The sequence below is a fragment of the Rheinheimera sp. ATLC3 genome (assembly GCF_059429535.1).
Window position 1 is genome coordinate 3,339,128 of sequence record NZ_CM182103.1, and the last position, 114,694, is coordinate 3,453,821.

Consider the following 114,694-nt stretch of genomic DNA (forward strand, 5'->3'; position numbering starts at 1 on the left):
GTGCGGTAGATAAGCCGGTATTACCTGACGTTGCTATCAGCTCGCCTTTGTGAACAAAGTAGCCACTTTTCACTTTAAAGCTATCAAGGTGGGCATACAGCGTAGAGAAACCAAAGGCATGGCGGATTTTCAGTAAATTACCGTAGCCCTGTTTACTGCTACGTATTACTTCAACTACGCCATCAGCCGGTGCATAAATAGGGGTACCGCGGCTGGCTGATAAATCAATACCTTTGTGGTGTTGTTGCTTACCGACAATCGGGTGCTGGCGCAAACCGAAGCGCGAAGAGCGGCGGTTAAACTCCAGCGGTGAGCCATTTGGCACCAGCTGTAAGATAGTATGGCGGGCGGATGAGTTGATACTGGCGGTATCCAGCCGGTTTTCCAGATTCTGCGGATATTGCTGTTCCAGCCCTAACGCGAGTTCGATTTCGCCAACGCGGTTGATTACCTGCAGCATTTCATCCTGCTTCAGGTTCAGCTCTTGTGCCAACTGCTGCTTGCTGTCTTGCAGAGCATTGATTTCATCCCGTAGCGTACTGGCCTGAGCTGATAAATGCGCACGTTGCGCCTGGCTCTGGTCGACTGAGCGCATCAGGTATTCAATAACGGCGGCGGTGATCAGCAAGCCAAACAGCAACATCCACATTGCAATAATTGCGTTACGTTTAAATAACTTACTGACATTAAAATGGCGGGTACCATTGATTGTCGAAACAGAAATGATAATACGATCTTTCATTCGGGCCGGGCTTCGCTCAATGGTAGTGGACTGCACAAGGGGCTAAAAATATGTGGCTTTGCAGCCGGTGTCAAGAATTTACTGCCATTGCTAACAGGCTGTTACCAACGGGCAAAATGGTCTTCAGCCAGGCCGGGTATTTGATCTAATTTAAGTTTTTTGCCGCTGTTTAGCAGTATTTCACCGGAAAATTCGCCGCAATACTGGCGGAAATTGCTGGCTAATAAGCCCAGATTTAACCGTTCCTGCCGGCATTGCTGCGGAAAAAATTGCAGGTTAATTCTGTGATCGGTACTACTGAAGTGCCAGGGCTGTGTGCTGTGCTGCCGGTTAAGGCCAATATTGACCGGCCCCAGTAGCTGTTTTTCGCCGTTAAGCCATAAACAGTTTTCCGTGGTGCCGGTTTCATTTACACCAGCGGCCAGATTAAGACCGAATGCCCCCTCTGGTAGCCGCGCACTGATACTCCCCCAACGCCAGCTGGTTTCACGGCGCATATAACCGGCAGAAAAGTCATAACCTGCCAGTGCCCCGCTTAGATCCAAAGGCTTGTCACGATATTGCAGTGAACCAGTAACTTTAAGTGCATTGTGTTTTTGGGTGTAGGTCCAGCCGTTATAGCCGGTTGCTGTGCATAGCGCTAAAGGTTGTGGTGCCGGGCCAGCATGAAGCGTTAGCTCGCCACTTAGCCGCTCGCCTTTCAGTTTAAGCTGCCAGTCATATCCTGCCGGCGTTATGCAGATTTGTTGTTTACCCTGTATCGACGCGGTACCTGTGGTAGGGGAGTGGCTCATCTGTACACCGACGCTAAGGGGTCTTAGCAGGCTAATTTGATCCAGCTGTTGGAGGTTGCGGTCATAAAAATAGCAAAAAGCATTAGCCGCATAGCGGATGTCAGCTATGGCGATACCTATTTGCCAGTCGCTATGGCAGATACTGATAAACTGAAACTGTTTGTAGTGAAAATAGCGCGCCAGTGCGGAGGCAGGTTTATCCATCACTGTGCGGTAAGCAAAATCTGCCAGCCCAAGCGCTGTGACAGGTGTGTCAAAATGGCCAAACTTTGGCAGGCCACTGCTGTCAATCAGCTTATTGTCGGGTAACAGACTTAGCATCCGATGTTAAAGGCAGGCAAGCGGTTTCGCCTGCCTGCACTTTACTTAGTGGCCAGCGTGGCCGTCTAAACCATGCACATGGCCATGGTCCAGCTCTTCGTCGGTGGCATCGCGTACCATGACCACTTCAACATCGAAGCTCAGGTCGATACCTGACAGCGGGTGATTACCATCTACCACCACTTCATCTTCAGTGACTTCCAACACGATAACAGATTGTTCGCGGCCGTCCGGGCCCGCAGCACGAAAACGCATACCAACTGCGACGTCCATACCTTCAAACATCGATTTAGGTACCGCCTGAGTCAGTGCGTCGTGACGTTCGCCATATGCATCAGCAGCGGGAATGTCCGCTTTAAATTTATCACCCGCAGCTTTACCGGCTAATGCCTGCTCTAACCCCGGAATAAGTGAACCGTGGCCAAACAGAAAGACTAAAGGCTCGCCACCGGCCGAAGAATCCAGCTCGTTACCCTGAGGGTCGGTAACGGTATAGTGCATGGCGACAACTTTGTCCTGAGAAATGGTCATGAAAACCTCTTTAATTGATTGAATAGGGTAACGGCACAATGCGCAGTGCCGGGGCACTTTCGCTGCTTAGCCGTAATGGATCTGCCGGTGTTATGTCGTTTGGTAACACTGCAATTAACCATAGTGTGTTGTTAATATTTGCAGCATTGACAACCTGGCCGCTCCGGCGCCAGTTATCACCCAGTTGTAATTCTATATCAGTGCCCGCAGCGGGCAATTCAGTTGTGTCTGCCTGTAAAATATAGGCCGCTCTTTTATTGCCACCACGATACTTCAGCCGGGCGACCGTTTCTTGCCCAATATAGCAGCCTTTAGTAAAGCTGATGGCATTGAGTGCCTGTAAGTTAAGCATTTGTGGCACCAGGTCGCCAATTAATTCCTGTTCCAGATAACTGAAACCATGCTGTATATGCTGGGCCAGCCAGACGTTGGGCGCAGCAAAGGGCAAGGATGTTGTCATCAGTGTTTTAGCATCGTTAAGTGGCATTAACAGCAGAAAATGATGCTGTGCCAGTGCCATCAGCAAAGCCCCCTGATGCCGGCTGAGGCCACCGGGTTGTGGCAGTGAAAAACCAAGCTTGCTAACCAGTGAGTTTGCATCCCCGCCACCAATACCGAAAACGGCATAGTGCTGCTGGCCGGCTTCGAAACTGACTTTGGAGAACACGCCAAATTTTTTCCACTGTGTTGCTGAGGCGTTCAGCTCATCGCGAAACGCAACGGTAACTAACTGCTCGCCGATACTGGCCAGATAAAACTGTGACCACATTTTGCCTTTGGCATCGCAATGCGCGCCGTGCAGGAAGTTATCATCAGTTAAGCTGTCCAGATCGCAGGTCGTTTGCCCCTGCAGGTATTTGCGGTTATCGGCGCCTGAGATAAGCAGACTGTCAAAAGCAGGCAAAGGGGCAATAAAAGCGCCTGTTACTGTGCTGGATAAGGATGCGTACTGTTCAGCAGTTAACCAGGATGTATGCATAAAAGTGTTTACTCGGTAAAGTGTCGCCAGTTTATAAGGCTATGATTGGGCGAATGTACTAAAAGCTCAACCCCGTTTGCTAATTTTTGTTAGAATCTGCAACAAAACCGTCAGGCCTGACAAAGCAGGTTGTTGTTTACAAGGATTAATATGGCAGAGTTAATGACCAAACCACGGCTGCGCTGGGCGTGCCGGCGCGGTATGCTGGAGCTGGATGTATTGCTGGCGCCTTTTGTTGAGCAGGGTTATGACGCCCTGTCGCAGCAACAAAAGCAGGATTTTGAGCGCTTGCTTGCCTGTGACGACCCGGATTTATTCGCCTGGTTTATGGGGCATGCGAAGTCGTCCGATCCGGCATTACAGGCACTGGTACAGCTGATCCTGGATCGTGTCCGCGTTTAATATCCGTTTAAAACCTTCGGTCTGGGCTCAGGCCGGTATGGTTTTGTTGGCGCTAATGCCGCCGCTGGTGCTGGCTGTTTCGCCAGTTACCGGACAATGGTTGTTCCTGCTGGTGTCGCTGGCATTTATTTACTACTGGCAGTGGTACAGTCATTTTGCACAATTACGTCAGAGCCAGCAGTTGACGTTGACCGACTGCGGTCAATTACATTGGTTTGGCCCGCACAAGCGTTCTGGCCAGCTGATTGCCGGTGGGCTGGTGGCGCAGTATTTTGTCAGATTGAACTGGTGCGATAGCGCTGGTAAGCGCCGGCACAGCTGGGTCTTTGCTGATCAATGTGACGAACTGCAGTATCGTACATTGGCCCGCCTGGTAAACCAGAGCAACTGGTCGGCAGGCGGGCCGGATACCCGTTATTCAGATAATACGTAATTGCCGGGTTTGAGCATTGTTGGTGAGCTATCTTGCAGCAGCGCCGGGTAATCGAGGTTGTAATGTAAGCCACGGCTTTCGCGGCGCTGCATAGCACAGCGGATAATCAGTTCAGCGACCTGCACCAGATTACGTAGTTCCAGTAAGTTATGGCTGACACGAAAGTGGCTGTAATATTCCTGAATTTCCCGCTGCAGTAATTCTACCCGGTGTAACGCCCGCTCCAACCGTTTGTTGGTGCGCACTATGCCAACGTAATCCCACATAAATAACCGTAACTCATGCCAGTTATGGGTGATCACGACTTCTTCATCTGAGTCACTGACACGGCTGTCATCCCAGGACGGCAAATCTGGCAGGCTGCTGGTTGCGTCCAGTTGTGCCAGAATATGTTTGGCCGCAGCCTGTGCAAACACGACACATTCCAGCAATGAGTTACTGGCCATGCGGTTGGCGCCGTGTAAACCGGTATAAGCCACTTCACCTATGGCATATAAATTAGCAATATCAGTCTGGCCGTTTAAGTTAGTGACTACGCCGCCGCAGGTATAGTGTGCGGCGGGCACCACTGGTATTGGCTGTTTAGTAATATCAATACCGACACTTAAACATTTGGCATAAATGGTTGGGAAATGCTCGAGAATAAAATCTTTGGCTTTGTGGCTGATATCCAGATACACGCAGTTTGCGCCAAGCCGCTTCATTTCATAGTCAATGGCCCGGGCCACGATATCGCGCGGCGCCAGCTCGGCCCTTTCATCGAAATCTGGCATAAAGCGGCTGCCATCCGGCCGTTTTAAATAGGCACCTTCACCGCGCATTGCTTCGGTAATAAGAAAATTAGGCGCGTCCGGATGATACAGGCTGGTGGGGTGGAACTGGTTAAATTCCATATTCGCTACCCGGCACCCTGCACGCCATGCCATGGCAATACCATCGCCACTGGCCACGTCAGGGTTACTGGTATAAAGGTACACTTTACTGGCTCCGCCTGTTGCCAGCGCAATAAAGCGTGCTTTTACCAGCTCAACCTTAGCGGCGGTTTTATTCCAGACATAAGCGCCATAGCAACGTTTCGGATCCTGGCCAATCTTGCGGCCATTAATCAAATCTATTGCATTGTAGTTTTCTAACAGGCGGATATTCGGGTGGGCTTTAACTTTATCTACCAGTGTGATCTGCACCGCCTGTCCGGTGGCATCAGCGGCGTGCAAAATACGGCGGTGGCTGTGGCCACCTTCACGGGTTAAATGGTACTTCAGACTGCCGTCTTCATCTTTATACTGGTCAAATGGCACGCCTTGGGCAATCAGCCATTCCATCGCAGTTTTAGCATTGCCGGCGGTAAACTGCACAGCCGCTTCTTCACACAAACCCGCACCTGCGATTAATGTATCATTCACGTGTGACGCTATACTATCGTTCTCGTCAAAAACGGCAGCAATACCGCCCTGAGCATACAGTGTAGAGCCTTCGCGTAGTGGGCCTTTGCTCAGTACCAGCACGTTGGCGTTGTCGGCCAGTTGCAGCGCCAGCGACAACCCCGCTGCTCCACTGCCAATAATTAAAACGTCACAAAGATATTCTTTTGCTTGCGTCATGCGATACACTTGCCATCAGTCAATGTCGGGCTATTGTAGCTTTTTTGCCATAATTAACAGAACTATTTCTGCGGCGTACAGTCATACCAGCAAGCTAGACCAGCGCCAGTTAGCACAACGAACAAGTATTACAGGGGAAAGGCTCGAACATGAGCGAGCAAGAATTGGACTGGCAGATTGTCCAGCGCGTACAGCAAGGCGATAAAGCTGCGTTTAATGTTTTGGTAAGAAAATATCAGCATCGGATTGCGAACTTAATTTCCCGTTATGTCTCTAACCACGGAGACGTAGCTGATGTGGCGCAGGAAGCCTTTATTAAAGCCTATCGTGCTATTCCGGGCTTTAGAGGCGAAAGCGCGTTTTACACCTGGCTGTATCGTATCGCGGTTAACAGCGCGAAGAATTATCTGGTTGCTAATGGCCGTAAGCCACCAGCAACTGATGTAGACGCAGAAGATGCCGAGTATTTCGAAGGCAGTGATGCGTTAAAAGAACAGGACTCACCAGAGCAGTTGTTGTTATCTGATGAAATCCGCCATGTGGTGTTTAGCACCATAGAAAAACTACCTGACGAGTTACGCACCGCTATTACACTGCGTGAACTTGAAGGGTTAAGCTATGAAGAAATTGCGGATGTAATGGGCTGCCCTATAGGCACCGTTCGCAGCCGTATTTTCAGGGCGCGTGAAGCAATTGATGTGCAGCTGAAGCCGTTAATCAGCTAGCTGTCAGGGCAACAACCAGTAATTAAGACAGGAAACATTATGTCGTCAGAACATCAGGATTGGCTCTCTGCCGCCAGTGACAACAAGCCACTGACCAAAGCACAGCTTGATAGTTTGCTAACTGATACAGAGCTGCAATCTACGCTTGAGCGTTATCATCTTATTGGTGCCACCATACGCCGTGAAACTTCAGGCCCTTTGCCAGCTGATTTTACGGCCGGTGTTATGGCAGAAATTGCTGCAGAACCTGTTTATCAATTGAAAACAGATCGTGGTTTGCTGCAGCGTGTTAAGGCGTCTGTAGCGGCGGCTGCAAACGGACGCTGGTTGCAACCTGTTGCTCAGGGGGCCATTGCTGCTGGTGTAGCGCTGATGGCCGTGTTTGGTGTGCAGCAGTACCAGCAACAACCCGAAGATATGCTAAGCCCACAGCCTCTGCTGCAAACGCAGCCTATTGCTGGTTTCGCAACACCGGTCAGTTTAAGCCAGACTACCGTGTCTGACCGCTTTGCAGAGCAAGAGCAGCAAGCTATGCTTGAGCAGCAAAAGCGCTTGCAGGCTTTGCTTAATGCACACCGTCAGCAAGTGCGGGTGATGGAGCAAGCGCAGCAGGCAAACCATAAAGCTGAAGCAAACACCGGGCCTGAACAAAACGAGCAGCAATGATGCGATTCTTTGGCGTATGTAGTGCCATAGTATTGGTAATGTTTTCTACGTTGGCCCAGGCTGAGCAAGCTGGCTGGGCCTTATTCGATAAAGTACAGAGTGCCGTTAAACAGTATAATTTTGACACTTCCTTTGTTGTGTTAAAAGGAACTAACGTTGACACCTACCGTTGGTTACACGGCCGTACTGACGGCCAGGAAATCGAACATCTCATCCCGTTAGATACCAGTGGCGTAGACATTTTGCGTCGTGATGCGCTGGTGTATTATTTGCTAACCGACAGGCCTGCTTTTGTTACCCGCAGCCACAGTATTCCTGAGTTGCCGGCATTGTTTTTTGAACCTAAAGAAAATATTCAGCGCCTGTACAACGCGGTTGCCGGCAGTAGCTCTGTGATGTCCGGGCGCAGTGCTCAGTTACTGCGGCTGACCGCAAAAGACGCCAGCCGTTACAATTACTGGTTGTGGCTGGATGATGAAACAGGTTTTCCGCTGCGTATCGATATTTTATCTGAGCAGCAAAATGCGCTGGAGCGCTGGCTGGTTACCCATATGCAGATAAGTGCTGAGATGCCGGAGAATTTACGCTCTCTGATGGAGGCTGAGTTACCTGCACCCGGCGACAGCGTCCCCCGCAGCGCAGTTACCAGTAGTCATCAACTTACCTGGCTACCACAAGGCTACACACAGGTGAAAGAGCCCGCCAATATTCCCCAGCTGGAAAGCAGCTTATTGAGTTATTGGTTATTAAGTGACGGTTTACATCAGGTGTCAGTATTCGTGCAACAGGCGCAGCGGTTGCCGACACAGGCTTATCGTGATGGCGCTACGACTATTTATGTGCAAAATGCCAATCAGCTGGAAGTGACGGTGATTGGCCCTGTCAGCATCGAAACTGCACGCCAGCTGGCTGCAGGGGTGCACTGATGGTTGAAGAAATTGCCACTGTGGTATCCGTTGAGCAAAAAGGCGTCTGGCTGACGACGACGCCCGTTGCCAGTTGCAATGCCTGCCAGGTCAGCGAAGATTGCGGTACCGGCATAGTGGCGAAAACCCTGACACCAAAAACACTGCACTTTTTCGTCGCGTCTGAGCTTGAGCTGTTAGCCGGTGAACAGGTGAAAATAGGTATAGCTGAGCAGAACCTGGTGATGGCAGCTGCTATCGTTTATCTGCTGCCGCTGCTATTGATGTTATTGGTGGTGGTGCCTGCCAGTGCTGCAGGTGTGAGTGAAGCTATGCAAATGCTTTTGGCCGCGTTTGGCGGCGCATGTGGCTTTGCTATTGCGCGTATGTATGGGCGTTATCAGGAAAAACGCGCTGATATTCATATTGTTGAAGTTTTACCCTCCTTAGGTGTGCAGCCTAAACTGTCATGATGTAAGCGGCGAACACATGTGCTACGCCAGTTAATAACACATAGCAAGCTGAGTCCGGATAGAGTACAATTCGCGCTAATTTTCAAAAATAACCCGCGCTGACGCCGGAGGTTGCCGCTTGTTGTTATCAAGTATGCTGCTTTGCGTTGCGCCCACTGTTTTGCGGACAACATGCCTAAACTAAATCACATCAGAAACTTCTCTATTATTGCTCATATCGACCACGGTAAGTCGACACTGTCTGATCGGTTAATTCAGTACTGTGGCGGCTTGTCTGACCGTGAAATGCAGCAACAAGTACTCGACTCGATGGATCTTGAGCGCGAGCGCGGCATCACGATTAAAGCACAAAGCGTTACGCTGCATTACAAAGCCGATGATGGCGAAACCTACCAGCTGAACTTTATCGATACACCCGGTCACGTAGACTTTACTTATGAAGTAAGCCGGTCGTTGGCGGCATGTGAAGGGGCTTTACTGGTCGTGGATGCAGGGCAGGGTGTAGAGGCGCAGACGGTAGCGAACTGCTATACCGCGCTGGATATGAATTTAGAAGTATTACCGGTGCTGAATAAAATCGACTTGCCGCAGGCTGACCCAGAGCGGGTAGCGCAGGAAATTGAAGATATTATCGGTATCGAAGCCGTTGGTGCTGTGCAATGTTCTGCTAAAACCGGCCTCGGTATTAAAGATGTGCTGGAAACTATCGTTAAAAAAATTCCGGCGCCGGAAGGCGAGCCAGAGCAGCCAACCCAGGCTTTGATCATCGATTCCTGGTTTGACGCTTATCAGGGCGTCGTGTCGCTGGTTCGCGTGAAGCACGGCAGTATCAAAGCCAAAGATAAAATCAAGGTGATGTCGACCGGACAAACCTACGAAGTCGATAAAGTGGGGATCTTCAGCCCTAAAGCTACTAACACTGGCGAGCTGAGAACCGGTGAAGTAGGTTTTGTTATCGCGGGTATCAAAGAGATTAAAGGTGCGCCGGTAGGTGATACGCTGACGCTGGCAAAAAACAGTGCTGAAAAGCCATTACCAGGTTTTAAGCGCATTAAACCGCAGGTTTATGCCGGTGTATTTCCGGTATCAAGCGATGACTATGAAGATTTTCGTGATGCGCTGGCCAAGCTAAGCCTGAATGACTCTTCACTGTTTTATGAGCCGGAAAACTCAGGCGCTCTGGGTTTTGGCTTCCGTATTGGTTTCCTTGGTATGCTACACATGGAAATCATTCAGGAACGTTTAGAGCGTGAGTACGATCTGGATCTTATTACCACAGCACCGACAGTAGTGTATGAAGTGGTGAAAAAGAACGGCGATCTCGTGATGGTGGATAACCCAAGTGCGTTACCTGCGGTAAATGATATCGATGAAATTCGCGAGCCTATCGTTGAAGCACATATACTGGTGCCGCAAGAATATCTGGGCAACGTTATTACGCTGTGTATCGAAAAGCGTGGTGTGCAAACCAACATGTTGTACCACGGCCGTCAGGTCGCGGTAACCTATGAGCTGCCGATGGCTGAAGTGGTGATGGATTTCTTTGACCGCTTAAAGTCAACCAGCCGTGGCTATGCCTCGCTTGATTATGCGTTTAAACGTTTCCAAACCTCGAACATGCAGCGGGTTGATATCCTGATCAACGGAGAGCGGGTGGATGCACTGGCGATCATCAGTCATATCGATTTTGCCCAGGGGCGCGGTCGTGAGCTGGCCGAGAAATTAAAAGAGCTGATCCCACGGCAGATGTTCGACATCGCCATTCAGGCTGCGATTGGTAACCATGTTATTGCCCGTACCACCATCAAACAGATGCGTAAAAACGTATTGGCAAAATGTTATGGTGGCGACGTTAGCCGGAAGAAAAAGCTGCTGCAAAAGCAGAAAGAAGGTAAAAAGCGCATGAAACAGGTAGGTAATGTGGAAGTACCACAGGAAGCCTTCCTGGCGATTTTGAAAGTTGGTAAATAATTAAGGGTTTTACATGGCAGGTTACTTTGCAATTTTTCTGGTGCTGCTGACACTCGCCAGTGGTTTAGTCTGGTTACTGGATGCATTGGTACTGGCGCCTAAGCGCCAGCAAAAACTTGCCCTGGCTCAATCAGCCGCCGGTGGCGGTAGCTTGCCGGAGGAGGCCGGAGCGGAGCTGTTAAAAGAGCCGCAACTGGTTGAAACTGCAAAGTCGATTTTTCCGGTCATTGCCTTAATTACGATTTTCCGCTCTTTTATCTATGAACCTTTTCAGATCCCGTCAGGCTCAATGATGCCAACCTTGCTGGTGGGTGATTTTATTCTGGTTGAGAAGTTCTCTTATGATGTAAAAGATCCGGTATGGCGCAAAACGCTGTACAGCAACAATAAACCACAGCGCGGCGATGTGGCGGTATTCAAGTATCCGGAGCAACCTACTGTTGATTACATCAAGCGGGTAATTGGGGTGCCGGGCGACCGCATCATTTACCGCAATAAACAGCTGTTTATTGAAAAAGCCTGCTCAGAAGCACAGCAAACCGACTGTGGTAAGCTGGAAATGATAGAACTTAATCTGAAAAATGAAGGTGAGTATTATCAGGAGCAATACCCGCAGCGGCGCTATACCGAAAAGCTGGGCGATGTAGAGCACGATATTCTGCAGACACCGGCACGGCGTGAGCACACCGAGTTCTTCTTTAAACAGCGCGGCACGGCTATTGATGAGTTTGTTGTACCGGAAGGGCATTATTTTGTGCTTGGCGATAACCGCGATAACAGCCGTGATGGCCGGTTCTGGGGCTTTGTGCCAGAAGACAATATGGTTGGTAAAGCGGTATTTATCTGGATGAGCTTTGAGTTTAATACCGATCCGAACAGCTGGTTGCCAGGTTGGGTACCAACAGGTGTACGCTTTGAACGTCTTGGCAGTATCCGCTAAGCTCAGATACGGCACCGTTAAGAGACAAGCATGCAAAAATCGTTATCTCCACTGATAGCCCGTCTGGGCTATCAGTTTCAACAGCCTGCCTTGCTGGAACAGGCTCTGACTCACCGCAGTTGCAAAGGGCAGCACAACGAACGGCTGGAATATCTGGGCGATGCCGTGCTGAGCCTGGTGATTGCTGAAACATTGTTTGCCAATTTCCCCAAAGCCCGTGAAGGTGATTTAACCCGGATGCGCGCTGCGCTGGTAAAAGGCGTGACGCTGGCTGAAATTGCCCAGGAACTGCGGTTATCAGAATATCTGCGCTTAGGGCCAGGCGAGCTGAAAAGTGGCGGTTTTCGCCGTGAATCTATTCTGGCTGATGCAGTAGAGGCTATTCTTGGCGCAATATACCTCGACGCCGGAATGGAGGCCTGTAAAGAGCGTATCTTATTCTGGTTTGGCTCGCGCATAGAAACCATTACGCCGGGCGAGCAGAAAGACTCTAAGACATTGTTGCAGGAATACCTGCAAGGGCTACGCTTAGCGTTGCCGGTATATGATGTTATTGCCACTGAAGGCGAGGCGCATCAGCAAACCTTTACTGTACGCTGCACCATAGCGGGCATGGCCCCATTTACAGCCAGCGGCAGTTCACGCCGCAAGGCAGAGCAGGACGCCGCTCATATGGCGCTGGAAAAAATTAAGCATGACAGAAAATAATACCCTGCCAACCTATGCCGCTCTGGTCGCTATTGTCGGCAGGCCTAACGTTGGCAAATCGACGTTACTCAATAAGCTGGTCGGGCAAAAGGTCAGTATCACCTCGAAGAAACCGCAAACTACCCGGCACCGCATAGTTGGCATTGACACCCGTGACAATTATCAGACGGTATATGTCGATACGCCCGGCCTGCATAGTGAAGAAAAGCGGGCGATAAACCGTTTAATGAACAAAGCAGCGGCCAGTTCTATCCTCGATGTTGAATTTGTGTTGTTTGTCGTTGAAGGTACGCGCTGGACGGATGATGATCAGATGGTGCTAAACCGGCTTATTGCCGCGAAAAAGCCGGTGGTACTGGTGGTGAATAAGGTCGATTTGTATCGCGATAAAGACACGCTGCTACCGCACTTACAGTGGTTAGGTCAGCAACTGAATTTTATTGATGTGGTGCCGCTGTCTGCAGAAACCGGCGACAACATCGATGCGCTGCGAAGCGTGGTGCAACAGCATTTGCCGCCGTGCGAGTTTTTCTTTCCCGATGATTATGTTACCGACCGCTCAATGCGCTTTATGGCTGCAGAAATTGTGCGTGAAAAACTGATGCGCTTCCTTGGTGATGAGTTGCCCTATTCAGTAACAGTGGAAATTGAGCGCTTTAAATGGGAAGAGAAACATTACCATATTGCTGCGCTGGTGCTGGTCGAGCGGGACAGCCAGAAGAAAATGGTGATTGGTAACAAAGGTGAGCGGATAAAAACGATCGCCACTGAGGCACGTCTGGACATGGCCGCCATGCTGGAGCAACCGGTGTTTCTGCAAATTTGGGTAAAAGTAAAATCGGGCTGGGCGGATGACGAGCGGGCGCTGCGCAGCCTGGGCTACGGCGAAGACTAACTGCCGATGTCATCAGCGTTCTGGCCAGCGTATATTTTGCACAGCCGTCCGCTGAGCGACACCAAACTGATATTACAGTTGCTGTTGCCTGAGCAGGGCCGGTTGTCAGCGGTAGTGCGAAGGAAGCAGGGCAAGCAGCGCTTAACATTGCAGCCGTTTCAATTGTTTATGCTCGAGCTTAGCGGCAGAAGTGAGCTAAAAACCGTAAAAAATATCGACGAAGCGGCTGTGGGCCATATGTTTAGCGGTAAGGTGCTATACAGCGCTATTTACCTCAACGAATTAATTTGCCGCCTGTGGCCGGACAATTTAGCGTCTGAGCAACTGTTTGCGTTATATCAGGCTGGTTTGCAGCAACTTGACAGTGTGCAGGCCACCGGCACTGAACTGGAGCCTTGTTTGCGCCGGTTTGAATTTGCCTTACTGGCAGAATTGGGGCAACCCATTGACTGGCAGTATGACGCCAATGGACAGGCTATCAATGCAACGGCAAGCTACGAGTGGCAAAGCGAGGCAGGCTTTATGCCCGCAGGCCATGGCTATAGCGGAGCCTCACTGCTGAACATAGGGCAAGATCTGTGGCAAGCTGCAGAAACCAAGCGCTGTGCCAAGCAACTCAGCCGGCAACTGTTGTCACCTTTATTAGGCGCAAAACCCCTGGCTAGCAGAGCCTTGTTTGCGTCGGAATAATCCTAATTTTATCTGTGGAGTCAGGTATGCATAACCCTATTTTTCTTGGTGTGAACATTGATCACGTTGCCACATTACGCCAGGCCCGCGGGACTTATTACCCGGAGCCTGTGCATGCAGCGTTAATGGCCGAGCAGGCGGGGGCCGATGGTATCACTGTGCATTTACGCGAAGACAGGCGGCACATTATTGACCGCGATGTATTCGTATTGCGGCAGACCATAGCCACCAGGCTGAACTTTGAAATGGCGGTTACGGATGAAATGCTGCAAATTGCCACTAAGCTAAAACCGCATTTTGCCTGTTTTGTACCTGAAAAACGCCAGGAGTTAACGACTGAAGGCGGGCTGGAAGTGGCCGGGCAGCAAACGCGTATTACCGATGCAGTAACCCGGATGCGTGAGCAAAATATACTGGTATCGTTGTTTATCGATGCCGATCACCGCCAGATCGAAGCGGCAGCAGCAGCTGGCGCGCCTTATATTGAAATTCATACCGGCAAATATGCCGAAGCTCAGGATGCGGCAGTGCAGAGGGCGGAGCTAAAACGTATCAGTGATGCCGCCGCCTTTGCCTCTTCGCTGGGGCTGATAGTAAATGCGGGACACGGTTTGCATTACCATAATGTGCAGCCGATAGCGGCGATACCGCAGATGCATGAGCTGAACATCGGCCATGCGATAGTGGCACGGGCTGTGTTCAGCGGGCTGGATGGCGCTGTGCGGGAAATGAAGCGGTTGATGGTTGAGGCCCGGCGCTGATGGCAATCGTTGGCCTGGGGACAGATATTGTCGAAATTGCCCGCATTGAACAAAGCCTGTCGCGCAGCCCTGCGCTGATAAAGCGTGTGCTGACAGAGAACGAGCAGCAGATCTTTCAGGCGATGGCGCAAAACCATCCTGGCAATGCGGCGCGCTATTTTGCTAAACGTTTTGCAGCAAAAGAAGCGGCTGCGAAGGCGCTTGGCACGGGTATAGGCCGAGGCGTGTCATTTCAGCATATTCATATCAGCAACAATGCTGATGGCGCCCCTAAGCTGGCGCTGACCGATTTTGCCTCAGAGCTGGCTGCCAGGCTTGGTGTCAGCCATATCTGGTTATCGATTACGGATGAGCAGGCTTATGCGGCCGCTACCGTGATCCTGGAGCGACAGTAGCCGCTCTGCACGCCTGGTTTATTGCCATTGCCAGTGCTGGCTCTCCAGCCACAGCCCCTGCATGATATCGTCCAGTTCCAGTAATTCCGGTTCCAGCTCTGTCAGGCTTTTGCCTTGTTTGAGCTGTGTTTCCAAAAGCTCAGACAATTGTTTTAATCTGGGCACACCGGTGTAACAACAGGCCCCGTTTAACTTATGAATCTGCTGCAATACTTGGGTAACATCCTGGGTAGTAACTGCCTGTTGTATCGCAGCCCGGCTTGGCGGAATGCTGCTTACCAGCATCTGCAGCATTTCTTTCATCAGGCTGCATTTACCGCCTGCGCGTTCCAGCGACATCGGCCAGTTTACCAGCTTACTTGCCGGCCAGCTCGCCGGTGGGCTCTGCGGCCGGCTAGTCGGGCAGAACTCCTGCAAACTACAATGCAGCATGTTCTCGTCCAGCGGTTTACTTAAAAACTCATTGAAACCCAGCGTCAGCAAGCGGGCACGCTCGCCGTCTACAGCATGCGCTGTGACGGCTATGATGGGGGTGTGTTCGTTCAGTGAACTCTGGCGGATACGCTGGCAGGCATTAATGCCATCCATAACCGGCATATTGATATCCATAAAAATGATGTCATACACATGTTGTGTCGCTTTATGCCAGGCTTCTGCGCCGTCGCGTGCAGAGTCGATCTGTTCAACCTGTTCTGCCAGCAAGGTATTAATCAGTTTCAGGTTAGCCTCATTGTCATCAACTGTCAGTACTTTAAGGCTGCCCTGACGCTGCCCGGCAGTTTCGTCCACCGGCTGCGCTTTTTTCAGATAAGGCTGCGCCAAAGCGGTGGCTAGCTTTCGCAAGTGTGGTGGCTTTGACAGGCAGGCATCGGCACCCGAGCTGAGCAGCGTCTCGCGCAGGTGCGGCGACAGTGTATTTACCAGCAGGCAGGTATGACTGCACTGTGGCTTGATTTGTTTGATCAGCGCCAATACCTGATTGACCTGGTTCAGGGCAATAGTGCGGCCAATCAAGCCAATATCGTAGTGCTGCTGGTGTGCCAGCGCTTGTTGTAGCTGGCCTTTGGTCGCGCAGGCAGTAACCTGCAACCCCCAGTTGTGTAACAGTGCCAGTGTGGCTTCGCGCGAATGTTGCTGGGGTTCAAAATACAGCAAATGCTTATTTTCCAGTACATCCAGCGGCAGGCTGTCAGCGACGGCGATGTGATGGCGCAGGCATTTGATTGTGAACCAGAAGGTTGAGCCTTCCGCCTGTTTACTTTCAAAACCGATATTACCACCCATCGCTTTTACCAGGCGCTGTGAAATCATTAGCCCAAGGCCGGAGCCACTTTGATGGCTGCGAGAGTCATTGTAGCTAAAGCCCTGAAACAACTGGCTTTGCTGTTCGTCACTGATGCCGCGGCCGGTATCCTGTACCGAGCAGTGCAGAATAAGCTGATCTTCATTCAGTAAGGTTGCCGATACCCGGATAACAATGCTGCCGTGATCCGTAAACTTTATCGCATTACCGGCAATGTTCATCAGGACCTGAGCAAAGCGGGCCGGATCGGCGACCAGATCATCCGGGCAGGAGGGTTCAACCATCAGTACCAGCTCCAGATGCTTATCAAAGGCATTGGCGGCCAGCAGCTCAGTCGCATCGTTTAGCATATCCCTGAGTGAAAATGGCTCCGGGTTAATGGATAAGCGGCCTTCTTCCAGCTTGGAGAAATCCAGCACGTCGTTAACTAGGTGCAGCAGGCTGTTGGCTGATTTCTGAATAGTCGTCAGATAGTCATGTTGGTTTGAAGACAGCTGGGTTTTCAGCAATTGCCGGGTAAAGCCAATCACGCCATTTAGCGGTGTGCGCAGCTCATGGCTCATTTTGGCCAGAAACTCAGATTTCTGCCGGTTTTCCTCCTGCGCTTTACGACGGGCAAAATCCAGCTCGATGTTCTGCACCTCCAGTTGTTCCATGCTTTGCTGCAAATCACTGGTCACCTGTTCAATTTGCTGCTGCATTTCCTGCTCCTGCACATTGAAGTGGGTACCCAGCAGGTTCAAACTGTGCTGCAGCTGTGTGAGTTCACGCACTATGCCGCCGGTATTGCCGCTGCCGGCTTCAGCTTTCTGGCCGTTTAACAGCAATTGCAGATTACGTAATATTTGCCGCACCGGTTGGTGTACACGGCGCAGTAACAGCAGTGTTGGCAACATAAACGTCAGCAGACAGCCAAGGGTTATTAAGATCACGTGCAGCAGCAGCTGGTGTTGCTGTAACTGCAATTGTGCTTTGGGTAACTGCAGCAGCAAATAACCCTGCTCACTGCCAGCGTCAGTAGCCGGCAGAGGCTGATAAAACACCAGCTCATTGGCATTTTCAGCCAGTAAGCCGGTGGGCGCCAGTTTCTGCGTGCTGCTTAGCTGTAGCGCCCGGCTGAACTGCTGCGGGTTGGTATGAATAAGCGGCTGATGGTTGGTATCAAACAGGCTGATATTGCTAACGAGCGGCGAGTTGAGCCGGTGTGCACTGCTAAGCAGTTGCTCCAAAGCGGCAGTATTTTGTCTGCTTAGTAAGTCCTGACTGCTGATCGACAGCGGCAGGGCAATATGTTGTGCCCTCTGGGAAAAAGAAAGTGCTAACTCCTGATAACGAACATAGCTAAAATAGCCGGCACAGAATACACTGACCAGCAGTGCCGGCAGTAAGCTGCAAAGCAGTAACCAGGAGCGCAATCCAATTTTTGTCATTGTTGCCGCTGCGATAGAATGAGTATTGCCCTGATAATGACATAAGACGTCGTTCTTGCCTACAACCTGACAGAGACACCATGCTTAACATATACAAAGCCAAACCTAAAGCCAGCCTGCTGGGAAAAACCCTGAACTTCGACATAGATAACAGTGACTACGAGGTGCAGGGCATCAGTAAGCACCAGCAGAAAATTGTCTTTGTTGCTGCGGCGTTGCCCGGTGAGCAGGTGCAAGCCAAAGTAGTGGAAGATAAAGCCGGCTTTATCAGAGCGCAAACAGTTAACGTAATAACGCCATCCCCTCTGAGGATTGCGCCGCCTTGTGCGTACGCCAACGTATGCGGCGGCTGTCAGTTACAGCATCTGTCGCCAGAATCACAGCGTGAACTCAAGCTGAAAGGCGTTGACGCCCTGATCCGTCACCAGACCAACCTGCCGCAGTTGCCATGGCAGCCTATGCTGGAATCAGCCGCTACGGGCTACCGGCGTCGCGCCCGCATTGGTATCTGGTATGACAAAAAGCAGCGCCGGTTTGATATTGGTTTTCGCCGCCAGGCAGATAAACAGATTGTGGCGGTTGAACACTGCATGGTGCTATCAGAGCCACTTTCGCCAGTGTTTAACGTATTGCAACAGGTATTACCGCAGTTAAAAGACCCGGCAGCGGTGACCCATGCCGAAGTGTTGCTGGCAGAACAGCTTCCGTTTGTCATTTTGCGTCATATCCGGCCATTAAGTGCATCGGATAGGCAGTTATTTGTCGATGCCTGGCCGCAGGCTATCTGGCTGGGTGAAGCAGAGCAGGGCCAGTTCAGCTACTGGCAGCAAGACGTGATACCGGAATACCCTCTGGCAGATCAGGGCCTGAGATTACAATTTTCGCCGGATGATTTTATTCAGGTAAATGCCGGGCTTAACCAGCAAATGGTAAACCAGGCGCTTGACTGGCTGCAGGTCAATGCGGATGACACCGTACTGGATTTATATGCCGGTATAGGCAACTTTACACTGGCGCTGGCGCAACGGGCAAAAACAGTGCGTGCAGTTGAAGGTGTGGCCAAAATGGTGCAACAGCTGGCAACCAATGCTAAGTTAAACGGTCTTAGCAACGTGGAAGCCTATCAGGCTGATTTACATCTGAGCTGGCCTAAAGCCAGTTGGAATACGCCTGAGTATACCAAGGTGTTGTTGGATCCGGCCCGGGCCGGTGCCGCCGGTGCTACAGAGCAAATTATTAAGCTAAAACCGGCACAGATATTGTACGTGTCGTGCAACGCTGCTACTTTTGCCCGTGATGCGAAGATATTGCTGCAAAGTGGGTATCGTCTGCATAAGATCTGTGGTGTTGATATGTTTACACACACTAACCACCTGGAATTGATGGCGTTGTTCAGCCGGTCGTAAATTATAGAGGGAACAGCACATGGTAAGGGTTCGTCAGTCACATAGTACTGATTACAACAGTGGTGAAACGCTGGAGTGGTTGTGTTCGCTGGGGCTGACCGAGAAGAAAATAAACAGCGTGATGAATGCAGCTGAATGGCTGAAGCAACATCAACTGATAGAACCTATTGCTGCAGTGCGCACCGGTTGGGAGATGGTTGAGATCCTGGCTGAGCTGCGGATGGATAGCGACTCGTTGCTGGCGGCGTTACTGTTTCCGTTACTGGAAGCGCAGTTGGTCAGCACCGAGCAACTTGAAGCAGAATTTCCCGCCAATGTGGTTGCAATGCTCAAGGCCGTGCAGCAGATGGAGGCTATCCGTACCATTCCAACCGGGCCGAACCAGAGTGTAAACCCGCAACAGGCAGATAACCTGCGCCGTATGTTACTGGCGATGGTAGAAGACGTGCGTGCAGTGGTCATTAAACTGGCTGCCCAAATTTGTTATCTGCGCGAAGTGAAAAACGCCGATGAAGAAACCCGGGTGTTAGCGGCGAAAGAAACCAACGCCATCTTCGCACCGCTGGCAAACCGCTTGGGTATTGGTCAGTTAAAATGGGAGCTTGAAGATTTAGCCTTCCGTTACTTGCACCCCAGGCTTTACAAACAAATTGCCAGCCTGCTCGAAGAAAAGCGGCTCGACAGAGAGCAGTATATGCAAGAGTTTGTCGCCTCTGTGCGGCAGAAAATTGCGGACGCAAATTTAACGGCCGACGTGTATGGCCGGCCCAAGCATATATTCAGTATCTGGAAAAAAATGCAGAAAAAGCAGCTGGCCTTTGATCAGCTGTATGATATCCGCGCCGTGCGGATCATCACCGAGCGGGTGCAGGATTGTTACGCCGCACTTGGCATAGTGCACACCGGTTGGCGGCACCTGCCAAAAGAATTCGATGACTATATCGCGACGCCAAAACAAAATGGTTACCAGTCTATTCATACCGTGGTGCTGGGCCCGCTTGGCCGTGCCGTAGAAATACAAATCCGTACCCGGCAGATGCATGAAGACTCTGAGCTTGGGGTAGCGGCGCACTGGCGTTACAAAGAAGGTTCAGTTGCCGGAAAAGACGGCGCCAATGATGAAAAGATTGGCTGGCTGCGTAAGCTGTTGCAATGGCAGGAAGATGTTGTTGAAAGCGCTGATCTGGCAGAAGAGCTGCGCAATCAGGTTATCGAAGACCGGGTTTATGTGTTTACACCCAAAGGCGACATTGTTGACTTGCCAATGGGCTCAACCCCGCTGGATTTTGCCTATTACGTACACTCTAATGTGGGGCATCGCTGTATAGGCGCTAAAATTTCCGGCCGCATAGTGCCTTTTACCTATCAGCTGAAAACCGGCGATCAGGTAGAAATACTGACCGGGCGCGAGCCTAATCCAAGCCGTGACTGGTTAAACCCGCATCTGGGTTATTTAAAATCCAGCCGTGCCCGCTCTAAAGTACAGTACTGGTTCCGCTTGCAGGACAGAGATAAAAATATCGCTGCCGGTAAAGAGTTGCTGGATACGGAACTGACCCGGCTGAATCTGGTGATGGAGCATCCGGGCAAGGTATTGTCGCGCTTTAACGTCAACAGTATGGATGAGCTGCTGGTGGGTATTGGCGGTGGTGAGATTAAAGTGACCCAGGTTGTGCACTTTATTCAGAGCCAGAGTGCCAAATTAGACGAGCCGGAAATCGACCCACGCTTAATTACCAAGCCATTGTCACCGGCAAAAGCGAAAAGTGACGTTGTGGTGCAGGGCGTGGGTAACCTGCTGACCCACATGGCCGGTTGCTGTCACCCGCTGCCGGGGGATGCCATTATCGGCTACATCACGCAGGGCCGCGGTATCGCCATTCACCGTGATGACTGTGATCAGTTTAAAACCTTGCAGGACAGTCACCCCGAACGCGTGGTCGATGCCACCTGGGGCGATAAATATGCCAGCGGTTATGAAGTGGATATCCGTATCGTTGCACATGACCGTAACGGTTTGTTGCGCGATATCACCAGTATTCTGGCCAATGAAAAGGCCAATGTGACCAAGATGAGCAGCACCTCGGATATTAAAGCCCAGACAGCGGTGATTAATATGACCATGGAGCTGTATAACCTGGATTCGTTGAATAAGCTGCTGAGTAAAATCAGCCAGATAGATGATGTGGTGGAAGCCAAACGCTTTCATCATTAGTAACCGAAAGAGAGTTTCGTGTCAGACAATATCAACCGCCTGTTAAGCATTATGAGCCGGCTGCGTGACCCGCAGACCGGCTGCCCGTGGGATGTAAAGCAAAGTTACGCCACTATCGTGCCCTATACGCTGGAAGAGGCGTATGAAGTAGCGGATGCCATTGCCCGTGAAAGTTTTGATGAGTTAAAAGACGAGCTGGGCGATCTGTTATTTCAGGTGGTGTTTTACGCCCAGATTGCTAAAGAAGAGGGCCGGTTTGAGTTTGACGATTGTGTTGCAGCTATTTGCGATAAATTAGAGCGGCGTCACCCGCATGTGTTTGGCGACCTCACTGCTGAAGATGGCGCTGATGATCTTAATGCCGACAAGGTTTTAAAAAACTGGGAAGCGTTAAAAAGCACGGAACGTAAAGACGCCGGCCAGCACAGCGTGCTGGATAATATTCCGCAGGCGATGCCCGCACTTAGCCGTGCTTATAAGCTACAAAAACGCTGCGCCAATGTTGGTTTTGACTGGCCGACAGTCGAAGGCTGCTGGGATAAAGTAAAAGAAGAAATTATCGAAGTTGAGCAAACCGAAACCGGCAGCGCCGAGCTGGAGGAAGAGCTGGGTGATTTAATGTTCGCGCTGGTAAATGTAGTGCGCAAACATAAACTCGACCCCGAAGCCGTGCTGCGCGCTGCCAATAGCAAGTTTGAAAAACGCTTTCGCGCAGTAGAGCAAGCTTTAGCAGAGCAGGGCAAAACCCCGGAGCAGTCAGACTTAGCAGAAATGGATGCGCTGTGGAATCAGGTAAAAAAGCAAACCCCGCCGTAATGTCTGCAGTTATTCCCTGTTGAAAGCTACTTAAGATATAACCGTTAAGTGCCGAAGAGCGATCGAAAACTCCGCCTTCTTTTCAAATTCAAGCGAATAGCAATGCAACTGTATTTATATGCAGTGCTATTTCAAATATTAGCCATTTCAGGTCAAATATCCCGTTAACATTGCACATAAGCACATTGCTGCATTTATTTACATGCTATAAATTAGGTACTTAAATTGAGGGTGTGCAGAAATATCACGCACAGCGCTCGAAATATGACGCATGCTTGTTTTGCCTGTTTGGGGCAACGAAATAAAAAAAATAGGCGTTACTTTACAACGATGTGCATATCACTGTTTCCTCTATCGGAAATGAGAAAACGAGCATGCACAATAATAAAATGTTAGCTGTACAAAAGTATGAGCATGATCGATATTTTTCGTAGAAAATTAACAGAGAAAGATAAGCGAGTAATAGCTGCAATTGATGAAATTGAGGCGGAAATGAAATCAATTGGATTTTGGAGTGATAATCCTCCAAAAGTTAAGGTCGGAAATTATCTTGAAGCTCCGTCTTTCGAGCTATGGCTTCAATGTGTATTTATTCCAAATGCGCGCAAGGCGGCCGAGTCTGGGAAGTATCCTAATGGAAGCCAAGTTGGGCAAATGGCAATAAGAGAATATGACTACCATAGCTATGTAGAAGAAGCGCAGAATCTACTCAGCTTGTTGCATAAATTTGATAACGTGGTTCTGGGCAAATGATCACAGCTAACAAACCGCTCAAATTCGTTCCGGCCACAAAAAGCGTGGCCTCCACCGGACTCGCTAACGCTCGCCGTTTAGCGGGGCGTTAGCCATCATTATGACCGAGCTCCTAGATAAGCTTATAGATATCGCGAACCAGATTTCGCGAGGAGAGGTTCCTGAGTATCAGCACAATGAATGCTATACGTCAGGAGCATTTGACTTACTTTTAGTCAATGCTCATGGGCCAGAAGCGTTTAGTCTTCTATCTGATTTGTGTGCTCGTTTTGAGTCGTTAGAGGTTCATCCTGGAAATGCGAAAGGTGTATATTTGCTTGCATCACAGTTGGCCGTTCAATCAAAAACCACAGAAATGCCAATGGGTATGAAGAGTATGATTTTAAGCTGTCCTGAATACTCTCAAGAACTCAGCCAGTGGTATAGATTCAATGGCTAACAAACGGCTGTTGTCGCCCCTTCGGGGCTGGGACTGCCTTTCCGCCGCTGCGCGGCTACAAGTCCGCCCCAAAGCCGGGCGTTATGTGTAAATGAGCATGAGCATCCCTCTAAATACAATTGGAAGAATTGAAACCGGTGACAACAAAGGCTGGCAAGTTAAGGTCGAACCATGTTCACCTGGGTCAGAGAATTGTCTTGTGCTCATATCGCAAGATTTTAGCAATCCCAATGCTGAGGGATATGATGATTGGGTAGCGGACTACGAGTCTTTAAAACAATATTTTATTGAGTCAAAGTGGTTAGTAACATGGTTCTGAGCAAAGCCGCACATAACAAGTTACTTAATTTCGTTCCGGCCACAAACAACGTGGCCTCCACGGGACTGCCTACGCTGCGCTGCGGCAGCCCATTAGTAATGCGTTATACGTGAGGGAATATGTGTCTAGCATTATATATAGCAAGTGATATAGAGATCCCTGTAGCGGCATATAACGACCGTATTCCAAAGTTCTATGTTTCTGATTTGGGTTCTGATGATGTTCTTGTAAAAAAGCAATTCTGTTTGCCCAATATTGCATATGCGGGCAGTAACGAAGGCTGCGGCTGTGGATTTTTTAAAGATGGGCTTGAAGGAGAAGAGTTTGAGCTCGCGCAGGAGAATTATTATTCTCTCGCACATCTTGTCGCAGCACTAAAATTGAAAGGCGGAAACGTAGCTTTATTCGCTTGTTGGGAAGGAGACCAAGGAACTATACCGAAGACGAAAGAAAAGTTGTCTGTAAGCGGGTTAACATCTAAAGAATTTGAGTTTAAAGAGCCTGCATACTATGAAATCGTATAACAAGTTACTTAATTTCGTTACGGCCATTAAAAGCATGGCCTCCACGGGACTGCCTACGCTACGCTGCGGCAGCCCATTAGTAATGCGTTAGCTATTCAGGGAGGTTCAGTGTTTAGAATTAAATTATTATTACTTTCATTGTGTTCATTTCATCTTTTTGCAGGAGATTCTTCTCCTATTAGAGAACAAGAATGTGAGGTTTTTAATGCCGATTTCGCAGACCAACAAAGCCCTACAAAACTATTGCAGCGAAATGCTAAAGACCAATTAGCTGAATTAACTTTTAAGTTTAATGTTATTGGTTATGGAGAAAACGGTCGAAATGTTCAAGAAATTGATGAAACTCCTCATGTCGCTTTTCCTGTGGAAAATGGGTGGCTATTAGGCAGCGATCGTGGTGAATGGGGAGGAAGTTTAGTTTTTAAAAGTAACAGCGGTGAACAGCAAAACATTATCGACGATAATATCGAGGATATTTATAAGTTTTCTTACGGCTACATTGTTACCGCAGGGCTAGGCCATATGGGACTTAGTCGTGGTTCTATTTATCTCGTTACAATCGAAAATGGAAAATATATTGCTGAAAAGCTTCATAGTTTAGTAGCTCCACCAAAAACTTCGTGGTTAACATCATCTGGGGAATTATTGATTAATCACAGAGGTCATGCATCTTCAGTGCTTACTTCTAATGGTACTCTATACCGAGTAAGCTGTAAGAACTTTGTAAGAGAATAGCTAACAAACCAATCAAGAAGGACTTTTATCAGTTGGCTGAGTTCCGCTTCGCTTCACATTGTAGCCAACTAATAAAAGCCTCTTATTGAGGCGTTAACTGTCCGAGTTACCCATGATCAGTAGACACCTTCTATAGTTAGGTATCGTACCTGACACTGAGGTGCAAGATGGCCAGACATAAAACCCAGGCGTATTCAGAAGAGTTCCGCCGTGAAGCCGTAAGACTGTCTGATTTACCCGATAAAACAGCGACGTCCGTTGCCCAAGAATTGGGCATTCACCCTAACCAGATTTATAACTGGCGAGCCCAGTTTAACCGCTTGTCTGATAAGCAGTTTAATAGCTTGAACGGGGTAGATTACTCTAAGGATGAAAGCGAAAAAGTCCGGCAGTTAAAACGTGAGCTGGATACGCTGAAAAAGGAAAACGAATTCCTAAAGAAGGCAGCTGCGTACTTTGCCAAGCAGCAGGAGTAAAGTACGCCCTCATAAGCGAATACGTAGGGCTGTATACGGTGAGGTTGATGTGCCGGGTGCTGGAAGTCTCCGCCTCCGGCTTTTATCGCTGGCGGGGTCGTAAGCCCAGCCGCAGCTGCGTTAAACGGGAGCAGCTTGAGCAGCAGGTGCTCGATAGTTATGCCCGTTACAAGGCGCGCTACGGCGCGCCCAGGCTGGTTAAAGAGCTCAATGCGTTGGGTGTAAGCTGTTGCCTGAACACTGTTGCCAGTATCCTCAAAGCCAGAGGCATACGGGCACGTAACGGCAAGGCGTTTCGCTACAGCCCACGCACCGAAGCGATGACGAATGTGGCGGATAACTTACTGAAAAGACGGTTTGACGCTGAGAAACCCAATGTGCGCTGGACCACAGATATCACCTATATCTGGCTTAAAGATAAATGGTTATACCTGGCTACAGTGATGGATTTATATTCCAGAGCGATAGTGGGATGGTCGCTTGATAGCAGCATGACAGAGCGGTTGATTACGCAGGCACTGAGAATGGCGCTGGCACGAAGACAGCCGCAGGCGGGCCTGATAGTGCATTCAGACCGAGGAGTGCAGTATCGCTCAACGGCCTATCAGGATGAATTAATGCATGCCGGCTGTGTGCCGAGCATGAGCCGTAAGGGCAATTGCTGGGATAATGCGGCGATGGAAGCCTTCTTCAGCCGGCTAAAAGTAGAATTGATTTATGCCGAGAATTACGACTCGATTGAGCGGGCGAAGTCAGGTATCTTCGAGTACATAGAGATATTTTATAACCGTGTCCGTAGGCACTCAGCGATTGGCTATGTCAGTCCGGCTGAGTTTGAGCGCAAATGCGTATAACCGAGTGTCTACTTTTTATGGGTAAGAACACTGTATCGAGATTGATATCGTGGAATCAAATATTGTCTACGCTGAATATAGCTATTTGCGAGTAGTAACCGGTATTTTCTATCTGCTCTTGCCAGCGTTATATTCAGTATTTGTGCTATGGAAATCACCATTCAAGCAGATAGCAAAGGCCGTCGTGTGCTGCTATTTGTGGTGTTTTGTTTGTCTTGTGGTTTACCTTTTCGTCCCACCAATGCTTTGGTCTCTTGAAGGTGAGGTTAGCGAAGAGTTGTTTATCCAGCTTACAGACCCTTATGGACAATTTCTTTCAGCGCTAGATTGGATAATTTTAGCTTTTGCTGTAGCTGGCACAGCTGTGATCCCAGCTAAGCTAAAGCAAAGATGGAAAGTCTAACAGTAACAGTGAACAAGGCCAGTCAGCAACGGCCACTGCGTGGCCTGGACCTCAACCGCTACGCTGGTTTCGGCCGCTGCTGGCGGCGTTAGCAGAACAAGGAATAGTCATGATCGACTTTAACAATAAAGGTTTTTTCAAGCTCAAGCAGAACAGTGAATATGCTGAGAAAGTTACCGCATTGCTGTTAGATAATGAGGAAATTATTGACTCATACAAATCCATGCGTGATGGCGTGGTTTTCACCAGCAAGAGAATTATTGCCGTCAACGTTCAAGGGTTAACCGGTAGCAAAAAAGATTTCACGTCCATTCCTTATAAAAACATTGTTGCCTATTCGGTGGAAACATCAGGAACGTTTGACCTTGATTCAGAATTGGAAATATATCTATCTTCTGTCGGCAAGGTTAAATTCGAGTTCACCGGAAAAACCTCAATGGTAGAAATATCGAAACACATATCAAAGCATCTGCTTTAATTTCAACTCACACAGTCAGCCGTCTGCTAACAACTGGTTCAAGTCATTCGTTACGCTGACTCGGGACCGGCTAAAGCCGGCCCCTTAACCAAACATTATGTGGTAGGAGAGATTGGGTGAAGCTATTCAAGGTAATTGGATTAGTTGTTTTCGGCTTTGTGGTTGGACTATTTTCGTCACAGTTTTTTATGACAGAATCGACAGAAGAGTACAATGCAGCGAGCACCAAAATTAACGACGCATTGCAATCAGCAGTTACAGTGACTACTCAAACTCAGCTAATAGCCATTCAGAGAGATATCGAGCAATATCAAAATGTTTTAAATGCGCATAAAGCTGGTGTTACTACAGATAGTTATTTAAAAATTGAACTCCAAAAGTTACAAGGGCAGTTGAAAGGCCTTTCACCAATGGTAAACAGCGTTGATCAAGCAACACAACAATCATTCCAGGATACTGAAGCAAAATTAGCGCAACTTCAGTCAGATATAAGTTTTTACTTTGGGGGCTAAAATGTTCGCGCATAACAATACGCTATTGTGGCTCGGACGGCTTAAGCTGCACTCCAGCCGCCCCAAAGCTTTGCGCTAAATGGACAATGGCATGAAGCTCATCTTACTACCGGGAATGGATGGAACAGGGCTTTTATTTAAGCCACTTCTTAAGTTTCTTGATGGCTTAGAGGCTGAGGTTATTTCTTTACCGAATGAAGGGCCTCAAGATTACGATTCTCTATCAAGTGCAATAGCCAAGCGTATTAATCAAAAAGATTACGTGTTATTGGCTGAATCATTCTCAGGAGGGATAGCGGAAGCGCTGCTTCAGGACAAAATACACAATATTCGGCATGTAATCTTCGTGGCCTCCTTTCTGTCCAGCCCTTCACGATTTCGGGCCACGCTTGCATCTTTTCTTCCCTTGCGGCTGTTAGCATCAATACCACTTGTTTCAAGCTTTTTTATTCGGTTTCTGTTGTTAGGGCGGGACGCAAGCTTCGAGACTGTTGATCTATTCCGTGAAGCGCTCTACCAGGTAGACCCGAAGATACTTCGTACCAGACTGCGCTATATGGCTTCGATAAAGAACTCTGGTAATAGCTTCAAGAGCAAAGCAACATATATACGACCAACCAAGGATATTCTCGTAAGTAACAGGGAAGCGGAATTTAGGAAAATGTTTCCTAATTTAGAAGTAATAGAATTGGAAGGGCCGCACTTTATTCTGCAGAGTCAACCCGAAGCATGTGCTAAGCACATCAAAGAAGTTGTTGGTGATCTAACAACTACAGACTGTGGGCGCGGTGCCGACAGTTTGCACTGCATTTAATGGTTAAATTGCACATGGTTGCAGCTTTGCGTTGAGTGCATCGGCTGGCTTTGCTATACTTTCCTCCCGTCCTGATACCAATTCTTGAACAACCGTTGTACCCCAGTGTTTAGGCACCGGGCGCTTAGTGTTTTTCAGTTTTGGTATTCATTTATTGATTAACATGGTCCAGGGGTCTCATGACTACAAGATATATCTTTGTGACGGGTGGTGTGGTTTCTTCCTTAGGTAAAGGCATTGCAGCTGCGTCTTTAGCCGCTATTTTAGAAGCGCGTGGTCTGAAAGTTACCATCCTTAAGCTTGACCCCTACATTAACGTTGACCCGGGCACGATGAGCCCGATACAGCACGGTGAAGTGTTTGTTACTGAAGACGGTGCTGAAACCGATCTGGATTTAGGCCACTACGAGCGCTTTATCCGCACCAAAATGAGCAAGCTGAACAACTTCACTCAGGGCCGCATCTACGCCGATGTTCTGCGCCGTGAGCGCCGTGGTGACTATTTAGGCGCTACTATTCAGGTTATTCCGCATATTACCAACGAAATAAAAAGCCGTGTGGTAGCCGGTGCTGAAGGCTACGACATTGCTATCGTCGAAATCGGCGGTACTGTGGGTGATATTGAATCACTGCCGTTTTTAGAAGCTATCCGCCAGTTAGGCACCGAAGTGGGCCGTGAGCGCACTTTATTTATGCACTTAACGCTGGTGCCGTATTTAGGCACTGCCGGTGAAATTAAAACCAAGCCTACCCAGCATTCGGTAAAAGAGCTGCGTTCTATCGGTATTCAGCCGGATATTTTAGTATGCCGTTCAGACCGGGCCATTCCGGCCAACGAGCGGGCGAAAATTGCGCTGTTTACCAACGTAGAAGAAAAAGCTGTTATTTCACTGAAAGACGTATCGAGCATTTATCAGATCCCGGCGCTGTTAAAATCGCAGGGGCTGGACGATTTGGTCTGTCGCCGTTTCTACATTGAAGCACCGGAAGCGGATTTAACTGAGTGGGAACAGGTACTGTATCAGGAGTCGAACCCAACCGGTGAGATTACTATTGGTATGGTCGGTAAATACGTTGAACTGCCTGATGCCTATAAATCAGTGAACGAAGCACTGGGCCATGCGGGCCTGAAAAACCGTGTTACGGTAAATATTAAATATATCGACTCGCAGGATGTAGAAAGCAAAGGCGTTGGCATTCTGGCTGGTGTAGATGGCCTGCTGGTGCCGGGCGGCTTTGGTGAGCGCGGTGTCGAAGGTAAAATTCTGGCAGCGCAGTACGCGCGCGAAAATAATGTGCCTTACCTGGGTATTTGCCTCGGCATGCAGGTGGCGCTGATTGAATATGCGCGTAACGTAGCAGGCCTTACCGGCGCGCACTCAACTGAATTTAATAAAGAAACCCCTTACCCGGTAGTGGGTTTAATTACCGAGTGGCTGGACTCTGATGGCTCAGTGGAAAAACGCACTGATAAATCAGACCTTGGCGGCACTATGCGCCTGGGCAGCCAAAACTGTAACCTTATTGCAAATACTAAAGCCCACGACATTTATGGCAAAGCGGTGATTCAGGAGCGGCATCGTCACCGCTACGAAGTGAATAACCACTTACGGCCTAAATTAGAAGAGGCTGGACTGGTAGTGTCAGGTTTATCTGCCGACAACCAACTGGTTGAGATGATTGAAATCCCGTCTCATCCGTTTTTTGTCGCCGGGCAATTCCACCCGGAATTTAACTCGACACCGCGCGACGGTCACCCGCTGTTTCAGGGCTTTGTTGCCGCAGCGCTTAAAGCGCAAAAGCAGCAACGCGTATAACTTGTGCTAAGCCGTGTCATTACACGGCTTTTTCGTTTTAACAGGGAACTTAAACATGTCTGAAATTGTAAAAATTATTGCCCGCGAGATCATGGATTCACGCGGTAACCCAACAGTTGAAGCCGATGTGTATTTAGCCAGCGGCGCCATGGGCCGTGGCTGTGCGCCATCAGGTGCCTCTACCGGTTCACGTGAAGCCTTAGAGCTGCGCGATGGCGACAAGAGCCGTTATCTGGGTAAAGGCGTAACCAAAGCCGTTGCCAATATTGATGGCCCTATTCAGGCAGCACTGAAAGGCAAAAGCGCTTACAAGCAGGCTGAAATCGACCAGATCATGATCGACTTAGACGGCACTGACATGAAAACCAAACTGGGTGCCAACGCAATTCTGGCTGTGTCATTAGCGGTAGCACGCGCAGCAGCAGCCGATAAGAAAATCCCGCTGTATCAGCACATTGCCGAACTGAATGGCACAGCAGGTGTGTACAGCATGCCGGTGCCGATGATGAACATCATCAACGGTGGTGAGCACGCGGATAACAATGTCGATATTCAGGAATTTATGGTGCAGCCGGTAGGCGCTAAAAGCTTTGCTGAAGCGCTGCGTATGGGCGCTGAGATTTTCCACAGCCTGAAAAAAGAGCTGCAAAAACGCGGCTTAAATACTGCTGTAGGTGATGAAGGCGGTTTCGCACCCGATCTGAAATCAAACGAAGAAGCATTGTCTGTCATCGTTGAAGCAGTTAAAGCTGCCGGTTACGAGATGAACAAAGACGTAACGCTGGCACTGGACTGCGCAGCGTCTGAGTTCTACAAAGACGGCAAATACGTATTAAGCGGCGAAGACAAGAGCTTTGATTCATACGGTTTTAACGACTATCTGGCCGGTTTAACCCAGCGCTATCCAATTGTTTCAATTGAAGATGGCCTGGACGAAAGCGACTGGGATGGCTGGAAAGACTTAACCAATAAAATTGGTAATAAAGTACAGCTGGTGGGCGATGACTTATTCGTTACCAACACCAAAATTTTAACCCGCGGTATTGAGCAGGGGATCGGTAACTCTATCCTGATTAAGTTCAACCAGATCGGTTCATTAACCGAAACGCTGGCTGCGATTAAAATGGCAAAAGATGCTGGCTTCACTGCGGTTATCTCGCACCGTAGCGGCGAGACAGAAGATGCTTTCATTGCCGATTTAGCAGTAGGTACCGCAGCGGGTCAGATCAAAACCGGTTCACTGTGCCGTTCAGACCGCGTATCTAAGTACAACCAGTTACTGCGTATCGAGCAGGAGCTGGGCAGCAAGGCACCGTACAAGGGCCGCAGCGAAATTAAAGGCCAGTAATTACTGATAGCGTAAATACTGATTGAGTAAATAAAGCCACCTTAGGGTGGCTTTATTGTTTTTGTCATGGCGTTGAAATAATAGGTTTTTACACTTGTCGGCACCTGAGAAATCTGACAGATGTAAGCCGTGACTGAAAAAATGCAGGATGCTGCCACCCTATACCCATTGCTGCAACAGCTTGAACAGCTGTGTAAAGCCGAGTTTGATATTGCTGTCTCTGCACAGAAAATGCGTGATGACGCCGCTTATCGCCAACTGGTTTTACAGGAACTATCACAAATCCGCCAGCCGCAACTGGAAGCAATGCTGGCAGCGGTGCAGCAAAAGCTGCAGCAACAAGCCAACACCGACGCTAAAGCTGCTACGGCACAATCGCGCCGGCCACTGCTGTTGGCTGGCGTTGTCGTTATGCTCGCTCTGGTGTCTGCAGGCGCTTACTGGTTTAGTCAGTCACCTGCTGCAGTTGTTGCTGCACCACCAGCAGAGCCGGCAGCCAAAGTGTCGACTGCCGCCGCTGTCAGTACGGTGCCGGTGTCCAAACCCGCCGCTGCGCAGCTGTTATTTCGTCTGCATGGCTCTAACACCGTTGGCGAAAAGCTGGCACCGGCTTTATTACAAGCTTTTTTGCAACAGCAGCAGGCAGAAGGTTTTGCCTGGCAGCAGGCACAGTCACCGGTTGAGCGCATACTGAACTTTAACAAAGCCGGCACACCCCAGATGGTAGAGTTGCATGCGCACGGCTCCAGCACGGCATTTAAAGATTTGGCAAGCGGTAAAGCCGATATTGGTATGGCGTCGCGGCGGATAAGTGCGGATGAAGTGGAAAAACTAAAGCCACAGCTGGGTGATTTAAGCAAAATAGGTAACGAGCATATCGTCGCATTGGATGGCCTGGCTGTGATCGTCAACCAGAACAATGCGCTAAAAGCCATTTCGACCGAAATGCTGGCAAAAATTTTCTCCGGTGACGTTAGCCGCTGGTCTCAGCTGGGCGGCGCAGACCAGCCCATCACGCTGTATGCCCGTGATGATAAGTCCGGTACTTTCGATACCTTTAAAAGCCTGGTACTGGACAAGTTTGGCAAGCAGCTAAGCAGCAACGCCAGCCGGTTTGAGTCGAGCTCTGAATTGTCGGCAAAGGTATCGCAGGATGAATATGCTATCGGCTTTATCGGCTTAAACTACATCTCGTTTAACAAGGCGCTGGCGATTTCGGAAGGTGCAGACAGCACGCCTATCTATCCAACCCGCTTTACCATCAGTACCGAAGACTATGCATTGTCGCGCCGCTTATACCTGTATACGCCCACCGCCGCCTCACAGGTAGCAAAAGACTTTGCCCAGTTTGCGATATCTGATGAAGGCCAGCAGCTGGTCGAGCAAACCGGCCTGATTTCTCAAAACATCCGCGTCGAGCAGGTGTACCCGATAAGCAATGCGCCGCAAAGCTACAACAGCTATGCCAGCCAGGGGCAGCGCTTATCATTGAATTTTCGTTTCAGTTATGGTGATAACGAGCTGGATAATAAAGGTAAGCGTGATTTACAGCGCCTGGTCAGGTTTATGGAACAACATTCTGGCCGTCGCTTAGTGTTGATGGGTTTTTCTGATGCGGTGGGCGCTGTGGCTAAAAATGCTGAACTGGCATTAAAGCGGGCGAAAGCGGTTGAGCGTGAGCTTACCGCCCGTGGTATTCCGGTGATGGCGGTAGAAAGTTACGGTGAGATGCTACCTGTAGCCAATAACGACACCGAAAGCGGCCGTGAGCGCAACCGCCGGGTAGAAGTTTGGGTAATTTAGCAAAGCTTGGCTAAGGAAAGTGTATGTTCCGTATTCTGACCGATTTGACAAATTTACAGCAGGTCTTTGCCAGTTACAGTGCGGCTGAGGCGCTGAAAGTGAAGCATAATATCAACACTGTGATAAAGCAGCTGGGCATCCCGGATAAAGAACTACTGCGGCAAATGCGCGCCGAGGGCCTGGATTTAGCCGAGTTTGCGCCAAAACCCGCTGTATCTGAGTTGCCAGAGTGTTCAGAGACGGTGCTACGCAGCCATATGCGGTCGCTGTTTTTATCTGCGCAAAAGTTGTCTGCCGCGATACAGGCGTTAAACCTGGCGCAGCAAAGCAGCGTGCGGGAGCAGCTTGAGTTTGCTTGCACAGCGCTGCGCTTACCGTCAGAGCAACTGCTACAGCGGATGGCCGAGCAGGGGCTAACACTGGAAAAGCTCGGGCTGGTTGAACCGGCAACAGATCCGCTGGCTGCGGTACGCCAGCGGCTGGCTGGCGCTTTAACCGCCGACACTCAAACGACGGCACCAGACGCGTCACAACAGGATAGCCTGAATCAGATCAGACAGCGGCTGCGCGGGTTAACAGCCGACAATGCCCAGCCAGAACAGCAAATAGCCGCCGGGGAAAACATTGTCAGTCTGCAGCAGGCGGTTGCCAGAATCGCGAACCGGCGCTGAGTGAGTGCTGTAATAAATCAGTCACAGTAACCTCTTATGATGCTCAGCTGTCAGGAAGACACTTAACGCCAATGAAGGTGCGGGCATAAACTTGTATTACTCAGGCTGATGTTTTGGGATTAAGTGATTTTCATCGCAATGAATTACTGCGCATCTTGCAGCATAAGCTGCTCACGCCGTTGTTTCAGCCTCTGGTTACATTAACAAACGGCCAGATCTGGGGATATGAAGCGCTGATCCGCGGCCCGTCAGATAGTGCCCTGCACTCACCCATATTACTGTTTAAAACGGCACTGGCGTTTGATTTGCTGGAACCTTTGGAGATGCTGTGCCGTGAGCTTAGCATCAATGCCTTTGCTGAGGCGGCGGTAGAAGGTTTTCTGTTTCTGAATGTAAACCCTAAATTGCTGCTGACTTCTGATCATCCATCTGGTTTAACCAAACGTTTTATCCAGCAGGCCGGTTTGCAGCCTGATCGCATCGTTATTGAGCTGTCTGAACAGTTTCAGGTAGAAGACACTGAGCTGTTTATCAGCGCGGTAAAACATTACCGTGAGTTCGGTTTTAAAGTGGCAATAGATGATTTAGGCAGCGGCTTTTCAGGCCTGAAGCTGTGGTCTGAGCTACAGCCAGACATTGTGAAAATTGACCGTTACTTTATTGACCAGTTACACCGCGACCCGATAAAAAAAGCCTTCGTTAAAAACATTATTGAAATTGCTAAAAATACCGGCTCCAGCATAGTGGCCGAAGGTATTGAAACCAGCGAAGAACTGATTACCTGTAAAGAACTGGGCGCCGAATTGGGGCAGGGCTATCTGCTTGGCCGGCCTGAGGCCGAATGCCGTGATGTGTCGGCCAAGGCGGCGCAGCTGCTACGAATTGAAAAAAGTTTGCCCTTTAATGAGTCGCTTGAACCGGTGATCAGTAAAGTTGCGGCAGTGGATGAGCAAACCCCCGCCAAGCAGGTGGCGTTGATGTTTGCCAATGATAAAAATTTGCCCTGTGTTGCGGTGGTTGATGCCTGGCAGCAACCGGTAGGCATTGTTAGCAAAAGCATGATCAACGAGCGTTTTTCGCATCAGTTTGGCCGTGCTTTATATGAAAAAAAGGCCATTAAGCACTGTATGGAGCAGGCGCCGGTAGTGGTAGAGCGTAAACTGTCGATGGATAATGTCAGCGCTATTTTAAGTGCTGAAGCGAATGAAGATGCCAGTTTGTATTTTATCGTCACCGACAACGGTAAGTACTATGGCCTGGGCTCGGTTCGCAAGGTGTTGCGCCAGATCAGCGAGCATAAAATTCAGTTGGCGCGCTACGCTAACCCTCTGACATTATTGCCCGGCAATGTGCCGATTAATACGCAGATTGATAAACTGTTGCAGCAGGAACAAAGCTTTACCATCGCCTATATCGACATAGATAATTTTAAGCCGTACAACGATCAGTACGGCTACAGCAAGGGCGATTTGGTCATTGAATTGTTGGCGCAGATTATTCAAAGCGAATCTGACACCGTAGCTGATTTTATTGGTCATATCGGTGGTGATGATTTTATTGTGCTGTTTGGCAGCGACCAGGCTGAAGCCACCTCCGCGCTGATTTTGAAGCGCTTTGAGCAGCGGGTAAAACACTATTACCTGCCCGAACATGTGCAACAGGGCGGGTTCAGCGCGATGGACCGGCTGGGTGTGGCATCATTTTATCCGTTAATTACGTTATCGATTGGGCTGGCAACACCAGATCCACTGCTCTGCCGCAGCCATCATGATGTGGCAGCGCTGGCGTCTGCCGCAAAACAGCAAGCGAAGAAGCAAACCGGTTCCAGCATTTTCGTTAATAAAAGACGCTCCCCCGATAACTGCCAAAACGGCCTGAATACTGTATTACCCGAGACTGATTTCGCTTAAATGATTTTGAATATGCAGGTAATGGGCGTTGTAATACTGGGCTTTGGTTAAATTGCCATAGGCAAAATGCGGTGCCAGTTCACCTTGCCAGGCAATAAACTGAGATATCTCAGCAATAAGTTCAGCCATTGCAACATCGTTGGGCACCGCTTTTATCAGTGCCGGTGCACCGGGAATGGCTTCGTCCAGCGGGTGTGTCATACTGCCGCTGGCTGTAAACACATTTAACGCCGCCGCCCCTGCGGTATATTGGAATAGCGCTGACTTTGCTTGCGGGTAACCCAGGCGCGAGTAGCGAATGCTCTGTGCCAGATGCTGCAAAATCATACTGACGCTCCAGTTACCACTGCTAAATAGCTTATCCGGCGGTAAACGTTTTAGCTGTGTTAACAGCTCGTCCAGCGGACAATGCCGTGCCATGGCAACCGTTTTTACACCTGCAAAAACAACAACCGGCGTAATCAGCGCGGCCTGCAAAAATTTACGTCTGTTCATTGTATTAGTCTGCGAAGCTAACCCAGGGCTTAGCTGCTAATGTAACAGCATCAGGTGCTGCTAAGCGATAGTTTGCTTAGCGCAAATCAGCTTGCAGCAATAAACTTAAACACAGTCAGGGGTTTTCGCTTTGCAAAGCGCAAGCAATTGGCTAACATCTGGCCATGACTGAGACCGGCGCTAATCAACCGCATTTCTGGCAGGTATCCAGAGAAAACCAGACTTATACCGAGCTGTGTAATGCTTTGTATGAGCGTGAACTGCTGCGTTTATCTCAGCTAAGTACCGAGCAGTTATTACGCTTACCCAACCGCTTGGCCAGCTTGCCGTTTTATATCCGCCGCGCCGCAACCAATATACTGCAGCAACACTCAACGCTGGAGCTTGACAGCCAGAATGCCTCCTGGTTTTGCCGTCAGGCGGGCACGTGCCCGGCACGCAAGCAGCAAGCCGATCCGATAGACAGCTTTTACCGGCGTTATGCTAAGCCGGGGTTGATTGTGCCTGTGTATATTACTGAGCTGACTCATGAGCACATCCTGTTGGACAGTGTTGATGAAGTAGACATGGAAGGGTTGCGCCTGCATTGCAATGAACACGGTTGGTTCAGTTTCTCCGGCACACCGCTTGAGCAGCAAAACAGCGATAAATTCCTGCTTAAGCCGGTTAAAAGTATTATGGCTGCCGCCTGCTGTGGCCATCAGTGGTTAAATGGCGATAAAAAGCCGCCGCGGTTGCTCAGCTTACGCGAACTGTTGCTGGCCAGCCGGTTAAACTGGCAGAATTTCGCCAGGCCGTTGCCAGCGTTATTACCCTGATGCACGGTTTCCCGCTTTGCATTCATCGGTTAAGGCTTCATAATAGCCGCAGCCGGATAAACGAAGTAATGTTATGCGAATACTCACCTTACTGCTGATAGTGCTGCTGGGCCTGCTGCAATACCGATTGTGGTTTGGGCAGCACAGTATTGCTGACTATTTCCGTCAGCAGGAAGAGCTGAAAAGCCAGCAGGCCAGTAATCTGGAACTTGAAAAGCGTAACCGGGTGTTACGTGCCGACGTTAAAGATTTACAGCAAGGCCTGGACGCTATTGAAGAACGCGCCCGCAATGAACTGGGCCTGATCCGCGAAGATGAAGTGTTTTTCCGTATGTTCAGTCAAAGCAGCAACGCTAAAGATAGCCCTGCCGGAGTGAGTAATGACTGATACTTCTGTGCTTGCTATTGCTGCAGTAGTACCTGCAGCAGGTATTGGCAAACGGATGCAGAGCGCAGTGCCTAAACAATACCTGAAGCTACATGGTAAAACCGTGCTTGAACACAGCGTGGCAAAATTACGCGCTGTCAGTGCTGTTAATCAAATCTGGCTGGCACTTGCTGCTGATGATCCTTATTTTGATGCCACTGAACTGACACACAGCGATATTAACCGCGTCAAAGGCGGTGCCGAACGTATGCATTCGGTGTTAAATGCATTGCAGTTTATTGATGAGCATCAGTTTCCCTGGGTGTTGGTGCATGATGCCGCCAGACCCCTGGTACGCAAAGCGGATATCGAGCTGTTGATAGCGCGATGTCTACAGCAGGGCGAGGGCGGTATTCTGGCCAGCCCGGTGCGGGATACGATGAAGCGTGGTGCATGTTATGTGGCCGAAACAGTCAGCCGCGAACATCTGTGGCATGCACTGACGCCACAGTTTTTTCCAACCGCGATGTTAAAGGCTGCGTTGCATGATGCAATACAGGCTGGTGTGAATGTCACCGATGAGGCCTCTGCTATGGAATGGGCCGGTCACAGGGTGATGTTGGTAGAAGGCCACAGCGACAATATTAAAATTACGCAGCCGGCTGATCTGGCGTTGGCGGCGTTTTATCTGGAGCAGGTAACTGAATGAAATTGCGTATAGGGCACGGTTTTGATGTGCATGCCTTTGGTGGCCCAGGGCCAGTAACGCTTGGTGGCGTTAAAATTGATTACGCCCAGGGTTTACTGGCGCATTCTGATGGTGATGTGGTGCTGCATGCGTTGTCTGATGCGCTGTTAGGTGCTGTTGCCCTTGGCGATATCGGACATCACTTTCCGGATACCGATGACGCGTTTAAAGGCATCGACAGCCGTATCCTATTGCGTAAAGTGTTTGCTGATGTATCTGCAGCGGGCTACAAAGTGGGTAATGTCGACATTACTGTTATGGCGCAGGCGCCGAAAATGGCACCGCATATCGATGCGATGCGCCGCTGTATCGCGGAAGATCTTGATGCAGATATGTCACAGATTAACGTCAAAGCCACCACCACTGAAAAGTTAGGTTTTGTCGGTCGTAAAGAGGGAATCGCAGCAGAGGCCGTGGTGCTGCTGGTAGCCGTATGAGCAGCAAAACCCTGGCGTATTTGTATAGCGAACCGACGGCAACCGCCTTGCTGCGCCAGCAGCCTGACGACTTTATTGTCGATGAAGAGCTAAACTTTACCCCCAGCGGCGCCGGTGAACACGTGCTGCTGCATATCGAAAAAAACGGCCAGAATACTCAGTTTGTGGCAAAGCAACTGGCAGAAATTACCGGTTTGCGTGCCCGGGATATCAGTTATGCCGGTTTAAAAGACCGCCATGCCGTTACACGGCAATGGTTTTGCTTTAAATGGCCAATAAAACAGGCGCTTGACTGGCAAAGCTGGCAACTGACCGGTTGTACCATTCTCAGTATGCAGCGGCATTACCGTAAACTGCGGCTTGGCGCATTAAGGGCAAACCGCTTTACGATACGGCTACGCCAGGTATCTGATTGCAACGAGGTGTTGCAGCGTGCTGACAAGCTGAAACAAGGCGTGCCAAATTATTATGGTGAACAGCGTTTTGGTATTAACGGCGGCAATTTAACATTGGCACAGCAGCTGTTTGCCGGTGGTAGTATCAGTGATCGCAAATTGAGGGGGCTGGCATTATCCGCCGCGCGCTCATTTTTATTCAATCAGCAGATTTCGGCGCGTATAGCTGCGGGCCTGTTTAACACGGTAATTGATGGTGATGTGCTGCAGCTCAATGGCTCAGGTTCGGTATTTCGTACCACGCAGGCAGACCAACAACTACAACAACGCCTTGATACTCAGGATGTGCATATTACCGCCGTGCTGGCAGGATTAGGGGAGCCGATGGTAAGTGCAGCGGCGGCTGAGTTTGAACAACATGCGCTGTTACCTTACCATGCTTTAGTCAGCGGGCTTGAAGATTACCGCTTAAAAGCCGAGCGACGGGCAATACGTTTGCTGGCGCAGCAGCTGACAATGCAACAGCAGGGCGAAGACATGGTATTGAGCTTTGCGCTACCGGCGGGGTGTTTCGCCACCAGCGTGCTGCGCGAGCTGGTTAATTATCGTGACTGCGGCCGTCAGACGGCAGACATGGAGTGAAAGATGCGGATTTTACTAAGTAATGATGACGGCGTGCATGCTAAAGGTATGCAAGTATTGCAACAGGCGTTATGCCAAATCGCTGATGTGACCACCGTTGGCCCTGATCGTAATTGCAGTGGCGCCAGTAATTCGTTAACACTGATAAACCCGCTGCGTGTGCAGCAGATGGAGAATGGCTTTTTATCAGTAAATGGCACACCTACCGATTGCGTGCATCTTGCTATCAGCCAGCTGCTGGATTTTACGCCGGATTTAGTCGTCGCCGGTATCAACCATGGCGCTAATCTGGGCGACGATGTGCTTTACTCAGGCACCGTCGCCGCAGCGACTGAAGGCCGCCATCTGGGGCTGCCGGCCATTGCGGTGTCATTAGCCGGACGTGAAGAAGAACATTTCGCCACTGCGGCCTACGTGACAGTGCAGGTAATTAAAAAGCTTAAATCGCACCCGTTGCCGGCAGATCAGATCCTGAATATCAATGTACCTTCAGTATCAATAGAACAGCTAAAAGGTATTCAGGTTACCCGTCTGGGGCGCCGGCACAAAGCCGAAACCATGACCAGTGCCACAGATCCCTGGGGCCGTAAAATATATTGGTATGGCTCGTTAGGGCCAGAGCTGGACGCCGGTGAGGGCACAGATTTTCACGCAGTGGCAAATGGTTATGCGTCCATTACGCCGCTGCAGATAGATATGTCAGCTTATAAAAGCATGGACAGATTACAACAATGGCTAGAGGGGATACGTTTGTAGTATGGCCGTCGCAACTTCACGCAGCGCCGCGGTACTGGCGCAAAAACTTCAAAGCGAAGGCATCTCGCAGCAGCAGGTACTCAATGCTATCGCCAGTACACCAAGGCATATTTTTGTCGAAGCGGTGTTAGCACATAAAGCTTATGAAAACACGGCTTTACCGATTGGGCAGGGCCAGACGATTTCGCAGCCTTATATTGTTGCCCGTATGACCGAACTGCTGCTTGAAGATAAAGCACCCGGAAAAATACTCGAAATTGGCACCGGCTCGGGTTATCAGACAGCCATCCTGGCGCGGTTATTTTCTCATGTCTGTAGTGTGGAGCGTATTAAAGCGCTGCAGTTTCAGGCAAAACGCCGCTTGCAACAGCTTGATTTACACAACGTGTCGATGAAACATGGCGATGGTTGGCAAGGCTGGCCCAGTAAGGCACCCTTTGACAGCATTATTGTGACTGCTGCACCTACCGAAGTGCCGGTAGCCCTGTTACAACAGTTAAATGAAGGTGGCCGTTTAGTGATCCCTGTGGGGCTGCATGAGCAGGTACTGCGGGTTTACCAGCGTACCGGCGATGACTTTATCAGCCGCGATATCGAAGCGGTGCGCTTTGTTCCGTTGGTTCCGGGCGAGTTAGCCTAGCTTCATCTGGCGTTAACATACTGATATTAAACTGCAAAGCTTAACGCAGTGGCGACGTAAGGAAAGACAATGCAGTATCTGCAATGGATAATCAAAGGCCTGGCAATGGGCGCCGCAGATGTGGTTCCCGGTGTTTCCGGCGGCACGCTGGCCTTTATTCTGGGTATTTACGAGCGCCTGCTGGCGGCGATCAGTCACTGTGATTTACAGGCTGTCAGGTTGTTACTGCGCGGCCGGATTACGGCGTTATGGCAACATATAGACGGTACTTTTCTGGTATGCCTGTTCGGTGGCATCTTGCTGAGCATTTTTTCATTGGCCGGCCTTATCACCTATATGTTGCAGCATCGGCCAATACCGCTTTGGGCACTGTTTTGCGCGCTTATTATCACTGCTTTACCGCATTTATGCCGCAGTATCCGCTGGAGCAGCTGGCGTGTTGTGTTATGTTTGCTGGGCATTGCACTGGCGGTTGCGGTAGGTTCGCTAACCCCAAGAGAATTACAGCCGCAAAGCTGGATGTTCTTCGTTGCCGGTGCAGTAGCCATCTGCGCCATGATCCTACCGGGCGTTTCCGGCAGCTTTATTTTGCTGATGTCGGGCATGTACGCGCCGGTTTTGCTGGCAGTGACAGAGCTTCAGCTGGGTGTCTTGTTATTATTTATGCTTGGTTGCATTATAGGCTTACTAAGCTTTAGCCGGTTGTTGAACTGGTTGTTAAAGCATTATCACGATGCCAGCCTGGCACTGCTCATCGGCATAGTGATAGGTGCGCTTTACCGCATCTGGCCATGGCAGCATGAGCAGCGGCTGTACTCTCCCTGGGAGTATGCCTCTGCTGTCGGTCAGGCAGATATATTGCTTGCCTTATGCAGTGCACTGGCAGGAGTCGTACTGATGCTATGTTTGCTTAATCTGGAAAAGTGGTTAAAACCGCCAGTGGTAAACTCAGGGCCCAAATCAGTTCAATAAGGAGTCGGGTATCCGTTGTTCTGACAACAGTTATCTAGTACAAGCACAATACTGGCGCCATGGCGGCTATGCACTGTTGTTGCTGTTATCAGCATTGCTGGCAGGCTGTTCTTCGCGCTCTGCACCGGCTCCGGTTTCGACACTGGAGTTGCGGGAGAACTTTTATCAGCAGCGTAATCGCGGCACACTGACCGCAAGCAGCTATAAAGTACAACGCGGCGATACCTTATATTCAATTGCGTTTCGGGCAGGTAAAGATGTTCGTCAGCTCGCCGCATTAAATGGTATTGCCAGCCCTTATACCATCTACCCCAATCAGACGCTCAGGCTCAGTGGTAAGCCGGCTTTGGCACACACTAAGCCAGTAAAGAAACCCGCTACAACCAAAGTAGCTAAAAATACAAATAAGAATAATTCAAGCCAAACAAAATCAAATAGTTCGGTAAAACCGGTGAAAGCAGTTGCACCGAAAAATCAAAAGGGTTATGTTCAGGTTTCGCAGGATAAAAATAATAAAACCGCGAATATTACCCTGAATGGGAACCTTGTGCAATGGCAGTGGCCGGTGAAAGGGAAAATTATTTCTGGTTTTTCGCATCAGCAGCAGGGCAACAAGGGCATTGATATCAGCGGGCGTGAGGGTGACAGAGTGAATGCCGCCGCCAGTGGGCAGGTGGTGTACGCAGGTAACGCGTTAAGAGGGTACGGTAATCTCATTATTATTAAACATAATGATGATTACTTAAGTGCTTATGCTCATAACCGCAAACTGCTGGTTACCGAAAAGCAAATGGTTACCGCAGGGCAGCGTATTGCAGAGCTGGGTAGCACAGATGCTACTGATGCCCGTCTGCATTTTGAGATCCGTTTCCGCGGCAGCTCCGTTGATCCACTAAAATATTTACCACAATAATAAGATCGAAACACAAGTTTTATCAGGAATGGAAGTGATAGCGCTTGGTCAGCCCCAGCACCCTATAGACGTGGGAGAAAGGATATGGGACAAAAAAGTGAAGACGATGTATTAGAATTTAAAGAAGATGAGTTGGTCGAGGAAGGCTTACTTGACGATGAAGCAGAGCCGGATGCGGCCGCTCTTGCTGCGGAAGAAAGCAGTAATGATGAAATTTTTGCCCGCGATGACAGCCAGAAAGCGATGGACGCCACGCAGATTTATCTGGGAGAAATTGGCTTTTCACCGCTGTTGTCTGCTGAAGAAGAAGTGTATTTTTCCCGCCTGGCATTAAAAGGCGATCAGGCAGCCCGTAAACGCATGATCGAAAGTAACCTGCGTTTGGTGGTTAAAATAGCCCGCCGTTATATCAACCGGGGGTTAGCCTTGCTTGACCTGATTGAAGAAGGCAACCTGGGCCTTATCCGTGCGGTAGAAAAGTTTGATCCGGAGCGCGGTTTCCGTTTTTCTACCTATGCCACCTGGTGGATCCGCCAAACCATTGAACGGGCGATCATGAACCAGACCCGTACTATCCGTTTACCTATCCATGTCGTGAAAGAGCTGAATATCTATTTACGGGCTGCGCGTGAATTATCGCAAAAACTTGACCATGAACCGACGCCGGAAGAAATTGCGTCAGCGCTGGATCGCCCGGTAGATGAAGTGCGTAAGATGCTCAAGCTAAACGAGAAAATTACCTCTGTTGATACACCGGTTGCCGGCGCTTCAGAAAAGCAGCTGCTTGATGTCATTGCGGATGAAAAAGAGCTTGGCCCAGAGACAGAACTGCAGGATGAAGACATCCGTCAGCATCTGGTGGTATGGCTGAACGAGCTGAACCCGAAGCAGCGTGAGGTACTGGCAAGACGTTTTGGCCTGCTGGGTTACGAGCCTTCAACGCTGGAAGATGTTGGCCATGAAATCGGCTTAACCCGTGAGCGCGTGCGGCAAATTCAGGTAGAAGCGCTACGGCGTTTACGTGAAATCGTCACGCATCAGGGCCTGAATATCGAAACCTTATTTCAGGAATAGAACTTTCCATAACGAACAAGGCGCCTTAAGGCGCCTTGTTTTTTTGCAGGTATTGCACCAGCAATTTGCTGGCAGAGCTGATGTGGCTAATCAATAACTCGCGGGCAGCCGCTGTGTTAGCACTGCGCAGCAAGGTTATGAGCTCGCGGTGTTCTGCTGCACTGGTGCTGGCATAGGCCAGGGCCTGTTCCTGATAGCCCAGATAGCGCGATACCTGCTGATGCAATTGATCCAGTAAACGCAATAGGTGGGGTTTATCACAGTCCTGATACAACAGACGGTGAAACTGCCAGTTCAGTTCGCCACGCTGATACGCCGGCAAAGCGGTTCCGGCATCAATGCGGGCCAGCAAATCTTCCGCCTGACCAAGCCGGCTGAAGCTGATATTGGCAGCGGCTAACTGCAGTGCCAGCGGCTCCAGCTGCAGCCGAAGTAAACATAGCTCTTCGGCTTCTGCTACGCTAAACCCCGGTACCTGCATACCTGCTTTGCCATGCACCAGTAACCAGCCTTCATTGAGCAAACTTTGCTGCACATCGCGCACAACAATACGGCTGACGCCATAGTGCTGCGCCAGTTGTTGTTGCGTTAATACTGTACCGGGCGCCCATTGCAGCAGCTGAATATCCTGTTTAAGCTGCTGATACAGCTGATGCTTTTTTAACATCAGTTTTTACCGCGTAAGCTATTGATGATAAGTAAGGTTAACGCACCTGCAACTATGCCCCAGAAGGCTGATGCCACACCAAAAAAGCTGACGCCACTGGCTGTAACCAGTAAGGTGACCACTGCTGCTTCGCGGTGTTCGCCCTCAGCAGTGGCTACTGCCAGATTGGCGCCGATAGTGCCAAGCAGCGCTAGCCCGGCCAGGGCGGCAATCATTTCGCGCGGCAAAGCTGCAAACAGGGCGACAACAGTTGCACCTGCCAGGCCGGCCAGCAGGTAAAATACTCCGGCGACTATGCCGGCAATATAACGCTTATCTTTATCCGGATGTGCTTCGCTGCCGGTACAGATAGCGGCGGTGATCGCCGCCAGATTAATCGAAAATGCACCCCAGGGCGCCAGCAGTAGTGTTGACAGCGCCGTGTGGCTGATAAGTGGCGAAACCGGCGTTTGATAGCCACTGGTGCGCAGCACCGCCACGCCCGGAATATTTTGCGATGCCATTGTTACCAATAACAGTGGCAAACCAACGCCTAATAAAGCATTCAGTGACCAGTGCGGAGTCACCCAGACCGGTGTTGTCAGGCTAAGCGTTACAGCCTGATAATTAAACTGGCCCTGCAGCAATACGGTGACTAAACCTGTCAGCAACACCCATAAAATGGCGTAGCGGGGCGATAACCGTTTAGCCAGTAAGTAGCTTAAGCACATCACCCCAACCAGCAACAACTGGGTTTGCAATGAGGTAAAAATATTTAAGCCAAACTGCAGTAAAATACCTGCCAGCATCGCGCTGGCCAATGGCAATGGAATAAGGCGGGTCAGCTTTTCAAACCAGCCGCTAATGCCTATCAGCAACCCCAGTACGGCGGTAAAAATAAACACACCAACGGCTTCATTGATGCTCAGCCCTTGCAAACTGGTTGCCAGTAAGGCTGCGCCCGGCGTTGACCAGGCAGTGATCACAGGAGCTTTGAAATACCACGACAGGCCGATACATGTCAGTGCCATACCAATACCCAGCGCCAGTAACCAGGACGCCATAATATCCTGGCTGGCGCCAGCCGCTGCTGCGGCCTGTAAAACGATCGCTACTGAGCTGGCAAAACCCACCAACACTGCCACAAAGCCTGCCACTATGGCTGACAGGCTAATATCTTTTACTTGCATAACCACACCTGAACGTAAAAAGTATACCTAATTTAAAATGTATACATTTTAAGTCAAGCTATAACTGTTGTTTTAGCTGATATAACAGCTCCAGTGCCTGGCGCGCGCTTAAATCGTCCGGGTTTAGGTCACGCAATTGTTCGATAACCGGGTGCTCGGTCTCCAGCAGGCTAAGTTGCGGTGTTACTGCACTTTGGGGTGCTACAGTCTTATCAGAGACTGGTACTTGCGGCTTAGCATGCTGTTCCAGTTCCAGTAGTTTATGCTGTGCGCGCTGAATAACCGGCTTAGGTACGCCAGCCAGCTGGGCAACCTGCAAACCAAAGCTTTTACTGGCCGCACCTTCCTGAATATGGTGCATAAACACGATATCATCGCCGTGTTCGACGGCATCCAGGTGCACATTCGCCAACCCGGGCAATTGCTCAGCCAGTTCAGTCAGTTCAAAGTAGTGGGTGGCGAACAGGGTTTGGGCTTTGATTTTTGTTGCCAGATAATCAGCACAGGCCCAGGCCAGGCTCAGGCCATCATAGGTACTGGTACCGCGGCCTATTTCATCCATCAGTACCAGGCTTTGTTCGGTGGCATGATGCAAAATAGTGGCGGTTTCGGTCATTTCCACCATAAAGGTTGAGCGGCCGGAAGCTAAATCGTCTGATGCACCAATACGGGTAAAAATACGATCTACCGGGCTGATGCTGGCACTTTGCGCCGGTACAAAACAGCCAATATACGCCATTAACACAATAAGTGCGGTCTGGCGCATATAGGTTGATTTACCGCCCATATTAGGGCCGGTAATCATCAGCATGCGCCGTGTGCTATTGAGTGTTAACGGGTTAGCGATAAAAGGCTCGGTCAGCACCTGCTCTACCACCGGGTGCCGCGCTTGTTCCAGCACGATGCCGGTCGTGGTTGTCAGCGTTGGCCGGCAGTAGTTTAAGCTGTCAGCCCGTTCGGCAAAGGTGCAAAGTACATCAAGCTCTGCCAGCGCCTGTGCCAGCTGTTGCAGCTGCGCCAGATAGGGCGCCGTCAAATCAAACAACTGCTCGTATAGCTGCTTTTCCAGTGCCAGTGCTTTACTCTGACTACCCAGCACTTTGTCTTCGTATTCTTTTAGTTCAGGAATGATGTAGCGTTCATTGTTCTTCAGTGTCTGGCGGCGCACGTATTCAGCCGGCACTTTGGTATCAGCACTGCGGCCGGTTTCGATGTAATAGCCATGTATTTTATTAAAGCCGACTTTCAGCGAGGCTATGCCGGTACGCTCGCGCTCGCGCTGTTCCAGCTGTTCAAGATAATCGGTGGCGCCTGTTGCCAGCGCGCGCCACTGGTCCAGTTCTGCATGATACCCCGGCGCTATAACACCACCGTCGCGGATCAGCACCGGCGGCGTGTCGACAATAGCCCGCTGTAGCAGCTCATAAAGCTCTGGTAGCGGCTTGGCTGCCTGGCTGATTTGCACCAGCTGAGCTGCATTTAACTGAGCCAATGCCGGCGCAAGTTCCGGCAGTTGCTGCAGCGCCTGGCGCAGGCGGGCGAAATCACGCGGGCGTGCACTTCGCAGTGCCAGCCTGGCAATAACCCGCTCGATATCGCCAATCTGTTTTAATGCGCTTTGTAGCTCATCATATTCCTGGCGCAGTTCTGTTACCGCATCAAGGCGGGCGTTGACCGCCTGTTGATCACGCAGTGGCGCGTGGATCCAGCGTTTAAGCTGGCGTGAGCCCATCGCCGTCTGGCTGCGGTCCAGCACAGCCGCCAGCGTGTGTTCGTAATTGCCAGCCAGATTTTGTGTCAGTTCCAGGTTACGCCGGGTGGCGGCATCCAACACGATGTTGTCCTGTGCACGTTCCAGTGCGACGGCGCGGATATGCGGCAAAGCGGCGCGCTGGGTATCTTTAACATACTGCATCACGCAACCGGCCGCCATCAGTGCGACCGGCGCTTCATCTACGCCGAAGCTGAGTAAGTCTTTGGTACCAAATTGCTGACACAATAAGCGCCGGGCTGTACTTAGCTCAAATTCCCATACCGGGCGGCGGCGGGCGCCTTTGCGTTTTTCAATCAGATAATGTTCTGCAAAATCTTCCGGATATAACAGCTCGGCCGGGTTTAGCCGCTGCAGTAGGGCGGCTAAATCATCGCTGTTATCAACCTGGTTTAGTAAAAAACGGCCGCTGCTGATATCCAGTTGGGCTAAACCAAACTGGCCGCGTAACTGGGTAATGGCGCATAGCAGATTGTCCTGACGTTCGTTCAGTAAGGCTTCGTCAGTTACTGTACCCGGGGTGACGATACGCACCACTTTGCGCTCAACCGGGCCTTTGCTCATTGCCGGATCGCCTATCTGCTCACAAATCGCGACCGACTCACCCAGCTGCACCAGCCTTGCCAGATAGCCCTCTACAGCATGATAAGGCACACCTGCCATCGGAATAGGGGTGCCGGCACTCTGGCCACGCTTGGTCAGCGAGATGTCCAGCAGGGCGGCAGCACGTTTGGCATCGTCAAAAAACAGCTCGTAAAAATCGCCCATGCGGTAAAACAGCAGGATATCAGGGTGTTCACTTTTAAGCCCCAGATACTGCTGCATCATCGGGGTGTGGGCGCTCAGGTCTTTACTTATGGTCATACAGATAGTCTGATCCGCGGCTATTTGTGCTGATAAAGCAGGGGATTATAACAGAAGTTTTTCGCTACGCACGACGTGGCATTACGGCCGTCGGCTCAATAAAAAATAAGGCCGCATCAGCGGCCGTATTTTATTTGCTTACGCAACAGGATAAGCAAACTCAGTCAGCCCAAGTTGTGCCAGAGTGTTATCCAGGTGGCTATAAGCTTCTGCCGTCGGGCCGGGGTAAGCACCGGCTATCGGCACATTACCAAGATAGCCAATATCTTTAATACCCTCAGGCGTACAGAAATAAGCTGCCAGTACCAGATTACGCAGCCGGGCAAACGCTTTGGCAATGCGCTGAAATTGCAACGGAGTGTTCTCGTTGTCAAAGGCAATATCTTCAACAATCGCCAGCTGCTCTGTCGCCGTTAACGCCGTAAATTGCCTGTTAAAGCGTAGTTGTGCTTCATCATCAATCCACGCCAGTGCCGACAGTATCGTCAGCCGGTCGCGCTGTTGGCTGGGGTAAGGTGCACTGACCCATTCATCCACCACAGAAGGCACCTGCACCTGTGAAGCTGACGGAGAACTGCCTTCCTGTGGTACTAAAATATCTGATATCAGCGCCAGCATAGTCAGTTGTGCCGGGGTTAATGTTAGCGGCCACGGCGCGTCAGGTGGCAGGATCAGGTTAGGGTCTTTACCATAACCTTTGGCGTTGATTGCTGGCAGCTTTAGCTCTGGCCAGTGTTCGGTGCCGGCGGCTTTGCCCATTTTGCTTGCAGTGGGTACCGGTTCGCAGCCCGGTAATGCCGGTAACAGGGTACTGGCCGCAAGGGCTGCCAGCAGCTTTAATGAGTCACGCCTGCTTAAACGGTTGGTGTAAGCCGGCGAAGGGTCTCGTTGTATGTCATCGCTGGCGGTTGTATGCATAAAGCCTGGTTTTTTCATTATAATTTCCCCGCTTTTAACTGCTCAGCCAGCCAGGCGCTGTTACGCATCGCCAGTGTCATAATGGTCAGAGTACAGTTTTTATGTGGGTTAGATGCAAATACGCCACCGTCCATGACAAACAGATTCGGGCAATCCCAGCTTTGTCCCCACTGGTTGGTTACCGAGTCAGCACGGGAGCTGCCCATGCGGGTGGTGCCGACTTCGTGGATAATTTCGCCGCCTTTTTTAATGGCATCTTCTGCCGCTGGCAGCTCGCCCACTTCAGCCCCCATGGTTTCCAGAATGGCTTTGGCGGTTCTCAGGCCATGTTCGACCTGTTTAAGCTCGTGCTCTGACCATTGCCAGTGAAACCGTGCCACCGGAATACCCCATTTATCTTTTACATCTGGGTCGATATCCATATAGCAGTGCTCGTTTGGCAACATTTCGCCGCGTAGCGCAAATGAAACGTAAGCGCCGTAATGTGTGCGAACCTGCTGTTTTAGTGAGGTGCCGTAACCTTGCAGGTTACCGCTGACATAAGCTCCGGGTTCACTGAAGCGCCCGCCAAGTTCAAAATGATATCCGCGCGGGAAATCCAGCTCTTTATTCGCCTGTGCTTTATGGCCCCACCAGGGAATAAACAGGTGATTGGCAGTGTGACCATCTTCGTTATAACGCGGGCGGTTCATCAGTGCTGGTACCAGTGCTGACAGGCCGGCACCGGTAGAGTCCATCAGGTTACGGCCAACCTGACCACTGGAGTTGGCCAGGCCATTGGGATGACTGGCGCTTTTGGAGTTCAGCAAAATACGGGCTGACTCACAGGCGCTGGCTGCCAGAATAATCACCCTGGCACTTAGCTGCTGTTCTGTCGCGGTTTTCTTGTCTATGTAGCTGATACCCGTCACTTTGCCGCTACTATCTACTGTAACGGTTTTGACCATCGCATCGGTGATGATGCGCAGATTGCCGGTTGCCTGCGCCATTGGCAGTAACGAGGTTGTGGTTTGAAAGGCGGCACCGATTGAACAACCATGACCGCATGGCGTGGCATAAAAGCACGCCGCTCTGTTATCCAGCGGCTTCGTCAGTACCGCCCTGTGCATTGGTACCGCGGTAATACCATGTTTTTTCGCCGCCGCGGCAATTAATAGCTCTGGTACCCTTGGAGTAGGTGGTGGCTGCAGTATGCCCTCGCCGGACGGTGGCATATCATCCAGCCCGGTATTGGTGCCACATACGCCAATTAACGCCTCTGTTTTATCATACCAGGGCGCGATGTCATCGTACTCAAATGGCCAGTCGGCACCCAGGCCATCCCGGCTCTTGCCTTTAAAATCATGTTCGCTAAAACGCAGTGAGTAACGCCCCCAGTGGTTAGTACGTCCGCCCAGCATGCGGGCGCGCCACCACAGAAAGTCCGATCCTTCGGCTTTGGTGTAGGGTTCGCCCGGCACCTGCCAGCCACCCTCTACGGTGGAATCATAAAAACCAAAATCTTTGTCCGGCGTTGAAGCGCCCATCAGCGGTGCCGCCGAATTGGCTTTAAACATGGGTGTTTCAGTTTTCGGGTCGTAGTTGCGGCCAGCTTCAAGCAGCAATACTTTGTGGCCCTGACGCGTCAATTCATACGCTGCCATAGCACCACCGGCGCCGGAGCCGACAATCAGTACTTCGTAAGCAAAATCGTCCATCATTTCAGCTCTTTAATTTTCAGATTTTTAAACCACACCACATCGCCATGATCCTGCAAGCCGATGTGACCGCTGCTTTTTGCAGCAAAGCCTGGCCAGTTAGCAAACTTGCTTTCGGCCACCAGTTGCTGCCACTGTGGGCTTTGAATTTTTACTGAGACGGTTTGCACACCGTTTTGCCAAATGGTCAGCTGGTTGTCTTCTAGCAACACCCGTACTTGGTTCCACTCACCGGCCTTTTTATGCGAGGCGGCAGGGGAGGCAACCAGGTCATATAAAGAACCGGATAAATGGCTGGCCAGCTTGTTATCGGGGTGGCGCTCATTGTCGAGGATCTGAATTTCCGGCGCGTGAGAGTAAATTTGTTGGCCTGTTTCGTCAGCCAGAATAAAAATACCGCTGTTGCCAACCTCTGAAATCTTCCAATCCAGTTTCAAATCAAAATTCTGGTATTGTGCTTTGGTCAGAATGTCGCCGCCGCCTTTGCCGTTTAGCTTCATTGCGCCTTCTTCGATGATCCACTGCTCGCTCAGGCCTTGCTGTTTAAAGTTACGCCACTGCGACATGTCTTTGCCATCAAACAGCAGCTGCCAGCCGTTACGCTGCTCTTCTGCACTTAGCTGATTATCAGCAGCCAAAGCACTGAAACTGCTAAATGCCAGCAGTAACGCGGGTAGATAAAATTTGGTCATAACGGTCGTTCTCCTGTTGTCGTAGTGCTTGTTGTTATGTGTTAGGTCAAATGCACAGCTGGCGTATCACTTGCCAGTTCAGACGTTTTTACCGGGCCGGTGCTACCACGTAGTACCAGCTCAAATGGCAGGATAACTTTAGGCAACAGCGTCAGCTTCTGCTCCAGTACATCAATCAGCAAATTAACCGCGGTACGGCCAAACTCTTCGGCTGGCTGGGCAATGGTGGTCAGTGGAGGATCAGAAAAGGCGGCAAAAGAAATATCGTCAAAACCGGCCACGGATATGTCATCCGGCACTTTTAAACCATGCTGTTTCAGGCACTGAATAGCACCAATGGCCATTTCATCGTTTTCACAAAAAATAGCGGTAGGCCTTTGTTTGCGCTGCAAGAGCTGAGCGGTAGCCTGATGACCTGACTGCAGTGTAAAGTTACCGGGGCATAGCAGGGTTTCGTCAAACACGACGCCTGCAGCACCAAGTGCATCACGGTAGCCCGCAACTCTGTCCCGCGTCAGAGGGCTGCGAGCAGGGCCTTTAATCATCGCAATGTTGCGATGCCCCAGGCTCAGTAAATGCTCGGTCATTGCCATGGCGGCTGCCCTGTTATCCAGTGTCACAACCGGACAAGGTGCTTTGTCCAATACTTCACAGGCGTTAACCATTGGCAAGCGCGCAGTGGTCATATCTAAAGTAGCAAACGGGTCAAAGGCGCGCAGTTGGATCAGGCCGTCAGCCTGAGAGGTTTGTACCAGCCGGGCATAAGCAATTTCGGCGTTATCATCTGCCATAGTGTTGCCCAGCAGCAACGAGTAACGCCGTTGTTGGGCCGCTTCCTGCATGCCGCTAATTACTCTGGCAAAAAACACATTGGCGACGGTTGGTACCAGCACCACCAGATTATGGCTTTTGCCTGAACGGAATTTTACTGCCAGCAAATTCGGTTGATAGCCAGCCTGCTTTACCGCAGCCAGTACTTTATTGCGTGTTTTGACAGACACAAGCTCCGGTTGCTGCAAGGCTCTTGATACAGTGGCAACGGACACTTCGGCCAGACGGGCCACTTCACGGATGTTAGACATAACTAAAATGTAACCGATATCATTTTATTTGCTGTTATAGGTGAAATAGACTTAAAATGAAAGTGGTTTACGTGAAAAACTGTGACTTTATTTGTGCCTCAAGCTCATTTTTGCCGGTTTTTTAGGCTGATTTGATCGGTTTTGGTCAGAAGTTGGCTTGACAAGCTTAAATGTAATCCGTTACATCTGTTGTCGGGTGCGAACCGGGTGATGTTGCTGAGGTTTCTGCTCCTACACGTTTTTGGTATCGGCTGATAAGGATCCTGTATGGCTGTTGTTTCTCAACAAAGAATTCGCCTTGGCATGATAGGTGGCGGCGAGGGCGCTTTTATCGGCGCAGTGCATCGCCATGCCGCAGCATTGGATGGTCAGACCGAACTGGTTTGCGGTGCGTTTAGCCGTGATGCGGGCAATAACCACCGCACAGCGACGGCGCTTGGGCTTGCGGCTGACCGCGTATATGACAGCTGGCAGCAACTGCTGGAAAAAGAAGCCGCGTTACCCGCCCAGCAGCGCATGCAGTTACTGGTGATAGTGACACCAAATCAATTACATGTACCGATAAGCATTGCGGCGTTACAAGCCGGCTTTCATGTGTTCTGTGAAAAGCCTGCCGGGGTGACGCTGGCAGAAACTGAACGGCTGCACGACGTGCTTGCCGCTTCCGGCTTGCTATATGGGCTGGCACATACTTACTTAGGGTACCCTATGGTATGGCAAGCTAAAGATCTGGTCAGCCGAGGTGAGTTGGGTGAACTTCGAAAAATATATGTTGAATACCCGCAGGGGTGGCTGACAGATAATCTTGAAGCACAGCAGGCAAAGCAAGCCAGCTGGCGCACTGATCCGGCACAAGCTGGCAGCAGCGGTTGTATGGCCGATATAGGCACCCATGCTTTCGGCCTGGCTGAGTTTATCAGTGGTCAGCGTATCACTAAATTGTGTGCAGAGTTGGCAACGCATATAACAGGGCGCAGGCTTGATGATGACGGTGCTGCGTTATTTAAGACCGATGGTGGCGCCAGCGGCGTACTAATTGCCAGCCAGGTGTGCGCCGGCGAAGAAAACGCCTTGAAAATCCGCGTGTATGGCAGCAAAGGTGGCCTGGAGTGGCAGCAGATGGAACCAAACACTCTGGTGTTGCGCCCACACGGTGCGCCTGTTCAGTTGCTGCGGGCCGGCAAAGGGCAGGCGGGACTTGCTGATGAAGCACTCAAACGCTGCAGGTTACCGGCAGGACACCCGGAGGGGTACCTTGAAGCCATGGCGAATCTGTACCGTGATTTTGCCACGGCAATTCGCCGCGCTGAACAGGGCACGCCTACAGGTGTACCGGGTATTTCAGCCGGTTTACGCGGCATGGCCTTTATTGAAACCGTAACACAAAGCAGCACCAGCAGTGAAAAATGGCTGGACGTGCCGGTTACCGCCTAAGCTGATACAGGAGCAAAATATGAGTATTCAGGGACCCGCCATCTTTCTGGCGCAGTTTGCTGGCAGCACAGCACCTTTTAATTCATTACCCGGTATGGCTAAGTGGGCGGCAGATTTAGGCTATCGCGGCATTCAGGTTCCCACCAACGATAGCGCGCTGTTTGACTTAACCCGGGCTGCAGCCAGTCAGGATTACTGCGATGAAATTTTGGGCCGCTGCCGTGAAGCTGGTGTCGAGATCACTGAGCTATCTACGCATTTGCAGGGGCAGTTGGTTGCCGTGCATCCGGCTTACGATGAATTATTTGATACTTTTGCCCCTGCTGCATTAAAGGGCAAACCGGCAGAGCGCACCGCATGGGCCATTGAGCAACTGAAGCTGGCAGCAAAAGCCAGCCAGCGGCTAGGGCTGACCGCACATGCAACTTTTTCCGGCGCCCTGTTATGGCATCTGGTATATCCCTGGCCGCAGCGGCCTGCCGGGTTGGTCGAGCAAGGGTTTGCAGAGCTCGCAAAACGCTGGTTACCCATTCTGGATGCGTTCGATGAGGCAGGTGTGGACCTGTGTTATGAGATCCACCCCGGAGAAGATTTACACGATGGCGCCAGCTTCGAGCGTTTCCTTGGCGCGGTTGGCGGCCACCGGCGCGCCAATATTCTGTTTGACCCAAGCCATTTTGTCCTGCAGCAGCTTGATTACCTCGACTTTATTGACCGTTATCACCAGCGGATAAAAATGTTTCATGTGAAGGATGCCGAGTTCAGACCAAACGGTCAGAGCGGCGTCTATGGCGGCTATCAGGATTGGGTGAACCGTCCCGGGCGGTTTCGCTCATTGGGTGATGGCCAGGTAGATTTTAAAAGCATTTTCAGCAAGCTAACCCAATATGGCTTCGACGGTTGGGCGGTGCTGGAGTGGGAGTGCTGTCTGAAAGATGCTGTGCAGGGAGCGCAGGAAGGCGCGCCTTTTATTCAGCAGCATCTGATTAAAAAGGTCGATCGGGCCTTTGATGACTTTGCCGGCAGTAACACAGATACCGCGCGTAACAGGCGTATTCTCGGGCTGACAGACTGACAATAACAAATACCAATAAACTCTCTATAACAAGCCCTGCCGACAGGGCGATCGACGGGGATTGACATGAGCATAATTAAACTACGTTTAAGCCTGATGATGTTTCTGCAGTTTTTTATCTGGGGAGGCTGGTTTGTTACCCTGGGAACCTTTCTGGCACAGAACCTGGCAGCCAGTGGTGCGCAAACTGCGCTGGCATTTTCTACCCAGTCCTGGGGAGCCATTATTGCGCCGGTATTTATTGGCCTGGTGGCCGACCGGTTTTTCAATGCTGAACGTTTGCTCGCCATGCTACACCTTACCGGTGCGGTATTAATGTATCTGATGTATCACACGGTAGATTTTGCCAGTTTCTATCCGTTAGTGTTGGGGTATATGCTGGCCTATATGCCAACACTGGCACTGGTGAACTCAGTGTCGTTCGCGCAGTTGGCCAGGCCTGAAGCCGAGTTTGGTCAGATCCGGGTGTGGGGCACTGTTGGCTGGATTGTCGCCGGGCTGGTTATCAGTTTTGTGTTTGGCTGGGATAGCCAGGTTGGTATAAGCACCGGTGCGCTGAAGTACACATTTCTGATGGGGGCAATTGCGTCGCTGGTGCTGGGGATATACAGCTTTACGTTACCGGCCACCTTACCTGCGGGGCGGGGGCAGCCACTGCGCTTGGGTGAGCTGCTGGGGCTGGATGCACTAAAGCTGTTAAAAGATAAGAACTTCGCAATGTTCTTTGTCAGCTCAGTGTTAATTTGCATTCCATTGGCCTTTTATTATCAGAATGCCAATCCGTTTCTGACCGAAATTGGTGTGGCCAACGCTACCGGCAAAATGACGTTGGGGCAGATGTCAGAAGTGTTGTTTATGCTGGCATTACCGCTTTTTCTTGGCCGCTTTGGCATTAAACTGACATTACTGCTTGGCATGTTTGCCTGGGTACTGCGTTATGTATTATTCGCATACGGCGATTCCGGTGAAGGTGTTGCTCTGCTGCTGGTTGGCATAGCACTGCATGGTATCTGTTACGATTTCTTTTTTGTCTCCGGGCAGATTTACACCAACAGTAAAGCCGGTCCGGCGGTCAAAAGCGCTGCGCAAGGCCTGATCACGCTGGCCACCTATGGTGTGGGTATGCTGGTTGGCTTTAGTGTGGCAGGGTATATCACCGAACAATACAGTGCTATGGCTGGACACAACTGGTTTAACATTTGGCTGTTCCCTGCCGGGTTTGCCGCCGTCGTGCTGGTGTTATTTGCATTGCTGTTTAAAAACGAGAAGCTGTCGGCGACCTGATCAGCCGCGCTTGTCACCGAGCAGGCAGCAGCCAACGCTGGCAGTTGCCTCTTGCTCCGCTTTCATCTCTGACGGCATAATGGGGGCTGTGTATTTTCTGTTGGATAATATATGACGGTCGCAGCAGATAGCCTGCAGCTGGCGACAGAACTGGGCCAGCTACTGTTACAAAAAAAGTGGAGCATTACGACGGCGGAGTCCTGTACCGGCGGTGGTATAGGGTACTGGTTAACCGCTGTGCCGGGTAGCTCCGCCTATGTTGACCGTGGTTTCATTACCTATAGCAACAAAGCCAAACAGCAGTTACTTGCAGTGCGTAGTGCAACATTGTTGCAATTTGGCGCCGTTAGCGAGGAAACCGTGCGTGAAATGGCGCAGGGGGCTGCCAAAGCCGCAGGTGCCGAGGTTGCAATTGCCGTATCGGGTATTGCCGGCCCTGATGGCGGTTCCGCCTATAAGCCGGTGGGTACTGTCTGTTTTGGTTTTTATCTGGCCGGCCACGTTGCCAGCAGCCATCTGGTGTTCGCCGGCGACCGGCAGCAAGTACGCCAGCAAGCCATCAATTTTGCGCTTAAACAAAGCATCGAGCTGTTGACAGCCTTGTCAAACTAGACTACTGTACGAGCATACAGTGTTAATTGTCCGGCAAGCCCGGCTCAACCATGGATATTAAAATGGACGATAACAAACAAAAAGCGCTAGCAGCCGCTTTAGGTCAGATTGAACGTCAATTCGGTAAAGGCTCTATCATGCGTCTGGGCGACAGTACAGCGCTGGACATTGAGGCGGTATCAACCGGCTCACTGGGGCTGGATATCGCTCTGGGTATTGGCGGTTTGCCTTATGGCCGGATTGTCGAAATTTATGGTCCTGAATCTTCAGGTAAAACGACTTTAACACTGCAGGTTATAGCCGAAGCCCAGCGTGCCGGTAAAACCTGTGCCTTTATCGATGCTGAGCACGCATTGGATCCGGTGTATGCGAAAAAGTTAGGTGTTAATGTGGATGCGTTACTGGTATCGCAGCCAGACACCGGCGAGCAGGCGCTTGAAATCTGCGACATGTTGGTGCGTTCAGCTGCAGTAGACGTGGTGATTGTTGACTCGGTAGCGGCTTTAACCCCTAAAGCTGAAATTGAAGGCGACATGGGCGACAGCCACATGGGCTTACAGGCTCGTTTGATGTCACAGGCGCTGCGTAAGTTAACGGCTAACATTAAGCGCTCTAACACCTTATGTATTTTCATTAACCAGATCCGGATGAAGATTGGTGTTATGTTCGGTAACCCGGAAACGACTACCGGTGGTAATGCGTTAAAGTTCTATGCGTCAGTGCGTTTAGATATACGTCGTATCGGTTCTGTAAAAGAAGGCGATGAAATTACCGGTAATGAAACCCGGGTTAAAGTGGTTAAGAACAAAGTTGCACCGCCGTTTAAACAAGCTGAGTTTATTATCCAATATGGCGCAGGCATTAATAAGCTGGGCGAGCTGATTGATTTAGGTGTCGCACAAGGCCTGGTAGATAAAGCCGGTGCCTGGTATGCCTATCAGGGTAATAAGATTGGTCAGGGTAAAGCGAATGCGATGAAATTCCTGCAGGATAACCAGACCATTTCAGATGAAATTGAAAAAGAACTGCGTAGCCGCTTGCTGCTGAAACCGGGTGAAAAGCCGATAGAGGAAAGTGTTCCTGAGGCATTTGAAGCCGATTTATAAAAACTGTTCATCTGACGTTAATAAAGCCAGCTTATGCTGGCTTTTTTGTTAGAAATTTTCACTTGCTCTGTTGTTAAGCCAGCGCTAAGCTGAGACTTCGCCTTTACGGCAGCTCCCTTAACGCAACATGCAGTAATTGGTAGCCGGTACCTATAATAATGATAATAATAACAAGGCTTTGCCTTATCACTGCAGCAGCTTTGCTGGTTGCCTGTGATGCTGATATCAGTGTTCGCGACGAACCGACCGATCCGGTAGTGCAGGAAATTGCCCTGGCTTTTGTTGAACGCCCGCTCCTATTACCCGACGACACTGCTTATCAAACCCGTCTGACCGACCCTGCAGCTTTTAACCCTGGGGCGCGTTTAATACTAAAACAAAATGCATTTGCTGAGTCGGCAGAAACTGATCTCACTGCCGCCTTGTTTGATGAAGACAGCCTGTATGACGTTAAAGACCTGGTGGCGTCGCCTGATGGCTTAACCTTATTATTTGCCCTACGAGCGCCGCAGTTGGCTAATGTAGCAGAGGAGCTGCAACCGAAGTGGGATCTGTGGCGTTACGATGCGATCAGTAAAACCATCAGCCCACTGATAAGTGATGCGCAGTTAGCGCAGCGTGGCCATGATATCAGCCCGGCTTTTTTACCGGATGGCCGCATTATTTTTAGCTCCAGCCGTCAAACCACCTCACGCCAGATTCTGTTAGATGAATTTAAACCACAATACACCGCGGTCGATGAAGACTTAAACTCGCCCGCATTTAACCTGCACGTGATGAACAGTGACGGCACGGATATCACCCAGCTCAGTTTCAATTTGAGTCATGATCTTTATCCGGTAGTGCTGGATAACGGCTATGTGTTGTACAGCCGCTGGGATAATCAGAGTGACCGTTCGATGTTTAACTGGTATCAAATGCGACCAGATGGTTCAGAAAACCAATTGGTGTATGGTTGGCACTCACACCAGAGTGGCATTGATGCTTCAAGGGTGGAATTTACCAAAGCGGTTGTGCTGGACGATGGCGGTGTGTCACTGGCGCTGAGTAGCGTCGATGCGCCTTACTATAACAGCTGGCCACAGCGCGTCGCCTTGGCATTAGCCAGCGATAATCAACAACCGCTGGCGGGTGAAGTATTGAATATGCCAGCTCAAACGCCACTGTTTCCGTGGGCGTTTGACAACAGCAACCAGCCACAACGGGCCGGTGCGATAAACAGTTATGCCGCACTCAAAGACGGTACCGGCCGCTATCTGGTTAGTTGGTCACCGTGCCGCGTGGTGCAACAGCAGGTTGTACTAAGTTGTGCTCAGGCAGAGCCGGATACCGACTCGGAACTGGCAGCCCCCCTGTACGGGCTGTGGTTATTTGATACCCAAAAGCAAACTCAGGTGCCAGTGCGGCCGGGGCAGGAAGGCCTGCTGGTTACTGAACCTGTGGTGTTACAGCCTTATACCGAGCCTGCTTTTATCCCGCAAAACCCTGAGCTTAACGCTGAGCTTGCGGCTGAAAATGCTGCGCTACTGGATATTCGCAGCGTGTATGATTTTGCCGGCAGCAGCAATGTTAATTTGGCCGCGTTGGCGGACCCGATGCAAACTACTGCAGCGGACAGACCTGCCCGTTATCTGCGACTGGTGAGAGGCGTGCCACAGCCGCCAGAAGAGGTTATCGACGTGCCCGGGTTTGCTTTTGGGGTAAGTGCACGGCAGTTGATGAGGGAAATCCTCGGCACTGTTGCTATTGAACCTGATGGGTCTGTGCGGGTTAAAGTGCCAGCCAATGTGCCTTTTAATCTGGCGTTACTGAATGCGCAGGGGCAGGCAATATCGCCGCTGCATCAGCAGTGGATCACGCTGCGGCCTGGCGAGACCCGCAGTTGTAACGGCTGCCATAGTGCGCAAAGTACTGCACCGCATGGCCGGTTGGCAGGCGAAGCCGCAAGCATCAACCCTGGCCTGAGCAGTGATGGTCGATTCCCTAACACCAATCCGCAGTTACTGGCTCAGGCTGGTGAGACTATGGCGCAAACGGCTGCCCGCATCAACGGTACTCCTGAGCTTAATGAAGCCCTGCATTACTTAGACATCTGGACTGATCCTTCTCTGCGTACGCCTGATGTCGAGCAGTTAACCAGTTTTAACAGCCTGACAACCCCACTACCGGCTGGTGTTGAGTGTTTTAGCCAGTGGCTGGCCAGTTGCCGTATCCGTATTGATTATCCCAGCCATATCCAGCCGCTGTGGTCTATCGAGCGGCGTCAGCTTGACCCGGTTAGCGGCGACGTGCTGCAGGATAATACCTGTGTTAGCTGTCATAGCCGCACCGATGCGGCAGGTAATGCCCGTGTGCCGGTTGCTCAGCTTGAATTGGATGCAGAGCCTTCCGATTTGGAGCCGGCTCAGTATCGTAGTTATCGTGAATTGCTAAGCAGCGACAATGAACAGGAGCTGATCGGCGGCGTGCTGGTTGACCGGCAGGTTCAGGCAACAGACGCTGATGGCAACCCGGTGTTTGTAACCGATGAAAACGGTGACTTAGTACTGGACGATGACGGTAATCCGATCCCAGTGCTGGTGCCGGTAGCGGTACCTGGCAGTATGCGCGCGGGTAATGCGCTGGGCAGCGCATTTTTCAGCGTGTTCAGCGCCGGCGCAGCGCATCAGGGCTATTTATCTTCGGCAGAGCTTAAGCTAATTGCCGACTGGCTTGATATTGGTGCCCAGTATTACAACTCACCTTTTGTTGTACCGGAGCAGTAGATGATGAGATATCTGCTGCTGTGCTTTTTTCTGATTACGTTGCCGCTGTTGGCTGAGCCGGTAGCGGTCAAAGTCAGTGGTGATTTCGTCAATCTGCACTCTGGTGCCGGGCGCGGTTACCCTGTGCTGCAGGTTGCCTTAAAGGGCGAGCAGCTCAGCTTGCTGACCCAGCGGACAGATTGGGTACAGGTAGAGTTTAAACAGCAAAAATACTGGCTGGCGCGTGCTGACCTGGCACAGCTGATGACATTACAACAACAAACATTTTCGCTCAGTGATGATCGGTTGGCGGCATATGAACAACGGTCGCTGGAAGCCGGTCTGCTGCTGGGCGATTTCAACGGCAGCAGTTTATACCAGCTGTCAGTGGCCTATAACTTTACCCCCTACATACAAACTGAACTGGCAATAGGGCAGGCCAATGGCGATCAGGCCGATAACCTGTCGGCTGAACTCAGTGTTTATCTGAGCCCGATGCCGCATTGGCGTATATCGCCATATTTTGGTATCGGTGGTGGCGTGCTGCGTACTACACCAAGAACGATACTGGTACAAACCCAGGATCGTAACAATAGCCTTGCCAGTATGGAGCTTGGGCTACGCTATTACCTGAGCCGGAACTTTATTGCCAGAGCCGGTTACCGGCGCAGCGTAATTGTTACTGACCGAAATGATAATGAAGAGATCGATACATGGAAACTTGGCTTCAGCGTATTTTTTTAGCTCTGAGTTTTGCCTCCGCAGCGGCAGCTGCGCAGCAGGTTGAACCTGATATTCCGCGGGAAGTGGTCACGGAGGATTTACTGGACAGTGAGAACTGGCTATTCAGTGCCCGCGTTGGTGTTTTGGGCATCGAGGATTTTGGCAGTAGTGCGCTGGCGGCAATACAACTGACATATCACATCAATGAGGATTTTTATCTGGCCGCCGATTACGCCATGGCAAAAGCCGGTCGAACCTCGTTTGAGGAACTCAGCGGTGCTGCACCCCTTTTAACCGACAGTGAGCGTGAGTGGCGTTATTACGGCGGTCAGCTTGGTTATATGCTGTTGCCAGGCGAAGTGTTTCTTAGCCGGGATTATGCGATGAACAGTGGGTTATCGGTGTTTGCCGGTGCCGGTACTGTCGATTTTGCCGGTGATAACGTATTTGCTATGCAGTTTGGCAGTCAGTTCAGACTGTACGCCACTGACTGGCTGGCAGTAGAACTGACTTTTAGCGACTACGTGTTTGAAACGACGATACTGGCACGCAATAAAACGACGCATAACCTGGCATTGGCGCTGGGCGTAGCTGTGTACTTTTAGCGACTGTCCGTCGGCGCAGAGCAGTAAAGAGGTAAGCATGAAACGATTAATTCAATACAGTGTACTGGCAATAGCGCTGGTATTTAACGGCGCTGCTATAGCAGAACAAGCTCCGGATTTTACGTTGAAAGCGCTTGACGGCAGTAACCTGCGTCTGGCCGAACAACGCGGCGATATTATGCTGATTAACTTTTGGGCCAGCTGGTGTGGCCCCTGTATTCAGGAAATGCCGCAACTGGATAAACTGGCGCAAAAGTACCAGCCGCTCGGTGTGCAGGTTTGGGGCGTGAATGTAGAAAGCGATAGCGGTGCAGCTAAAGCTTATCTGAGTAAGGTCAGCGTTGGTTTTCCTATTTTACTGGATCAGGACAACGCTGTGTCCAAAGCCTATCAGGTTGAAGCTATGCCAACTACAGTGATCCTGGACAAAGACGGTCAGGTACGCAGTGTGCACCGTGGTTACAAACCTGGCGTTGAGAAAAAATATGAAGAAGATATTAAAGGCCTGCTGCGTGAGTAAGCCCTGGCTGATTATCAGTGCGCTACTGGTTATGCTGTCAGGCTGCACAACTGTTCAGCCCTGGGTTAAACCTTACGAGCGCGACAAATTGGCCGACCCTATTATGGCGTTTGGCCGTCATCCGGTTGCGCAGCAGCATATAGCACACGTGCGCGATTCGCGTGAGGCCGCCAAAGGGGCAAATGGTAGCGGGGGCGGTGGTTGTGGCTGCAATTAAACTGCTGTTATCACTGCTGGTGTTATCTGCGACTATGGTGCAGGCGGCAATTTTGCCGCAGGACAGGGCGGATGTGATGTACCACTCCTATCAGGGGGGCGGTGTGTCTATTGACGGCCCGGCCGTGATGCTGCGGAAAAAAGCCGGTCAGTCGGTATCAGTGTCGGCCTACTACTATGTTGATACGGTATCCGGTGCTTCTGTTGATGTGCAGGCAACAGCATCAGCCTACAGCGAAACCCGGCAGGAAAAACGGCTGGGGGTCGATTATCTGGCCGGTAACAGTATTCTCAGCGCGAACTATGCGCAAAGTGATGAAGATGATTACAACGCCAAATCAATAAGCTTTGCCATTTCCCACGATACCTTCGGCGGCATGACGACACTGAGCCTGGAAGCCGGGCTTGGCGATGATGAAGTTGGCCGTAACGGCGATGACAGCTTCAGTGAAAGCGTGAAACGTTACAACTACAAACTCGGCTGGACGCAGGTACTGAGCAGTAGCTGGATAGCCGCGCTTAATATGCAGGTTGACCTGGATGAAGGTTTTTTAAATAACCCTTATCGCAGCGTACGTTACCGCGATCCCAGTGATCCGAGGGGATACGCCTATCAGCGCGAAGTTTACCCTGATACCCGTAATGCCTTCGCGGTGTCGCTGGTGAATAAAGTGTACCTGCCTTACCGGGCCGCGCTCAGTTTTAACCTGCGGCATTATCAGGACAGCTGGGATATCCGCGCACTGGATGCTGAAATGGAATATGTGCACCCGTTGACACAGCACTGGACGCTGGAAGGCAAACTGCGTTGGTATAGCCAGGGCCAGGCCGATTTTTACCGCGACTTATTTGATTTTGCCAGCCAGCAGAACTTCATGGCGCGTGATAAAGAGTTAAGCGAGTTTAACAACCTGACACTCGGTATCGGTGCCAGTTACGCTTTACCGGTTTGGGGCTTCTGGCCAGAAGCAACGCCGGAACTGACGCTGCAGTGGGATCATATTCGTTTTAATTACAAAAACTTTCGTAATGTCACAGTAACAGATGCAGAGGCGGGACTGGAGCCTTTGTACCGGCTGGATGCCAATGTGATACGGGCGTTTTTCAGCCTTTACTTTTAGCGGGGCGTCATCATGAGAGTGCTATTGTGTAGCGTATTAATGTGGTTGAGTTTAGTGGCCAGTGCTGAAACAGCGCCAGTCAGCGATCAGCTGGAGCAGTTAAAGCAGCAGGTTATTCAGCTTAACCGTGAGCTGTTTTTGTTAGAAGAAGAATTATTATTTCCACCGCAAACCCAGCTGGCGGTGTTTTTATCAGCGGATACCGGGCAGTTCTTTCAGCTCGATAGCGTAGAACTTATTCTGAATGATAAACCGGTTGGGGCGCATCTATACACTGCGCAGCAGTGGGATGCATTAAAACGTGGCGCTATTCAACCGTTGTACAAGGGCAATGTTAAAGCTGGCGAGCATAATCTTACCGCTGTGTTTGTTGGCAAAGGGCCAGACAACCGCGATTATCGCCGCGCGGTAAATTATCGTTTTGCCAAGGCTGACGATGCCGTGTTGCTGGAGCTGCAAATTAACGATCGCAGCAGCGATTACCAACCCGATTTTGTTGTGCAGCCATGGTCAAACGACTGAGTTGCGCATTGCTATTGCTGCTGCCACCGCTGGTTCAGGCGGCGGCTTCTACGCAGGCTGCAGCGACACCGGCAACCATAGCCGAGAAGCACTATCGTCAGGCGGCCTGGGCGTTTTATTTGCAGCAGCCTGCGCAAGCGCTGGAAACACTGCAGCTGGCTCCGGCGCATGATGGCCGTACCCGGTTATTAGAAGCAGGCTTATATTTACAACTGAATATGCCACAGCATGCGATAGGGCTGATTGATACATTGCTTGGCGAATCGCCGGCAAGCCCCGGTGCCTTGCCGCAGGCGCTGAAAAATGTCGCGCTGCTGCAATTTGCCCGTTATCAGTTAGAGCAAGGCAACAAAACGCCGGCCAAAGACTATCTTAAGCAGGTACAGATCACCGACGATAATGCCTGGTTAGGCCAGCAATTGCTGTTGGAGCAACTGATCAACTGGCCTGATATTACACTGCCGCCTGCACCCGAGTTTGAGCGGTTGCGTCATCAGCCGGAAATGCCTTATATCATCAGCAACCAGGCGTTGGTGCTGGCGCAGACTGATCAATCTGACACTGCGCTTGATTGGCTGGCGCAAATCCGGCAGCAGCTAAAAACCAGTGAAGGGCAGGGTTTCTGGCAGTTGCTGTTCAGTGGGCAGTGGCACCTGCTTAGTGAGCCTGACGGTTTTATTTATCCCGGTGCTGAGCGTGAAGCGCTGTCTGATTACGTTGCGCTGACACAGGCTCAGCTGCATATTCAGCGTCAGGAATTTGCTGCAGCCGATGCGATATTGAGTAACTTTGCGGCTGATAGCGTGCTAAACCGCAATGCGTTGCAGCTCTACAGTCATATTCTGACCGAACAGCGGCATGTGCCGGCATTGCTGGCGGTATTGCAGCAACAGATCCGGCTGCAGCCGTTCAGTCACACGGCCTGGTTGGCGGCAACCCGTATCGGCGAGCAACTGGAGCGCGTATTGCAGGTTGATGATGCGCTGGGGGCGTACCGCTGGGCTGATCAATACTACATTCAGCAAGCACAGCAGATGCAACAACAGGCCCGCCCGGTCGAGGTTGGGCAGTTGCAGCAGGGCTTATCAGCCTGGCAACAATTGCAGATCAGCAATGACAGCCAGCTGTTTCATTTACAACAGGATATTCTCTCGGTGCAGCAGCAGTTAACTGCCGCACCGCGACGGCAGCAGCGCCTGAGCCAACTGCAGGATGTCACAAACCTGAAGCTGAAGCAGCAACAGCAATTGCTCAGTAGCCGCCTGCCACAGCTGCGTCAGCAGCGCGATGCGTTACAGCTACAATTTAGCCAGCTGCAACAGCAGATCAGTGCAGCCGAGCAGCAACCCATGCCGTTGTCACTATGGCAAGGCGAACCCTATCAGCAACTGCAACGTTTAGACCGTGCTGAGCAGCGGCTGGCAGTGCTGCAGCAGCATCAGCAACCGCAACCGCTGCAGAATTACCCGCAAAGGCTCAGCCGCCTGCGCGGCTTATTGCAGTGGCAGTACAGTAATAGTGCTGCAGAGCGGCGCTGGCAGCGGCAAAAACAACTGCAGCAAACCGCTGGTGTACTCGAACAACTGGAGTTGCAAATGGCCGCACTGGCGCGGCAGGGAAACAAAACGGAGCGGCTGCAACAGGTGCAGCAGCGTCTTACCCAGTTGAGTAGCCATCAGCAGCAGCTGAATCTGGCGTTGTTGAGTAAACAGCAGCAATTACTGGCTGAGCTGAATCAGCAATTACAGCAACGGCTGCAGCAGCAACTGGCAACTCTTAATGACTTGCAGCGGCACAATAAAGAATCGATGGCGCGGGTGATGGAACGGGTATTGCTCAGCAGTGGCACTGACAGCAGTGGGGCCGGCTTATGAGGTTAACCGTCATTGAGCGTTATCCGCTGACGACACTGGCGCTGTGTTGTGCTGTGTTATTGTCTGGCTGCAGTGTCGCGCCCGATAATATCAAGCGGCCGCGGCTGGCCGATTTGCCGGCGTTTGACCGCAGTATGTTGCTGACACCGCCTGAGGTAAATGAACAGCAACTCGAATTACTGTATCAGCAAATCCTGACATTACAGCCTGCACCACAGACGCGGCAGAAAATTTTGTACCGGCTGTCGCAAATGCACACCCGCCAGCTCGAGCAGCAAGAGTTGCCGCCGGCACAAGAACGCGAGGCATTGCAGCAGCTAATAGCACGTTACCAGCAACTGCTTGCAGATTACCCGGCCGATCCGAATAACGAGCTTATCCGCTACCAGCTGGCGCGCAGCTATGATCTGCTCGGGCAGCAGCAAGCCTGTCTAGAGCAGCTGGATGCCTTTTTACAGCGGTATCCACAGTCGGATTTGGCGGCCGAAGTCTGGTTTCGTAAAGCCGATATTCACTACGCGCTGAGCCAGTATCAGCAAGCGCTGCAGGCGTATCTGGCCGTGCTTGGCAATAATGACGCCTCGCTTGAGCTACATGCCCGTTATATGGCGGGCTGGAGCTATTTTAAACTGCAAGAATTTGAGCAGGCAGATGAGCAGTTTTTGCGGGTACTGGATCACAGTTACACTGAGTTACTGCTGACTGAGCAACAACAGCCGCAGCAAAGTTTGCGCGATGAAGTCCTGCAAACCCTGAGTATTTCACTGAGTTATCAGGAGCAGGGCCACAGTTTACAGGCATTGCTGGCACGGGTACCTTACCCACCGGGGCAGCGGCCGTTACTGATGGTGGCGCAGCTGTATCAGCGACTGGCTGATTTTCTGGCAGAGAAAAAATTGCTTGCTGCCAGCCTGGAAACCTATCAACTGTTTATTAGTCAGTACCCTGATACGCTGCTCGCGGCACAGTTTCAGTTAAAGCTTATCCGCCATTACCTGGACGATGCTGATGCCACTCAAGCGTTAGCGGCACAGCAGCGCTACATTGAATTGTTTGGCCCGGGCAGCTTATTCTGGCAGCGGGCAACCGTAACTGAGCTGGCCGAAACCACACCGCCGCTGTTGCAATACCTGGATTATTTTGCCCGTAACCGCTATGCCAGTGCGTTAACATTAAGTGGGCAGGCGCGGCAGCAGGCTTTTGCCGACGTAGTGCCGTTGTGGCAAAAAATGCTGGCAGTGCTGGACGAGCCGCTATTACAAAAACAGCAGGCAGCCGGGGATTATTCAGCTGCTGATATCCGCTATTTGCTGGCAGAGTCTTACGCCGGTGCTGCCTTACAGGACGATGCGCTGGCGCTTTACACCCAGCTTGGCTTTACGGCAACAGAGCCTGGTACGTTATTTACTGCGCAGGATGCGGCCTATAAAGCCTTGCTGCTCAGTGAGAAACTGGCACAGCAGCACGCCAGCACAGCACAGCGTCACTGGCAGCTACAAACTGAGTTTGTCAACATGCACAGGGCACATCCGGCGGCGCAACAGGTGGCGTTGCAACAACTGCAGCAGCGTTATAGCGAGCAGGATTACTATGGCGTCATTCAGCACAGCAATGCTGTCACAGACTGGCCACTGCCAGCACAGAGCCAGAGTGCACTGGTACAGGAAGCGCAATTTCTGCATAGCCAGAGTGAACTGGCGTTGCAGCAGTATGCTGCTGCTGAGCACAGTATCAGCGCTTTACTGAGTCAGGGGGCAGCTGATCTCAGTGCCGACAGGCGTAAATTGCTGACTGAGCAACTGGCGTCGAGTATTTATCAGCAGGCCCAGCAGCCCGATGCACCGCTTGCAGCGGTACAGCAGCATCTGCAGCGTTTACTCTCTGTGTTACCGGACTCAGCGTACCACGAGGCTGCAGCTTACCAGCAAGTTGAGATAGCACGCAGCGCCGGTGACTACGCTGCAGCAATAAGCTTACTGACTGCCTTTTTGCAGCGTTATCCGGATACTGAAAGAACAAGCACCGCTAAGGCACAACTGCTCGACAGTTATGAACAGGCACAGCAGTGGGATAAAGCCGCCGCTGAACTGGCCAGAGTGGCGGCAGAAAGTAACGATCCAGAGCAGCAGCGCGAAGCGCTGTATTTATCAGCACAATATTATCAGCGCAGTGGTGACAATGCCCGGGCACTGGATAGCTGGCGCCGCTATGCCAACCGCTATCCGCAACCGCACCTGCTGGCGCAGGAAGCGCGGCTGCAATTGGTGCAGCTTTATCAGCTGCAGCAGGATTTGTACCGGCAGAATTTCTGGCGCGACAAAATTGCGGTATTCGAGCAGAGGAACGCGGCGCAGGGGAATGAGCGCAGCCGTTATCTGGCGGCACAGGCGCTGCTTGAGCTGGGGCGGCATGAAAGTGGCTTGTTCGCACAGGTAAAGCTGAGCCACCCACTGAAGCAAAGTCTGCAGAAAAAACGCCAGCATATGAGTGCAGCGATAAAGCACTACGAGCAAAGTATGCAATACGGCATTGCCACTATGTTAACCGAAGCCCAGTTTCACGTTGGTGAGTTATATCAGCAAATGGCGGCTGCGCTGTTAGCTTCAGACCGACCAAAAGGTTTGGATGAACTGGCACTGGAAGAGTATGAGCTGTTGCTGCAGGAACAGGCTTATCCGTTTGAAGAACAAGCGATTGCCATTTATCAGCAAAATAGCCGTTTAACCCAGCAGCAGGTTTGGGATCAGTGGGTGCAGCAGAGCTTTCAGCGGCTGGCGACACTGCTGCCTGCCCGGTTTGATAAAACAGAAGCCTATAGTGGGGTAGCAGAAGATGCATATTAGGGCTCTGCTTTGTAGCGCAGTATTGCTGGGGCTGAGTGCTTGCAGCCAGCTACCTGCACCCGGTAAGTCAGCGCCCGTAGCTGCGCCACAGCAGGCAGTAGCAGCGCCAGCTGCACTGAGTGATATTGAGCAACAGCAATTTCAGCAAGCCAAAGCCCTGTTACAGGCAGAGGACTACGCCGCAGCGGTTGCAGTTTTGCAGCAACTGGCAGAGGCTGTGCCTGCCGCGCCTGGGATAGGTTATAACCTGGCGCTGGCGCAATGGCACAGTGGCAATGTGGAGGCGGCACAGCAACGCCTGCTGCAGGTGGTCAGTGTGGCGCCGGATTACACTGCTGCGCATAATTTACTCGGTGTACTGGCGCGGCAACAGGGCAATTTCCGTCAGGCCGAGCGTCACTTTCAGCGTGCGCTGCAAGCCGATGCCAGCTACGCCATAGCACATAAAAACCTGGCTTTTTTATACGAGCTGTATCTGGGCGAGCTGTTACAGGCGCATTACCACTATAAACAGTACTACCAGTTGACTGCGGATGAACAGGCTAAAGGCTGGCTGGTACTGCTTGAACAACAACTGACACAGGAAGAAAAGCATGAGCAAACTGATTTATAGCATGTTGTTGCTCAGTATAAGCCTGTTCGCTGTGCTGGCCGGGGCGCAGCAGCCGGCCAGGGTACAGGTTGAAAGCACCATCCGTGGTAACCAGGAACAGCCCAAAACCATTTATGTGCTGCCCTGGCAAAGCCCGGTCAGTGTGATCCGGATACCCGGGCAGCCGTTGCCGCAACAGCAGCCTGGTGTGTCACCGCTGGACCGGCAGCAGTTTTTACGTTTTATCGCCATTGAGCAAAGCACGTCAGCATCGCTGACGTCAGAGAAAGTTAACCCAAAAAAGCAATAAGAGGATGTTTTTCATGGATTTTATAAACGGCATCGTACGGTTTTTACAGGAAGGCGGCGTATTTATTTACCCTATTGCCTTTATCCTGGTGCTTGGCATCGTGATTGCCGTTGAACGCTGGTGGTTTCTGCGCTCAGTCTATGCGGTAAACCAGCGCGCTATGGCACAGGTGCAACCGGCGGTAGCGCAGGCCGATACCCGTCGTATTCTGCAGCTGGCCGAAAGCAGCAGTGCTCCGCTACTGGCAATGCTGGCCAGTGGTGTCAACCGGCTGCGTTCGTCTTCGCGCCGCGAGGACATGGAATATGCAATGGAAGAAGTGGTACTGGAATACAGCCTGCGACTGCAAAAGCGCACACCGTTTCTGGCGACGCTGGCTAACGTGGCAACCTTGCTCGGCTTGCTCGGTACTATTATGGGGCTTATAGCTGCATTTTCGGCCGTGGCGAATGCTGATCCGTCAGAGAAAGCCAGCTTGTTGTCATCCAGTATTTCGGTGGCGATGAACACGACAGCTTTTGGTTTGATCACCGCTATTCCGCTGGTATTTGTGCATGCGCTGCTACAGGGCAAAACCGCCAGTATTATCGATACCATGGAAATGGTCGGTATTAAGCTGATGAACAGTATTGCCAAGCAAGCAGATGGTGGTTCGGATGATAAAGCGGCGTAAAGTTCCTCAGGCTGACGCTGAGCTGGACATCACGTCTTTTATGAATCTGATGATCGTGCTGGTGCCGGTATTGTTACTCAGCCTGGTGTTTGCCCAGATCCGGGTATTGAATATTCAGCTGCCGCCTTTGACTGAGCAGCAACTGCAGCAGGAGCAGGAACAACCACAGCAACTGGAGCTGGAAATTCATGCCGATCGTCTGCGGCTGAATTATCCGGCCGGCGAACCGCTGCGGGTATTTGAACTGACTGACGACGGCAAACTCGATTTCGCCGCGCTAAGCCTGTTTTTGCAGGATCTGAAGCTGACCTTTTCACAAAAACAAATTGAAAAGCAGGATATCACCTTGCTGGCGCCGGATGAGCTGGATTACCAGACACTGGTGACGGCGATGGACACAGTGCGCTCGTTTAAAGCCGTAGTGGCAGCCCAGGTGGTGGACGCTGAACTGTTTCCGCAAATTTCGTTGGGGCAGTTACCGCAGCAGGAGGCCGGCCAATGAAAATGTCATTTCGTGCCAAGCGGCTCGACCGGCAGAATCAGCGTCTGGCGCAGGCAGGTAAGCTGAACCTGGTTGCTCTGATGGACATTTTTACCATCCTGGTGTTCTTTCTGATGGTAAACCAGTCGGAAGTCAAAGTGCTGCAAAGCAATAAAGATATCAGCCTGCCGCGCTCTGTATCAGAGCAACTGCCGAGCGAAAAAGTCATGCTGACCATTACTGCCAACGGCGTGCTGGTGCAGGGGAAGCCGGTATGGCAGGGTGACTGGCAGCAAGATAGCGATGTCTGGCTGGACGATCTGACACAGGCGCTGACGGCTGAGCTGACCTATCTGGCTGAACGCGCTGGCCCGTTAGCACAAGAGCAGCAGCAACAAGGCCGGGCTCTGACCATTCTTGGCGACGCGGCAACACCTTACGCCGTGCTGCGCCAGTTGATGGCAATCTGCGCCGCAACTGAGTACCGCGATTTATCGCTGGCCGTTGAAGCGACAACCGCTGCGGCAGCGCCAGAGGGGGCATCATGACCACGCTGGCGATTAACCAAGCTGACAGCTGGCAGTTTGAAGATAAACGCTTTTACCGTTTATTGTGGCTGGGCTTTGCCTTATGGCTGATTTTTGCAGTGCTGGTGCCGGCATTGAAGGTGCCAGAGCCCAGCCGGCAGGTACTGGAACAGCTGCCACCGCAGCTGGCAAAAGTGGTACTGGAACAGCGCAAAGCACCACCTCCGCCTGAACCAGAGCCGTTAGAGCAGCAGGTGATAGAGCAGCCTAAGCCAGAACCCAAGCCAGAGCCGGTGGCGGCTGTCGCCGAACCGGTAAAGCCCGATCCGCAAAAGGCCCGGGAGCAGGCACAACAAGCCGGGTTGCTGGCGATGCGTGACGATTTAGCCGAGCTCAGGCAGAGTTTTCAGCTTAATAATACGGCGCCTAGTGTCAAAAGCAGCGGCGAGCAACAGGCTGCCCAGGTCGAGCGTAAATTGCTGCGTAATGAGGCAGACAAAAAGTTTGCCAGCCGTGAAGCGGCAGCGGTCGCCGGTGATATTGCCCGTTCTGAACTGGCAGACACCGGCACGACTGCGCTGGCAGAGACCGAGATGAAAGGGTTGTCGTCTATCGGTCGAGGTGAAAGCACTGGCCAAAGCCGCAATGACAGCCAGTCTGATGCCAACAGCAGTGGGCCGCAGGGCCGCTCGGAAGCGGCAATCAGGCGCATACTGGAAGCAAATAAAAGCAGCTTATACACCCTGTACAGCCGGGCGCTACGCGCCAATCCGTTACTGAAAGGAAAGGTGGTGTTTGAGTTGGTTATTAATGCCGACGGCAGTCTGGCTGAAGTCAACATAGTGCGCAGCGAATTAAACGATGCCAAGCTGGAACGCCAGCTGATGCTGAGATTACGCTCGGTCAATTTTGGTGCTGAGCCGGTGGCGCTAACCCGTTCGCAGTGGACAGTCGAGTTTTTACCGGGCTGATAACCAGCCGGAGGTGGTGTAGATGCATTATTTAGCCTTTATTAAAGCGTTGAGCGTCAGTGCAGTATTGTTGGCGGCCAGTGCTCAGGCCGGGTCACTGGAACAGGCCAAGCGGCTGCATGAGCGTATTGCCGGTGTGCCGGCCGATGCTGTGACATTAAGCCAGATGCAGGCTCTGATTGATGCGGGTAATGCATCTGCTGCTGCAGAGCTGGCGATGCAGCATCCGGATTTTTATCGCACAACGCTGAAGCTGTTTGCCTCTGTCGCCACTAACCGTGAGCAGGACGTGTTTGAGCCACTGAATGACTACAGCGCTACCGTGATTGGGTTGGTGCGCGATGAGGTGGATTTTAGGCAGATCCTGCAAACTGATGTGTTGTATGTCGGTGCAGACAGCCTGGGGTTGCCGCCCTATCAGAGCAACAATAATGAGCACTATCTGGCGCTGGAGCGTCAGGCGGTTGATTTAGCACAGTATCTTGAACCCCGCTCGCAAAGCAGCCTGAATAACATTCCCTCGGATGCGGCAGCAGGTGTGATGACGAGCCGGGCGGCTGCAAAGGCATTCTTTTATCTTGGAACTAACCGCGCCATGTTCCGTTTTACACTGATGAACCAGTTGTGTACGGATTTAGAGCCGCTACAGGATATTACCATGCCAACCGGACGCATCCGGCAGGATGTCAGCCGCAGCCCGGGTGGCGACAGCCGTATTTTTAATAACCGCTGTGTCGGCTGCCATGCCGGTATGGATCCTATGGCGCAGGCCTTTGCATATTATGACTACCAGTTTAGCGATGAAGATGGCAGCAATGGCCGTATCTTTTATCAGCAAAGTGGCACTCAGAATTCAACCACGCTAAGCCGGGTGCAGCCGAAGTATCATATTAACGCCGGCAGTTTCCCTTACGGTTACCGCACACCGGACGATAGCTGGGTCAATTACTGGCGAGAAGGCCAAAACCAGGCATTAGGTTGGGATAACAGCTTGCCGGGTAGCGGCAGTGGTGCAAAAAGCCTGGGCGAAGAGCTGGCAAACACCACCGCTTTTGCGCAGTGCCAGGTGAAAAAGGTATTCCGGGCTGTGTGCCTGAGAGAGCCGCAAAGCCTGTCTGATGTCAATGCGCTGCACAGCATTACCGACAGTTTCCGTGCCACAGGCTATGTACTGAAACAGGTATTTGCTGATACCGCCACTTATTGTATGGGAGACTGAAGATGAGGTTTTCTATGCAAACTGTGTTAACAGCAAAAATTTTGTTCAAAGCGTTGCTGCTGCTGGGTGCCCTTGTGCTGGCCGGTTGCGGCGGTGCCGAAGTAGAGCAGAACCCACCGCCGCCGGTGCAGGAAGATAATACCAACTACAACGGTCCGGCGCCGCAAACCGCCGATATTCAGCTGTTTAAACTGACACTGTGGGACAATATTGCCGGCAACAACCGTTGTGGTGCCTGCCATGTGCAGGGCAATACCGCACCGGCGTTTGTCCGTAATGATGATATTAATCTGGCTTACGCCGCCGCTGTACCTCTGGTTAATCTGGCCGATCCGGCGCAGTCGGCTCTGGTCAGTAAAATTGCCGGCGGCCATAACTGTTGGTTAGCCAGCGATACTGCCTGTGCGGATACACTAACGCAGTGGATACGTAACTGGGCCAATAGCAGCGAGGCCGAAAGTGCTACGGTAACACTAGTGGCACCACCAATACGTGAACCTGGCGCCAGTAAAGCCTTACCTGAATCGCCAGCGCTGTTTGGTAACACGGTATACCCGCTGCTGCGCCAGTTTTGTGTTAACTGCCATGCACCTGATGCTGCGCAGCCGCAATCGCCGTTTTTTGCCGGCAGTGATCTGAGCGCCGCTTATGACGCCAGCCGCAAGTTACTGAATCTGGATCAACCTGAGCTCTCGCGCTTTGTTGCCCGGCTTGGTGGCGAGTTTCATAACTGCTGGTCCAGCTGTGACAGCGATGCTGCGACGATGCTCGCTGCCATCAGGCAAATAGCGGACAGTGTCGAGCTAACCGAACTGGATCCGGCTCTGGTACCGTCCAAAGCCTTGAGGCTGGGCGATGGTGTCGTGGCCTCCAGTGGCGGCCGCTTTGAGGCCAACCAGATAGCGTTTTATCAGTTTAAAACCGGCAGCGGCGTTATTGCCTATGACACCTCCGGGGTTGAACCGGCGGCTAATTTAAGCCTGCAAGGCGATATCAGCTGGGTAACCGGCTGGGGACTACAGATTAACAGTGGCCGGGCGCAAGCCAGCACGCAAAACAGTGCCAAGCTGGCGCAGCTGATAAGCGCTACCGGTGAAATGACCGTCGAAGCTTGGGTCGTGCCGGCCAATGTGGTGCAGGAAGGCCCTGCCGCCATTGTCAGCTATGCTGGCAGCAGTGCTGAGCGCAACGTTACGCTGGGCCAGACCCAGTACAACTATGACTTTTTACTGCGTCGCAGCGGCAGTGATTTCGCTGGTATGCCGGCGCTCAGCACGCCCGATGCTGATGAAGTGCTGCAGGCAACATTGCAGCATGTGGTATTGACACAAGACCCGGTAAACGGCCAGCGTATTTATGTCAACGGCAATGATACCGGCGTGCGCTCAGCTGCTGATGCTATTCGCAACTGGGATGATACCTATGCGCTGATCATCGGCAACGAAGCCAATGGCAACCGGCAGTGGCAGGGCAGTATCCGTTTACTCGCTATTCATAATAAAGCGCTAAGCGCAGCTCAAATCCGGCAAAACTATGAAGTGGGCGTCGGCCAGAAATTTTATCTGCTGTTTAGCATAGGTGAGCTGATCGATTTAGCCGATAGCTATATCGTGTTTGAAGTCGCGCAGTTTGATAATTATTCCTACCTGTTCAATGCACCTTATCTGGTTAATCTGGAAGGGCGGGCGCTGCCACAAAGCTTGACGATAAGCGATATGGCGATTGGCATTAACGGCAAAGAAGCACTAACCGGCCAGGCCTGGCTGAAGCAACAGTTTGAGCTGGCTTCTGGTACTGCACTGGATACCGGCGCTGTGCTGTCAACCCAGGGTACCATCATTGGAGCAGAGCTTGGCGCCGCGTCTGATGAATTCTTTTTGTCTTTTGGCCGCATTGGTGAGCGGCAGAACGTGCGTACCGGCATCAGCGTACCGGTACAAAGTATTATTGCCTCCGGTAGTCAAAGCAGTGATATCGGCCTTAAAACCTTTGCTGAAGTGCATGCCAGTATGAGTGCGCTGACCGGGGTTGCACAGCAGCAAGCAGCTGTGGCCCAGGTTTATCAGACCATTCAGCGCCAGCTGCCCTCAGCAGATACTGTCGATACCTTTGTGTCGGCGCAGCAAATGGCCATCACCCAACTGGCCATTGCCTACTGCAATGCCGCGATAGAAGACAGCGCTATTCGTCAAAACTGGTTCAGTGGTGTTGATTTTAATGCCAGCCCGGGCGTGACGTACAGCATGGCCAACCGGCCTGCTTTTATCCAGCCATTGCTCGACAGGCTGATACCTTTATCACCGCAAAGCTCTGTACTACGCGCTGATGCAGAGACCGAGCTGGATGCGCTGATCAACCGGCTAAGCAGCTGTAACGGCAGCTGTAGCAGCGATCGCAGCCGCACTATTGCCAAAGCAGCTTGCACCGCAGTGCTGGCCAGTGCAGAACTTTTGTTGCAGTAGGAGATGAAAATGAAAAGAAAGCAACCGCTGCACCCCGATAGCCCATTACTGCATGCCTGCCACAGCAAGCCGGTTAGCCGCCGCGATTTTATTGCCTGTGGTTTAAGCTATGGTGCAGCCGTGCTGACCAGTGGTTCAGTACTGGGGCTTTTTGCCAACCCGAATAAGGCACATGCCCAGCTATCGCCCGATTTAGACGCGCTGAAACAGCTGTGCGGCATTAATGTGCAGGGCGCCGGTAAAATTCCGTTTATCTGCTTTGATCTGGCCGGTGGTGCCAATATCGCCGGTTCCAATGTGCTGGTGGGTGGTGCTGGTGGTCAACTCGATTTTCTGTCAGTGCAAGGCTACAGCAAGCTGGGTTTACCTGCTGATCAGGTACCGACGGCTGTCAATGCTGCCGACCCGGCTGCCGGCTTTATCAACAACCAGCTAGGATTGGCTTTTCACAGTGACTCGCAAATGCTGGCTGGTATTTTAGAGCGTACCAGCTTGGCCACACAGGCGATGACCAATGGTGCGGTTCTGCCATCGCGGTCCGAAAACGATACCGGTAATAATCCGCATAATCCGATGTTCGCCATCGCTAAAGCCGGCGCCAATGGCTCGTTAATGCCGCTGATTGGCTCGCGTAACTCCGACTCAGGTGCCAACTCAATGACGCCGGCCGAGTTTTATAACCCTGAGCTTAGGCCGACAAAAATCGATCGGCCCGGTGATGTGACCGGTTTAGTGGATGTGGGGGATTTGTTTGGTTTGCTAAACCAGAGCGATGCCGTTGCCGTGATGGAGTCAGTGCAGCGTATCAGTGACAGTAAGCTTGGCCGGGTTAATACCAATATCAGCCGCGACGATGTGATTAAAGATCTTATTCGCTGCGGCTATGTAAAAAGTGCTGATTTGGCCGACCGCTTTGGTAACCCTGCGACGTTAGACCCTGCCGCTGATCCTGATATCGTCGGCGCCGCCGGTATTTTCTCCGCACAGGAATTCAATGACGATGCAGAATTTCGTAAAACGGCGTCAGTGATGAAACTGGTGGTCAATGGCTTTGCTGGCGCTGGCTCGGTAACCATAGGCGGTTATGACTATCATACCGGTGAGCGCGGCACCGGCGAGCTCAGAGACTTGCGAGCCGGGCGCTGCATAGGTGCCTGTCTTGAATACGCCGCCCGAATGAACCAGCCACTGATGGTATATGTATACAGCGATGGCTCGGTTGCCAGTAATGGTCGTATTGATGACTCAGAAGCTGGCCGTGGCAAAGGCGAGTGGACTGGCGATAATTCGTCCACTGCGGCATCTTATATGCTGGTTTATAGCCCGAATGGCCGTCCTGCATTACTGGGCGGATCGGCGGCAGAGCAAGCCAGGCATCAGCAAATTGGCTTTATGCGCCCGGATGCATCGGTCGAAACCGGCTCAGCCGCGTCGGCAAATAACGTTAACCTGCTGGTGCAAACTGTGCTGCTGAACTATTTGGCGCTGCATGGTGAGCAGGGCCGGCTTGCCGAGGTCGCACCGTTTCATGGCCTTGGTAATGCAGCCAGTCTTGACCGCTTAACAGCATTTGCGCCTATCGTCTGATGCATAAACAGAATTTATGCATCCACAGCGGCAAAAAGTATTAACAGCATTTATAGTAGAATGAACGGGTTCAGCAGAAGCAGTTAACGAATGCATTATCTGACGTTTTACGTAGCGTGTTTATTACTTAGTTTACCTTCATATAGCTGTGTGCTGCGGATGGGAATAGAAACCAGCTTTGCGCCCTATATTATTCAGCAAGACAATAGCTGGCGAGGCGTCAATGTCGAGCTGTTGCAGCGGCTGGTGCAGGAAATTGGTTGTGAGCTGGAGTTTATTCATAGCCCCTGGTTAAGGTCGCTGCGGCTTATCGAACAGGGGGAGTTGGATGTCCTTAGCCACTTAAGTTACAACGATGAGCGCAGCAAGAGCTTCGCTTTTATTGGCCCACATCAGCTGGAAAAGATTTATCTGGTCGGGCTGCCGCAGGCGTTTTCCGGTTTAAGTTCGGTTTCGCAGCTGAGAAAAGCCGGTACCTCGGGCATTATTGCACTGTTAAATGGCGCTTACTACGGTGAAGCGCTTGATGCGGTGCTGAACGATGCCAAAAACCGCACCCGTTTTGTATTTATCCGTGGTAATGAAGACAAGCAGGCTTTGCTGCTAAATGGCCGCGTGCATGGCGTGTTGGAAGATATAGCGGCTTATCATTACTGGAAAAAGCAGTCTGAGCTGCCAACGGCTGCTTATGTACCGTTATTCCCGGTGTATCAGAGCCCGGTGTTTTTTGGTTTTAACCGCAAAACGTTAAGTGTGATTCAGTTACAGCAATTAGAACAGGCTTGGCAAAAGTTGTACGCAGAAGGTGCTTTACAAGCCATTTTACAAACCTATCAGTTGCCGGATTATCAGTGGCAACTGCCTGAGCCCGCGTCAATTGTACCCGATTAATAACTACAGAATTGACGCCGGAATAAGTTCAGCGTAATTACTGATGTGGTACTTCTGATATATCGCCGCCAGTTCACCCTGCCGGTAAAGTTTCTGCCAGGCTTCAGCCAGGGTAGCCAATGTTGATGCGGGCAATGAGGTTTTACTGAAACCGAAATACACCGGGCTTTGATATACTTTTAATAGTGGCTGGTACTTATCGGCATCAGGGTAGTGATGCTGTTGCCAGTAGTGTAGCACGCTGATATCTTCCAGAATCGCATTGACGCGTCCGGCGCGTAGCAGCGCCAGTTTATCCTGAATGCTGCTGATCTCCACCAGTTGACGCTGTACCGCGGGTTGCCGGCTTAACCGGGCAAAGTCCTCGCCATAGTAGGCACCGTGTAACACGGCAATGCGGCCATAATCGACTTTATCAATCAGATCCGATAACTGGCTGCTGGCAGGTAAGGCAGCCGGATCACCTACCAGATAAATTGCCTCTATGTGATGAGGCCCGATAAAAGCAAACTGACCTTTTCGCTGCTCACTGAATGACAAATGGCTGAGTACGTCCAGCTGTCCATGCTCACTTTGCTGTAAAGCCCTGAGCCAGGGGCTGTTAATGAATTCGAGTTTACAATGCACTTCATCGGCCAGGCGCTGCATCAGTTCGACGCTAAGGCCGGTCCAATTATCATTCTGTTTAATCAGGTGTGGCGGGAAGTCGGTTTCGGCTGACATACGCAGTGTGCAGGTCTGTTCTTCAGCTACCGCAGCCAAAGGTACTGCAGCGCCTGATAACAACAGGGCGCAGGTTAACAGTAAATGCCATGATCGCATAATGTACTCTGGCACAGCCCGACTTAAACCAATAATACAGAATCTACCTGATATTTGCCCGGATGCACAGCTGAACTTTAAGACGGTTACTGGCCAAGGCCACTGGAGAAATGCATCTTGCGGTCAGCATCGATAAAAATGGCTTCATAATTATCAATCTGCTCAATCAGCTCCATGCCATGTTGCAGGCCCAGCACAAATAGCGTGGTTGATAGTGCATCAGTCTGGGTCGTATCCGGCCCGAGGACGGACACGCTGAACAGCCCGCTGGCACTTAAGCCGGTTTTGGGGTCTATTATATGGTGGTAACGTACCCCGTCTTCAATAAAGTAGCGTTCATAATCGCCTGATGTGCTGATAGCGCTGTTCGCCAATGGTAATGTTGCGGCGTACTTATCTTCTTGCCGTGGGTGCTTTATGCCCACCAACCAGGGTTTACCGCGTTTGTCTCCCAGTAAACGGCTATCGCCGCCAGCGGTTAACTGCGCATGCAAAATACCCTGCTGTGCCAGCAAATTAATGCCGCGTTCAACCGCATAACCTTTGGCAATACCGCCTAAATCAATCTTTACACCGTCGCGGGCAAAATGCACTTTGTTGTCTGGCAGCAATTCGATGCTCAGGTAATTAACGTATTGCCGGGCACGTTGCAGCTGACTGGCATCGGGCTTTTTATGGGCGCGGTAGTCATAATAGAAACCGACCGAGGCAAACGTAATATCAAATGCACCCTGGCTCAGGCTGGAGATATGCCTGGCCTGTTTTAGCAACTGATACAACTCAGCAGATACCTGCACTGGCCGTTGTGCTGCCAGCTGATTAAGCTGACTGAGTTCGCTGCTGCTGATATAGGGGCTCATCAGCTGGTTAATCCGCTCAAACTCGGCCTGTACCTGAGTAATTAAATCAGAAGCCTGGCTGGCGTCTTCACACCACAACTCGATATAGGCCTGGGTGCCGAGCGTCTGAAATGCCTGCCGGTGCCATTGCGCCTGTACGCTGGCAGAGAACCACAGTAAGCTCAGCAGACATAGCCCGCCAAAACGGCTGATGGTGCGAAAAAATACTGTGTGTTTTGCCATAATTGGGCTGCCTGTTACGTTGTGGCTAAGTTGCAGTGCTCTGACTTAGTTCAAATGGCTGGTCGATTGCCGAAGGTTTGGCTTCAGCTGCTGTGCGGGCCAACACATCGCAGCGCTCATTCTCCGGGTGGCCGGCATGGCCTTTTACCCAGTGCCAGCTAACATTATGCGCCTGGCTTGCTACGTCCAGCCGCTGCCATAAATCCTGATTCTTAACCGGCTGTTTCTGGCTGGTTTTCCAGTTGTTACGTTTCCAGCCTGCAAGCCACTGGGTAATGCCAAGTCGCACATACTGGCTGTCAGTTGTCAGGTCGACATCGCAGCTGTCTTTTAATGTTTCCAGCGCAACGATAGCGGCCAGCAATTCCATACGGTTATTGGTGGTTAAACGAAAACCGCCGCTTAGCTCTTTACAGTGCTGCTTATATTTCAGCACCACACCGTAGCCACCCGGTCCCGGATTGCCCAGGCAAGAGCCATCGGTATAGATTGCAACAGTTTTACGCATAAAGCCTTTCCTCAAACCCAAACGGCGTATAATCTACCCCAAGTGCAGTAAAAAGCGAAACGACTATGGCGAAAAGACAACTTATTCTCGACACTGAAACCACAGGTATTAACCCTAAAGATGGTCACCGTATCATTGAAATTGGCTGTGTTGAACTGATTAACCGGCGTTTTACTGGCAACAACTTTCATGTCTACATTAACCCGGAGCGTATTATTGATGCTGAAGCAGTGGCTGTGCACGGTATTACCAATGAACGGCTGGCACATGAGCCTAAGTTTCGCGAGATAGCCAAGAGTTTTTACGATTATATTCAGGGCGCAGAGCTGGTGATCCATAACGCCGCGTTCGACGTTGGCTTTATCAATCACGAGTTTTCTAAGCTGCACCCTGCACTGCCGCCGGTAGAGCAGTACTGTACTATTCTTGACACTCTTATGCTGGCACGCGAACTGCATCCCGGACAAAAGAATAACCTGGATGCATTGTGCCGCCGTTACGACATTAATAACAGCCACCGTACTTTGCACGGCGCTTTGCTCGATGCGGAAATTCTGGCAGATGTATATCTGTTGATGACGGGGGGCCAGGTCAGCCTGAATCTGGCGAACGAGCAGAATGGCGCTGACGGTCAGTCAGGCCCGGCAGCAATACAGCGTAGCGGACGGCTGAAAGTGCTGCGGGCGACAGAAGCCGAGCTGACAGCACACGAAACCAGGCTGGACTTAGTGCAGAAAAAAGGAGGCAGTTGCCTGTGGCGAAATGGCTAACAGTAGTGTGTCTGTTGCTCGGGTGCGCAGTATTCAGTGCCCAGACACTAGCGCGCACCGATTTACTGCAATCTCCCAAGGTCAGTTCAGAAGAAGACGAAAGCCCCTTTAGCAGCGGCTTTGCGTTATTGGATGACTTGCCAACCAAAAACCAGATCCCGCTGTTTGATAACAGGTTTCGTATTGACGACAATGTTGACGAAATCACATTGCTATTGTTTCGAAAACGCGGTTCGGCGTCGGTTGTACTGGTGCGGCCAGACGGCAGTAAAATTCATTTCAATACCGCAGAGCAGCAACAGGTGCGCTGGCACGATGCCAGTAGCTATGATCTGATTCAGATTAAAAACCCCACCCCGGGGCCGTGGCAGGCGATTGGTAAATTACTGCCGAATAGCCGCATTATGGTACTGACCGACATAAAACTTAGCGTTGATCCCTTACCTGATAACCTGTTAGTCGGTGAAACCGTAAAAATTACCGCCCGTTTAACCAATGGTGAAGAACCGATAAATGCGAAAGATTTTCGCGAGGTTCTGGCGCTGGAAGTGATTTTTGTCAGCACCAATAACGCAGATTATGACAATTTCGGCCGTGGTGTCGTGCAAGTTGCGCATTTTCGCGATGATGGTAAAGGCTACGACGAGCGAGCCCGCGATGGCGTGTTTACCGGTGAGTTTCAGCTAAGGTTTGTTGCCGGCGAATGGATACCTAAATATGTCGTACGTACACCTTTATACACGCGGGAGGTGGAACAGCCGCCCGTTGTGCTTAAACCCGCACCCATAGTTGCCGATATTACTGCTGCCCCCGCGGCTGATGAATTAAAGCCGGAACAACCGGCCCAACCGCACCAGGTGCTGTTTCGGATCACCGATGACAGCGTCAATAAAGCATCGGTATTACTGCAGGGGCGGGTACGCTACCCCAATGGTGAGGTGGAAGACTTTGCGTTAAATGAACCGGGTGTGACACCACGGCAACTAGAGCTGCATAACCGTGGCCATGGCAGTTATATCCTGGATGTTTCAGCCTACGGTACTATGCAGGATGGCCGCGAGTTTATGCTGAACCTGCCGGAGATCAGTTTTGTGGTAAACCGGCCAGTGTTTGAAGCACCTGTACTGGAGGAACTGCCGCAAAGTATTAAAGATGAAATTGCTGCCGAGCAGGCTGAGCCTGAACCGGAATTCCCTTGGGGGCTGGTGATAAGTATTAATCTGTTTATCTTAATCGGTGGCGGTTTTGCGATTTGGTTTGTCATGACGGATCGTAAGCCGGCAGATCTGATGTTCTGGCGCAAAAAAGAGCCAGCTCAGGCAACGGAGGCAACAGCGGGCAAGCCAGCCACCGATGTTGCTGAGAAAAATAGCGCAAATGCACAAAAAAACAACGATATGGATGACATTCTCGACCTGACTTTACCGGATGATTAAGGATTAGGCAAAAGCGGCAAAAAAGGTGTTGACGGCCTATCGGCTAATCCGTATCATTCCCGCCGCACTGCAGGATACCCAAATGAAATTCTGTAGTGTAATTGGTGCGGAGCGGTAGTTCAGTCGGTTAGAATACCGGCCTGTCACGCCGGGGGTCGCGGGTTCGAGTCCCGTCCGCTCCGCCAATTTTCGATACACACCGGAGCGGTAGTTCAGTCGGTTAGAATACCGGCCTGTCACGCCGGGGGTCGCGGGTTCGAGTCCCGTCCGCTCCGCCACTGTATCGAATTAAGCTTCCTGATCCGGAGCGGTAGTTCAGTCGGTTAGAATACCGGCCTGTCACGCCGGGGGTCGCGGGTTCGAGTCCCGTCCGCTCCGCCACTTCAGTAAGCAGATACCAGAGCGTAAGCTCACTCCAGCGCGGAGCGGTAGTTCAGTCGGTTAGAATACCGGCCTGTCACGCCGGGGGTCGCGGGTTCGAGTCCCGTCCGCTCCGCCACTTTAAGCCAGAATTTTGCTGGTTTTTTGCGTTTAGGGCAGCATATTTGTGCTGCACCCGGCACGTATATTCTGCTTAGACACTGCCCACATAAAACCTGTATAGAAATTAACGTCTATTCCTGTTCTAACAACAGTCTGAGCAGTTATTTAAATGATTTGTCTGGAAAAAAGGGAACTTCACTTCTAAAGTTGTAACTCTTGTCAATAAATAGCAGCTTAGATGCATAAGTGTTGTTCTGGCTGATAACAACAAGGTTACACCCGGTATGGATACTTTTGAGCTGAGTCAGCTGCAGGATGCTATAGTCAATTCCGCGGTTGACGCCATCATTGTGATTAATCAGCGCGGGCAGATCTGTTTTTTTTCTCCGTCAGCTGAGACGCTGTTTGGTTACAGTGCTGCCGAGTGTCTTGGTCACAACGTGCGCATGTTAATGCCTGAGCCTTTTCACAGTGAGCATGATACTTACCTGGCTAACTATGTCAGCCACGGCCAAAGCGCGAAAATTATCGGTGTAGGGCGGGATGTTCAGGGCAAGCGTAAAGACGGCAGCGTTTTTCCGATGCATTTATCGGTTGGCGAAGCCAATACAGATAATGCCCGCTATTTCGTCGGCATTTGTCATGACTTAACGGCTTACCAGGCCAGCATTAAAGCTCACCGCCGCTTGCGTTCAATACAGGATGCGCTGCTTGAAGCTGCGGTTGACGGCATTATCTCTATTGATGAATGGGGGATCGTGCAAACCTTCAACCGCGGTGCTGAACAGTTATTTGGCTACAACAAACAGGAAGTGATTGGTAAAAATGTCAGCATGTTGATGACCCAGGCTCATGCGCGGCAGCATGACGGCTATTTACAAAACTATAAAAGTGGCGGGCCCGCCAAGATCATTGGTATCGGCCGCGACGTGCAGGCGAGGCGCAAAGACGGCTCGGTATTTCCGATGCACTTATCAGTAGGGGAATCACACACAGAACAGGGCCGGCTGTTTGTTGGCGTGTGTCATGATTTGTCAGAATTCAAAGCGGTATTGCAGCGGCTTATCTCAGCCGAGCAGCGCTATCGTGATATTGTGCAAAACCAGAAAGAGTTTATTTGCCGCTTAAGCCAGCATTCAAGGCTGACATTCGTTAACAATGCATTTTGCCGCCAATTGGGGCAGCAGTTGTTTCAGATGCTGGGTATCTCTATTCTGGAGTTTATTCATGCTGATGAGCGGCAGCATGTTGAGTCATTACTGGACCAGCTCAGACAGGCCGCACAATCACAAACCGTGTCACTGTCGGTGCGTATGCTCAGTTCAGACAACCGGATACACTGGGTTGATTGGACTTTCAGCAGCCTGGCCGGTCAGGCTGACGCTGTCGATGAAATTCAGGGCGTTGGCATCGATATCACCGAGCAGGTCAAAGCCAAGAACCATGCTAAATTTCTGACCAGTTTTGATGCATTAACCGGGCTGCTAAACCGCGAAGGCCTGACAGAGCAATTTAACCGCCGGCAAGATGCACAACAGCGTTATGCCGTATTGTTTATTGATTGTCACCGCTTTCGGCTGATTAATGAAAAGTATGGTCATGAGTTTGGCGATCTGATGCTGATTGAAGCGGCGCATCGCTTAAAAAATTTATTGCCGGAAGATGCGCTGGCCTGCAGGCCGGGGGCCGATGATTATATCCTGTTATTGCCGTTAACCGAGCAAAGCAACCTGCTGCCTTTTGTGCAGCACTTGATCACGCAATACACGGAACCATACTGGCTGGCAAATGAAAAAATTTCGCCTTCTGTTTGTGTTGGTATCAGTATTTACCCCGACGATGCGACAGATTTGCATATTCTTATCCGCCAGGCCGAGGCGGCGATGTTTGATGCTAAACATCAGGGCGTTATATTACGGCTGTATCATGAAGATATTCACAATGCCCTTACCCGCCAACTGGAGATAGAACAGGGGCTGCGCCGTGCGCTGGAGCAAGACAAATTGCAAGTTGTGCTGCAACCTAAATATCAACTGGCCAGTCAGAGCCTGATAGGCTACGAAGCGTTGCTGCGTTGGCATGATACTGAACTTGGCACAGTACCGCCTGATGTTTTCGTGGCGGTGGCCGAAAGTGTTAACCTTGGCAAAACACTGGATTGCTGGGTAATTAAAACGGTACTGAATCAAATTAAGAGCTGGCAGAGTATGGGCTTGCAGCCAAAACCGGTAGCAGTAAATATCACTGCTAAACATTTCTCTGACCCTGAGCTGTACAATTTTATTGAAGCCAAACTTAACAAGCTGGGATTACCAGCGGACTGTTTGCAACTGGAAATTACTGAAGGTGTGGTCATGGATGACTCGCCGACAATTCAGGATAATCTGTCAGCCTGCCGCAGTGCCGGTATCAAAGTCGCGATTGATGATTTTGGTACCGGTTACTCATCGTTGTCTTATCTGACAACCTTACCAATAGACTTTATCAAAATAGACCGTGCTTTTATTCAACACCTGGAGCAGGGTAAGAATCTTGGCCTGGTTAAAGCCATGCTGGCCATGGCGCAGGCGCTTGAGGTAGCCGTAATTGCAGAAGGTATTGAAACACAAAAGCAGCAAGATGTTTTGACTGAACTCGGTTGTGAGTATGGTCAGGGCTTTTTCTTTGCCAGGCCTGCTTGTCTGGCTGACATTGAGCAGAGCCTAACGCAGCAGGCAAAAGGCTCAGTGTGAAAAATAGCTAAGCTGCTCAGTTTCAGCATAATGGTTTAACGTGCTGCTGATATAGCCCAGGTGTTTTGATAGCGGGGATACCACATAGTAGGCGTCTATGGTGTCGAGCAGGCGGCGCTGATAATGGCTGGCAAAGGGCAGTGCCTGTTGCTGCAGGTAATAGTTAAACGGTGCTTCATAGGTAAGTAATGCACTGCTGCGGCCTTTGATAAACATCTCAACTGCACTGATGCTGTCTGGCAGGTCAATAAAGCTATAACCACTTTCAGTGAGTTGCTGACGCTGTCCATGGTAATCAAAGCCACGTATTGCCGCTATTGTCGGTTGTTTTTCCCGCGCGACAGCCGCGCCATGCGTTAGCAGCACCAAAGATAGCTGCACATAGGGTGGGGCAACAAAGCTGACATCAGCTGGCAATGCCTGAGTCTGCTTGATATTAATGGTTAAATCCACCTCACCGCTTTGCAGCATCTTGTATAAACGGGCGGGTGTGGCGCAGACAGTCCGTACGGTAAGGGTATCGGTCTGCAATATACTGCGCGTTAGCTCTACGGCTTCTCCACCACAGTGGCCGTTGCCTGTCGATACAAAATAGGGTGGAAAGTTATGTACGCCCAGACGTATTTCGTCAGCAGAAATGTTGGCTACTGCACTAACGCCAAACAATACCAGCACTAAGAATCGCATATCAGCACCTGCTTAATTACACGCTGATATAGTAGCTTAGTCCTGCGTGTTGACCAAGCTGGCAGCGCAGCTTTTCAGCTGCTTTTCGCTATCGTCTGACCACTACATTGCTCGAAGATATTCTGCGACGGTAAAATTGCTGCAGACTTTATTTCCAGCCAACTCAGCAGTGACGAAAATAGCATATCGTGGCTGCCGGCCCGCATCGCATTGTGTTGTACGCAGCGGGAATCGATAGCGCTGCGGTGCTGTGTCTGTTCAGATAACCACATTATCATTGGCACTTTAGTTTGTGCCTCTGGTGCCATCCAATAAGGCAGGCCATGCAGATAGACGCCATTTTCTCCCAGTGACTCGCCATGGTCTGATACGTACAAGAGTGAGGTATCGTAGTGATCAGACAATGACTGCAGTAGCGCTATAGTGTTATCAAGTAGCTCATCCGTTGCCAGTAAGGCATTGTCATAGGCATTAATAATTTGCTCAGTTTGGCACTGCACCAGTAAATTGTTTTCACACTCGGGCAGGAATTGCTTTTGCTCTTTCAGGCTACGTTTGTAGTATTCAGGGCCATGATTACCCTGTTGATGTAACACGACCAACATCGGACTGGCCGATTGAGCCGAAGCCAGAATTTTTTGCCGCAGGCCATTTAACAGCGCACTGTCCTGACATTCACCTGCTACACAATCCAGTGCAAAGCTCTGATCCTGCTCTACCCGGTTACACATATCTTTGCAGCCTGAATTATTATCCCGCCACAGCACCTTTACACCGGCCCTTTGCAATACATCCAGTAGATTATCAGAGTGCTTGGCGGTTATTTCATCATAATTATCGTGGTTAAGGTAACTGAACATACAGGGGACTGATATTGCTGTAGCCGTACCGCAGGCATCTATGGCGCCAATATTAAGCAGATTACGCTTGGCCAGCCGCGGCGTCGTATTACGGTGATAGCCATTTAAGCCAAGATGGTCTGCACGCACTGTTTCCCCCAGTACCATGATTACCAGTTGAGGTTTGGCAGCGGCCGGTACCAGACGGGCATCCTGTGCATAGTGTTTAAATGCCGGTATCACCGGGTGCAGTATTTCGCTGCGGACAACACCGCTGACAGCATTCAATGCATTGAACGGGGTGGCCTGATGTTTCAGTGAGCGGTGCTGGCGCATTACACCCGCCAGATTCTGATATTGCGTCACGACCAGCAACAGTATCAGGGCAATGATTGATACCATACTGAGTAAGTACTGTTTTGCCTGGCTGCGCGCTGAAGCACCGTGATGCTGTGCCCGGAACACTAACACGGCTGGCAACAGTAAATAGCAGATAAAGTAAGGCAGCATTTCAGCGCTTAACAGCGCATACACTTCATGGCTGTCGGTTTCAATGGCGTTTATCAGCATTCCTTTGTCAATGACCACGCCATATTGCAGCATAAAGTACTGGCTGATGGCTGAGATAGTGATCAACATGATTAACCAGGCTTTTTGTAGCCTGCCGATGCCAAATAGCTGGCAGATAAATAAATTTAATAAAAACAGTAAGCTGACCAAAGGCCAGGCGACGGACCAGCCACCTAAGGGCAAAATGCTGCGCATAAAGCTCTGGTTAAATGCCAGCGTCAATAAAGCGGCGACCGCCAGGTTGGAAAATAAAAATGACACTGCCGGACGCAGGCGGGATGGAAGAGACAGCGTTATCGTTGTTAACACACTTGATGACATACATACTGCACCGGGTAACGAAGTTAGCTGCAGTGTAAAGGGGGTTTCTTAAGCAAAGCTTAAAACCGGCACGGCAATATCAGGCTAAAGCAGCAGGCAAAGCCACTGTCACGATGACCTGGTCCGGCTGCTGCACCTCAAAGTGGATGGTACCGCCATGCAGCTCGATAATACGCTGTGTTATTGATAAGCCCAGGCCGGACCCGTCGATATGCTGATGGCCCTGATGACGGAAAAACCGGTTACCCATACGCTGCGGTTCCGGCAGGACAGTGCTTTGATTCTGTACAGTTAAAGTCAGGTTTGATGCCTTAGTTACTGTTGCCACTACTCTGATAAGGCTGTTGTTTTGGGCATATTTGCTGGCGTTGTCAAAAATATTGCGCAAGGCCGATTGCAACAGAATGTGGTCGCCACTGATGACAATATTGCTGGCAAGGTCCAGCTGCCAGCTGACCTTGTCCAGCAGGGGTAATGGTAACTGCGAGAGTGCTTCTTCAACTACGGAAACTAATGCTGCGCGGCTGCAATGGATATCCTGTATCCGCTCCAGCCGGCTTAAGGTAAGCAGCTGGTTTACCAGGTGTGTCATACGTTTACTGCCGTCAATAATGGCGCTAATAGCTTCGTGTTGTTCTTCAGCACTGCTGGCTTTTTGCAGATTCTGCGCATGCAGCTGCAATATGCTAAGCGGCGTTCTTAGTTCATGCGCAGCATCGGCGACAAAACGTCTCTCTTGTTGAATGTAGTGCCTGACTTTTTGGATCAGCTGATTTATCGCTTGCTGGATCGGTTGCAATTCTGCCGGTTGCTTTAACGATATTTCGGTTAGCTGCTCAGCCTGGCGGGCTGCGACACTATGTTGTAAACGGTTCAGTGGCCGTAGTATCAGTTTTACCACCAGATAAATCAGGATGCTAAGCGGCAGCATCATCACCAGAATCGGTCTGATTTGGGCAAGTGCGATATGTTCGCTCATTTCCTGACGCACATCTTCCCGCTGTGCGGTGAATACCCATAAACCATTGCCCTGTGGCAGGCTGAAACTAATCCAATGCACACCTTGCTCTAACAGTTCATGGTAACCTTGTTCTGTCATTGGCTCGGGAAACTGCCCGGCATTTTCTGATGCCATAACTAACCGGTTGTCCTGCCAGACCTGAAACGCTATTTTCTGCTCATACTTATGGCCGCCCTGACGGCGCTCCTGCGCTGAGGTCAGGTTTTCACCGGTGTCAGTGAACTCTGGAACATTAACCACTAATGGGGGCGCTTCAGGCTGCACAGGCATGGCCGTCAGCATGGTTGCAACGAGGCGGGCATTACGGGCCAGTTGGGCATCGTAAATTTCATCCAGCTCATGCATTGCATCTTTATACGATACCAGTGCAGTAAAACTCAGACTGCAAATGACAATCAGGTTGATCACAATCAACAGCCAGACTTTGATACTGTTAATCTGCATAGTGGCTATTGAGCATATAGCCCAACCCCCGTATGGTTTTAATCAGTTGTGGATGCAGCTTTTTACGCAAACTGTGAATATGCACTTCGAGCGCGTTACTTTCAGTTTCGCCGTCCCAGCCATGGCACAGCTCATCCAGATAGCGCCGGGACAGAATGCGGTCTGGGTGCAGCATAAAATCTTTTAACAGCATAAATTCGCGCCGCGTCAGGCTGACAGCCTGGCCCTGATACGAGCATTGCATGTTAGCCGCGTCTAAACACACCTCTGCTACGGCCAGCACATCGTCCCGTCTTAGGGTATTACGCCGGCTTAATACCCTGACTCTTGCTTCAAGTTCCAATACATCCACCGGCTTAACCACATAGTCGTCAGCGCCACTGTTAAAGGCATCGAGCTTGGTTTCCAGTGCATCCTGCGCGGTCAGTACTAATACCGGTATGGTGTTGCCGGCTTTACGCAAGGTTTTGATCACGCTGATGGCAAAGCCATCGGGAAGACCGAGATCGAGAATAAGCAGCGAAAACTCGCTGCACGATAAAGCCTGCAGCGCATGTTTACCCTGAGTGCAATGTTCTACCTGGTAGCCGAGGCGCTTTAAGCTGGTCACGATGCCTTTAGCGAGCATAACGCTGTCTTCTGCCAGTAAAATACGCATCAACGAACCCTGTCAGCAGATGACAATGGCAAATTGCCGGTGAGCATAAAGCACCAACGGGAACAGAGCAGGCACAACACCAGCGTCGTGATATCGTGCGATAAGAAATGCGCACCGCGCAGCTGCTGGGCAATACCCAGAACCAGTCCGCAGATTAGGCCTGTTGCCAGCCCGGCAAAGCGCCAGCCGGGTTTTACCTGTCTAAAAAAGTAGTACAGTGCAACCCAGGCATAGCCGACACTGGCGTGTCCTGCCGGAAAGCACTGATTATAAGGCAGATAGGAAGGGCGCTTTTGCAACAAATGGATATAAGGCTCGGTACCACCGAACACGGCCAGATCCCAGGGGCAGGCAATATTGGTGATTGCTTTAAGATAAGCAACCAGCACAAAAGCGCTAAGCAGTGCCAGGCTCAATGCCAGCAGGCTGTCGGCCAGCTGTTTGTATTTAGCGCGTTTAACGTTGGCAACGACTGTCGCAATAAGCACGACAGCACAGCAGACATAATTTAACTGCCGAGCGCCGCGATGCAGAATGTCTTCTGTCAGCCAGTGTTGTTGCAGTGACCATTGATACCCTTCCAAAGCGTAAATGTTGCTGGCCAGCCAGATATCGCCACCGGCAACATCCAGTAGCAGCCAGGCAATAACGTAAAAAAATAACAGCCGGTGCACACTGCTATCGCTGACGAATTGTTTAATGAGCATAATCAAATATTACCTGCACAGCTTTGGCTCGCCGTATGGCGGTTGTTTAAACACCTGTTTATTGTGGTCTGGCAATCTTAAGAAAATCTTAAGCTTATACATCTAGCATGGCGGCAATTGTTGTTTTGCAAAGCTGCTGTGCCGCGATGAAAATATCTGTAAACCGCTTGTCAGGCCCTTATTATCCGTTAGTTGTGATGGCATTGTTGATGCTGGCGATTCTGTCTTTCAGCCGGGTGGGGCTGTTTATCTGGCAGTACGAGCGGGTTGCAGCTGCAGCTGATATTTTGCCACTGCTGCTGCAGGGCATAAGAGCTGATTTAATTCTGATCGGATTATGGCTGGTGTTGCCGGTATTACTGGCTCCGGTGCTTGCCACGGCTGGCAACATCAATCGTTGGCGTAGTTTTTGTCATGGCTGGGCCTTACTTGGCTTAACTGTCATTATTTTTATAGAGCTGTCCACGCCGCAGTTTATCTTGCAGTATGATATCCGGCCGAACCGCTTGTATGTCGAGTATCTGAAGTACCCACGCGAAGTGTTCAGTACATTATGGCACGGCTTTCGGGCCATGCTGTTAGCAGGCATAGTGCTGACAGCAGTATTACTGGTGTTGTCTAACCGGGTACTACGTGCTGCGAAAGAGCATACCTTAGCCTGTGGCAACCGCACGCTTTGGCTTAGCTGGCCACTGGTGGTCTGTTTGGTTTTTGCTATGGTGCGTTCAACGACTGATCACCGGCCGGCTAACCCAGCATTTTTTGCGGTAACCGGCGATGCCATGGTCAACTCTCTGGTAATCAGCTCACCTTATTCAGTACTTTATGCCATTTACAGCCTGCGCCATGAAGCCAATGCCAGCGAGGTCTACGGTAAGCTAAGCCGTCAGCAGATCGTATCCGATGCGCTCGACTGGCCGTGGCTGCAACAGTTGCAGTTTGATGAAAATTATCCGACATCGCATTTTCATCAGGCCACAAGGCCGCGGGCCAGGCCGCTTAATCTGGTTATCGTACTGGAAGAAAGTTTAGGCGCCACTTTTGTTGAATCACTCGGCGGGGTGGCTGTTACGCCAGAGCTGGAAAAGCTAAAACAGCAGGGGTGGTGGTTTGAAAATATGTATGCCACCGGCACCCGCTCTGTGCGTGGTATAGAGGCAGTTGTCAGTGGCTTTATGCCAACGCCGGCACAAAGTGTCGTGAAGTTATCTTTGGCACAGCAGCATTTTTACACCCTGGGCAGTGCTTTGGCAGAGCAGGGATATCACACCAGCTTTGTCTATGGTGGTGAAGCACATTTTGACAATATGCGCGCGTTTTTTACCGGTAATGGCTTTGATGAAGTGATTGATATGCCGAAAATCGACAAACCGGTATTTGTCGGTAGCTGGGGCGCCAGTGACGAAGATCTGTTTCGTACTGCCGATCAGCATTTACAGCAGATGCACGCGGCGGGCAAACCCTTTTTCAGCCTGATTTTCAGCTCGTCGAATCACGAGCCATTTGAATTCCCCGATGGCCGTATCAGCCTGCACGAGCAGCCGAAAAATACCGTTAATAATGCGGTTAAATATGCCGATTACGCACTGGGGCAATTCATTGCTCAGGCAAAGCAGTCAGCATACTGGCAGGATACGGTATTTTTGATTGTTGCCGACCATGATAACCGGGTTTATGGCGATAACCTGGTGCCGGTAGAGAAATTTCATATTCCGGCACTGATACTGGGGCCGGATATTGAAGCCAAAAATATTAGCCCGGTTGCCAGCCAGATAGACCTGGCGCCGACTTTGCTGTCCTTGCTGGGCATTTCGGCACAAACCCCGCTGATAGGCCGCGATTTTAGTCGCGATGCGACCAGCCCTGGCCGGGCCTTATTGCAGTTTGATCAGTATTTCGCCCTGATGGAAGATAATGAGCTGACTATTCTCAAGCCGCAGCAGGCGCCCGTGCGTGCCAGTTACAACCCTGTCAGCCGCCGGTTGACGACGTCAACACAGCCTGTTTCTGCCACGCAGCAGAGCAGGGCGCTGGCGCAGGTACTACTGCCATCTTTGTTGTACCGCGAGCAGCTGTACCGTAACCCATTACCACCCGACTGTAATGACTGCCAGCTGGCGCAGGCTTTACCCTAGCGGCGGTTGGTTACGTCAGGCACGCTTTTTCAGCAGCAGCGCTATATCATCGCCGCTGTTTGGTGTAGCTGTAGTAGCCGGCTCAACCTTGCGCGGGCGCAGCTTTTCGCCCAATACCAGCATGCAGGGAGTTAAAAACAGTGTCAGAACGGTGGCAAAAGTTAACCCCCCTGCAATAGCGCTGGAAAGCTGTGTCCACCACTGGGTAGAAGGCGCACCAAACCCCAGGCTGGGTTCGAGCAGGTTAACGTTTACCGCCAGTACCATTGGCATTAAACCCAGCACCGTAGTGATTGACGTTAGCAATACCGGGCGCAGGCGCAGGCAGCCGGTTTCCAGTGCTGCTTCAAACGCAGACAAACCGCTGTCGCGTAACTGGTTATAAGTGTCAATCAGGACGATGTTATTATTCACCACTATCCCAGCCAGACCGATAATACCCATACCCACCATCACAATGCCGAAGCTCTGGCCGTTTACCAGTAGCCCCAGCAGCACGCCGGCGGTGGAGAAGATAATGGCTGACAGGATCAGTAACGTCTGGTACCAGCTGTTAAACTGCACCAGTAAAATCATCAGCATCAGGAAGATAGCCGTGGCGAAGGCGCCAAGCAGAAATGTCATCGCCTCTTGCTGGTCGGCACTTTCACCGGCGGTTTTCACATGCACATTGTCTGGCAGCTTCATGTCACTGCCCAGCAAGGCTTTTAGCCGCTCGGTCACCTGAAAGCCCGGCGCTAAGTCGGCTTTTATCGTTACCGCGCGGTTACTGTCGATACGTTTAATAATGCTGGTTTTAGGTGCAGGCACCAGTTCAACAAAGTTACTCAGTGGTACCTGGCCGCGTGAAGTCTGAATAGTCAGGCGCTGCAGCTGATCCAATGAACGCCAGCTTTGTGGAAAGCGCACGCGGATATCCACTTCATCACTGGCATATTCCGGCCGGTATTTTGCCAATAGCAGGCCGTTACTGATCATCTGTACCGCATTACCGACGGTCAGCACATCAGCACCAAAGCGGGCTGCTTCAGCACGGTCTACTTCGAGGCGCCACTCAATACCCGGCAGGCTGCGGTCATCTTCAATATCGACAAAGCCGCCCAGTTGCTGCATCTGGCTGATAATTTTCGCCACCGCTTTGTCGGTTGCCGCACTTTCCATACTGCTTACCTGCAGCTCTATCGGTTTACCGCCTGACGGGCCTTCTTCCTGCTGACGAAACTCCAGAATGATGCCGGGAATATCAGCCGTAAGGCTGCGCATTTCATCCAGGATCTGCGCGGCTTTGCGTCTGTCATACCAGTCGATAAACTGAAACTGCAAGGTGCCGACCACATCTGCTGCCAACTCGCCACTGCTGCTTGCCATAGAGCGGGCATACAGCGCTTGAACTTCTGATAGGCCTAGCAGGCGCTGCTCTACCTGCTTAAGCAGTGCGTCTTTTTCGTATATTGACATATCGCCGCGGGCACGCACCCAGACCTGCGCAGACTCAGGCTCTACTGACGGGAAAAACTCCACGCCGTGGTTATATTTACCGTAGGCGAGAAAGATCAGCACCATGGCACCTAGCATACCAATAAAGGTAAAGCCCGGCCGGCGCAGCAGGCGGCCAAGTAAGCCTCGGTACGCTTTGCCGGCCCGGCTTTGCTGCGTATCCTGCGGCGTGGTTTTGGCCTTACTCAGGCTGCCCATGACCGGCAGGAATATCAGCGCCATAAACAAAGACGCCAGCAGACACAGGATCACTGTCGCCGGCAGATACTTCATAAATTGGCCAACTACGCCAGGCCAGAACAGCAACGGCATAAACACCACCAGCGTAGTGGCGGTTGACGCGATAATGGGCCACGCCATACGGCCGGCTGCGTTGGCCCAGGCTTGTTTTGGTGTTTGTCCTTCTGCCAGATGCCGGTCTGCCAATTCACTGACGACAATAGCACCGTCTACCAGCATACCTGCTACCAGAATAAGCGCGAACAGCACGATAATGTTCATCGTATAGCCCAGCGCTGCAATCATTAAAATGCCGGCAAAAAAGGCGCCGGGTATGGTAATACCAACCAGCACCGCCGAGCGCACACCCATAGTGGCGATGATCAGAATAAGCACCAGTACCACTGCGGTCAGTACATTGTTTAACAGATCCGACAGCATACTTTTTACTTCTTTGGACTGATCCATGATGTAATTTATATGCATACCTTCAGGAAACCGGCTGCTGGCTTCATCAATCAGCGCCTTGGTTTGCTCAATGGTGGAAATGATATTGGCGCCACTGCGTTTTTTTACTTCCAGTACCACGGCGGGCTGGCCATTAATGCGGGCAAAACCAAGCGGATCTTTAAAACTGCGGCTGATAGTGGCGACATCAGCAAAGGTAATGACCGTATCGCCGTCAACCTTAATCGGCATATTCAATACGTCATCCAGGTTTTCAATGACACCGGGCACCTTCATCGCCATACGGCCAGCACCGGTATCTAAGCTACCGGCTGCGACCAGACGGTTATTGTTTGATACCAGATTAAACAGTTGCTGATAATCCAGGCCATAGCCCTCAAGCACCTGCGGGTCGACGACGACCTCCAGCAAATCTTCACGGTCGCCGCCGATATCCACTTCCAGTACTTCAGGAATAGCTTCAATGTTTTCCTGCAGTTGACGGGCAATATACACCAGCTGGTTTTCTGATACCGGGCCGGATAAGCCAACAGACAATACCGGAAACAAACCCACGTTTATTTCATTGACCACCGGCTCTTCTGCTTCGCTTGGCAATTTTGAGCGGGCGGCATCAACTTTCACCCGTACATCGGCCAGAGCCTGATCGGCATCAAAGCCAGCATCAAACTCCAGCATCACCGACGCGTGGCCTTCGCTGGCGGTAGAGGTCATTTTCTTAATGCCTTCTAAACTTCTCAGCTCATGCTCCATCGGCCGTATCAGTAAGCGTTCACCATCTTCCGGGCTGATGCCATCCAGTGACATCGACACATACATCATCGGAATAGCCACATCGGGGTTGGCTTCTTTTGGAATCGACTGATAGGCGCTGATACCGGCAATAAACAGAAATATCAGCAGCATTATGCTGGCACGGCTGCGCTGTATCGCCGCCTGGATAATGGTATTCATGCTTTGGCTCCGGCGATGCGTACTGTGTCTCCTGTTTTAACAAAACCGGCACCCTGGGTAATAACTTGTGCCCGTTCAGGCAAACCACTTACCCAGGCACCGTCATTGTCTGCACTTAGCAGGGTTACCGGGTAAAATTCTACCTTTTGTTGCTCATTCACCACTGACAACCCCAACTGGCCGCTGTTGTCCAGGCTTAGCAGCGCAGGCGAAATATGGTGTGCCTGTATCGCATCCAGCGCGATTTCTACAGTGGCGCTGGCTCCGGCAATGCGCCACAGTTCCGGGTTTTCGGCGGTTACTTCGATATAAAAACTGCGGGTGGCGGTATCGGCAGCGTAACTGATAAAGCTCAGTTCTCCGTCCAGCTTGCGGCCATCGAGCAGACGCAGAGAAACATGTTGCCCCAGCGCCAGCGCCGACACATGTTGCTGCGGCACCTGGGCGGTAACTTTCAATTTGTTTATTTGCACTAATTGCATAAGTTCAGTACCGGGTTGCACCAGTGAACCTATTTCTACATGACGGCGGTCAACCATAGCGTCAAAAGGTGCCACCGGCTCGCGCTGCGTTACGGCCAGCTCTGCCGCGGTTAACTCTGCCTGCGCTTTGGCCAGCTCGCTTTCCAGCCGCGTCAGTTCAGTAGCGGATAAGAACTTGTTTTTGCCAAGCGCACGGGCACTGTCGAGCTCACTTTTACGCAGCACCAGGTTTGCTTTAGCCTGTGCTAAGGACGCGGCGCGGCCCTCATCTGACAGTTTGATCAGCTTGTCACCCTGTTTGGCGCGCTCCCCTTGCTGCTTGAGTATTGCCTCAACTGTGCCTGCCTGTTGTGCTTTAATGCTGACACTGCGCCACGGCATTACCTGGCCCTGAGCTACCTGTGTCGCCTGATAGGCTTTAGCATCAGACCACTCTGTTTCCACTACCGCAATTTCGGCTTTAGGCACTTGCTGCTCGGCAGGAGCCTGCTGTTTTGCACTGTAATTATCACCGCTGAACAGCCATAGCAGCAGCGCAACTGTCAGTATTACGGCGATGACAACGGGTGAGAACGACAGTTTTTTTAACATAGCAAAATCCTTGACGGCAAAAGCGGGGAGCGGTGTGTCACATAATGTGGAATATACTGACAGCAACAGTTGGCAGCAAGCTGACAACTGTAAGCAAATATAGCCAGCTTAACAAAGACAGGGCTAAGCTGGCGGCGAATTTAGCTGCGGGCGAAACGGCCCAGTTGTTGCTGAGTGCGGGCGGTGCCGGTCAGCAGATCTTTGGCAGCCTGATCTATAGATGACATCTGGCTGTAAGCGTCACTGGTCACTTGTTCAATGGCGCTTAAATGCTGATGGGTTTGCTGATAGCGTTGTTCCAGTTCCAGCACTGTCTGGTTAATACTCTGAATACCGGTTTTCGCCTGCTGCAGCTCTTTTTGCAGTACAGCAAACTCTGTGCTGGTATCGCCAATTTGCTGCTGTGCCTGCTGCGCTTGCTGGTTCAGGCTTTGCGACTCGCTGCGGGTTTCGCTAACCAACTGCTCCATCTCATTTAAAAAGCCGGATATCTGCTTGGTGGCGTCATTTACTTTGGCGGCCAGCGTACGTACTTCATCGGCCACCACGGCAAAACCGCGGCCAGCATCGCCGGCACGGGCTGCTTCTATAGCCGCATTCAGTGCCAGTAGGTTGGTTTGATCAGAAAAGGTTTCTACCATGACCAGGATCTGGCGCACATTTTCCGAGTTTTTGTGCAGGCCATTAATCGTTGCGCCGAAACTGTCGAGCAGCTTAACAATACCCGACAGTTGGCCGGTTAACTGTTGCATCTGGTTGCTGGCAACCTTGGCTTTATCCACGGCCACGCCGGAAACCTGGCTGACTTCATCGCCGTGCTGCACAATGTCTGCCAGATATTGCAGTACCTGATCACTTTCGCGGCGGATCTGGCCGCTGCGTTTTTCGGTGTCCTGCAAGTGGCTACGGGTGCTGTTAACGGCATCTGAAACCTGCTCATTCACCTGATGTGTTTCATGAGCCTGCTGATGAATATCGCTGAGTAATACCCCCAACTGGCTGACGAACTGGTTGTACTCTTCTGATAGGGTACGAAACTCATCAAAGGTGAACGCGGGTAGCCGGTGGTTTAGATCAGTGCCTTTGCGGTTAGTGTCATGCAGTGCGCCAACCAGTGCTTTTACCGGCCGGACAATCAGATAATGCATATAGCCGATGGTAAAAATAAAAGCGCCAAGGCCAAGCAGTAACAAAGCCCACCAGTGGCCGTTAGCACCGCCTTCTGGATAGGCCATATACAGTGCAAGCAAAAAGAACAGCGCCAGAAAACTGATATTACCCACAATTTTACGGCTTAAAGTGCCGAAAAATGTGCGCTCAACAAACAGGTACAGCGAAGTAAAACCGTTCATAAGGTTAATAGTCCTGCCAGGTTAAACGAAATGAAATCAGCATAACATAGCAATAGTTCAGCTGCGACTACAACGACGCATAACAGCTTGATCTGAAACAACAGCTGGTCAGATTGACCAGCGCCGGCTGATAAACCAGCCTGCTATCATCGCTACCACAAATGCTACTGTGGCGCTGCTGCCGCTACTCAGCGCTGCCAGTGCAGGGCCGGGGCAATAACCAACCAGGCCCCAACCGGCACCAAACAACGCCGAACCAAGTACTAAAGGTTTATCCAGCTCACGTTTTGACGGTAGATGAAAGTGCTCAGCAAAGAAGGGTCGCTGTTTGCCGGCAAATAACCAATAGCCACTGGCATACACGGCCAGCGCGCCGGCCATTACCAGTATCAGGCTGGGATCCCAGTGTTTATTCAGCGTAAGAAACCCCAACACTTTTTCCGGGTCGATCATTTTTGAGTAAGCAATGCCGGCTGACATCAGTATTCCGGCGACTAAAGCGATTAACACTGGCATAGTAAATGTCCTCTTATCCGGGCGAATGAATCAGTGCAACAGGGTGGCAATAAGCATGCCTGCCAGCATAAAAATCAGCGTGGCAACGATCGAGCGGACAGACAAACGGCTGATACCGCAAATACCGTGGCCTGAGGTGCAGCCACTGCCCCAGCCGGTGCCAATACCTACCAGTAAGCCGCCGACAATAAGCTGCCAGTTAAACTCGGGGGTGCTGTAGTTAAAATTACTGGTCACTAAGCCAACCAGCAAAGGGCCAATTAGAATGCCGGCAACAAATGCCAGACGCCAGCTGCGGCCATCGCGGTTGAACAGCGCATTGCTGGCTATGCCGGAAATGCCGGCAATACGGCCACTGAACAGATACAGCAGCAAAGCGCCAAGGCCAATCAGGGCGCCGCCAATTAGTGCGGAAACAGGGGTGAAGTTCTCCATATTGCCCCCGGTTTAGTGCTTAACCGGCAAAGCTGCATCAAGCCAGGCCTGCATGCCACCTGCCACCGAGTACACTTTGGCAAAACCCATACGCTGTAGCGATTCGGCCGCCAGTGCACTGCGCCCCCCCGAGCGGCAAATCAGGTAAACAGGCTGTGTGGCCAGTTGCTCCAGTGCTATAGCAGGCTCACAGCCGGCAGCGGCGACTTTGGGGTGATTATGAATATTCATCTCCAGTACGCCACGCGGGTAATTTACCGAACCTAAAATATGTTGCTGCTGAAATTCGCTGCTTTCACGTACATCAATCAGTACCGCCTCGCTGTCTTGCTGCAGCACCTGCTGCAGCTGCGCTACGCTGATTTCCTGTATTACGGCTTTAGCCTCTGCGATTAATTGTTGCGATGTTTTCATATCAAGCTCCTGTGCTGATGTTTAAAGTACAGACTGATAAATGACAACAGCGGCCATGATGGCTAAAAACACTGCAAAAGCGCGTTGCAACTGTTGTTTAGGTAAACGTTTACCCAGTGCCGAACCCACGAAACTGCCAATAATGCCGGCGATAATCATCAGGCCTATACTGCGCCAGTCAAATACCGCACCTTGTGCCGCCATCACCCAGTAGTATTTACCAAAGCCGACAAAAGATTTCATCGCAATGATCACCAGGCTGGTCGCCACGCCAACCGGCATACTTAACCCACCCAGTAACACCAGTGCCGGTACAATTAAAAAGCCGCCACCAACACCGACAAAACCGGTTATCAACCCAACCAGCAGGCCATCAATAACTATTTTTATGGGCTTAAAAGCTTTGCTGCTGTGCTCGCCTATTTTGCTGCGCCACATCATCACCGCAGCAACCAACATCAAAAGTGCAAATACCAACAGTTGCCAACGGGCATCAACCAGCGTGCCGAGCCAGGCTCCGCCATAGGTACCCAGCATACCCGGCACCCCAAACCACAGCACGTGGCGCCAACTGATCAGCCGCTGCAAACCGTTACGCACTGAACCGAATAAACTGATACCAGCGACAATCAGTAATGACGAGGCGATCGCCAGCTGTGCTGGCATATGCAGTAAATACAGCAGTACAGGTACAGTAAGAATAGACCCACCGGAACCAAACAGGCCCAGGCTTACACCAATAACAATGGCACCGACTAAGGCTAACATTATGGCTTTACCTTATATAACTAAGTGGAATATGCTTATAACAGTAATTGCATTCTAGGATGGTTTTGGCTAAGCTGCAATCTAAATTTAGAAAAATCTAATTTACGAGGTGCGTATGGGTACGGCGAATGTGCATATCGAAATGTTTTTTGATAAAGACAGTTCAACTTTTAGTTATGTGGTGGCAGATACACACAGCCGGCAGGCTGCTGTGATTGACCCTGTACTGGATTACGATGCCGCTGCCGGCAGCATTAAAACCGACGGCGCAGATAACATTTTAGCTTACCTGGCACAGCAACAATTTAGCCTGCAGTGGATTTTAGAAACCCACGCCCATGCCGACCATTTATCCGCTGCCGATTACCTGAAACGTAAAACCGGTGCCCCGATTGCGATTGGCGAGGGCATAAAAAAAGTGCAGCAAACCTTTAAACTGGTGTTTAACCTCGGCGATGATGAGTTAACAGCAAAAGGTGATTACTTTGATAAGCTGTTTAGTGACAGCGAAACATTCAGTATCGGCAGTTTAGATGCGCAGGTCATTAATACGCCGGGCCATACCAATGACAGTGTCAGCTATCTGATAGCCGGTAATCTGTTTGTCGGTGACTCACTGTTTATGCCGGATGCCGGCACCGCGCGCTGTGACTTCCCCGGCGGCGATGCGCATATTTTATTTCGTTCTATTCAGCGTATTTATCAGCTACCTGACGATACCCGTATTTTTATCTGTCATGACTATCAGCCCAATGGCCGGGAACTGCGTTATCAAACCAGTGTCGCAGAACAAAAGGCAGCGAATATTCATGTCAAAGCCGATACGCCGGAGCAGGAGTTTGTACAAAAACGTGAAACGCGTGACAAAACACTGGCGGTACCGCGGCTAATTTACCCGTCGGTACAAGTTAATATCCGCGGTGGGCAACTGCCTAAAGCACAGGGCAATGGGGTTAGCTATATCAAAATTCCGCTAACGCTAAAGTAAAGGTTAATACTGACAGCGGATCTGTTCTGTACTATAACGCGTATTGCTGTTTATTTTTCGTCCCGTTTTTAACGCAAACAAAAGAGCAATAGCATGACAAAACCTGAACCACGTCAGACACCTGCCATACCACAGCAGGCTTACCAGTTATATGATAAATACGCCCACGGCATGATGAGCCGGCGGGCTTTCTTTGCCGGTATGAGTGCGTTGGCTGTTAATGCCACGCTGGCAACCAGTTTTATTAACAGTATGCTGCCCAATTATGCACTGGCCGAGCAGGTATCGTTTAACGACCCTGATATTAGCGCCAGCTACCAGAAGTTTGCTGCCCCCGGCGGTCACGGTGAAGGGCGTGGTTATCTGGTCAGGCCGAAAAATACCCGCGCTGCCGTGCCGGTAATATTAGTGGTGCACGAAAATCGCGGTTTAAACCCGTATATTGAAGATGTGGCCCGCCGTTTGGCTAAAGCTGGCTTTATTGCCTTTGCCCCCGATGCTTTGTGGCCGCTGGGCGGTTATCCAGGCAACGATGACGATGGCCGGCAAATGCAGCGCAGCCTGGAACCTGGCAAAATTATTGCCGATTTTAAAGCCGCGGCCAGCTGGTTAAAGCAGCTTGAAGGCGGTAACGGCAAGCTGGGTGTGGTAGGGTTCTGCTTTGGCGGTGCTATGGCCGGGCGTTTAGCTGCAGAGCTGCCGGATACTGTGGATGCCGCTGTACCGTTTTATGGTTCACCACCACCGGCTGATAGTATCAGCGCCATTAAGGCGCCGCTGCTGGTGCAACTGGGTGAGCTGGACGAGCGCGTAAATGCAATGTGGCCAGAGGCTGAAGCCTTGCTGAAACAACACAATATTAACTATAAAATCGAGCGCTACGAAGCATCACATCATGGTTTTCATAATGACTCGACAGCCCGTTACAATGAACCCATGGCTGAACTGGCGTGGCAGCGCACGCTGGCGTTCTTTAACCAGCATCTGCGCAGTTAACTTTACTACTACAACAGGCAAAAACTATGAAAACTATAACCTGCATGGTGGCATTACTGCTGGCTCTGGCACTACATGGCTGTGGCAAAACAGCGCCGCCGGCGGCACCCACACCAGCTGATGGCGCAGCAGCAAAAACGATGCACCCAAGCTGGGATTTGGATCAGAACGGTATTAACGATTGCGAAGATGATGGCAGCTGTGATCACAGCGTCGATTACAGCTTGCCCAGGCAAACAGAAGCGCGCAGTAACCCCTCATTTAACTGCGACAACGTGGCACAGGACAGTATAGAGCAGCTGATTTGCCAGCAGGCTGAGCTGGCTGAGTTGGACAACCAGCTGGCTGCCGTGTACGCCAGTGCACTGGAAAAGGCGCAAAACGAGCAACCCAACCAGCTACAAGCCGAGCAGCGTGGCTGGATAAAAGGCCGCAATGACTGCTGGAAAAGCCAGGATAAAGCCGGTTGTGTTAAAGCCGCTTACAACAGACGTATTGCCGAGCTACAGGCACATTACCGGCTGACCAACTTTACCGGGCCTGTCAGGTTTCAGTGTGGCACATCTGTGGCTGATGAAGTGGTGGTCACTTTTTTCAGCACAGTACCGCCGACGCTGCTGGCAGAGCGGGGTGATAAAACAGTGCTGATGTATCACACTGAAACCGGCAGTGGTTACCGCTATGAAGGGCCAAATGAAAGCCTGTGGCAACAGGAAGACGGCATCATGCTGGTTTGGGGTTACGGTGCAGCGGCACTGCAATGCCAGAAAACGGTGCTGGAATAGCAATACCCTGGTTATTTTGTCTGTACAGCCGGCGCAGCACCTTGTATGCGACAGCGGCTTTACGTACCCTGTGTAGTAATTTCACTGACAAGGGTACGGTATGAGAATAGCGTTGCTGGGGCTTGGCGATATTGCGCAAAAAGCGTATTTACCATTACTGAGCAGTATGGCGGGGGTAACGCCGCTGCTGTGTACCCGCCAGGCCGCTGTGCTGCAAAAGCTGATGCAACAATACCGTATCCGCGAAGGTTACACTGAGCTGTCGCAGCTTATTGCAGCCAGGCCCGATGCGGTGATGATCCACAGTAGCACCGACAGCCATTTTACGCTTGCCATGCAGTTGCTGCAGGCCGGCATAGCGGTGTTTGTCGACAAGCCTATCAGTTACCATTTGGACGAGTGTGAGCAATTACTGGCCCAGGCCGAACGGCGTAATCTGCCGTTATTTGTTGGTTTTAACCGCCGCTATGTGCCATTACATCAGGACCTGCTAGCCGCAGTGCCTGTGCAACTGCATTACCAGAAACACCGCTATAATCTGCCCGCTGATACACGCACTTTCGTCTATGACGACTTTATTCACCTGCTGGATTTTGCCCATTACGCCACCGTGATACATAACAAAGGCAACTTTACTCCGGTGGTGTATGGTCAGTTTGATACCAACCAGGCTGGCAATAAGCCGCTGGGGGCGGTGCAGGTAAACTGGCAACTGGGTAAAACTACCGTATCGGTGTCGATGAACCGTTTATCAGGCGTTAATATGGAGCGGCTGGAATACTACAGCCACAATAAGCACTGGCAGGTAGATAATCTGGTACAGGGGCATATGGCAGAATCAGGCCTGGTTAGCCAGCTACCACAGCAGGACTGGCATAGTACCTTAAACCGGCGTGGTTTTGTCAGCATGCTGGAAGCCTTTATCGGCCAGTTGGAAAAAGGCGGCACCAACGTGACAGAAAACAAGCGCGCACTTAGTAGCCACCAATTGTGTGAGTATGTGGTGCAGCAATTGGGCGGCTAAAGCATTACCCAAAAAAAAGACCAGCCAGAAGGTTGGGGTTCTGACCGGCCATTAAACACGCAGAGGAGTGCGTTTGGGTACTATACCCTTGTGCAGCCCCGCGATTTTGATATAGCACAATGTTAGCGCCGCAAGCGGTGTTAACCCAGCAACAAAGTGTAAGCGGTTATGACTGCCATCACAGTTTTATCCGTGACACCAGCCAATGGAGAACACATTGCAGTATCAGTGGATTTTATTTGACGCCGATGAAACCCTGTTTCATTTCGATGCTTTTGCCGGGTTGCAGTTAATGTTTTCCCGCCATGACTATCAGTTTGACAACGCAGAATACGACTATTATCAGTCGATCAACCTGCCGCTGTGGCAGCAGTACCAGCAAGGTGAGATCAGCGCAAAGCAGCTGCAGGTAAACCGTTTTACGCCCTGGGCTGATAAGCTCAGCACCACAGCCTCGGCACTTAACAGCGCTTTTATGCACGCTATGGCCGATGTATGTACCCCGCTGCCGGGTGCGGCAGAACTGATCAGCGCTTTAAAAGGCCGGGTGAAAATGGGCATTATTACCAATGGTTTTACCGAGCTGCAGCAAATACGGCTGGAACGCACTGGCTTTGCCAATGTATTTTCACCTTTGGTGATTTCTGAGCAGGTCGGTGTGGCCAAACCGCATATTGATATTTTCAACCATGCGTTCTCCCTGATGGGCCACCCGCCCAAGCAGCATATTTTAATGGTCGGCGATAACCCGCATGCCGATATTAAAGGCGGTATCAACGCCGGTATCGATACCTGTTGGTTAAATCGCCACGGCGCAACAAGGCCAGAGGGCATCACGCCGCATATCGAAGTCAGCTCGCTGGCACAATTACAGCAGTGGTTGTTGGGCTGAGGTTATTTAATCAGCTGATACTGCTGTGCAGCGGTATCGGTTTGTAAACCAAAATGACCCAGTACATAGGTATAACTGGCATTTTCACCCCAGATACTGCTGCTGTGTATACCGTACACCAGGCAGCTGCCGGTTGAGCACACTACCTGATCGCTGTAGCTTTTTATTGAATACACTTTCTGGCCAAAGCGTGTGCCGTACAATCCATCTAAAAACGGGCTTGATACCGATAAGCCTGCACTGCCGCAGGTAGAGTTCCACACATTGTACGGGTACACACCACAGCTTAATAAGCCGCGAAATGCACTGGCAATACCAACAAAACTGTTCACCTGCGACGCAATAGCCAGTTTATCAATTTGCTGCGCTGCCAGTGTTGCGCCCATCGAATGGCCGATAACATCTATCTTGCCGGTGCACGAACTGGCTAAAGCCTGCTGCAATGCATTGCGTACCGGTGTTTCTTCACTGCCGCTGTGGTCATTACAGGCGGCACAGCTTTTCGAGCCCCAGTCCGGCCGGTAAATATCGCTGCTGCTGTAGCCTTTGCTGATTAAGTAGTTATAAGTGCTATTCCAGCTGGCCGGTGTCGCGGTGTTGCCGTGCACCAGTACTACGGCATCAACACAAGCCGCCTGCAGCATCAGGCTGCAGCTGGCGAAAACGCTAAAGAGGGTAGTAAGGACGATATTTTATAGTTATACATGGTGTTAGCTCCTGTTGGGTTGCAACACAAGCTAAGCAGTTGGTGAAAAATGCACCATAACACTTTAGTGCTGGTGCTCTCTCAAATGACATCCAGATGCAATTTGACACAGAATGACAGATCTCGCTTACGGTATGCTTCACCACTGACAAAATGCTGATAACTGGCCAGACATACAGTATTATTTAGTATTTAGTGCGTTTGTGGTCAAATATCCCGTTAACATTGCGTATAAGCTAATTGCTGCTTTTATTTACATGCTATAAATTAGGAACTTATAGAAGCTGGGTTCAGAAATATAACGCACAGCTTTCGAAATATAATGCATGCTCGTTTTCACGGAATGAGAAAGCGAGATGTCAAAAATAATTGTTATTTTACAGTATTATGCAAGTGGTTGTTTCCTCTATCGGAAATGAGAAAACGAGCATGCACAATAATAAAATGTTATACGCAAAGGAGTATTCGGTGCCAAATTTAATTTGTGAAAGCGTTCCGTATTATTCACAGGGCGATGAAGCCGCGTTTTTTAATTGGCTTAATTCAATTGAATGTGTGTCGAAAATACAAGGGGTTGGGACCAGTCTTGAAATAACTGTTTGCTCTACATTTATTCCGGAAGAAGACTTGAGAGAACTAATAGCAATATTTTCACGATTCAAATTAGATATGAAACAGTTGCGTGTCTTTGAAACATCAGAAAATGAGAACTGGTTTACGCAAAACAAAAGGGCTTACTGGCACAAAAAGCTAATGGCTTAGATTGCGTATAACAAACCAAGTCAGCGGGACACTAACACGTAGGCTCCCGTCACTTCGTTCCGTAATTTAGCCTACGTGTTATTGCCCCTGCTTGGGGCGTTGTACCTTTTATTGAGCTATGAGCATTAAAATAGAAATCGGCAGTGCTGCGGATATTGTAGCCCTAAGTAAGCAGATACCTGAGTTTGAGCAAGCAACTACTCTTGAGCGATTACAGAGTAGGCTTGATGGAGCAGTAAGCTTAATATTGGTAGCAAAGCGTGAAGGGGCCCTTGTTGGCTATAAAGTTGGTTATCAATTAACAGAAGAGACATTTTATAGTTGGTTAGGTGGCGTCATTCCTGAGCACAGAAAACATGGTGTTGCGACGCTGCTGCTTAACTATCAAGAGAAATGGGTTCTGAATTCAGGTTACAAGCAAATTAAGGTTAAATCCATGAATCGCTTTCCTGGCATGCTTAATATGCTGAGATCAAATGGCTATGAAATAGTTGGTATAGAAGAAAGTGTTTGTGGTTCGGAAGACAAAATCGTGTTTTTAAAAAGGTTAGTAGTTTAGGCACAGCAAACGCCTATAACATTGCGGCCTGAACGCAACAGGCGGGCGTTATATGCAAAGGAAGCTCATGTTAAAGCTCTTAGTTTTAAGCCCTATACTTGCGGTCTCAATTTTTGCTGCTGACTCGAAAGCTGGTTGCGATATTTCGGGTATTTGGAATCACTCTGCTAAACCTGCAAAACTTATTGTCGACTTGAGTAAAGCCGAGATTTTGGTTTATTCCCATGAAAACAATGATAAAGCAATTGGATTAGTTGTTTTAAAAGCCATAAAGCCAGCATCAAATTTATCTTCATGGGATGCAAAAATGTACAGTGCAGACGAAGATTCATTTGTTGATGTTCAAATGACGACGAAAGACTGTAATCAGTTGAATGTTGTTTTTCAGGGTGACGAGGTTCTGGCTCTTGTTAGGTAAATTGGCATATAACAAGCACCATAAAAAACTTGCCTATTGGGCGCTCGACTCGCAACACGCTGCTCGTGTTTGTGGCGGACCTCTATACCGTACTCTTTTAAATATCAGGATTTATCATGACCGGACCAGCAAAGCACGGCGCTATAGTGTATTCATCTGATATTAAAGCCTTGGCAAGGTTTTACATTGACCTATTTGCCATGCGGGTTGCCCGCGAAACTCCCGAACTAATCAGTCTCGTGAAAGATGGTTTTAATATCGTTATTCACACCCCGCCATTTGATATGCCAGCGGCGCAATTCAGTGCGGTGAAACTGTTTATGACGGTCGATAGTCTGGCAGCGGCAAGGGAAAAAGCGCAGCAACTTGGTGGTAAGGCATTTGATGGTGAATGGTCAAATCCAATTTTTACCGTGTGCAATATCACAGATTCAGACGGCAACGTTATTCAGCTGCGGGAATTTAGCTGATAGAGAATGATATGCCTCTAAAGTGAAATTATTGAGACGTTCGATGAGCAGAATTCACGTGAAATATTTTTTCGTAGTTTTGAGCTTGCTCAGCCAGTCAGCTTTTGCAATAGACTGGCTAGATGAAGATTGTGGTCGTTACGGCGCTTACGCAGGAAAATTGTTCTCTTTAAGTATCGCCACGTCATTTCATGGAACGTCCGAGTTCAAATTATGTAAATCTGAATCTCAAAAGTATTTAGTTGTCTCTACAATTGATTTTGTAAAGGTAGATGAAAGCCAGCCATTAGCCAGTCGTGCTTCGCGATATAGAATTCAGTTGTTCGAACAAGAATATGCCCAAGTTACTTCCCTCTATAAAAAAGCTTTGTCTTATAACACTTTAGATGATGTTATGGGAGTGGATGGCTCTACATGGTGTTTAGAAAGTCAGAGAGGAATTAACTATACAAAAGCCTGCTTTTGGACGCCTAGTGTTAACTATGAAGAAAGAGGTCTAGTCGGGCTGTACAATTTGGCTAATTACCTATGGGAATTTACGGGATTAAACAAAAATGAAAAATTACAGCTTTATTAGCCACTTGCACAAGAAGCTTAGTTGCGTTCGAAGATACATCTGGTTTTGATCAGATGCGTCGGCTGAACCAGAGGGTTTACAGAATGATTCGCTTATTTTTTATTCTACTATTGTTGCTTCCGCCAGCGCTGCTGGCAGATGATGAGCATTTGAGATTGGCATTAGTTTTCGAAGATTTGAGTAGTTCTTCAGACAAATTAGCGTTTGTGGACAGCATGATGCCGTTAATTGAAATGCATGCAGCTGGAGATGAATCCAAAATACATAAGATACATGCATTTTTAGTCAAAGCACTTCAATCTGAGGAATATAGAAGATCCAAAGCCGAAGTTTATAAAAGACAATTCTCTGAGGAGGAGCTTAGACAGCTCATTGAGCTAGTTAAGACCCCAGCTTATAAGCTCTTGAATGAGAAGCGCCACGACATTGCGCTAGATACTCAAAGAACAATGATACTTTTTATGCAGAAAACGTTGCAAGATTTTCAAAATCTTGATGGAGACTGATAGCAGGTTAAGTGCTCTGAAAATGATAGTGTCGAGCAGATGAAAAGCGTAATTAAGCTTCGAGGACTAACTTACTAAGAAAAGCCCGCTTGCGCGGGCTTTTTGCTTTAAGAGACTAACTTACCAGCCGCATTGCTGGCCTTTGTTCTGCTCGTCCAGGTAGGCTTGCAGCGGGGCGAAGTAATCCAGAATCGCGGTGGCGTCCATCTCCGGCTTGCCGGTGACCACTTCTAACGCTTGCTGCCATGGCTGGCTTGAGCCCATTTCCAGCATCTGGTTTAACTTAGCGCCGGCTTCTTTGCTGTTGTAAATTGAACAGCGGTGCACAGCACCTTCGTTACCAGCGATATCACACAGTGCCTTGTGGAACTGGAACTGCAGAATATGTGCTAAGAAGTAACGGGTGTAAGGCACATTGCCTGGCACATGGTACTTGGCGCCCGGATCAAAATCGGCTTCTGAGCGCGCTACCGGCGCGGCTACGCCCTGGTACTTTTCACGCAGCTGCCACCAGGCTTCGTTGTAGTGCTCGGGCGTAATTTCGCCGTTAAATACTTTCCAGCGCCACTGGTCTACTAACAGGCCAAAAGGCACAAAAGCAATTTTATCCATCGCCATTTTCATCAGCAGGCCGATGTCTTTGCTCTCATCCGGTACTGTGTCCAGCAGGCCGATCTGCTTTAAATAACCCGGTGTCACTGATAACGCGATAGTGTCGCCAATCGCTTCGTGGAAGCCGTCGTTGGCGCTTTCCTGGAAGTATACCGGCTGGTCTTTGTAAGCGCGCTGGTAGAAGTTATGCCCCAGCTCGTGGTGAATAACCGAGAACTCTTCGCCGGTGCGCTGAATACACATTTTAATGCGCAAGTCGTCTTTGGCGTCTAAATCCCAGGCGGAGGCGTGGCATTCTACATCACGGTCGGCCGGTTTTAAGAACAGCGAGCGCTGGTAAAAGGTTTCTGGCAGCGGGGCAAAACCTAACGAGGTAAAGAAGCCTTCGGCGCCTTTAACCATCTTAATTTCGTCATAGTTATGCTGCTCCAGCAGCTTGGTCACATCGTAGCCCGGATCGGCATCTTTAGGTGCAACGATATCGTAAATATTGCCCCAGCTTTGTGCCCACATATTACCTAGTAAATGCGCTGGGATCGGTTTATCCAGCGGCACTTTGTCGGCGCCGTATTGTTCGGATAACTTGCTACGTACATGACAGTGCAGCGATTCATACAGTGGTTTTACCTGATCCCAAACCCGGTCCAGCTCTTTGGCAAAATCATCGGCCGGCATATCGTATTTTGAGCGCCACATCGCGCCGGTGTCAGCATAGCCCAGCTCTTTCGCGCCTTCGTTGGTCAGCTCAATTAACCGCGTATACAGCGGGCGCATGGGTTTGCTGATTTCGCGCCAGGCCTGCCACATTTCCAGCTGTTCGTCGTAATCGCGGCTGCTAGCCATAATGGCTGACATATCGCCCAGTGATAAACATTTGCCATCGGCTTTGCAATATTTGCCTTTGCCATACAGGCCGCCTAATTCGGCGACGATTTTTGCCATCTCGGCGGTTTTTGCCGCATCTTGCGGTGCCGGTAAGGTCAGGGCCAGTTTCAGTTTATCCAGCTTACGGCGGTTGTCATCCGACAATGCTACCTGGTCGAATTTTGCCGCTGCCGTGGCCAGGTTTACCATTTCTACTGTCAGCTTTTCGTTAACATCGGCCGCCAGTGACGCGGTATCTTCGGTAATAAAGTTAGAATAAATCCACTCGGCGCGGTTAGATTCTAAATACAGCTGCTCCAGCTTGGTTGCCGTTTCATCTAAAAAAGCGACCGCATCGGCTTCGGTTAAGGCGCGTTGCTCTGCTTTAGCGGGGGCGGTGGTTTGTGGTTTGTCGCCACAGCCAGCCAGCAGTAACGCTGAGCCAACTAAGGCTGCTGTCAGCGAAAGTTTAAAAGGTGTCATAGGTATCCCCTGGTGTATCGTTATTGTAATAAGCGCTGCCAGTATAGCCACAGCGCTATAAGCAAACCAGTATACAGCAGCTCAGTGCTGCTGTTTTTGCTGTAACTGCCACATACGGGCGTATTCAGCGTTGGCGGCAAGCAGTTCGTCATGTGTACCTTGCTCGGCCAGCTCGCCGTTTTTCAGCACGATAATATTATCTGCATCGGTAATAGTGGATAAGCGGTGCGCTATGACCAGGCTGGTATGATTACGCGCCACCTCGCGCATGGCCTGCAATATGGCCTGTTCAGCAGCAGAATCCAGCGCAGAGGTGGCTTCATCAAACACCAGTATTGGCGAGCGTTTTAAGATGGCGCGGGCAATAGCGATACGCTGCTTTTCACCGCCGGACACTTTTAAGCCACGTTCGCCCACTTCGGTCGCGTCACCCTTGGGCAGGCTGGCGATAAAGCCGGTTAGATGCGCCAGCTCAATGGCATGGTCAATTTCTTCATCGCTGGCATCGGGGCGGCCATAGCGGATATTGTCACGGATGCTGCTGTTAAACAGCACCGTATCCTGCGGCACTATTGCAATAGCGCGGCGCAGGCTGTCGAGCGTAACACTGCTGATGTCCTGACCATCGATGCGGATGCTGCCGGCGCTGACATCGTAAAAGCGGTACAGCAAACGTGCCAGCGTGCTTTTACCGGCGCCACTGGCACCAACGACCGCCACTTTAGTGCCGGCGGCCACACGAAAACTCAGCTGGCGCAAAATAGGGCGGCTGCTCTGGTAACCAAAGCTAACCGCATCAAACTGCAATTCGCCTTTTTGCAACGGAAGCTCGGCGGCGTCTGGTTGGTCAGTTATTTGCGGCTTACGTTTTAATAAGCCCAGCATGTTCTCCAAGTCAGTTAAGGCGCGGCGAATTTCCCGATAGACAAAACCTAAAAAGTTAAGCGGTAAAAACAGCTGGATCATATAGGCGTTAACCATCACCAAGTCGCCCAATGTCAGTTGCTTGCTGACCACTTCATCAGCGGCCAGCCACATTAGCGCGGTAATGGCGGCGGCAATAATAAAAGCCTGGCCCGAGTTTAGCGCCAGCAGGCTTAAACGGTTTTTTAACCGTGCCTGCTCCCATTTGGCTAAAAAGTTGTCGTAGGTTTGGGCTTCGTAGTGCTCATTGTTAAAGTATTTTACCGTTTCGTAGTTCAGCAGGCTGTCGATAGCGCGGCTGTTAGTGGTGTTATCGGCCTGATTGGCCTCGCGGGTATATTTATTGCGCCACTCGGTAATGACCACAGTAAAAAAGATGTATAAGGCCACCGCCAATACGGTCACTACCGAGTAAAAAGGCGAGAATAAGGTAGCGAAAATCACCGCCACTGCCAGGATTTCAAACAGCGTTGGTGCGATGTTAAACATCAGAAAGCGCATTAAAAAACTTAAGCCGTTGGTGCCGCGTTCAATATCGCGGCTGATGCCGCCGGTTTGCCTGTCCAGATGAAACGCCAGCTCTAAACTGTGCAGGTGCTGAAACACTTTAAGGCCGAGCTGGCGCATAGCGTGCTCGGTAACACGGCCAAACAATGCATCGCGCACTTCACCAAAAAACACCCCGGCGAAGCGCAGACCGCCGTACAGCAGTAACAGCGCTACCGGTACCAGCACCAACGTATGCTGGCC

General features: G+C 50.8%; 111 protein-coding genes, 4 tRNA genes and 1 pseudogene (2 of these 116 cut by a window edge). 84 read left to right on the forward strand and 32 right to left on the reverse strand.

The annotated features are described in order from the left end of the window. From AC5SV9_RS15430 to ygfZ, 4 genes are all read right to left on the reverse strand, one after another. A protein-coding gene (locus tag AC5SV9_RS15430; RefSeq protein ID WP_475150833.1) for a M23 family metallopeptidase crosses the window boundary here: on the reverse strand, positions 1-742 show its 5' portion. 209 nt of this gene lie to the left of the window's left edge; 742 of the gene's 951 nt are visible here — the first part of the coding sequence; it begins with the start codon at positions 740-742; its stop codon lies off the left edge, out of view. A gap of 101 nt (positions 743-843) precedes the next feature. Next, on the reverse strand, positions 844-1,857 hold the full coding sequence (locus AC5SV9_RS15435) for a DUF2804 domain-containing protein (RefSeq protein WP_475150830.1): 1,014 nt from the start codon (positions 1,855-1,857) through the stop codon (positions 844-846). Between the two features lie 45 nt (positions 1,858-1,902). Next, entirely contained in the window at positions 1,903-2,388 is a 486-nt protein-coding gene (locus AC5SV9_RS15440; RefSeq protein WP_331923288.1) for an FKBP-type peptidyl-prolyl cis-trans isomerase, read from the reverse strand. A gap of 10 nt (positions 2,389-2,398) precedes the next feature. Further along, complete coding sequence (gene ygfZ / locus AC5SV9_RS15445) at positions 2,399-3,367, reverse strand: tRNA-modifying protein YgfZ (protein WP_475150826.1); 969 nt, start codon at positions 3,365-3,367, stop codon at positions 2,399-2,401. A 150-nt stretch (positions 3,368-3,517) separates the two neighbouring features. Between ygfZ and AC5SV9_RS15450 the strand changes: the two genes are divergently transcribed. Both AC5SV9_RS15450 and AC5SV9_RS15455 read left to right on the forward strand, forming a co-directional pair. Further along, positions 3,518-3,769: an FAD assembly factor SdhE gene (locus AC5SV9_RS15450; RefSeq protein WP_134056657.1), complete on the forward strand. Its 252-nt coding sequence runs from the start codon at positions 3,518-3,520 to the stop codon at positions 3,767-3,769. Continuing rightward, complete coding sequence (locus tag AC5SV9_RS15455) at positions 3,756-4,202, forward strand: protein YgfX (RefSeq protein WP_475150823.1); 447 nt, start codon at positions 3,756-3,758, stop codon at positions 4,200-4,202. Before AC5SV9_RS15450 ends, AC5SV9_RS15455 begins: the two co-directional genes overlap by 14 nt. Here AC5SV9_RS15455 and nadB read toward each other — a convergent pair. Continuing rightward, positions 4,184-5,803, reverse strand: a complete 1,620-nt coding sequence (gene nadB, locus AC5SV9_RS15460) for an L-aspartate oxidase (protein WP_273022458.1) — start codon at positions 5,801-5,803, stop codon at positions 4,184-4,186. The two genes, AC5SV9_RS15455 and nadB, sit on opposite strands and share 19 nt — an antisense overlap. 149 nt (positions 5,804-5,952) lie before the next feature. Between nadB and rpoE the strand changes: the two genes are divergently transcribed. The 11 genes from rpoE to acpS all read left to right on the forward strand — a co-directional run bounded on the left by rpoE (position 5,953) and on the right by acpS (position 14,932). Continuing rightward, the gene (rpoE, locus tag AC5SV9_RS15465; RefSeq protein WP_134056651.1) at positions 5,953-6,528 is read left to right on the forward strand and encodes an RNA polymerase sigma factor RpoE; all 576 of its coding nucleotides are present in this window, start codon (positions 5,953-5,955) and stop codon (positions 6,526-6,528) included. A 39-nt stretch (positions 6,529-6,567) separates the two neighbouring features. Further along, positions 6,568-7,194, forward strand: a complete 627-nt coding sequence (locus tag AC5SV9_RS15470; protein WP_475150821.1) for a sigma-E factor negative regulatory protein — start codon at positions 6,568-6,570, stop codon at positions 7,192-7,194. Continuing rightward, positions 7,191-8,120 (forward strand): MucB/RseB C-terminal domain-containing protein, encoded by a 930-nt coding sequence (locus AC5SV9_RS15475; RefSeq protein ID WP_475150818.1) that lies wholly within the window; start codon positions 7,191-7,193, stop codon positions 8,118-8,120. The genes AC5SV9_RS15470 and AC5SV9_RS15475 overlap by 4 nt, the downstream gene beginning before the upstream one ends. After that, entirely contained in the window at positions 8,120-8,572 is a 453-nt protein-coding gene (locus AC5SV9_RS15480; protein ID WP_475150815.1) for a SoxR reducing system RseC family protein, read from the forward strand. The genes AC5SV9_RS15475 and AC5SV9_RS15480 overlap by 1 nt, the downstream gene beginning before the upstream one ends. Positions 8,573-8,743: 171 nt before the next feature. Continuing rightward, positions 8,744-10,543: a translation elongation factor 4 gene (lepA, locus tag AC5SV9_RS15485; protein WP_475150814.1), complete on the forward strand. Its 1,800-nt coding sequence runs from the start codon at positions 8,744-8,746 to the stop codon at positions 10,541-10,543. Between the two features lie 13 nt (positions 10,544-10,556). Beyond that, complete coding sequence (lepB, locus tag AC5SV9_RS15490) at positions 10,557-11,483, forward strand: signal peptidase I (RefSeq protein WP_475150811.1); 927 nt, start codon at positions 10,557-10,559, stop codon at positions 11,481-11,483. Positions 11,484-11,513: 30 nt separating this feature from the next. Further along, positions 11,514-12,191 carry a ribonuclease III gene (gene rnc / locus AC5SV9_RS15495; protein ID WP_226767164.1) on the forward strand — a complete coding sequence of 226 codons (678 nt, stop codon included), beginning with the start codon at positions 11,514-11,516 and terminating at the stop codon, positions 12,189-12,191. Next, positions 12,178-13,086, forward strand: coding sequence for a GTPase Era (era, locus tag AC5SV9_RS15500; RefSeq protein WP_475150809.1), 909 nt, complete (start codon positions 12,178-12,180; stop codon positions 13,084-13,086). The genes rnc and era overlap by 14 nt, the downstream gene beginning before the upstream one ends. A gap of 6 nt (positions 13,087-13,092) precedes the next feature. Next, the gene (gene recO, locus AC5SV9_RS15505; protein WP_475150806.1) at positions 13,093-13,776 is read left to right on the forward strand and encodes a DNA repair protein RecO; all 684 of its coding nucleotides are present in this window, start codon (positions 13,093-13,095) and stop codon (positions 13,774-13,776) included. A 26-nt stretch (positions 13,777-13,802) separates the two neighbouring features. Continuing rightward, positions 13,803-14,537: a pyridoxine 5'-phosphate synthase gene (gene pdxJ / locus AC5SV9_RS15510; protein ID WP_475150803.1), complete on the forward strand. Its 735-nt coding sequence runs from the start codon at positions 13,803-13,805 to the stop codon at positions 14,535-14,537. Beyond that, positions 14,537-14,932: a holo-ACP synthase gene (gene acpS / locus AC5SV9_RS15515; RefSeq protein ID WP_331924424.1), complete on the forward strand. Its 396-nt coding sequence runs from the start codon at positions 14,537-14,539 to the stop codon at positions 14,930-14,932. The genes pdxJ and acpS overlap by 1 nt, the downstream gene beginning before the upstream one ends. Positions 14,933-14,950: 18 nt before the next feature. Here the strand turns inward: acpS and barA are convergent, their stop codons facing one another. Further along, the gene (barA, locus tag AC5SV9_RS15520) at positions 14,951-17,665 is read right to left on the reverse strand and encodes a two-component sensor histidine kinase BarA (RefSeq protein ID WP_475150801.1); all 2,715 of its coding nucleotides are present in this window, start codon (positions 17,663-17,665) and stop codon (positions 14,951-14,953) included. A gap of 80 nt (positions 17,666-17,745) precedes the next feature. On the opposite strand from barA, the gene rlmD reads away from it, so the two are divergent. The 18 genes from rlmD (at position 17,746) to AC5SV9_RS15610 (ending at position 35,958) form a co-directional block, all read left to right on the forward strand. Beyond that, complete coding sequence (gene rlmD, locus AC5SV9_RS15525) at positions 17,746-19,071, forward strand: 23S rRNA (uracil(1939)-C(5))-methyltransferase RlmD (protein ID WP_475150798.1); 1,326 nt, start codon at positions 17,746-17,748, stop codon at positions 19,069-19,071. Positions 19,072-19,090: 19 nt separating this feature from the next. Continuing rightward, positions 19,091-21,286, forward strand: coding sequence for a GTP diphosphokinase (relA, locus tag AC5SV9_RS15530; RefSeq protein ID WP_475150795.1), 2,196 nt, complete (start codon positions 19,091-19,093; stop codon positions 21,284-21,286). 18 nt (positions 21,287-21,304) lie between these two features. Next, positions 21,305-22,102 (forward strand): nucleoside triphosphate pyrophosphohydrolase, encoded by a 798-nt coding sequence (mazG, locus tag AC5SV9_RS15535; RefSeq protein ID WP_475150793.1) that lies wholly within the window; start codon positions 21,305-21,307, stop codon positions 22,100-22,102. A gap of 414 nt (positions 22,103-22,516) precedes the next feature. Then, the gene (locus tag AC5SV9_RS15540) at positions 22,517-22,855 is read left to right on the forward strand and encodes a YqcC family protein (RefSeq protein WP_475150790.1); all 339 of its coding nucleotides are present in this window, start codon (positions 22,517-22,519) and stop codon (positions 22,853-22,855) included. 100 nt (positions 22,856-22,955) lie between these two features. Beyond that, positions 22,956-23,294 carry a hypothetical protein gene (locus tag AC5SV9_RS15545; protein ID WP_475150788.1) on the forward strand — a complete coding sequence of 113 codons (339 nt, stop codon included), beginning with the start codon at positions 22,956-22,958 and terminating at the stop codon, positions 23,292-23,294. A gap of 438 nt (positions 23,295-23,732) precedes the next feature. Next, a complete protein-coding gene (locus AC5SV9_RS15550) occupies positions 23,733-24,137 on the forward strand; it encodes a hypothetical protein (RefSeq protein WP_475150786.1) in 405 nt (134 codons plus the stop codon). Positions 24,138-24,245: 108 nt separating this feature from the next. After that, positions 24,246-24,872, forward strand: a complete 627-nt coding sequence (locus AC5SV9_RS15555; RefSeq protein WP_495473521.1) for a hypothetical protein — start codon at positions 24,246-24,248, stop codon at positions 24,870-24,872. Positions 24,873-25,039: 167 nt separating this feature from the next. Continuing rightward, the gene (locus AC5SV9_RS15560) at positions 25,040-25,348 is read left to right on the forward strand and encodes a transposase (protein WP_216351835.1); all 309 of its coding nucleotides are present in this window, start codon (positions 25,040-25,042) and stop codon (positions 25,346-25,348) included. Next, positions 25,303-26,202 carry an IS3 family transposase gene (locus AC5SV9_RS15565; RefSeq protein ID WP_475153361.1) on the forward strand — a complete coding sequence of 300 codons (900 nt, stop codon included), beginning with the start codon at positions 25,303-25,305 and terminating at the stop codon, positions 26,200-26,202. The genes AC5SV9_RS15560 and AC5SV9_RS15565 overlap by 46 nt, the downstream gene beginning before the upstream one ends. A gap of 49 nt (positions 26,203-26,251) precedes the next feature. Further along, positions 26,252-26,605, forward strand: coding sequence for a hypothetical protein (locus AC5SV9_RS15570; protein WP_475148338.1), 354 nt, complete (start codon positions 26,252-26,254; stop codon positions 26,603-26,605). Between the two features lie 109 nt (positions 26,606-26,714). Continuing rightward, the gene (locus AC5SV9_RS15575) at positions 26,715-27,083 is read left to right on the forward strand and encodes a PH domain-containing protein (protein ID WP_475148340.1); all 369 of its coding nucleotides are present in this window, start codon (positions 26,715-26,717) and stop codon (positions 27,081-27,083) included. A gap of 116 nt (positions 27,084-27,199) precedes the next feature. Further along, complete coding sequence (locus AC5SV9_RS15580) at positions 27,200-27,595, forward strand: hypothetical protein (RefSeq protein ID WP_475148342.1); 396 nt, start codon at positions 27,200-27,202, stop codon at positions 27,593-27,595. Positions 27,596-27,686: 91 nt separating this feature from the next. Next, a complete protein-coding gene (locus AC5SV9_RS15585; protein ID WP_475148343.1) occupies positions 27,687-28,409 on the forward strand; it encodes a hypothetical protein in 723 nt (240 codons plus the stop codon). Positions 28,410-28,588: 179 nt separating this feature from the next. Beyond that, positions 28,589-30,226, forward strand: a complete 1,638-nt coding sequence (gene pyrG / locus AC5SV9_RS15590; RefSeq protein ID WP_475148344.1) for a CTP synthase — start codon at positions 28,589-28,591, stop codon at positions 30,224-30,226. Between the two features lie 55 nt (positions 30,227-30,281). Further along, positions 30,282-31,574: a phosphopyruvate hydratase gene (eno, locus tag AC5SV9_RS15595; protein ID WP_475148347.1), complete on the forward strand. Its 1,293-nt coding sequence runs from the start codon at positions 30,282-30,284 to the stop codon at positions 31,572-31,574. A gap of 129 nt (positions 31,575-31,703) precedes the next feature. Next, positions 31,704-33,377, forward strand: a complete 1,674-nt coding sequence (locus AC5SV9_RS15600) for a phosphate ABC transporter substrate-binding/OmpA family protein (protein ID WP_475148348.1) — start codon at positions 31,704-31,706, stop codon at positions 33,375-33,377. Positions 33,378-33,400: 23 nt separating this feature from the next. Then, positions 33,401-34,048 (forward strand): hypothetical protein, encoded by a 648-nt coding sequence (locus AC5SV9_RS15605; protein ID WP_475148349.1) that lies wholly within the window; start codon positions 33,401-33,403, stop codon positions 34,046-34,048. A 113-nt stretch (positions 34,049-34,161) separates the two neighbouring features. Beyond that, positions 34,162-35,958, forward strand: coding sequence for a GGDEF domain-containing protein (locus AC5SV9_RS15610; RefSeq protein WP_475148352.1), 1,797 nt, complete (start codon positions 34,162-34,164; stop codon positions 35,956-35,958). Here the strand turns inward: AC5SV9_RS15610 and AC5SV9_RS15615 are convergent. Beyond that, complete coding sequence (locus AC5SV9_RS15615; RefSeq protein WP_475148353.1) at positions 35,935-36,453, reverse strand: DUF1569 domain-containing protein; 519 nt, start codon at positions 36,451-36,453, stop codon at positions 35,935-35,937. The two genes, AC5SV9_RS15610 and AC5SV9_RS15615, sit on opposite strands and share 24 nt — an antisense overlap. 164 nt (positions 36,454-36,617) lie before the next feature. On the opposite strand from AC5SV9_RS15615, the gene AC5SV9_RS15620 reads away from it, so the two are divergent. From AC5SV9_RS15620 to rpoS, 10 genes are all read left to right on the forward strand, one after another. After that, positions 36,618-37,271: a hypothetical protein gene (locus AC5SV9_RS15620; protein WP_475148354.1), complete on the forward strand. Its 654-nt coding sequence runs from the start codon at positions 36,618-36,620 to the stop codon at positions 37,269-37,271. Positions 37,272-37,344: 73 nt separating this feature from the next. Next, entirely contained in the window at positions 37,345-37,659 is a 315-nt protein-coding gene (gene ftsB / locus AC5SV9_RS15625; protein WP_475148356.1) for a cell division protein FtsB, read from the forward strand. After that, positions 37,652-38,347 (forward strand): 2-C-methyl-D-erythritol 4-phosphate cytidylyltransferase, encoded by a 696-nt coding sequence (gene ispD, locus AC5SV9_RS15630; RefSeq protein WP_475148358.1) that lies wholly within the window; start codon positions 37,652-37,654, stop codon positions 38,345-38,347. The genes ftsB and ispD overlap by 8 nt, the downstream gene beginning before the upstream one ends. After that, positions 38,344-38,823 carry a 2-C-methyl-D-erythritol 2,4-cyclodiphosphate synthase gene (gene ispF, locus AC5SV9_RS15635; protein ID WP_134056598.1) on the forward strand — a complete coding sequence of 160 codons (480 nt, stop codon included), beginning with the start codon at positions 38,344-38,346 and terminating at the stop codon, positions 38,821-38,823. The genes ispD and ispF overlap by 4 nt, the downstream gene beginning before the upstream one ends. Beyond that, positions 38,820-39,860 (forward strand): tRNA pseudouridine(13) synthase TruD, encoded by a 1,041-nt coding sequence (gene truD, locus AC5SV9_RS15640; protein ID WP_475148359.1) that lies wholly within the window; start codon positions 38,820-38,822, stop codon positions 39,858-39,860. Before ispF ends, truD begins: the two co-directional genes overlap by 4 nt. Positions 39,861-39,863: 3 nt before the next feature. After that, the gene (surE, locus tag AC5SV9_RS15645; RefSeq protein ID WP_134056594.1) at positions 39,864-40,616 is read left to right on the forward strand and encodes a 5'/3'-nucleotidase SurE; all 753 of its coding nucleotides are present in this window, start codon (positions 39,864-39,866) and stop codon (positions 40,614-40,616) included. A 1-nt stretch (position 40,617) separates the two neighbouring features. After that, positions 40,618-41,256 (forward strand): protein-L-isoaspartate(D-aspartate) O-methyltransferase, encoded by a 639-nt coding sequence (locus AC5SV9_RS15650; protein ID WP_475148361.1) that lies wholly within the window; start codon positions 40,618-40,620, stop codon positions 41,254-41,256. 69 nt (positions 41,257-41,325) lie between these two features. Then, positions 41,326-42,228, forward strand: a complete 903-nt coding sequence (locus tag AC5SV9_RS15655; RefSeq protein WP_475148362.1) for a DUF368 domain-containing protein — start codon at positions 41,326-41,328, stop codon at positions 42,226-42,228. A 76-nt stretch (positions 42,229-42,304) separates the two neighbouring features. Then, positions 42,305-43,141 (forward strand): peptidoglycan DD-metalloendopeptidase family protein, encoded by an 837-nt coding sequence (locus AC5SV9_RS15660; RefSeq protein ID WP_475148363.1) that lies wholly within the window; start codon positions 42,305-42,307, stop codon positions 43,139-43,141. A gap of 84 nt (positions 43,142-43,225) precedes the next feature. Further along, a complete protein-coding gene (gene rpoS, locus AC5SV9_RS15665; protein ID WP_226767135.1) occupies positions 43,226-44,215 on the forward strand; it encodes an RNA polymerase sigma factor RpoS in 990 nt (329 codons plus the stop codon). A 25-nt stretch (positions 44,216-44,240) separates the two neighbouring features. On the opposite strand, the gene AC5SV9_RS15670 is transcribed toward rpoS, so the two are convergent. The 7 genes and pseudogenes from AC5SV9_RS15670 to AC5SV9_RS15700 form a co-directional block, all read right to left on the reverse strand. Next, on the reverse strand, positions 44,241-44,882 hold the full coding sequence (locus tag AC5SV9_RS15670; RefSeq protein WP_475148366.1) for a GntR family transcriptional regulator: 642 nt from the start codon (positions 44,880-44,882) through the stop codon (positions 44,241-44,243). Then, a pseudogene (locus tag AC5SV9_RS15675) lies at positions 44,882-46,060 on the reverse strand (benzoate/H(+) symporter BenE family transporter); the annotation flags it as partial. The gene AC5SV9_RS15670 and the pseudogene AC5SV9_RS15675, both read right to left, overlap by 1 nt. A 49-nt stretch (positions 46,061-46,109) precedes the next feature. Continuing rightward, positions 46,110-48,686, reverse strand: a complete 2,577-nt coding sequence (gene mutS / locus AC5SV9_RS15680) for a DNA mismatch repair protein MutS (RefSeq protein WP_475148368.1) — start codon at positions 48,684-48,686, stop codon at positions 46,110-46,112. A gap of 138 nt (positions 48,687-48,824) precedes the next feature. Continuing rightward, a complete protein-coding gene (locus tag AC5SV9_RS15685; RefSeq protein ID WP_475148370.1) occupies positions 48,825-49,622 on the reverse strand; it encodes a gluconate 2-dehydrogenase subunit 3 family protein in 798 nt (265 codons plus the stop codon). Continuing rightward, a complete protein-coding gene (locus AC5SV9_RS15690) occupies positions 49,622-51,304 on the reverse strand; it encodes a GMC family oxidoreductase (RefSeq protein WP_475148371.1) in 1,683 nt (560 codons plus the stop codon). Before AC5SV9_RS15690 ends, AC5SV9_RS15685 begins: the two co-directional genes overlap by 1 nt. After that, complete coding sequence (locus tag AC5SV9_RS15695; protein WP_475148372.1) at positions 51,301-51,993, reverse strand: 3-keto-disaccharide hydrolase; 693 nt, start codon at positions 51,991-51,993, stop codon at positions 51,301-51,303. The genes AC5SV9_RS15690 and AC5SV9_RS15695 overlap by 4 nt, the downstream gene beginning before the upstream one ends. Positions 51,994-52,034: 41 nt before the next feature. Next, entirely contained in the window at positions 52,035-53,075 is a 1,041-nt protein-coding gene (locus AC5SV9_RS15700; protein WP_475148374.1) for a LacI family DNA-binding transcriptional regulator, read from the reverse strand. 267 nt (positions 53,076-53,342) lie between these two features. On the opposite strand from AC5SV9_RS15700, the gene AC5SV9_RS15705 reads away from it, so the two are divergent. The 24 genes from AC5SV9_RS15705 (at position 53,343) to AC5SV9_RS15820 (ending at position 79,467) form a co-directional block, all read left to right on the forward strand. Beyond that, positions 53,343-54,509 carry a Gfo/Idh/MocA family protein gene (locus AC5SV9_RS15705; RefSeq protein ID WP_475148375.1) on the forward strand — a complete coding sequence of 389 codons (1,167 nt, stop codon included), beginning with the start codon at positions 53,343-53,345 and terminating at the stop codon, positions 54,507-54,509. A gap of 19 nt (positions 54,510-54,528) precedes the next feature. After that, positions 54,529-55,584, forward strand: coding sequence for a sugar phosphate isomerase/epimerase family protein (locus AC5SV9_RS15710; protein ID WP_475148377.1), 1,056 nt, complete (start codon positions 54,529-54,531; stop codon positions 55,582-55,584). Positions 55,585-55,650: 66 nt separating this feature from the next. After that, positions 55,651-56,868, forward strand: a complete 1,218-nt coding sequence (locus AC5SV9_RS15715) for a nucleoside permease (protein WP_273020737.1) — start codon at positions 55,651-55,653, stop codon at positions 56,866-56,868. Between the two features lie 111 nt (positions 56,869-56,979). After that, positions 56,980-57,480, forward strand: coding sequence for a CinA family protein (locus AC5SV9_RS15720; protein ID WP_273020735.1), 501 nt, complete (start codon positions 56,980-56,982; stop codon positions 57,478-57,480). A gap of 62 nt (positions 57,481-57,542) precedes the next feature. Beyond that, positions 57,543-58,586, forward strand: a complete 1,044-nt coding sequence (gene recA / locus AC5SV9_RS15725) for a recombinase RecA (protein ID WP_134056771.1) — start codon at positions 57,543-57,545, stop codon at positions 58,584-58,586. A gap of 158 nt (positions 58,587-58,744) precedes the next feature. Continuing rightward, entirely contained in the window at positions 58,745-61,351 is a 2,607-nt protein-coding gene (locus AC5SV9_RS15730) for an HzsA-related protein (protein ID WP_475148380.1), read from the forward strand. Further along, entirely contained in the window at positions 61,352-62,074 is a 723-nt protein-coding gene (locus AC5SV9_RS15735; protein WP_273020729.1) for an outer membrane beta-barrel protein, read from the forward strand. It begins immediately after the preceding gene. Beyond that, positions 62,044-62,658, forward strand: coding sequence for an outer membrane beta-barrel domain-containing protein (locus tag AC5SV9_RS15740; protein ID WP_475148381.1), 615 nt, complete (start codon positions 62,044-62,046; stop codon positions 62,656-62,658). Before AC5SV9_RS15735 ends, AC5SV9_RS15740 begins: the two co-directional genes overlap by 31 nt. Before the next feature lie 37 nt (positions 62,659-62,695). Further along, positions 62,696-63,178: a TlpA family protein disulfide reductase gene (locus AC5SV9_RS15745; RefSeq protein WP_475148383.1), complete on the forward strand. Its 483-nt coding sequence runs from the start codon at positions 62,696-62,698 to the stop codon at positions 63,176-63,178. Then, a complete protein-coding gene (locus AC5SV9_RS15750) occupies positions 63,171-63,395 on the forward strand; it encodes a DUF4266 domain-containing protein (RefSeq protein ID WP_475148385.1) in 225 nt (74 codons plus the stop codon). The genes AC5SV9_RS15745 and AC5SV9_RS15750 overlap by 8 nt, the downstream gene beginning before the upstream one ends. Next, positions 63,382-64,515 carry a DUF3570 domain-containing protein gene (locus AC5SV9_RS15755; protein WP_475148386.1) on the forward strand — a complete coding sequence of 378 codons (1,134 nt, stop codon included), beginning with the start codon at positions 63,382-63,384 and terminating at the stop codon, positions 64,513-64,515. The genes AC5SV9_RS15750 and AC5SV9_RS15755 overlap by 14 nt, the downstream gene beginning before the upstream one ends. Positions 64,516-64,527: 12 nt before the next feature. Continuing rightward, entirely contained in the window at positions 64,528-65,037 is a 510-nt protein-coding gene (locus AC5SV9_RS15760; RefSeq protein WP_273020726.1) for an AraC family transcriptional regulator, read from the forward strand. Beyond that, positions 65,022-66,911, forward strand: a complete 1,890-nt coding sequence (locus AC5SV9_RS15765) for a hypothetical protein (RefSeq protein ID WP_475148389.1) — start codon at positions 65,022-65,024, stop codon at positions 66,909-66,911. The genes AC5SV9_RS15760 and AC5SV9_RS15765 overlap by 16 nt, the downstream gene beginning before the upstream one ends. Further along, complete coding sequence (locus AC5SV9_RS15770; RefSeq protein WP_475148391.1) at positions 66,908-69,754, forward strand: tetratricopeptide repeat protein; 2,847 nt, start codon at positions 66,908-66,910, stop codon at positions 69,752-69,754. Before AC5SV9_RS15765 ends, AC5SV9_RS15770 begins: the two co-directional genes overlap by 4 nt. After that, positions 69,744-70,367 carry a tetratricopeptide repeat protein gene (locus AC5SV9_RS15775; RefSeq protein WP_475148393.1) on the forward strand — a complete coding sequence of 208 codons (624 nt, stop codon included), beginning with the start codon at positions 69,744-69,746 and terminating at the stop codon, positions 70,365-70,367. Before AC5SV9_RS15770 ends, AC5SV9_RS15775 begins: the two co-directional genes overlap by 11 nt. Continuing rightward, positions 70,348-70,656: a hypothetical protein gene (locus AC5SV9_RS15780; RefSeq protein WP_475148396.1), complete on the forward strand. Its 309-nt coding sequence runs from the start codon at positions 70,348-70,350 to the stop codon at positions 70,654-70,656. The genes AC5SV9_RS15775 and AC5SV9_RS15780 overlap by 20 nt, the downstream gene beginning before the upstream one ends. Before the next feature lie 13 nt (positions 70,657-70,669). Continuing rightward, positions 70,670-71,329 carry a MotA/TolQ/ExbB proton channel family protein gene (locus AC5SV9_RS15785; protein WP_134056546.1) on the forward strand — a complete coding sequence of 220 codons (660 nt, stop codon included), beginning with the start codon at positions 70,670-70,672 and terminating at the stop codon, positions 71,327-71,329. Continuing rightward, positions 71,313-71,831 carry a biopolymer transporter ExbD gene (locus tag AC5SV9_RS15790; RefSeq protein ID WP_475148399.1) on the forward strand — a complete coding sequence of 173 codons (519 nt, stop codon included), beginning with the start codon at positions 71,313-71,315 and terminating at the stop codon, positions 71,829-71,831. Before AC5SV9_RS15785 ends, AC5SV9_RS15790 begins: the two co-directional genes overlap by 17 nt. Beyond that, positions 71,828-72,358, forward strand: a complete 531-nt coding sequence (locus tag AC5SV9_RS15795; RefSeq protein ID WP_475148400.1) for an ExbD/TolR family protein — start codon at positions 71,828-71,830, stop codon at positions 72,356-72,358. Before AC5SV9_RS15790 ends, AC5SV9_RS15795 begins: the two co-directional genes overlap by 4 nt. Continuing rightward, positions 72,355-73,308 carry an AgmX/PglI C-terminal domain-containing protein gene (locus tag AC5SV9_RS15800; protein WP_475148401.1) on the forward strand — a complete coding sequence of 318 codons (954 nt, stop codon included), beginning with the start codon at positions 72,355-72,357 and terminating at the stop codon, positions 73,306-73,308. The genes AC5SV9_RS15795 and AC5SV9_RS15800 overlap by 4 nt, the downstream gene beginning before the upstream one ends. A gap of 22 nt (positions 73,309-73,330) precedes the next feature. Then, positions 73,331-74,527, forward strand: a complete 1,197-nt coding sequence (locus tag AC5SV9_RS15805) for a hypothetical protein (RefSeq protein ID WP_475148404.1) — start codon at positions 73,331-73,333, stop codon at positions 74,525-74,527. Positions 74,528-74,541: 14 nt separating this feature from the next. Then, the gene (locus AC5SV9_RS15810; RefSeq protein WP_475148405.1) at positions 74,542-76,989 is read left to right on the forward strand and encodes a LamG domain-containing protein; all 2,448 of its coding nucleotides are present in this window, start codon (positions 74,542-74,544) and stop codon (positions 76,987-76,989) included. Positions 76,990-76,998: 9 nt separating this feature from the next. Continuing rightward, positions 76,999-78,576 carry a hypothetical protein gene (locus AC5SV9_RS15815; protein ID WP_475148408.1) on the forward strand — a complete coding sequence of 526 codons (1,578 nt, stop codon included), beginning with the start codon at positions 76,999-77,001 and terminating at the stop codon, positions 78,574-78,576. A 90-nt stretch (positions 78,577-78,666) separates the two neighbouring features. Next, the gene (locus AC5SV9_RS15820; RefSeq protein WP_475148409.1) at positions 78,667-79,467 is read left to right on the forward strand and encodes a substrate-binding periplasmic protein; all 801 of its coding nucleotides are present in this window, start codon (positions 78,667-78,669) and stop codon (positions 79,465-79,467) included. 3 nt (positions 79,468-79,470) lie between these two features. Here AC5SV9_RS15820 and AC5SV9_RS15825 read toward each other — a convergent pair whose 3' ends face one another. The 3 genes from AC5SV9_RS15825 to rnhA all read right to left on the reverse strand — a co-directional run bounded on the left by AC5SV9_RS15825 (position 79,471) and on the right by rnhA (position 81,879). After that, positions 79,471-80,289, reverse strand: coding sequence for a substrate-binding periplasmic protein (locus tag AC5SV9_RS15825; RefSeq protein WP_475148412.1), 819 nt, complete (start codon positions 80,287-80,289; stop codon positions 79,471-79,473). Positions 80,290-80,375: 86 nt separating this feature from the next. Beyond that, a complete protein-coding gene (locus tag AC5SV9_RS15830) occupies positions 80,376-81,371 on the reverse strand; it encodes an FAD:protein FMN transferase (protein WP_475148413.1) in 996 nt (331 codons plus the stop codon). A 25-nt stretch (positions 81,372-81,396) separates the two neighbouring features. After that, positions 81,397-81,879 carry a ribonuclease HI gene (gene rnhA / locus AC5SV9_RS15835; protein ID WP_475148416.1) on the reverse strand — a complete coding sequence of 161 codons (483 nt, stop codon included), beginning with the start codon at positions 81,877-81,879 and terminating at the stop codon, positions 81,397-81,399. Between the two features lie 65 nt (positions 81,880-81,944). On the opposite strand from rnhA, the gene dnaQ reads away from it, so the two are divergent. From dnaQ to AC5SV9_RS15870, 7 genes are all read left to right on the forward strand, one after another. Continuing rightward, on the forward strand, positions 81,945-82,649 hold the full coding sequence (gene dnaQ, locus AC5SV9_RS15840; protein WP_475148417.1) for a DNA polymerase III subunit epsilon: 705 nt from the start codon (positions 81,945-81,947) through the stop codon (positions 82,647-82,649). Next, positions 82,634-84,085: a TIGR03503 family protein gene (locus AC5SV9_RS15845; RefSeq protein ID WP_475148420.1), complete on the forward strand. Its 1,452-nt coding sequence runs from the start codon at positions 82,634-82,636 to the stop codon at positions 84,083-84,085. Before dnaQ ends, AC5SV9_RS15845 begins: the two co-directional genes overlap by 16 nt. 108 nt (positions 84,086-84,193) lie before the next feature. After that, positions 84,194-84,270: transfer RNA gene (locus tag AC5SV9_RS15850), tRNA-Asp, on the forward strand. Positions 84,271-84,286: 16 nt separating this feature from the next. Beyond that, positions 84,287-84,363: transfer RNA gene (locus AC5SV9_RS15855), tRNA-Asp, on the forward strand. A gap of 26 nt (positions 84,364-84,389) precedes the next feature. Beyond that, positions 84,390-84,466, forward strand: a tRNA-Asp gene (locus AC5SV9_RS15860). A 41-nt stretch (positions 84,467-84,507) separates the two neighbouring features. Further along, a tRNA-Asp gene (locus AC5SV9_RS15865) sits at positions 84,508-84,584 on the forward strand. Positions 84,585-84,852: 268 nt separating this feature from the next. Continuing rightward, complete coding sequence (locus tag AC5SV9_RS15870; protein ID WP_475148423.1) at positions 84,853-87,300, forward strand: sensor domain-containing protein; 2,448 nt, start codon at positions 84,853-84,855, stop codon at positions 87,298-87,300. Here AC5SV9_RS15870 and AC5SV9_RS15875 read toward each other — a convergent pair. The 5 genes from AC5SV9_RS15875 to AC5SV9_RS15895 all read right to left on the reverse strand — a co-directional run bounded on the left by AC5SV9_RS15875 (position 87,292) and on the right by AC5SV9_RS15895 (position 92,547). Continuing rightward, positions 87,292-87,987, reverse strand: coding sequence for a transporter substrate-binding domain-containing protein (locus AC5SV9_RS15875; protein WP_475148425.1), 696 nt, complete (start codon positions 87,985-87,987; stop codon positions 87,292-87,294). The two genes, AC5SV9_RS15870 and AC5SV9_RS15875, sit on opposite strands and share 9 nt — an antisense overlap. Positions 87,988-88,061: 74 nt before the next feature. Continuing rightward, the gene (locus AC5SV9_RS15880) at positions 88,062-89,717 is read right to left on the reverse strand and encodes a phosphoethanolamine transferase (RefSeq protein ID WP_475148428.1); all 1,656 of its coding nucleotides are present in this window, start codon (positions 89,715-89,717) and stop codon (positions 88,062-88,064) included. A 79-nt stretch (positions 89,718-89,796) separates the two neighbouring features. Further along, positions 89,797-91,182, reverse strand: a complete 1,386-nt coding sequence (locus tag AC5SV9_RS15885) for a histidine kinase dimerization/phospho-acceptor domain-containing protein (protein ID WP_475148430.1) — start codon at positions 91,180-91,182, stop codon at positions 89,797-89,799. Further along, positions 91,172-91,840, reverse strand: a complete 669-nt coding sequence (locus tag AC5SV9_RS15890) for a response regulator transcription factor (RefSeq protein ID WP_475148433.1) — start codon at positions 91,838-91,840, stop codon at positions 91,172-91,174. Before AC5SV9_RS15890 ends, AC5SV9_RS15885 begins: the two co-directional genes overlap by 11 nt. Then, complete coding sequence (locus tag AC5SV9_RS15895) at positions 91,840-92,547, reverse strand: phosphatase PAP2 family protein (RefSeq protein ID WP_475148436.1); 708 nt, start codon at positions 92,545-92,547, stop codon at positions 91,840-91,842. The genes AC5SV9_RS15890 and AC5SV9_RS15895 overlap by 1 nt, the downstream gene beginning before the upstream one ends. A 146-nt stretch (positions 92,548-92,693) precedes the next feature. Here AC5SV9_RS15895 and AC5SV9_RS15900 point away from each other — a divergent pair, with 146 nt between their 5' ends. After that, positions 92,694-94,682 carry an LTA synthase family protein gene (locus AC5SV9_RS15900; protein ID WP_475148438.1) on the forward strand — a complete coding sequence of 663 codons (1,989 nt, stop codon included), beginning with the start codon at positions 92,694-92,696 and terminating at the stop codon, positions 94,680-94,682. A gap of 15 nt (positions 94,683-94,697) precedes the next feature. Here AC5SV9_RS15900 and AC5SV9_RS15905 read toward each other — a convergent pair whose 3' ends face one another. From AC5SV9_RS15905 to AC5SV9_RS15935, 7 genes are all read right to left on the reverse strand, one after another. After that, positions 94,698-97,820, reverse strand: a complete 3,123-nt coding sequence (locus AC5SV9_RS15905) for an efflux RND transporter permease subunit (protein ID WP_475148440.1) — start codon at positions 97,818-97,820, stop codon at positions 94,698-94,700. Then, complete coding sequence (locus tag AC5SV9_RS15910) at positions 97,817-98,893, reverse strand: efflux RND transporter periplasmic adaptor subunit (protein ID WP_475148442.1); 1,077 nt, start codon at positions 98,891-98,893, stop codon at positions 97,817-97,819. The genes AC5SV9_RS15905 and AC5SV9_RS15910 overlap by 4 nt, the downstream gene beginning before the upstream one ends. Positions 98,894-99,033: 140 nt before the next feature. Continuing rightward, a complete protein-coding gene (locus AC5SV9_RS15915; RefSeq protein ID WP_475148443.1) occupies positions 99,034-100,245 on the reverse strand; it encodes a methyl-accepting chemotaxis protein in 1,212 nt (403 codons plus the stop codon). 108 nt (positions 100,246-100,353) lie between these two features. After that, positions 100,354-100,761 carry a DUF6691 family protein gene (locus AC5SV9_RS15920; RefSeq protein ID WP_475148445.1) on the reverse strand — a complete coding sequence of 136 codons (408 nt, stop codon included), beginning with the start codon at positions 100,759-100,761 and terminating at the stop codon, positions 100,354-100,356. 30 nt (positions 100,762-100,791) lie between these two features. Then, entirely contained in the window at positions 100,792-101,196 is a 405-nt protein-coding gene (locus AC5SV9_RS15925; RefSeq protein ID WP_475148448.1) for a YeeE/YedE family protein, read from the reverse strand. 12 nt (positions 101,197-101,208) lie between these two features. Beyond that, a complete protein-coding gene (locus tag AC5SV9_RS15930) occupies positions 101,209-101,610 on the reverse strand; it encodes a rhodanese-like domain-containing protein (protein ID WP_331923733.1) in 402 nt (133 codons plus the stop codon). A 21-nt stretch (positions 101,611-101,631) separates the two neighbouring features. Then, positions 101,632-102,378 carry a sulfite exporter TauE/SafE family protein gene (locus AC5SV9_RS15935; protein ID WP_134056502.1) on the reverse strand — a complete coding sequence of 249 codons (747 nt, stop codon included), beginning with the start codon at positions 102,376-102,378 and terminating at the stop codon, positions 101,632-101,634. A 115-nt stretch (positions 102,379-102,493) separates the two neighbouring features. Between AC5SV9_RS15935 and AC5SV9_RS15940 the strand changes: the two genes are divergently transcribed. The 5 genes from AC5SV9_RS15940 (at position 102,494) to yjjG (ending at position 107,063) form a co-directional block, all read left to right on the forward strand. Next, positions 102,494-103,366 (forward strand): MBL fold metallo-hydrolase, encoded by an 873-nt coding sequence (locus AC5SV9_RS15940; RefSeq protein WP_475148451.1) that lies wholly within the window; start codon positions 102,494-102,496, stop codon positions 103,364-103,366. Positions 103,367-103,459: 93 nt separating this feature from the next. Next, positions 103,460-104,362 carry a dienelactone hydrolase family protein gene (locus AC5SV9_RS15945; protein ID WP_475148452.1) on the forward strand — a complete coding sequence of 301 codons (903 nt, stop codon included), beginning with the start codon at positions 103,460-103,462 and terminating at the stop codon, positions 104,360-104,362. A 26-nt stretch (positions 104,363-104,388) separates the two neighbouring features. Next, on the forward strand, positions 104,389-105,147 hold the full coding sequence (locus tag AC5SV9_RS15950) for an MliC family protein (RefSeq protein ID WP_475148455.1): 759 nt from the start codon (positions 104,389-104,391) through the stop codon (positions 105,145-105,147). A gap of 100 nt (positions 105,148-105,247) precedes the next feature. Then, positions 105,248-106,171: a Gfo/Idh/MocA family protein gene (locus AC5SV9_RS15955; RefSeq protein ID WP_475148457.1), complete on the forward strand. Its 924-nt coding sequence runs from the start codon at positions 105,248-105,250 to the stop codon at positions 106,169-106,171. A 217-nt stretch (positions 106,172-106,388) separates the two neighbouring features. Then, complete coding sequence (gene yjjG / locus AC5SV9_RS15960; RefSeq protein ID WP_495473522.1) at positions 106,389-107,063, forward strand: pyrimidine 5'-nucleotidase; 675 nt, start codon at positions 106,389-106,391, stop codon at positions 107,061-107,063. 2 nt (positions 107,064-107,065) lie between these two features. Here yjjG and AC5SV9_RS15965 read toward each other — a convergent pair whose 3' ends face one another. Then, positions 107,066-107,707, reverse strand: coding sequence for an esterase/lipase family protein (locus AC5SV9_RS15965; protein ID WP_475148460.1), 642 nt, complete (start codon positions 107,705-107,707; stop codon positions 107,066-107,068). Positions 107,708-108,237: 530 nt separating this feature from the next. Here AC5SV9_RS15965 and AC5SV9_RS15970 point away from each other — a divergent pair. The 6 genes from AC5SV9_RS15970 (at position 108,238) to AC5SV9_RS15995 (ending at position 111,061) form a co-directional block, all read left to right on the forward strand. After that, complete coding sequence (locus AC5SV9_RS15970; protein WP_475148462.1) at positions 108,238-108,531, forward strand: hypothetical protein; 294 nt, start codon at positions 108,238-108,240, stop codon at positions 108,529-108,531. Between the two features lie 118 nt (positions 108,532-108,649). Beyond that, positions 108,650-109,090: a GNAT family N-acetyltransferase gene (locus AC5SV9_RS15975; RefSeq protein ID WP_475148464.1), complete on the forward strand. Its 441-nt coding sequence runs from the start codon at positions 108,650-108,652 to the stop codon at positions 109,088-109,090. A 67-nt stretch (positions 109,091-109,157) separates the two neighbouring features. Beyond that, positions 109,158-109,508 carry a hypothetical protein gene (locus AC5SV9_RS15980; protein ID WP_475148466.1) on the forward strand — a complete coding sequence of 117 codons (351 nt, stop codon included), beginning with the start codon at positions 109,158-109,160 and terminating at the stop codon, positions 109,506-109,508. 116 nt (positions 109,509-109,624) lie between these two features. Then, positions 109,625-109,978: a VOC family protein gene (locus tag AC5SV9_RS15985; protein ID WP_475148468.1), complete on the forward strand. Its 354-nt coding sequence runs from the start codon at positions 109,625-109,627 to the stop codon at positions 109,976-109,978. Positions 109,979-110,021: 43 nt separating this feature from the next. After that, entirely contained in the window at positions 110,022-110,555 is a 534-nt protein-coding gene (locus tag AC5SV9_RS15990) for a hypothetical protein (RefSeq protein WP_475148469.1), read from the forward strand. An 83-nt stretch (positions 110,556-110,638) separates the two neighbouring features. Further along, positions 110,639-111,061 (forward strand): DUF2059 domain-containing protein, encoded by a 423-nt coding sequence (locus AC5SV9_RS15995; RefSeq protein ID WP_475148470.1) that lies wholly within the window; start codon positions 110,639-110,641, stop codon positions 111,059-111,061. 120 nt (positions 111,062-111,181) lie between these two features. Here the strand turns inward: AC5SV9_RS15995 and AC5SV9_RS16000 are convergent, their stop codons facing one another. Both AC5SV9_RS16000 and AC5SV9_RS16005 read right to left on the reverse strand, forming a co-directional pair. Beyond that, the gene (locus tag AC5SV9_RS16000) at positions 111,182-113,020 is read right to left on the reverse strand and encodes a M2 family metallopeptidase (protein WP_475148472.1); all 1,839 of its coding nucleotides are present in this window, start codon (positions 113,018-113,020) and stop codon (positions 111,182-111,184) included. 81 nt (positions 113,021-113,101) lie between these two features. Further along, positions 113,102-114,694, reverse strand: partial view of an ABCB family ABC transporter ATP-binding protein/permease gene (locus AC5SV9_RS16005; RefSeq protein ID WP_475148474.1) — the 3' portion only. It continues 210 nt past the right edge of the window; the window shows 1,593 of its 1,803 coding nt (coding positions 211-1,803); its start codon lies off the right edge, out of view; it ends in the stop codon at positions 113,102-113,104.

What these genes read in the sequence shown, in the direction of transcription:
- AC5SV9_RS15435 (WP_475150830.1), bottom strand. Translation starts at nt 1,857, where the DNA reads ATGCTAAGTCTGTTACCCGACAATAAGCTGATTGACAGCAGTGGCCTG.
- AC5SV9_RS15440 (WP_331923288.1), bottom strand. Translation starts at nt 2,388, where the DNA reads ATGACCATTTCTCAGGACAAAGTTGTCGCCATGCACTATACCGTTACC.
- ygfZ (WP_475150826.1), bottom strand. Translation starts at nt 3,367, where the DNA reads ATGCATACATCCTGGTTAACTGCTGAACAGTACGCATCCTTATCCAGC.
- AC5SV9_RS15450 (WP_134056657.1), top strand. Translation starts at nt 3,518, where the DNA reads ATGGCAGAGTTAATGACCAAACCACGGCTGCGCTGGGCGTGCCGGCGC.
- nadB (WP_273022458.1), bottom strand. Translation starts at nt 5,803, where the DNA reads ATGACGCAAGCAAAAGAATATCTTTGTGACGTTTTAATTATTGGCAGT.
- rpoE (WP_134056651.1), top strand. Translation starts at nt 5,953, where the DNA reads ATGAGCGAGCAAGAATTGGACTGGCAGATTGTCCAGCGCGTACAGCAA.
- AC5SV9_RS15470 (WP_475150821.1), top strand. Translation starts at nt 6,568, where the DNA reads ATGTCGTCAGAACATCAGGATTGGCTCTCTGCCGCCAGTGACAACAAG.
- AC5SV9_RS15475 (WP_475150818.1), top strand. Translation starts at nt 7,191, where the DNA reads ATGATGCGATTCTTTGGCGTATGTAGTGCCATAGTATTGGTAATGTTT.
- AC5SV9_RS15480 (WP_475150815.1), top strand. Translation starts at nt 8,120, where the DNA reads ATGGTTGAAGAAATTGCCACTGTGGTATCCGTTGAGCAAAAAGGCGTC.
- lepA (WP_475150814.1), top strand. Translation starts at nt 8,744, where the DNA reads ATGCCTAAACTAAATCACATCAGAAACTTCTCTATTATTGCTCATATC.
- lepB (WP_475150811.1), top strand. Translation starts at nt 10,557, where the DNA reads ATGGCAGGTTACTTTGCAATTTTTCTGGTGCTGCTGACACTCGCCAGT.
- rnc (WP_226767164.1), top strand. Translation starts at nt 11,514, where the DNA reads ATGCAAAAATCGTTATCTCCACTGATAGCCCGTCTGGGCTATCAGTTT.
- era (WP_475150809.1), top strand. Translation starts at nt 12,178, where the DNA reads ATGACAGAAAATAATACCCTGCCAACCTATGCCGCTCTGGTCGCTATT.
- recO (WP_475150806.1), top strand. Translation starts at nt 13,093, where the DNA reads ATGTCATCAGCGTTCTGGCCAGCGTATATTTTGCACAGCCGTCCGCTG.
- pdxJ (WP_475150803.1), top strand. Translation starts at nt 13,803, where the DNA reads ATGCATAACCCTATTTTTCTTGGTGTGAACATTGATCACGTTGCCACA.
- acpS (WP_331924424.1), top strand. Translation starts at nt 14,537, where the DNA reads ATGGCAATCGTTGGCCTGGGGACAGATATTGTCGAAATTGCCCGCATT.
- barA (WP_475150801.1), bottom strand. Translation starts at nt 17,665, where the DNA reads ATGACAAAAATTGGATTGCGCTCCTGGTTACTGCTTTGCAGCTTACTG.
- rlmD (WP_475150798.1), top strand. Translation starts at nt 17,746, where the DNA reads ATGCTTAACATATACAAAGCCAAACCTAAAGCCAGCCTGCTGGGAAAA.
- relA (WP_475150795.1), top strand. Translation starts at nt 19,091, where the DNA reads ATGGTAAGGGTTCGTCAGTCACATAGTACTGATTACAACAGTGGTGAA.
- AC5SV9_RS15540 (WP_475150790.1), top strand. Translation starts at nt 22,517, where the DNA reads ATGATCGATATTTTTCGTAGAAAATTAACAGAGAAAGATAAGCGAGTA.
- AC5SV9_RS15545 (WP_475150788.1), top strand. Translation starts at nt 22,956, where the DNA reads ATGACCGAGCTCCTAGATAAGCTTATAGATATCGCGAACCAGATTTCG.
- AC5SV9_RS15550 (WP_475150786.1), top strand. Translation starts at nt 23,733, where the DNA reads ATGTGTCTAGCATTATATATAGCAAGTGATATAGAGATCCCTGTAGCG.
- AC5SV9_RS15560 (WP_216351835.1), top strand. Translation starts at nt 25,040, where the DNA reads ATGGCCAGACATAAAACCCAGGCGTATTCAGAAGAGTTCCGCCGTGAA.
- AC5SV9_RS15575 (WP_475148340.1), top strand. Translation starts at nt 26,715, where the DNA reads ATGATCGACTTTAACAATAAAGGTTTTTTCAAGCTCAAGCAGAACAGT.
- AC5SV9_RS15585 (WP_475148343.1), top strand. Translation starts at nt 27,687, where the DNA reads ATGAAGCTCATCTTACTACCGGGAATGGATGGAACAGGGCTTTTATTT.
- pyrG (WP_475148344.1), top strand. Translation starts at nt 28,589, where the DNA reads ATGACTACAAGATATATCTTTGTGACGGGTGGTGTGGTTTCTTCCTTA.
- eno (WP_475148347.1), top strand. Translation starts at nt 30,282, where the DNA reads ATGTCTGAAATTGTAAAAATTATTGCCCGCGAGATCATGGATTCACGC.
- AC5SV9_RS15605 (WP_475148349.1), top strand. Translation starts at nt 33,401, where the DNA reads ATGTTCCGTATTCTGACCGATTTGACAAATTTACAGCAGGTCTTTGCC.
- AC5SV9_RS15615 (WP_475148353.1), bottom strand. Translation starts at nt 36,453, where the DNA reads ATGAACAGACGTAAATTTTTGCAGGCCGCGCTGATTACGCCGGTTGTT.
- AC5SV9_RS15620 (WP_475148354.1), top strand. Translation starts at nt 36,618, where the DNA reads ATGACTGAGACCGGCGCTAATCAACCGCATTTCTGGCAGGTATCCAGA.
- ftsB (WP_475148356.1), top strand. Translation starts at nt 37,345, where the DNA reads ATGCGAATACTCACCTTACTGCTGATAGTGCTGCTGGGCCTGCTGCAA.
- ispD (WP_475148358.1), top strand. Translation starts at nt 37,652, where the DNA reads ATGACTGATACTTCTGTGCTTGCTATTGCTGCAGTAGTACCTGCAGCA.
- ispF (WP_134056598.1), top strand. Translation starts at nt 38,344, where the DNA reads ATGAAATTGCGTATAGGGCACGGTTTTGATGTGCATGCCTTTGGTGGC.
- truD (WP_475148359.1), top strand. Translation starts at nt 38,820, where the DNA reads ATGAGCAGCAAAACCCTGGCGTATTTGTATAGCGAACCGACGGCAACC.
- surE (WP_134056594.1), top strand. Translation starts at nt 39,864, where the DNA reads ATGCGGATTTTACTAAGTAATGATGACGGCGTGCATGCTAAAGGTATG.
- AC5SV9_RS15650 (WP_475148361.1), top strand. Translation starts at nt 40,618, where the DNA reads ATGGCCGTCGCAACTTCACGCAGCGCCGCGGTACTGGCGCAAAAACTT.
- AC5SV9_RS15655 (WP_475148362.1), top strand. Translation starts at nt 41,326, where the DNA reads ATGCAGTATCTGCAATGGATAATCAAAGGCCTGGCAATGGGCGCCGCA.
- rpoS (WP_226767135.1), top strand. Translation starts at nt 43,226, where the DNA reads ATGGGACAAAAAAGTGAAGACGATGTATTAGAATTTAAAGAAGATGAG.
- AC5SV9_RS15670 (WP_475148366.1), bottom strand. Translation starts at nt 44,882, where the DNA reads ATGTTAAAAAAGCATCAGCTGTATCAGCAGCTTAAACAGGATATTCAG.
- mutS (WP_475148368.1), bottom strand. Translation starts at nt 48,686, where the DNA reads ATGACCATAAGTAAAGACCTGAGCGCCCACACCCCGATGATGCAGCAG.
- AC5SV9_RS15685 (WP_475148370.1), bottom strand. Translation starts at nt 49,622, where the DNA reads ATGAAAAAACCAGGCTTTATGCATACAACCGCCAGCGATGACATACAA.
- AC5SV9_RS15690 (WP_475148371.1), bottom strand. Translation starts at nt 51,304, where the DNA reads ATGATGGACGATTTTGCTTACGAAGTACTGATTGTCGGCTCCGGCGCC.
- AC5SV9_RS15695 (WP_475148372.1), bottom strand. Translation starts at nt 51,993, where the DNA reads ATGACCAAATTTTATCTACCCGCGTTACTGCTGGCATTTAGCAGTTTC.
- AC5SV9_RS15700 (WP_475148374.1), bottom strand. Translation starts at nt 53,075, where the DNA reads ATGTCTAACATCCGTGAAGTGGCCCGTCTGGCCGAAGTGTCCGTTGCC.
- AC5SV9_RS15705 (WP_475148375.1), top strand. Translation starts at nt 53,343, where the DNA reads ATGGCTGTTGTTTCTCAACAAAGAATTCGCCTTGGCATGATAGGTGGC.
- AC5SV9_RS15710 (WP_475148377.1), top strand. Translation starts at nt 54,529, where the DNA reads ATGAGTATTCAGGGACCCGCCATCTTTCTGGCGCAGTTTGCTGGCAGC.
- AC5SV9_RS15715 (WP_273020737.1), top strand. Translation starts at nt 55,651, where the DNA reads ATGAGCATAATTAAACTACGTTTAAGCCTGATGATGTTTCTGCAGTTT.
- AC5SV9_RS15720 (WP_273020735.1), top strand. Translation starts at nt 56,980, where the DNA reads ATGACGGTCGCAGCAGATAGCCTGCAGCTGGCGACAGAACTGGGCCAG.
- recA (WP_134056771.1), top strand. Translation starts at nt 57,543, where the DNA reads ATGGACGATAACAAACAAAAAGCGCTAGCAGCCGCTTTAGGTCAGATT.
- AC5SV9_RS15730 (WP_475148380.1), top strand. Translation starts at nt 58,745, where the DNA reads ATGATAATAATAACAAGGCTTTGCCTTATCACTGCAGCAGCTTTGCTG.
- AC5SV9_RS15735 (WP_273020729.1), top strand. Translation starts at nt 61,352, where the DNA reads ATGATGAGATATCTGCTGCTGTGCTTTTTTCTGATTACGTTGCCGCTG.
- AC5SV9_RS15740 (WP_475148381.1), top strand. Translation starts at nt 62,044, where the DNA reads ATGGAAACTTGGCTTCAGCGTATTTTTTTAGCTCTGAGTTTTGCCTCC.
- AC5SV9_RS15745 (WP_475148383.1), top strand. Translation starts at nt 62,696, where the DNA reads ATGAAACGATTAATTCAATACAGTGTACTGGCAATAGCGCTGGTATTT.
- AC5SV9_RS15760 (WP_273020726.1), top strand. Translation starts at nt 64,528, where the DNA reads ATGAGAGTGCTATTGTGTAGCGTATTAATGTGGTTGAGTTTAGTGGCC.
- AC5SV9_RS15765 (WP_475148389.1), top strand. Translation starts at nt 65,022, where the DNA reads ATGGTCAAACGACTGAGTTGCGCATTGCTATTGCTGCTGCCACCGCTG.
- AC5SV9_RS15770 (WP_475148391.1), top strand. Translation starts at nt 66,908, where the DNA reads ATGAGGTTAACCGTCATTGAGCGTTATCCGCTGACGACACTGGCGCTG.
- AC5SV9_RS15775 (WP_475148393.1), top strand. Translation starts at nt 69,744, where the DNA reads ATGCATATTAGGGCTCTGCTTTGTAGCGCAGTATTGCTGGGGCTGAGT.
- AC5SV9_RS15780 (WP_475148396.1), top strand. Translation starts at nt 70,348, where the DNA reads ATGAGCAAACTGATTTATAGCATGTTGTTGCTCAGTATAAGCCTGTTC.
- AC5SV9_RS15785 (WP_134056546.1), top strand. Translation starts at nt 70,670, where the DNA reads ATGGATTTTATAAACGGCATCGTACGGTTTTTACAGGAAGGCGGCGTA.
- AC5SV9_RS15790 (WP_475148399.1), top strand. Translation starts at nt 71,313, where the DNA reads ATGATAAAGCGGCGTAAAGTTCCTCAGGCTGACGCTGAGCTGGACATC.
- AC5SV9_RS15795 (WP_475148400.1), top strand. Translation starts at nt 71,828, where the DNA reads ATGAAAATGTCATTTCGTGCCAAGCGGCTCGACCGGCAGAATCAGCGT.
- AC5SV9_RS15800 (WP_475148401.1), top strand. Translation starts at nt 72,355, where the DNA reads ATGACCACGCTGGCGATTAACCAAGCTGACAGCTGGCAGTTTGAAGAT.
- AC5SV9_RS15805 (WP_475148404.1), top strand. Translation starts at nt 73,331, where the DNA reads ATGCATTATTTAGCCTTTATTAAAGCGTTGAGCGTCAGTGCAGTATTG.
- AC5SV9_RS15810 (WP_475148405.1), top strand. Translation starts at nt 74,542, where the DNA reads ATGCAAACTGTGTTAACAGCAAAAATTTTGTTCAAAGCGTTGCTGCTG.
- AC5SV9_RS15815 (WP_475148408.1), top strand. Translation starts at nt 76,999, where the DNA reads ATGAAAAGAAAGCAACCGCTGCACCCCGATAGCCCATTACTGCATGCC.
- AC5SV9_RS15820 (WP_475148409.1), top strand. Translation starts at nt 78,667, where the DNA reads ATGCATTATCTGACGTTTTACGTAGCGTGTTTATTACTTAGTTTACCT.
- AC5SV9_RS15825 (WP_475148412.1), bottom strand. Translation starts at nt 80,289, where the DNA reads ATGCGATCATGGCATTTACTGTTAACCTGCGCCCTGTTGTTATCAGGC.
- AC5SV9_RS15830 (WP_475148413.1), bottom strand. Translation starts at nt 81,371, where the DNA reads ATGGCAAAACACACAGTATTTTTTCGCACCATCAGCCGTTTTGGCGGG.
- rnhA (WP_475148416.1), bottom strand. Translation starts at nt 81,879, where the DNA reads ATGCGTAAAACTGTTGCAATCTATACCGATGGCTCTTGCCTGGGCAAT.
- dnaQ (WP_475148417.1), top strand. Translation starts at nt 81,945, where the DNA reads ATGGCGAAAAGACAACTTATTCTCGACACTGAAACCACAGGTATTAAC.
- AC5SV9_RS15870 (WP_475148423.1), top strand. Translation starts at nt 84,853, where the DNA reads ATGGATACTTTTGAGCTGAGTCAGCTGCAGGATGCTATAGTCAATTCC.
- AC5SV9_RS15875 (WP_475148425.1), bottom strand. Translation starts at nt 87,987, where the DNA reads ATGCGATTCTTAGTGCTGGTATTGTTTGGCGTTAGTGCAGTAGCCAAC.
- AC5SV9_RS15880 (WP_475148428.1), bottom strand. Translation starts at nt 89,717, where the DNA reads ATGTCATCAAGTGTGTTAACAACGATAACGCTGTCTCTTCCATCCCGC.
- AC5SV9_RS15885 (WP_475148430.1), bottom strand. Translation starts at nt 91,182, where the DNA reads ATGCAGATTAACAGTATCAAAGTCTGGCTGTTGATTGTGATCAACCTG.
- AC5SV9_RS15890 (WP_475148433.1), bottom strand. Translation starts at nt 91,840, where the DNA reads ATGCGTATTTTACTGGCAGAAGACAGCGTTATGCTCGCTAAAGGCATC.
- AC5SV9_RS15895 (WP_475148436.1), bottom strand. Translation starts at nt 92,547, where the DNA reads ATGCTCATTAAACAATTCGTCAGCGATAGCAGTGTGCACCGGCTGTTA.
- AC5SV9_RS15900 (WP_475148438.1), top strand. Translation starts at nt 92,694, where the DNA reads ATGAAAATATCTGTAAACCGCTTGTCAGGCCCTTATTATCCGTTAGTT.
- AC5SV9_RS15905 (WP_475148440.1), bottom strand. Translation starts at nt 97,820, where the DNA reads ATGAATACCATTATCCAGGCGGCGATACAGCGCAGCCGTGCCAGCATA.
- AC5SV9_RS15910 (WP_475148442.1), bottom strand. Translation starts at nt 98,893, where the DNA reads ATGTTAAAAAAACTGTCGTTCTCACCCGTTGTCATCGCCGTAATACTG.
- AC5SV9_RS15915 (WP_475148443.1), bottom strand. Translation starts at nt 100,245, where the DNA reads ATGAACGGTTTTACTTCGCTGTACCTGTTTGTTGAGCGCACATTTTTC.
- AC5SV9_RS15920 (WP_475148445.1), bottom strand. Translation starts at nt 100,761, where the DNA reads ATGCCAGTGTTAATCGCTTTAGTCGCCGGAATACTGATGTCAGCCGGC.
- AC5SV9_RS15925 (WP_475148448.1), bottom strand. Translation starts at nt 101,196, where the DNA reads ATGGAGAACTTCACCCCTGTTTCCGCACTAATTGGCGGCGCCCTGATT.
- AC5SV9_RS15930 (WP_331923733.1), bottom strand. Translation starts at nt 101,610, where the DNA reads ATGAAAACATCGCAACAATTAATCGCAGAGGCTAAAGCCGTAATACAG.
- AC5SV9_RS15935 (WP_134056502.1), bottom strand. Translation starts at nt 102,378, where the DNA reads ATGTTAGCCTTAGTCGGTGCCATTGTTATTGGTGTAAGCCTGGGCCTG.
- AC5SV9_RS15940 (WP_475148451.1), top strand. Translation starts at nt 102,494, where the DNA reads ATGGGTACGGCGAATGTGCATATCGAAATGTTTTTTGATAAAGACAGT.
- AC5SV9_RS15945 (WP_475148452.1), top strand. Translation starts at nt 103,460, where the DNA reads ATGACAAAACCTGAACCACGTCAGACACCTGCCATACCACAGCAGGCT.
- AC5SV9_RS15950 (WP_475148455.1), top strand. Translation starts at nt 104,389, where the DNA reads ATGAAAACTATAACCTGCATGGTGGCATTACTGCTGGCTCTGGCACTA.
- AC5SV9_RS15955 (WP_475148457.1), top strand. Translation starts at nt 105,248, where the DNA reads ATGAGAATAGCGTTGCTGGGGCTTGGCGATATTGCGCAAAAAGCGTAT.
- AC5SV9_RS15965 (WP_475148460.1), bottom strand. Translation starts at nt 107,707, where the DNA reads ATGCTGCAGGCGGCTTGTGTTGATGCCGTAGTACTGGTGCACGGCAAC.
- AC5SV9_RS15975 (WP_475148464.1), top strand. Translation starts at nt 108,650, where the DNA reads ATGAGCATTAAAATAGAAATCGGCAGTGCTGCGGATATTGTAGCCCTA.
- AC5SV9_RS15980 (WP_475148466.1), top strand. Translation starts at nt 109,158, where the DNA reads ATGTTAAAGCTCTTAGTTTTAAGCCCTATACTTGCGGTCTCAATTTTT.
- AC5SV9_RS15985 (WP_475148468.1), top strand. Translation starts at nt 109,625, where the DNA reads ATGACCGGACCAGCAAAGCACGGCGCTATAGTGTATTCATCTGATATT.
- AC5SV9_RS15990 (WP_475148469.1), top strand. Translation starts at nt 110,022, where the DNA reads ATGAGCAGAATTCACGTGAAATATTTTTTCGTAGTTTTGAGCTTGCTC.
- AC5SV9_RS15995 (WP_475148470.1), top strand. Translation starts at nt 110,639, where the DNA reads ATGATTCGCTTATTTTTTATTCTACTATTGTTGCTTCCGCCAGCGCTG.
- AC5SV9_RS16000 (WP_475148472.1), bottom strand. Translation starts at nt 113,020, where the DNA reads ATGACACCTTTTAAACTTTCGCTGACAGCAGCCTTAGTTGGCTCAGCG.